We start from the raw sequence: 115,343 nt of genomic DNA, 5'->3' as shown, positions 1-115,343 counted from the left end.
AATCTCGCCTGGTATCTCGCCAACAAGGAAAGCCGCCGGGTCTGCCTGGTCGACCTCGATGTCCATTACGGCGATTGCGCGTTGACGCTCGACATCAAGCTCGACGGCAGCGCCGGCCTGCGCGAGGCGCTGGAAAGCCCGACGCGGATCGACGACCTGTTCCTCGACCGCGCCATGGTGCGCAGCGGCGACCGGCTGTTCCTGCTGAGTTCCGAGGAAAAGCTCGAATCGCCGCTTCGGCTGGATCCGGCAGCACTGGCGCCCCTGTTCGAAGTGCTGCGCAAGCAGTTCCACTATGTCGTGGTCGATATTCCGCGCGACAACGGCACGTTCCTGCATCAGATGCTGGACCTGTCGACCACGCGGGTCGTCGTGCTGGACCAGACCGCACGGGCGATCCGGGACACGCTGCGCCTACGCACCATCATCGACGCACCACACCTGGGCCAGCGCAATCTGGTCGTGCTCAATCGCCTGGGCGAGGGCGGGAAGAGCGAGATCGGTCTCGCCACCCTCGCAGACACGATCGGCATGCCGGTGGATGCGACCATCGCGTACCACCCGAAAAGCGTCATCGCCGCCGCCAATGCCGGCCGGCCCATCGCCGGCGAGAAGGGACCGATCGCCGCGTCGATCGCCAACCTCGCCAGCGAAATGAGCGGTCGCCATGTGGCGCAACGCCGTCCGTTCTGGAGTCGGTTGAAATGATCAAGAGCTCGTTCGGTCGCCGGTTCGTCGAGGCCGAGGGGCGCGCCATCGTGGCCGTCCCGCAACCGGCGCCGAAGCTCGAGGAAGATCATTTCCGTGTTCCGGCGATGGATGAAACGCGCCGGCAGATGCGGGACGTGCTGCTGACGCGCATCGAGCCGGCCGCGGCCATGCGCCTGTCACCCGATGGCCTGCGCACGGAGATCCGCCGCCTGGTCGGCGAGATCGGCAACGAACAGCGCGTTCAGCTGAATGCGCGCGAGCAGGAACGGCTGGTCCAGGAACTGTTGGACGACATGGTGGGCCTGGGTCCGCTCGAACCGTTGCTGGCGGACGATACCATCACCGACATCATGGTGAACGGACCGGACAAGGTCTGGGTCGAACGGCGCGGCAAGCTGGAACTGGTCGCCGTGCGGTTCCGCGACAACCAGCATGTCGCCAACATCGCCCAGCGTATCGCCGCCTCGGTCGGGCGCCGGGTCGACGAATCCAGCCCGATCTGCGACGCGCGCCTGGCCGACGGCAGCCGCGTCAACATCCTGCTGCCGCCGCTGGCCTTGTGCGGCCCGACCCTGTCGATCCGCAAGTTTTCCCGCCGCGCGATCACGCTCGACATGATGGTCCGGCAGGCGAACCTGTCGGAGCCGCTCGCCCGTTTCCTGGAAATCGCCGGCAAGGCGCGCCTCAACATCCTGGTGTCCGGCGGCACCGGCTCCGGTAAGACCACCTTGATGAACGCCATGTCCCAGGCGATCGACCCGGGCGAGCGCATCGTCACGATCGAGGACGCGGCGGAATTGCGGCTGCAGCAGCCCCATGTCGTCTCGGTCGAGACGCGCCCGGCCAACCTCGAGGGCAATGGCGAAATCAATCAGCGCGACCTGTTGAAGAACGCCCTGCGCATGCGACCCGACCGGATCATCGTCGGCGAGGTGCGCGGTGCCGAGGCATTCGACATGCTTCAAGCCATGAACACCGGCCATGACGGCTCGATGTCGACCGTCCATGCCAACACGCCGCGCGACGCGCTGGCGCGTGTCGAGAACATGGTGCTGATGGCGGCGATCGGGCTGCCGTCGCGTGCCATCCGCATGCAGATCGTCAGCGCGCTCGATCTGGTGGTCCAGATCGAGCGCATGCGCGACGGCATTCGCCGGGTCGTGAGCGTGATGGAGGTCGTCGGCCTCGAATCCGACGTCATCACGACCCAGGAACTGTTCGCCTATCGCTATGAAGGCGAGACGCGCGAGGGCACGCTGCGCGGCAGCTTCGTCTGCTCGCGCTTCCGGCCGCATTTCCTGGAGCGCGTTGCGGAATTCGGCCTCGAGAAGCGGTTCCAGGAAATCATGGGGCTGGAGGGCTGACGAATGCGGATCGATCCGGTGCTGCTCATCAGCCTCCTGATCTTCTGCGGGCTGCTGATCGCGTTGCTTCTGGCCTCATCGGGCAAGAACAAGAAGAGTGCGGCGGTCAAGCGTCTGCAGGCCCTGTCGCCGGTCATGAACGCGAAGCTCGAGGGCGACACCGATACACCGCAGCGCAGGGAGGCTCTGCTGGCGCTCCTGCCGGATTCGGTCCAGCAGAAGATGCGGCGTGCCCTGGTGGCGACAGGCGACAAGCTGTCCTTCGAGGGCCTGCTGCTGGTGGCCGCGGGCATTGGTGCGGCCATCGGCCTGCTGTGTTCCGTGGTCATCGGCCTGTCGATGACGATCTCGGTTGCAGCCGCCCTCGTCTCGATGGTCGTGCTGCCCTGGTTCGTGCTGCGCAGCATGAAGGCAAAGCATGTCGCGAATTTTCTGCGGCTGTTTCCGGACGCCATCGACCTCATCGTCCGCGCGGTGCGCGCGGGGCTTCCGGTGTCCATCGCGCTCGAGGCGGCAGGCCGGGAGACGCCCGATCCGGTCGGCGTGGAATTCCGGCACGTGATCGCCGACATGCGCATCGGCCTCGATCTGGACGAGGCGCTGGCCCGGGCCGCGGCGCGGATCCGGCTGGTCGATTTCGATTTTTTCGTGGCCAGCCTGGTCTTGCAGCGCAAGAGCGGCGGCAATCTTTCGGAAACCCTGGCGGTTCTCTCGTCGGTGCTGCGGCGCCGTGAGGAACTGCGCTCCAAGACCAAGGCGATGACGTCCGAGGCGCGCGCCTCCGCCGTCGTCCTCGCGGCCCTTCCGTTCTTCGCGGGCGGCGGCATCCTGTTGATCAACCCCGGATATTTCAGCATTCTCATGACCGATCCGCGCGGTGCCTACGTCCTGGGTGGTGGCTTGCTCAGCCTGCTGTTCGGCATGCTGTCGATGCGCGTCCTGATCCAGAAGGCATTGGCATGAGCCCGTTCCTGACGCTGCTCCTGTCGCCGGTGACGCTCGTCGCCATCCTGCTGGCGCTGACCGCGACGCTCGGCATCCTTCTGATCACCCGAAGCTCCAGCCGCCGTATCGCCGATCGCCTGACGGAACTCAGCCCCAACGTCGCCGGGGTGTCCGCCTTGAGCGTGGGCAGAAGGCGGTTCGGCGCGCTCGGCCAGAAACTGGCGGCGACGCCGCTGATCGGCAGCAACGAACTGGTCAAGGTCGTCGCGGCCTTGGCCGATGCCGGCATTCGCGGCCAGGACAAGCTTGGCCTGTTCATCGCGACCAAGACGACCTTGGCGCTGGGTGCCAGTGTTGGCTGCTGGCTCGCGCTGCAACAGCTGGGAATGATGCCCGACGGCTTCGGCATGCAGGCGGTGGTCGAAATCGGATCGGCCCTGCTGGGCTGGCGGTTGCCCGACGTGGTCGTCTCGCGGCTCGCGGTCCGCCGGCGCGATATGCTGCGCAGCGGCATCGCCGACGTGCTCGATCTTCTCGTCATCTGCGTCGAAACGGGGTTGGGGCTGGAGCAGGCGCTGGATCGCGTCAGCCGGGACATCGCGGTCGCCAACCCGGTCATCGCCGAAGAGTTGGCGAAGACGGTGGCCGAAATCCGCGTGCTGCCGCAGATGCGCGATGCCTTCGACAATTTCGCCAAGCGCAGCCGGTTGCCGGCGATCAAGAGCGTGATGACGACGCTGATCCAGACCATCCAGTACGGCACGCCGCTGGCGCAATCGCTGCGCGTCCTCTCGGGCGACATGCGGGCGCACCGGATGCTGGAGATCGAGGAACGGGCCGCCCGCCTGCCGGTGCTGCTGACGATCCCGCTCATCATGTTCATCCTGCCGTGCCTGTTCATCGTCCTCGGCGGCCCCGCCGTGCTCCAGGTCATGACCTCCTTCAAGGGATAATGAATTGATCGAAGCTTCACAGCGCGGCGCCTTGGGTCGTCGATTTCGGGGCGGGGCGCTGGTCGCGGTTCTCTGGTCGATGGGTGTCGCCGGCTGCGCCGTGGCACCGGCCACCGACCCGGTCGCGACTCTGGGCAACGGTGGCGTCGACAAGGCCAAGGTCTCCCAGCAGCTCGCCGAAGCGGCCCGCCAGGGCGGGGATTATGCCGGTGCCATCGAGCTCTATCGCAGAATGCTCGCCGCCGGCGGCGACCCGCTCACCGCTCATCTGGGCCTCGGCGACGTGATGCTGGCCAGCGGCGCGCTCGACGATGCCGAAAAGGAATATCAGGCTGCGGTGGTGATCGCGCCGAGCCGGCCCGAGGCGCAACTCGGCATGGGCCGCCTGCTCATGGCCAGGCATCGCCCGGCCGAAGCGCTCGCGGCTTTCGATATGGCCTTGCGGAACGGTGCCCCTCGCGCCGTCGCCCTGAACGGCAAGGGCCTGGCCCTGGACCTGCAGAACCATCATGCGGAGGCGCAGAACATCTACCGCGAGGGACTGGCCGATGCGCCGCAGGACCGGGTGCTGCGGAGCAACTATGGCCTGTCGTTGGCATTGTCCGGCGACTACAAGGGCGCGCTGGCGCTGCTGATGCCGCTTGCCCAGGATGCCGCGGCATCGGTGCGCAACCGGCAGAACCTGGCGCTGGTCCTGGGGCTGAACGGCGATACCGCCGCGGCGCGCAGCGTGGCGTTGCACGACCTCAGCCCCGAAATGGTCGATGCCAACATGCAGTTCTACGAGGCGGCCCGCATGGCCTCGGTCGCACCGGCGGCCACGCCGGCACCCTGAGGCCGGCCCCGCCCGATCACTTGGAAATGCGCAGCTTGGTCAGGCTGTTGGCGATGCTGTTGAACGCGGCGTAGAGCGCCGTCTGGTTCTGGGCATTGTAGTAGAAGGCGGGGTCGCCCTGGCCGACGGTCTGGCCGGCACAATAGGAAATGGCACCGCCCGACGAGGATCCGCTGTTCAGGAACACGGAATAGATCACGACCCCCTGGGTTTTCAGTTCGTCGCATACCAGCTCTTCCTGGGCATCGATCGTCGCGACCGACGGAGGGCTCGACGTCAGTCCCGGATAGCCGGTGTAGTCCCACTTATTGACGCCCGAGCTGTTCGCGGTCGCGTGAATCGCATTGACGCCATCCGTCATCAGCACCACGGCCTTCTGCCATGGCGCAGTGTTCCATTTACTGGTGGGTTGCCCGGCGGCGGCGAACGGTCCATAGGACGACAGCATCCGGTAGCCCCAGGCCATGCCGATCGAGCCTGCGGTGCCGCCGTGCTGCCACTGCTGCATGCCCTTGTTCGCAATTGCCGTGCCGGTAGCATCCGCACCGATCGAATCGAGCAGCGGCTGCAGGTTGTTGGTCATCGGGACGACCGGTGTCGGGCAGGATTGGTTGGGTCCACCGGTCGTGTTAGGGAACCCGCCGGTATTGCCGTTGATAAACGGGCCCATGTAGATCGAGCTCGCTGTCGTCCAGTTGAGGTCGGTCCCGAAGGTACCGTCGTTCGGCCACCAGTATTTCGTCAGATAGTTCGCCTTGGCCGCGCTGACCGGCGTATCGAGATCGGTTCCGATCGACCCGGCGCTCATCGGGGCCGCGAAGGTCGACGGGCGTTCCACCACGCAACCGGTCCAGCCGGCAGGGTTCGTGGGCTGATAGGGCGGTGGGTTGCTTAGGGGATCGAGCATGCTGGCCGCGACGCTGCCGGGATTGACCGCCGCCACATAGGGCACGATGCCGACGCGGGTCTGCGGATTGTTCGTCGTGGCCGTGCCGAACAGCGAGACCACGAAATGCCCGGCCGCCGTCTTCAGCGCCATGATGTTCGAATTGGCGCCGGTGGTGTTGTCGCCGCCCGGGTATGACAGGGAGCCGGTGTTGTCGAGCACCATCGCCACTTCGATGCTCTTGGCAAAAGCCACCGTGCTCTGGCTGGTCACGGGAATGGTGCTGAGCCCGGCCAAGCCCATGAAGGACGTCTTGATCTGGGCCGTCGCCGTGACGGTCAGGGTCGTGCTGGTCTGCGTGACGCCGGCGGTTCCGACCGTGATCGAGCCGTTGGTCGGGAAATTGGCCTGCAGATAGGCCGAAACCAGGCTGTTGGCGGCACTCGAGGTCATGCTCGGATTGGCGCCGACGGCGAGCCCTGCGGTGTCCAATGCCGCGGTCAGCTTCGCGCGCGCCATGTAGGCCCGGGTTAGGTCGACGGCGACGCCCATGGAAAGCACGAGCGGGACGATGGCAGCGGCCGTGATCACCGCGACGGTGCCGCGCTCGTTGTCCCGCAGGGACCGCAGTCGCTTGCGGAGGCTCCGTGGATTGGCCGGCGAGGACATTCTCAACTCCAGTGGCAAGGTTCGTGTCCCGTGATCGTGGGTCAGCAAGGCTTCGCAACCTGCAGGCCCAGGCGCGGCCGGTTGAACGATCGTTCGCTCAGGGTCTTGGCGCCCAGCGCCGCCAGGACCGCGGGGGTCAGGATCTGGAAGCTCACGGCGGGCTGGAACGCGTATTTGACGTTCACCATGATGATGGTCTGGCCGGAGACGCCGAGGCCGTAGGCCGTGCTGAGCGGGATCGTCGTGTCCGCCGCCGGCCCGCCGCTGCTGGTGCAGCGCCAGCCCCCGGTCATGGTCGGTTGGTTGCTGGAATCATAGGCCACGCCGACGACGTCGACGGTCAGGGCGCCGCTGGTCGGCAGCGGGGCCATGATCTGGGTCGCGGCATTGACGATGTCGTTGAACTGGCCATTCTGCCAGGCACCGACCTGCGCGACCATGTCGGACACCGACTGGGCGGCCATCAGGGTCTTGGAATCGGCCGTGGTCAATTCCGAGAACTGCTCCATGCCCAGCCACATGACCAGCAGGACCGGTACGACCAGGGCGAATTCGACGGCCGCGACGCCCGATCGGTCTCGGCACAGCTTCCGAAGCAGGTTCGTCACGGACATCAGAACGGCTCGTTCTTCACGATGACGGTATATTGGATGGGCGTCGTCGTGTTGCTGACGTGCATGAGGTTGGTCAGGCCCGGGACCATGTTCTGCCAAGCGTAGATCACCCGGACGGCGACGATCGAACCGCTGCCGCCGGTATTGAAGCAGTTGTTGGTGACCTTGCCCTGGGCATTGTAGGTCGGTGCCGGCATGTTGATCGCGCCGAAGGTCGCGAAGCTGTGCACGTCGAAATAGAGGTTTGCACAGGGCAATTGCCCGAACAGGTTCTTGCAGACGTTCGTCTGGAAAGTCGTCAGGGTCGAGTTCTGCGTCGGCGGACAATTCGTATCGATGTTCTGCATCTGCCCGGTCTCGATCTGCCGGGCGGCCTGGGCGACGGCGCCCTGCACGACCGCGTTGCAGAAGATCATCAGCGCGGAATTCAGGACGACGAACAGTACGGCGAAGAACGGAACCGCGAGCAAGGCGAATTCCATCGCCACGACGCCCTCGGTCCGCAGGGCCAACCGTCGAAGCACGCGGCCGTACGCGGCCAGTCCCCGTCTTCCTGGGGCCCGCGATCGTTCACCGTGCCCGGCAATGTTCTCCAACGGAAAGGAACTCCGAAACCGCGACGACAGGAAGCCAAGTCAATGGCATGCAAAAGACCATGAGAATCGTTTAGAATCCGTAACTTTTGCAGGTCCGGCACCCTTTCCGGTGGGTATCGGCGGGGGCGAAATATCGACAATTGTTGATATTCACATAATATAAATGGACGACACCTAAGCTCCGGTCGATTTTTAACGGCTTGAAGAGTTTCTGAATGCAAGCAGCCCCGGAGACGGAACAGCTCGAGGAGGCCGCTCCGCGAGAAAGCTTCGCGGCATTCCTGGCCGACGACGCGAGCGTTCAACAGGTTCGGCAATGTATCGCCGAGATGGGGCTCCCTCCCAGCTGCGTGCATCGCGGCGATATCAGCACGGCGATCAACTATCTGGAAAAGGTGCGTTCGCCGCGGGCGCTGATGGTCGACATCGCCGGGGCCGAGCCGGCGCTAACGAAGATTCAGCATCTGGCCGACGTGTGCGAGCCGGGCGTTTCCGTCGTGGCGGTCGGCGACCGCAACGACGTCGGCCTCTACCGCGACCTGCTGGGCGTCGGGATCAGCGACTACATCGTCAAACCCTTGCCGGCCTACCTCATCCACAAGGCGATGAACGGGCTGCTGGGCCTGGCCGAAGTCGCCAACACGCCGCTCAGCCACAAGCTGGGCAAGATCATCACCGTCGTCGGTACGCGTGGTGGCGTGGGCGCCTCGACCCTGGCCACGAACCTCGCCTGGGGGCTGGCCAACCGGAAGCATCGCCGGGTGGCGCTCGTCGATCTGGATCTGAAGTACGGAGCGTGCGGCCTGATGCTGGGCGTGAAGTCGGACAGCGGTCTGAGAGAGGCGCTGGAACGACCGGTCCGGGTCGATGAGCTGTTCGTCCGGCGGGCCATGATCCCGTGCGGCGAGCGTCTGTTCCTGTTGGCCTGCCAGGAGAAAGTCAACGATCCCATCGTGGTCGATCCCCTGGCCCTGTCCCAGCTGGTTTCGATCCTGCGCAAGGAATTCCACTTCGTCGTGCTGGACGCCGCACGGGAAAATTCCACCCTGCTGGCCCAGGCCCTGGAACTCGCGAGCACCAGGATCGTCGTCGTCGACCAGACGACCCTGTCGGTCCGGGACATGCTGGGGATGCGCGAGGCCTATCGCCTGGGGCAGGACGACAGCCGCAACATGATGGTGCTCAACCGGTTCGGCGAGTCCGGAAAAGCCGGGATCGCCGCCAAGGAAATGGAAGAGGTGGTCGGTCTCCGGTTCGATTCGATCGTTCCGTTCGATGCCAAGAGCGTCGTTTTCGCGGCGAATGCCGGTGTCCCTCTGCTGAACCGCCGCGGCCCGGCGGCCAAGGCGATCGAGCAACTGGCCGAAAAGCTCGGCGGCCATGCCCCGTTGAGCCGGAAGCGCTGGTGGCAGATTTTCCGCAAATGACCGAGGCCGTGATCTTCAGGGCTTGAGTTCGCCGAGCATGGTCGGGATCAGTTCGGCCACGGTCGGGTGGATGTGCACGGCCCGTTGCAGCACCGTATAGGGCGCCTTCGCGGCCATGGTATCGAGCATCGCATGGACCGCTTCGTCGCCGTCGACGCCCAGGATGGCACCGCCCAGGATCGCATCCGTGTCCGCATCCACGATGACTTTCATGAAGCCCTGGGTCTCGCCTTTTTCGACCGCGCGGCCGACCCGCGTCATCGGCCGCTTGCCGATGCGGATGTTGTGACCCGCGGCGCGCGCCTCGGTCTCGGTCATGCCGACCCGGCCCAGCGGCGGGTCGATGAACAGGCCGTAGGTGACGATACGGTCGCTGACCCGGCGTGACCCGCCGCCCAGCAGGTTGTCCGCGACGATCTCGAAATCATTGTAGGCGGTGTGGGTGAACGCCCCCTTGCCGTTGCAATCGCCCAGCGCCCAGATGCCCGGCACGTTGGTCCGCAGCTCGTCGTCGACCGTGACATAGCCGCGGGCATCGGTGGCGATGCCGGCCCGCTCGAGCCCCAGGTCGTCGGTGTTGGGCCGGCGCCCGACCGCCATCAGCAGGTGCGAGCCCAGGATCTCGGGCGCGCCGGCCGTGCAATCGACACCGACCGCGATGTCGTCCCCCTGGGGGGCGATGCGGATGCAGGTGGCGCCGGTGCGGATCGCGACGCCCTCGTTTTCGAGGATGCTCCGGATCCCGTCCGACACGTCCGGGTCCTCGCGCGGCAGCAGGTGCGGCCCGCGCTCGATCACCGTCACGTCGGCACCGAAGCGCCGGTACATCTGCGCGAATTCCAGGCCGATATAGCTGCCGCCGACGATTACCAGGTGGCGCGGCACCCGGTCGAGTTCGAGGATCGAGGTATTGGTCAGGTAGGACACCTGGTCGAGACCCGGAATCTCGGGCACCACGGCGCGTCCGCCGACATTGAGGAAGATGCGCTCGGCGGAAATCACCTCGTCGCCGATGCGTAGCGTGTGGGCCTGCTCGAAGCGTGCGTGGCCACGCAGCACCGTGCAGCGCGCCATGCCCCGAAGCCATTTCTCGACATTGCCGCTCGCCGTGGTCGAGACGCCGTCCTTGCGCGCCTTGACCGCCGCCATGTCGACCGACACCGCCCCCTCGATCCGGATGCCGTAATCGGCCGCGCGGCGGGCGACATGCGCGGTCCGGGCGCTGGCGACCAATGCCTTGGTCGGCATGCAGCCGGTATTGACGCAGGTGCCGCCGAACAGGTGGCGCTCGACCAGCGCGACGGTCATGCCGGCCGCGGTCAGGCGACCGGCGAGCGAGGGTCCGGCCTGACCCGCGCCGATGACGATGGCGTCGAACCGTTGCTCCGGCATGGCCGTTCTCCCCAGATTTCCGACGGGCCACGCTAGCAAGTCGCCCCGTGTGGCGAAAGCATGGAGGACGGGTAGGCAACCGTTTGCCGGTCGCGCGGCTTGTTCCTGCACAAGGAGAATTGCCATGACATCGAACGAGCACGACCTGGACACCCTCAACGGCCTGATCGAGGTCACCCTCGACAGCGCCCATGGCTATGAGGATGCGAGCAAGGATACCAAGAACCCGCATTTCAAGACACTGTTCGGCAAACGGGCGATCGAGCGCAAGCAGGTGACCGCCGAACTGCAGACCGAAGTGCGCCGCCTACTGGGCGGCAAGCCTGCCCAGGCCGGCACGACGGCCGGCAAGGCGCATCGCGTGTTCATGAATCTCAAGGCCGCCATCACCGGCAGCGACAAGGGCATCGTGAACTCGGTCGAAAGCGCCGAGGACCATATCAAGGCCGAATATGAAAAGGCCCTTGCCGACGACGACCTGTCCGCCCCGGTGCTGGATATCGTCGAGCGCGCCTATGCCTCGGTCAAGGCCGGGCACGACCAGATGCGCGACCTGAAGCATCACATGGAAGTCTAGGGTCGGCGGGGGCGCCGGTCGGCGCCCCCGGTTCCTCTGTGCGCAACTGCCCGAACGAACCAATTGGCGACTCGCCTGTTGTGTATGGACCTTCAGCAAGCGAGACAGGCAATGCACGGTTCATTCGCCGACATCAAAAGCTACACGGCGATCCAGCGCCCCGTGCGTCGGGCGACGATCGCCACCCCGCGTCCGGCCGAGTGGCCTGGCAGGGGACTGCTTCCCTTGCTTGGGCTGATCCTGGCGGCCGCGGCCATGATGCTGCTGCCGCTGATACTTCCCATCATCGGGCTGCGCCGGGTGTTCGGACGGGGCAAAGGGGCGCCTGTCCTATTCTAGGGACGGCGAGCATCGCTCGCCGCCCTCGCTTCCTTCCTACCGATTTCCGCCTGGGGTGTCCGACGTCGCGGCACCTGTTGCCGCCTTGGTGTGGCCCGTGTGCGGGTCGCCGGCGGTATTGCGCGCCGTCGGCACCGCATTCGGCGGCTGGGCGACGCCGGCGCCGGTCATCCGCGAAGTCTCGAGCGTCGGCTTGGCCCCGCTTTCCGCGGGCGAAAGCCCGGTCCGCGTGGTCGAGACCGACGGATCCGCGGACGTGCCGGCGCCGCCGGGCGTGGTCTGGGCCCAGGCGCCGCTTGCGGCGAGAAGGCCCAGGGTAACGAGGGTTGCGGCCGCCCTCTTCATGATCTTTCTCCTCGATCGGGAATGCGGTCGGTCACTGCGGCGGCAAGACCACGACCGGCGGCGCGGTGACGGTAGACGTCACGGTGCTCGACCGCTTGCTCCAGTTCGGTGGCGGGGCGGGATGGGAATCGCCGAGGATGACCGAGCGGGCCCCGGTGCCGAGGCTGAGGTCGGCCATGGCGGCCGCCGTGGCGCCGCCGCTCTGCGACGGGCGCACCTGGGCGGTCATGCCGTCCTTGCTGACACCGGTAATCTGGCCGAGTGCGTTGCCGTTGGCGTCGCTCAGGCGCTTGCCGACGACGTCGTGGGCCGTCAGGCCACCCGGTTGCTGGTCGCCGGACCCGCTGATCGGCAGGGACGCCGGCGATGATTGGGCATGGGCCGGCGGCGCGGCCGCGGATGCCGACAGCACCGCCAGGCTGGCGGCTGCGATAATCAGAAGTCTCATGGGAAATCCTCCATCCCTCTGCAGATCCGACTGAAACGTGTCGTCCATGAGAGAAAAACCCGCGACGAGCCCATAGGGTTCATCGCGGGCCGAAGACGGAGATTGCCGGCGGACGTCTAGTCGAGCGCGTCGGCCACCGCTTTGCCGCAGGCTTCGGTGCCGAGCGAGCCGCCCAGGTCGCGCGTGCGCAGATGAGGTTCCTGCAGGGTGCGTTCGACGGCGGCGACGATGGCGGCCGCCGCTTCCGGTTCGCCCAGGTGTTCCAGCATCATCGCCGCCGACCAGATCTGGCCTACCGGATTGGCGATGCCCTTGCCGGCGATGTCGGGTGCCGAGCCGTGCACCGGCTCGAACAGCGAGGGCGAGGTCCGCTCGGGATTGATGTTGCCGGAGGGCGCGATGCCGATCGTGCCGGTGCAGGCGGGGCCCAGATCCGACAGGATGTCGCCGAACAGGTTGGACCCGACGACGACGTCGAACCAGTCCGGATGCAGCACGAAATTCGCCGTCAGGATGTCGATATGGTACTTGTCCCATCGCACGTCGGGATAGTCCTTCGCCATCGCCACGACCCGCTCGTCCCAATAGGGCATGGTGATCGAGATGCCGTTCGACTTGGTCGCCGAGGTCAGGTGCTGCTTCGGGCGCGACTGGGCCAGCTCGAAAGCGAATTTCAGGATCCGGTCGACGCCGGTCCGGGTCATCACGGTTTCCTGGATCACCAGCTCGCGATCCGTGTCCGGGAACATGCGGCCGCCGACTGAGGAATATTCACCCTCGGTATTTTCTCGCACCACATAGAAATCGATGTCGCCCGGCTTGCGGCCGACCAGCGGGCAGGGCACGCCGGGCATCAGGCGGACCGGGCGCAGGTTGACGTATTGGCTGAATTCGCGGCGGAACTGGATCAGCGATCCCCACAGCGACACGTGGTCGGGCACGGTATCGGGCCAGCCGACGGCGCCGAAGAAGATGGCATCGTGCGATCCGATGCGAGCCTTCCAGTCGTCCGGCATCATCTGGCCGTGGCGCTGGTAATAGTCGCAACTCGCGAAGTCGAAGTCGTCGGTGTGCAGTTCGAAGCCGTATTTCGCCGCTGCGGCCTCGAGGACGCGCACGCCCTCCGGAACGGTTTCCTTGCCGATGCCATCGCCCGGTATCACGGCGATGCGATAGATACGGTTGGACGCCATTCCCTCACCCGATCGTCTGTTCTGCCAAGCGCACGCGTGTCGCCGGCGCGATCATCGCATCTCCGCGGCGCCTCGCCAACCGGATGCAGGCAGGACAAATCGACGTCGATCGGCTCAACCCCAACCGACCTCGTGCCGGTTGGGGCCGCGGTGGCCGCCGCCGCGCGAAGGCCCTCTCAGCGCGGCGCCGGCCCCGGTCTCAGTCGTCCGTATCTTACGAATGCGGAACGACGTGATGGTGGTGGTGCGGGTGGTGATGGACGCGATGATGGTGGTGACGCGGCGGCACCTGGGCCATCGCGACCGGGATCGAGGCGGCGAGGACGGCGAAGGTGGCGAGACCGAGAAGCAGCTTGCGCATGGGATGAGCTCGAAATAGGGGGTTCAGACCGCGGCGTCGATCGCCGCTTCACGAGCAATAACCCATCGGAGTCGCGCGAGGTAGGGTTATCGGACGGTCAGCATCGGACGCGCGCCGGTCGTTGCGTTGATGTCACTCATCGTCGATCTATTTGGAGGCGCGAAAACAGCTCTGGATGAAGCGACGTTCGCTTAATTCAATTTTTATGATTCTCCGATATCAACAAGTCATTATCGGTCGCTCTTCAGTCGAAAGCATTATCAGATCATGAACGTTCGGAATTTCCGAGCCGCCGCGACGCGCGCCCTCGTCGCCGGCACCGCCTGCGCCGTCCTGGCAATGGCCTCGGCACCGGCGCGCGCCGATGCCATCAGCGTCGGCACGCTCGACCAGCTCAACCTCATCGTGTTCGGCAGTGTTTCGTCGTCTTCGGAGATCGGCGGTCGGGCCGTCATCGGCGGCAGCCTGGCCGGCACCTCGAACGTCTTCATCAACGGGACGAACGCGACCGCCTCGTCCTATGCGGCGCTGACCGTCGGCGGCAGCCTCGCCGGCACCGTCAACGTGAACGACGGCGGCACCGTCATCGTCGGCGGCAGCGCCGGGACGATCAACCTCAATGGCGGTGGCTTGGCCCTGGTCGGCGGCGCCATCACGGGCAACAACAACGGCCACGAACTGGCGAACCAGGGCGGCCTGATCATCCCCAGCTTCAAGGCGAGCGCGCTCAGCGTGTCGAGCGGTCTCGACCAGCTGACCGCGAACTCGACCCTGGTCCAGGCCAACCAGAACAGCAACGTCTTCACCGCCCATCCCGATGCCTCGGGCGTCGCGGTGTTCGACATCACCGGCGCCCAGCTGGCGGCGGCTGATCCGACGTTCCTCCTGAACGGGGCGACCAGCGTCATCATCAACGTCGACGCCGCCAGCCTGACGCTGGCGCGCAATTTCAACGACGCGTCGCTCGGCCCGAACCTGCTGTGGAATTTCTACGACGCGACCAGCCTGACCTTCGGCACGGAGTTCGGCGGGACCATCCTGGCGCCGCTTGCCGCCGTCACCAACAACAACGCGATCGACGGCACGCTGGTCGCGAACAGCTTGACCCAGAACGGCGAGATCCATCTGGCCGCCTACAAGGGCGTTCTGCCGGGCAGCGGCACGGCCAGCCCGGCCGGCGCGCCGGTCACGGTGGCGGAGCCGTCGGTCCTCTGCCTGCTCGCCGTCGGCCTCGCAGGCTTCCTGTTCGCCCGCTCGCGCCGTCGCCGGACCTGACGCCACCCCTCAGAACATCGTCGCGAACATCACAAGCACCGCCACTGCCATGAACCCGGTGCCGATCCAGCCGTTGATCGCGAGGCCGCGCGAGATGGTGAAGTCGCCCATGATCTTGCTCTGCGTCGCCAGGCGGACCACCATCGCCATGATCGGGACCGCGGCCACCCCGTTCAGCACGGCGCTCCAGATCAGCGCCTTGATCGGATCGATTCCGATGAAATTGATGCCGGCGCCCACGATCGTCGCGATCGTGATGGCGCCGTAGAACGCCTTCGCGCGTTTGGGCCGCTGATCGAGCCCGACCGGCCAGCGGGCCGCCTCGCCGATGGCATAGGCGGCCGATCCGGCGAGCGAGGGCAGGGCCAGCAGCCCGGTGCCGATGATGCCGCCGGCGAACAGTACGAAGGCGAATTGGCCGGCGATCGGCCTCAGCGCCTCGGCCGCCTGGGTGGCGCTCTGGATGTCCTTGACGCCATGGACATGCAGCGTCGCAGCGGTCGTGATCATGATGCACAGCGCGATCAGGTTCGACAGCCCCATGCCGACGATCGTGTCCCAGCGGATGCGGCGCAGCGCGTCCGGCGCTTGCTGCGGCGCCAGGCGCAAGGGCTTCGATCCGGCGTGCTCCTGCTGTTCCTCGACCTCGAGTCCGGCCTGCCAGAAGAACAGGTAGGGGCTGATGGTCGTGCCCAGCACGGCCACCACGATGGTTGCATAGTCGGCGGTCGGCTCGATCTTGGGCCAGACGATGGCGAGGCCCACCTCGCGCCAGGGCACGCCTACGACCAGGACCGAGCCGACATAGGCCAATAGCGAAAGCGTCAGCCATTTCAAGATGTTGGCATAGCGGGCGTAGCATACGAAGACTTCCAGCAGGATCGAGATGGCGGCGAAGCCGATCACGTAGAGCCCGCTTGGCCCACCGATGAGCAGTTGCAGGCCCGCGCCCATGGCGCCGAGATCTGCACCGAGGTTGCAGACGTTCGCCAGGACCATCAGCCCGACCAGGATCTTGACGACGTATCCGGCCTGGTGGCGCACCAGGTTGCCGGCGATGCCGCGCCCGGTCACGCGGCCGATGATGCCGCTGATCTCCTGGATGCCAACCATCAGCGGATAGGTGATGACCAGTGTCCAGGCCGTGGCATAGCCGAACTGGGCGCCCGCCTGAGAATAGGTTGCGATGCCGCTCGGGTCGTCGTCGGAAGCGCCCGTGATCAGGCCGGGACCGATCACCTGGAGCAACAGGGGCGTTTTAGGCTCCTTGACGGGCTGTTCTGCCAACGCCGACATCGGTCATCCCCCCGGTCGCATTCGGTTTTTCTAATTCACCAACTGCAGGCGACACGCTTCGTTCCGTCGCGTCAGTCCGAGGGTCGGTCGAGCAGTGCGTCGAAGGCGGCGGCCGCGGCACTGGGCTGCCGCGCCGGCAGGCGCAACCGGGTCAAAGTGCGCCGAACGTCGAAGCCCGTCGCCCGCAGGACGGCGAGTTTGCCCAGCGCGATCTGGTCCGCCGCTGCGGCCGCCGACACGATCGCGACGCCATATCCGCCGGCGACGATCTGCTTGATGGCTTCGGTGCTGCCGACCTCGAGGATCCGGCGCGGAACGATGTGGTAGGTTTCGAGTGCTGCCAATGCCACGTCGCGGGTGCCGGATCCAGGCTCGCGCACGATGACGATCTCGTCGGCGACATCCTGCGTCGTGACCGGGCGGCCCGACTGCGCCAGGCGATGATCGGGGGCGGCGATCAGGATCATCCGTTCCGTGCGCCACGGCAGGACCTCGATGCCGGGTTCGTCGACCGGACCTTCGACCAGCGCGATGTCCAGATCGCGGGCACTCAGCAGCTCGGCGATCGCCCGGGTGTTGGCGCTGGTCAGGCGCAGCTCGATGTCGGGATGACGCTTGTGGAACGCTCCCAGGATCGGCGGCAGCTGATAGGTCGCGACGGTCGTACTCGCCCCGACGCTCAGCGTGCCGCGCTGCAGGCCGCGGAGCGCCGCCAGCTCTTCCTCAGCCGCGCGTTCGGCACCGAACAGGGTTGCGGCGTGCCGCATCAGCAGGCTGCCGGCCTCGGTCAAGGCCACACCACCGGGACCGCCCCGCTCCAAAAGGCGGCTGCCGACCTGCGCCTCGAAATCGCGCACGCCCTTAGAAACCGCCGGTTGGCTCAGGTGCAGTGCCTCGGCGGCGCGCGAGAAGCTTCCGTGCCGGGCAACCGTGGCGAACAGGCGGAGCAGGTGCAGGTTCAATCCCATAGATCCAGTCTATAGGAACATGAGAAATATGTATTGGAGTTATGATCGCCGCAAGCTCAGTTCAGCAGGGCCGGCGTCGCAGCCGACGGATGTTTTCCGGAGCCTGTCATGCCTGCCCTCCTTGCCAACCCGGCCCGCTTCCTGCCTGGCGTCGCGCTGTGCGCCGCCGTGACGCTGGCGGCGGTCGGACTGCAGGTCGTCGAGGAACGGCTGCTCGGTCGGCCGTATCTCGAAGCCCTGGTCCTGGCGATCCTGCTCGGCACGATTGTCCGTTCGGTCTGGACGCCCCATCGGCGCTGGCTGCCGGGCATCGGTTTCAGCGCCAAGTTCCTGCTCGAACTCGCGGTCATGCTGCTGGGTGCCTCGATCAGCGTGCAGACCATCCTCGCGGTCGGGCCGGGGCTGCTGCTCGGCATCGTCGGCATCGTCTTGGTAGCGATCCCGGCCAGCTACATGCTGGGCCGGCTGATGGGCCTGCCACAGCGGATCGCCATCCTGATCGCGTGCGGCAACTCGATCTGCGGCAATTCCGCCATCGCCGCGGTGGCACCGGTAATCCATGCCGACAGCGACGACGTCGCCTCCTCGATCGCCTTCACCGCCGTACTGGGCGTGGTCGTGGTGTTGACCCTGCCGCTGCTGATGCCGCTGTTCGGCCTGTCGGCGACACAATACGGCGTGCTGGCCGGCCTGACGGTCTATGCCGTGCCCCAGGTGCTGGCGGCGACGGTGCCGGCCGGCCTGCTCAGCACCCAGATCGGCACCTTGGTCAAGCTGGTCCGCGTGCTGATGCTGGGGCCGGTCGTGCTGTTCCTGTCCCTGGGCGCCGGCCACCTGGAAAAGGCGGCGATCCATCGTTCCGCGGTGGTGGCCGGCGAGGACCTGCCCACGACGGGCAAGCTGCCGCTGCATCGGCTGGTCCCCTGGTTCATCGTCGGCTTCCTGGTGCTGGGCGGCCTGCGCTCGGCCGACCTCGTCCCGCATCTCGTGCTGGCGCCGGCCGCAGTCATCGCCAACCTTCTGACGGTGATCGCGATGGCGGCCCTCGGCCTGGGCGTGGATGTCCGCGTCGTCGCCCGGGCCGGCGGCCGGGTGACGACGACGGTGATCGTTTCGCTTCTCGTCCTCGTCACGATCAGCCTGGCGCTGATCCGCGTCCTGGGCGTCGCCTGACCCTACAGGGACAGGCGGACCAGCCGGCCACGCTCCAGCGGCACCAGACGGTCGCCGATGCCGAGCGTGGTGAAGGCCTGCCGCAGGTCGGCGTCGGTCTCGGCGAAATGGCCCCAGCCCTCGTTATGCACCGCGACGATCTTCGCATCGGGAAAGGCGTGAGCGGTTTCGAGCGCGTCGTTCGCGTCCATGGTCAGATGGAACCGGCCGCGCGGCTCGGCCGAACCGGCGAACAGGATGACCAGCTTGGGCTTGAAGCGGCGGGCGACCTCGGCCACTCCCTCGTACCAAACCGTGTCGCCGGTGATGTAGATCGCGTCGCCCGGTTCATCGACGCCCAACAGGAAGCCAGCGACGTCGCCCGCGATCGGTTCGATGCCCGGCGGACCGTGGCGTGCCGGGGCGGCGGTCACATGCAGGCTGGCCCCCTTGGTACCGTCGAGCGTGACGGTCTGCCAGGGAGCGAGGCCGACCGCATTGCCGCCGAGCCGGCTCGCCCCGATCGGTGTGGTCAAAGTCGTCCGGACCTGGGGCAGGAAGGCCCGGCCGGCGCGGTCGAGATTGTCGGAATGCTGGTCGTGGCTCAGCAGCACTGCGTCGATCGCGCCGATCTCGGCGACTGACAGGGCCGGGGCGGTGGTCTTCTCCAGCATGATGGTGCCGGACGGATAGGTGCCGGGCGCGTCGAACGTCGGGTCGGTGACCAGGCGCAGCCCGCCCAGTTCGATGACGACGGTCGGGCCGCCGATCAAGGTGAGCGTAGTATCGAACGTAGACATTGAACGGGCTCCAGGTGGGACGCATCGATGCGGCTTCCAGGAGATAGGCGCTGGCGGCCTGAGCGGGAATTCGCTAAATTTTCGCAATGGCTGATCGTTTTCGCACAGGGCCGGATTGGGAGGACGTGCGCTTCTTCGCAGCACTCGCCCGGCACGGCAGCTTGTCTGCGGCAGCACGGGCCCTCGGCGTCAACCACGCGACGGTGGCGCGCCGCGTCGCGGGGCTGGAGGAGACGGTCGGGGCTCGGCTGTTCGAGCGGCGGCCGACCGGCTACGAACTGACCGCTGCCGGCCGCGACGCGCTGCAGGCGGCAGGCGCCATGGAGACCGCCGCTCGTTTATTGCCGCGTCGGGAAGCGTCGGCCGAGGTCGCGGGTCTCGTGCGCATCACCGCGACGCCGACCTTGGCGGAGGCGTTCCTCGTGCCGCGGTTGGGACCGCTGCAGCAGCACCATCCGGCGCTCGACCTGGAGGTGATTGCCGACCTGCGCGCGATCAGCCTGCCGCGGCACGAGGCCGACGTGGCGCTGCGGCTCGCTCGGCCCCAGGACGGGGACCTCATCGCCCGCGCCGTCGCCACACTGCGGCACGGCTTCTATGGGACGACGGGCTGGCGCGATCGGATCGCGGTCGGTGAGACACCGATCTTCGTGGGATTCGACGAGGCCGGCGCGCATCTGCCCGAGGCGGCGTGGCTGGCTCGCCAGTTCCCGACCTGTCGGCTGGCGTTCCGCACCAACAGCCAGATGACCCAGGCCGGCGCTGCCCGTGCCGGCTGCGGCATCGCCCTGCTGCCGAATTTCCTCGGGTCGACCGACCCCGGCCTGGTCCCGGTACCGATCGAGCCGCTGCCGCCGACCCGCGAGATCTGGCTGCTGACCCGGCGCGACGTGATGTCCACCCCGCCGATCCGCACCGTCACCGACTTCCTGCTCGAGTTGTTCCAGCGCGAGCGGGCGGTCTTGTAGCTACTCCGCCCGCAGCCCGCCGGCGCGTTCGATGAATTGCACGATCTCGGCCAGGCCCTTGTTTTCCTTGAGATTGGTGAAGAGGAACGGCCGCTCCCCGCGCATCTTGCGGGAATCGCGGTCCATGACCTCCAGCGAGGCGCCGACCAGCGGGGCCAGATCGATCTTGTTGATGATCAGCAGGTCGCTGCGGGTGATGCCGGGTCCGCCCTTGCGGGGGATCTTGTCGCCGGCCGACACGTCGATGACGTAGAGCGTGATGTCGGCCAACTCGGGGCTGAAGGTCGCGGCCAGATTGTCGCCGCCGCTCTCGATGAAGATCACGTCGAGGTTCGGGAACAGCCCGTTCATCTCGGCCACGGCCGCGAGGTTGATCGAAGCATCCTCGCGGATCGCCGTGTGCGGGCAGCCGCCGGTCTCGACGCCGCGGATGCGGTCGGGTGTCAGCGCGCCGGAGCGGGTCAGGAACTCCGCATCTTCCTTGGTATAGATGTCGTTGGTGATGGCCGCGATGTCGTAGGTGTCGCGCATCGCCTTGCACAGCCGGTCGGTCAGCGCCGTCTTGCCGGAGCCGACCGGGCCGCCGATGCCGACGCGCAGGGGGCCGTGGTGATGGGAAGCGCTCATGAGCGGAACAGCCTCGTATATTGCGTCTCGTGACGCATGGATGAGAGATCGATCGCCGGCGCCGCCGTGCCGATCTCGTCGAGCGATGCGGCCTCGGCCGCCGCCGCGATCCGGGCGACGATCGAGGCGAGGAGGGCGAGTGTGCGTTGCCCGTCGGTCTGGCCCAAGGGGATGAGCCGCACGCCCGCCGACACCAGATTGGCCGCAACCGCCTGGGCGAAACCCAATAGGGCAGCCGCGAGCGGGATCTGCCCGGCCGCAGCGGCGCCGAAGGCGACGGGATAGGTCAGCGGTTGGTCGCCGGCCAGCCGGTCGAGCGGCGTGCCGGGCCAGGCGGCACGGGTCGCGAGCACGAAGGATGCGCCCTGCTGGGTGGTTTCGAGCGATGTTTCGGCCGTGCCGCGCAGGGCCTGGGCCAACTCGCGGACCTCTTCGAACCCGGCGGCATCGTCGGTCGCGGCGGCGCGCCAGGATGCGGCGAGCAGCACCAGATCGGCCCAGCCGGCACCGGCCTCCAGGACCGTCGCGACATAGTCGGCGAGCCCCGTCACGTCGGTGACCTTGCCGGCTTCGACGACCCATTCCAGCCCGTGGCTATAGGAAAAAGCACCGACCGGATAGGAGGGCGACAGCCAGGTGCCGAGCGGCAGCAGCCAACCCAGGTCACTCATCCTCGAACCTGCTCGAATGGTCGTGTCCGCCGGCATAGGCCCCAGCCTCGGGCGTGAAGGGCACGGTGACCGCGCGCACTTCGCCGCCCAGCCCCCGCACCATGTCGGCGATGACGTGATCGTCGCGGATCAGCAGCGCGTCCGGCAACAGCTGGATCGGCAGATGCCGGTTGCCCAGATGATAGGCCAGACGGGCGAGGCCGGCCGTGCCGGCGCGGATCTCCAGCAGCGCTTCCTTGGCCGCCCTGACCTCGACGAAGCCGCCCTCGTCGAGTTCCAGCCCGTCGCCCTCGCCCAGCAGCACGGCCTTCGCCAGGTCGAGCAGCAGCGGCTCGCCCTGGTCGGTCACCAGGCGCAGCCGCCGGCGATGGCGTTCCAGGTAGGAGAGCGTGACGGTGCCGGCCTGTCGGGCAGCAGGCCAGGTGCCGGCCTTGCGGGCGGTGTGGGCGCGGCGCATCAGGCGAGAACGCCCCCTCTCCGCCCCATCGGGGCGGAGAGGGGGCTCAGCGTTGGGAAGGGTGAGGGCGTCAAAACAGGAAATACCGCTGCGCCATCGGCAGCACGTCGGCCGGCGCGCAGGTCAGCAACTCGCCGTCGGCGCGGACCTCGTAGGTCTCGGCATCGACCTCGATCCTGGGCGTGGCGTCGTTCAGCACCATGCTCTTCTTCGAGATGCCGCCGCGCGTGTTGCTGACGGCATGGAGCGGGCGGCTCAAACCCAGGCGTCCGGCGATGCCGCCGGCCAGCGCCGCCTGGCTGACGAAGCTGACGCTGCTCAGCGTCAGGGCACGGCCGAAATTGGCGAACATCGGCCGATAATGCACCGGCTGCGGCGTCGAGATGCTGGCGTTGGGATCGCCCATCGGTGCTGCCGCGATCGAACCGCCTTTCAGCACCATATCGGGCTTCACGCCGAAGAAGGCCGGCGACCAGAGGACCAGGTCGGCGAACTTGCCGGGCGCGATCGAACCGACCAGATCCGAGATGCCATGGGCGATCGCCGGATTGATCGTGTATTTCGCCAGATAGCGCCGGACGCGGAAATTATCGTTGTTCGGGCCGTCGCCGGGCAGCCGCCCGCGCTGGCGACGCATCTTGTCTGCGGTCTGCCAGCAGCGGATCAGCACTTCGCCGACCCGGCCCATGGCCTGGCTGTCGGACGAGATCATCGAGATGGCGCCCAGATCCTGCAGGATATCCTCGGCCGCGATCGTCTCCTTGCGGATCCGGCTTTCGGCGAAGGCGATATCCTCAGGAATACGCGGATCGAGATGATGGCAGACCATGAGCATGTCCAGATGCTCGTCGAGCGTATTCACGGTGTAGGGCCGCGTCGGGTTGGTCGAGGACGGCAGCACGTTGGGCTCGCCCACCACCTTCAGGATATCGGGCGCATGGCCGCCACCGGCGCCCTCGGTATGGAAGGCGTGGATCGTGCGGCCCTTGAAGGCGCCGATCGTGGTCTCGACGAAGCCGCTTTCGTTGAGCGTGTCGCTGTGCAGCGCCACCTGCACGTCATGATCGTCGGCGACCGACAGGCAGCAGTCGATCGCCGCCGGGGTGGTGCCCCAATCCTCATGCAGTTTCAGGCCGCAGGCGCCGGCCTCGATCATCTCGATTAAGGCATTGGGCTTGCTGGCGTTGCCCTTGCCGAAGAAGCCGATGTTCATCGGCAATCCCTCGGCCGCCTGCAGCATGCGCTCCAGGTGCCAGGGGCCGGCGGTGCAACTGGTGGCACTGGTGCCCGCCGCCGGGCCCACGCCGCCGCCCAGCATGGTGGTGACACCGCTGTAGAGCGCTTCGTCGACCTGCTGCGGGCAGATGAAATGGATATGGGTGTCGATGCCGCCGGCGGTCAGAATTTTGCCCTCGCCGGCGATAATCTCCGTACCCGGACCGATGATGATGGTGACGCCCGGCTGCACGTCCGGATTGCCGGCCTTGCCCCACCCGACGATGCGGCCGTGCTTCAGGCCGACATCGGCCTTGAAGATGCCGGCTGGGTCGAGCACGACCACGTTGGTGATGACCGTGTCTACCGCGCCCTCGGCACTCGATAATTGGCTCTGGCCCATGCCGTCGCGGATGACCTTGCCGCCGCCGAACTTGACCTCCTCGCCATAGATCGTGTGGTCGGCCTCGACCTCGATGAACAGCTCGGTATCGGCCAGGCGGATGCGGTCGCCCACGGTCGGTCCGAACATGCCGGCATAGGCGCGGCGGTCCATTCTGGTTGCCATCAGGGCCTCTCCAGCTTGCCCATGACCGCGCCGGCGAAGCCGTAGACTTCGCGGTTGCCGGCAAAGGCGACGAGGGTTACTTCGCGGGTCTGGCCGGGTTCGAAGCGAACCGCGGTGCCGGCGGCGATGTCGAGCCGCATGCCACGGGCGGCGGTGCGGTCGAACGTCAGCGCATTGTTGGTCTCGGCGAAATGGAAATGGCTGCCGACCTGGATCGGCCGATCGCCGGTATTGGCGATGGTGAGGGTGATCGTGGGACGACCGGCGTTCAGCTCGATCTCACCGGCGGCGGGAATGATCTCGCCGGGAATCATCGGATCGGCTCGTGCACGGTGACGAGCTTGGTGCCGTCGGGAAAGGTCGCCTCGACCTGGATGTCGTGGATCATCTCGGCCACGCCGTCCATCACCTGGTCGCGCGTCAGGATCTCGCCGCCCGCCGCCATCAGGTCGGCGACCCGTCGGCCGTCGCGGGCGCCCTCCACCACGAAATCGGTGATGAGCGCGATAGCCTCGGGATAGTTGAGCTTGACGCCCCGTTCCAGGCGCCGTCGCGCCACGATCGCCGCCATGGCGACCAGCAGCTTGTCCTTTTCCCGTGGACTGAGATTCATCGTTCGGCCACTCCTTCTAGCTGCGCCAGACGCGCGGGGGCGTCGGCGACAGGCCGGCAATCTCGTGACGCAGCATCATGGCGGCCGATGCCGCCGATTCCCGCAGCCGCGCGCCGTCGCGATCCAGGAAGCGGATCAGCAGGATACCATTGACGAGCGTTGCCGCCCCCTCGGCCGATTGGGCAGCTGCGATCTCCCTCGCCCGTGGCAAGAACGATGCCGCGGCCGGGCCGGCATGGAGCAGCGTGGTCATGCCGACAGCACCGGCAAAGCCGAACGGTCGATCGAGCATCGTCCTGATGTCGCCGGTCAGCCGCAGGCGATCGGCCCAGACGAGGCGCCCGTGCCTGCGGAGTGCCCAAGAATCGTGCAATTGCCCGCAGCGCATCTGCTCGCCCCGGGCGGCGCGGCCGAACAGCACCGTCTCCGCCGCCAACAGGCGCGCGTCGGGCGCCAGATCGAACGCGAGCCGCCGGTCCAGCCGGGCATTGTCGAACAGGATGGTTTCCTGCGGCAGCCACTCGAACCAGGCGCCGTCCGCGATCGCGATCTTCGTGTCGAGTCGGGCCGGCGCATCGAGCGCCCGATAGATCTTCTCGGCCGCCTGGGTCGTCACCGTCGCGATGGTCCCGGCGCCGGCCCGGATCTCGGTCTGGATCCGGTCGCCGCCGGCGATGCCGCCAGCCGTATTGAGCAGCACCGCCTGGGCCGGGTGATCCTCCGGCACGGCCGGAAACAGCATGCGCGCCGGTGCCCGCTGATACAGCGTTTCGATCCGCGTCCGTCCGTCGCGCAACGTCAGCGCCAGACGCACGGCGCCGTCGGCGCGTTCGAGCGCCACGGGGGAAGGAACGGAGGGGGAGGCATCGGGCATGGGGAACGGGCACTCTGCGCAACCGGATGGAAGGCCGGTGCCGGCAAGCACCCTGCCAGCGGCGTGCCACGCCGGATGATGGGGCGTCCGGGGCAGGCCGTCCATGGGCAGCCTCAGTCGAGCATGGGCAGCCAGAGCTGCCGCTCGCGGGCGCAATCCTTCGCGATCTGATAGCCGGCGTCGGCATGGCGCATGACGCCGGTCGCCGGATCGTTGGTCAGCACACGGCTCAGGCGCTCAGCCGCTTCGGGCGTGCCGTCGGCCAGGATGACCATGCCGGAATGCTGGGAATAGCCGATGCCGACGCCGCCGCCATGATGGATCGAGACCCAGGTCGCTCCGGACGCGACGTTCAGCATGGCGTTCAGCAGCGGCCAGTCGGCGACCGCGTCCGACCCGTCCATCATCGCCTCGGTCTCCCGGTTCGGCGAGGCGACCGAGCCTGAATCCAGATGGTCGCGGCCGATCACGATCGGCGCTTCAAGCTCGCCGTCGGCGACCATCTGGTTGAAGGCGAGCCCCAGCTTGGCGCGATCGCCGAGCCCGACCCAACAGATGCGCGCCGGCAGACCCTGGAACTGGATCCGCTCGCGTGCCATGTCCAGCCAACGGTGCAGGTGCGGATTGTCAGGGATCAGTTCCTTGACCCGCTGGTCGGTCTTGTAGATGTCCTCGGGATTGCCCGACAGGGCGGCCCAGCGGAACGGGCCGATGCCGCGACAGAACAGCGGGCGGATATAGGCCGGCACGAAGCCCGGGAAGTCGAACGCGTCGCTGACCCCCACTTCCTCGGCCATGGCGCGGATGTTGTTGCCATAGTCGAGCGTCGGCACCCCCGCGCGGTGGAAGGCCAGCATCGCCTTGACCTGCTCGGCCATCGACGCCTTGGCGGCGGCCTCGACCCGGGCCGGATCGGATTGTTTCAGCGCCTCGTGCTGCTCCAGGCTCCAGCGGGCCGGCAGGTAGCCGTTCAGCGGATCATGGGCGCTGGTCTGGTCGGTCACCATGTCCGGCCGCACGCCGCGCCGGACCAGTTCCGGAAATACCTCGGCAGCGTTGCCGAGCAAACCGACGGAGACCGGCTGTTTCTTGCGCTTCGATTCGTCGATGATCGCCAGCGCCTCGTCGAGCGATGCGGTCCAGCGGTCGAGATAGCGCGTTTCGATGCGCCGCTCGATCCGGCTCGGCTGGCATTCGACCGCGAGCATCGAGGCGCCGGCCATGGTTGCCGCGAGCGGCTGGGCGCCGCCCATGCCGCCCAGGCCGCCGGTCAGGATCCAGCGGCCGGCCAGATCGCCATCGTAATGCTGACGCCCGGCCTCGACGAAGGTCTCGAACGTGCCCTGCACGATGCCCTGGCTGCCGATATAGATCCAGGAGCCAGCCGTCATCTGGCCGTACATCATCAGGCCCTTGCGGTCGAGTTCGTGGAAATGCTCCCAAGTCGCCCATTTGCCGACCAGGTTGGAATTCGCGATCAGCACGCGCGGCGCGCCGGGGTGGGTGCGGAACACGCCGACCGGCTTGCCCGACTGGATCAGCAGGGTGTGGTTCTCGTCGAGCGTCTTCAGCACGTCCACGATCCGGTCGAAACAGTCCCAGTCGCGCGCGGCGCGGCCGATGCCGCCATAGACGACGAGTTCCTGCGGATTTTCTGCGACCTCGGCATCGAGGTTGTTCATCAGCATCCGGAGCGGCGCTTCGGTCGCCCAGGATTTGCAGGTCAATTGGGCGCCGCGCGGGGCCCGGATGACACGATGGTTTCCATCGATGGCTCGAGATCTCTGCACGGCGGCACTCCTGCGTACTATACAAGTATAGACATGTTGATAACACGCCACCGCGCGCTCCGCCAAGCCGGCGGATTATTTCCGGCGCAGGATCCAGATGACCTCGCTGCCGTTGAGCGCAGACATTTCGATCCCGAATTCCGACGTTTCGGCTCTCGTGACGTAGGAAAACAACTCCATCATCGCGGGATAATCCCAGACGTGGAAATGGATGTTGTCCCGCTGGCTCAGCATAAGGCCCATCTTTTGGGCATGCTCGGACCCGCTCAGGCCGTCCACGCAGCGGCACCATTCCTCGTAGTGGCCCGCAAGCGACCAGTCGGGTCCTTCACGATGGTCCCTGAGCAAATGGTCGAGCGGCGTCAGCACTCTATCCTTGTCGAAGGTGAACCGCTTGTCCGGCAGCGCGATGTAGGCGATCCCCTTGGATCGGAGGACCCGCGCCATCGACCCGAGCGCCTTCAACGGATCTTCGACATGCTCCAGAACGTGATTGGCGATCACGAAATCCTGGCTGGCATCACCGATGGCGGACATGCTCTCGAGGTCCGTGACGTAGTCGGGAGATCTAATCGAAGGCAGGTCGGGGAACGAGAGTTTCAGCTGATCGATGGTTTGGAAGTCCGCATATTTGACGGTGACTCCGGCGGGTACGGAAAGTGGAGAATGCAACGCACCGAATTCGACGCCACTGCCTTTCAAAAAGTCTGCCGCGATGCGTGTCCGCATGTCCACCTGCACCGGTCCGCCACCGGGGCCGAGAAGCTCGAGGAATTTTTCCAAGCCGTTTCGCAAAGCGTTGATCAGAATCACTAGAGTCAGCTCCTTGTCCCAGCCGGCCTGATGTCTGCTGTCTACACCGAATTGCGAATGGGTAGAATGATCGCGGACCGGGAGGCCCGAATTGATGGAGATGCGGCACAACAGATGAGTACATTGGAAATCGACGATGGCCCGCTGCCGCTGTACCAGCGGATCAAGCGGGGTATCGTTCGCAAGATCGACAGCGGGGCCTGGGGCCGGGATCAGCGCATTCCGTCCGAGAACGAACTGGTGCGCGTGCTGGGCGTCAGCCGGATGACGGTGAACCGCGCCTTCAGCGAATTGGCCGACGAGGGCGTGCTGATCCGCATTCATGGCGTCGGCACCTTCGTCGGCGGCGGGGCGCCGCTGGCGCCGCTCATGGAGATCCGCAACATCGCCGACGAGATCGCCCAGCGCGATCACCGGCATGGCATGCGCCTGCTCTGCCGGGAGGTGGCGCTGGCGCCGACCGAGATCGCGGGGCTGTTCGACGTGGCGCCGGGGCGTCGCCTGTTCCACACCATCATCGTGCATACCGAGGACGACCTGCCGGTCCAGCTCGAAGACCGCTACGTGAACCCGGCGCTGGCGCCGGCCTATCTGGACCAGGATTTCGCTACGATCACGCCCCATCAGTATCTGATGGCCGTGGCGCCGCTGTCCGAGGGGGAGCATCTGGTCGAAGCCGTCCTGACCGAAGCTTGGGAGGCGGGGCATCTGCGCATCGAGCTGACCGAGCCCTGCCTGCTGGTGCGCCGCCGCACCTGGTCGGACGGGGGGCTGGTCAGTTCGGCCCGGCTGCTCTATCCGGGCTCGCGCTACCGGCTGGGCGGCCGGTTCGAGAAGACGTCGGGCGGATAATTCCCGACCGTCATCGCGGCCGGCTGCGCACCACGCTGCGGATCGCGAAGCTCGACCGGATGCGATGGACACCAGGCAGGCGGGACAATTGTTCGTTGTGGATGCGTTCGTAATCGCCGGCATTCCGCGCATCGACGCGCAGGATATAATCTTCGAGCCCGGTCATCAGATAGCATTCCCGGATGTCAGGGCATTTGCGGACCGCCGTCTCGAAGCGCTGCAGGAATTCCTCGGTCTGGCGTTCGAGCGTCACCTGCACGATTGCCACCATCGCCTCGGCGGCATCCGGATCCTCGACGAGCGCGGTATAACCGCGGATCACGCCGCTGCGCTCGAGCAGCCGCAGGCGCCGCAGGCAGGCGGAGGCCGAGAGCCCGACGGCGGCCGCGAGGTTGGCGTTGCTCATGCGGCCGTCGGCCCGCAACAGCTGCACGATCTTCGCGTCGGTCGCATCGATCTGAGGCATTGAACTTCTCTGCGAGACAAGCGGCATATTCTGCCGGATTGGTCCGTTAATTGCAGCTTCCTGCGAGGGAAAGCCAGGAAAATAGGGCAATCTGCGACTATCCTCGAATGATCTCAGCCGCCTGCCAGATCGAGTGCGCCATGGTCCGGACCATCGTTCAGTCTTCGTGCGAAGCCGCCGTGCCCGAGGCCGCGGGCGCGGTGCTGACGATCGATCTGGCGGCACTTTGCGACAATTATCGCCTGTTGAGCAGCCGGCTTGCCGGTGCCGCCTGCGCCGCCGTGGTCAAGGCCGACGCCTATGGGCTGGGGGCGGCACGGGTTGCCACGGCCCTGTCGCGCATCGGCTGCCGGCATTTCTTCGTGGCCCATCTGCAGGAAGGCCTGGCCCTGCGCGACGTGCTGCCGGACGCGGCGGAGATCTTCGTGCTCAACGGGCTGATGCCGGGTGCCGAAGGCGCCTGCCTCGAGGCGAGATTGACACCGGTGCTGAACAGCCTGGTCCAGGTCGATGCCTGGACCAGGCTCAGCCGGCGGCTGGGCCGGTCTTTGCCGGCGGTCGTGCAGATCGACAGCGGCATGGCGCGCCTCGGCCTGGCGCCTGCCGAGGTCGACCAGCTGGCACGCGATCCGGCCCGTCTCGACGGTGTGGCGCTTCGGGCCGTCATGAGCCACCTTGCCTGTGCCGACGAGCCCGATCATCCGGCCAACCGGGCGCAGCTGGCCGCGTTCGAGACCCAGCGCCGCCGCCTGCCGCCGGCGCCGGCGTCCTTCGCGAATTCGTCGGGCATCTTCCTCGGCCCGGACTATCATTTCGACCTGGCCCGCCCCGGCGCCGCGCTCTATGGCGTGGCGCCGGTGCCGGGCACGATCAATCCGATGAGGGACGTCGTCCGGCTCGACGTCCGGGTGATCCAGACACGCGAGATCGCGGCGGGCGATGCGGTCGGCTACGGCCATGCTTTCCGCGCGACGGCGCCGACACGCATCGCGACCCTGGCCGTGGGCTATGCCGACGGCTGGCTACGCTGCATCGGCCCGGCCGGTCGGGCCTATGTCGGCGATCGCGCCCTGCCGATCGCGGGGCGGGTGTCGATGGATTCGCTGACGCTCGACATCTCGGCCCTGCCCCCGGACGCGCTGAAGCCGGGCGATTTCGTCGAGCTGCTCGGCCCCCACCAGCCGGTCGACCAGGCGGCGGCGGCGGCCGGCACGATTGGCTACGAAATCCTGACCAGCCTCGGCGGGCGCTATGCCCGGCACTACATCGGCGACTGATCCCCTTTCGGAGAGTTTCATGAAGATCATTCTCGGCGGCGGCGTCATCGGCGTGACGACGGCCTATTACCTCGCCAAGGCCGGCCATGCCGTCACCGTCGTCGATCGCCAGCCCGGTGTGGCACTGGAAACCAGTTTCGGCAACGCCGGCGAGGTCTCGCCCGGCTATGCGGCGCCCTGGGCCGGACCGGGCATTCCGAAGAAGGCGATCAAGTGGCTGCTGATGAAGCACGGGCCGCTCAAGCTGCGCCCGACACTGGATCCCTATATGTGGCTGTGGCTCGTCAAGATGCTGCGCAACTGCACGTCCGCGCGCTATGCCGTCAACAAGGGCCGCATGGTGGGCATCGCCGAATACAGCCGGGACTGCCTGAAGGCGCTGCGCGCCGATACCGGCATCCAGTACGACGACCGGGCCCAGGGTACCCTGCAACTGTTCCGCACCCAGTCCCAGGTCGATCACGCCGTCGACGACATCGCCGTGCTCAAGGATTATGGCGTACCATTCGAAGTGCTGGATCCGGCCGGCTGCATCGCGGCGGAGCCGGGTCTGGCAGCCGTGCCGGAAAAGATCGCGGGCGGCCTGCGCCTGCCGGGCGACGAGACCGGCGATTGCCATATCTTCACCCAGAACCTGGCGAAACTGGCAGCCGACCTGGGCGTCAAATTCCTGTTCGACACGCGGATCGACGGCTTCGTGACCGAGGGCGACCGGATCAGCGGCGTCGCCACCAGCGCCGGCGTGCTGACGGGCGACGACTATATCCTGGCGCTCGGCAGCTACTCGCCGTTCCTGGCCCGGCCGCTCGGCATCCAGATCCCGGTCTATCCGATCAAGGGCTATTCGATCACCGTGCCGATCGTCGACGAGGCACGGGCACCGGTCTCGACCGTGATGGACGAGAGCTACAAGGTCGCCATCACCCGGCTCGGCAACCGGATCCGGGTCGGCGGGACGGCCGAGGTTTCGGGCTTCGACCGGACGTTGCGGATCGCGCGTAAGGCAACGCTCGACCAGTCGGTCGGCGACCTGTTCCCCGGTGCGGGCGATCTCGCCCGGTCGAGTTTCTGGTGCGGGCTGCGGCCCATGACGCCGGACGGCCCGCCGGTCATCGGCGGCACGAAGTTCCGCAACCTCTACCTCAACACCGGCCACGGCACGCTGGGCTGGACCATGGCGTGCGGTTCCGGCCGGGTGCTGGCGGATCTTCTGTCGGGCCGCAATCCCGAGACGGACTTGAGCGAACTCGGCCTCGCGCGCTACCGCTGAGTGCGCTAATTCCAGATCAATTCTAATATAAGTTATCGCCTATCATTGGCGGTGGTTTTGCCGTGAGCTATGTCACAGGCAATTGCTTATCATTTGATAGTAATTTACTCTTTATCGAATGCGCGGGAACGGGCGGTGTGGGGGGCTAGGGCCGTCACTGTCGCATCCCGGCGCATCACTGCACCTTTCGGGGTTGGACCCATATGACGCGCAGCATGTTTGGTCTGTTTGCTCGCCGCCGCTTCTTCACACGCTCATTCATCGGTGGCGTGGGGGCGTTGACTCTGGTGATCCCAGCGGTCGTTTGGGCGCAGGCGGTTCCGGTCATTCCACCCTCGATCGATCCCAACCGCCTGTCGGACCAGCTCAAGGGGCCGGCGGTGCGGCCGCCGACGACCGAACTCGACGTGCCGGCACCGGCACCCGAGGCGGTGCCGCCGGCGAATGCCGAGAAGGTGCAATTCGTCCTCAGCCGCGTGACGATCGAGGGCGCCGTGGCGCTGCCCGCCGACAGTTTCGCGCCGGTCTACGGCGCGCGGGTCGGGCAGACCGTGACGCTGGCCGAGGTCTATCAATGGGCTGATGCGATCACCCGGGCCTATCGCGACGCCGGCTACATCCTGTCGCGCGCCGTGGTGCCGGCCCAGAAGATCAGCGGCGGTGCGGTGCGCATTTCGGTCATCGAAGGCTACATCAACCAGGTGACCGTGCAGGGCGACAGCAGCCCGAAGCTGGTCGCCTATGGCGAGCAGCTGAAGGCCTCCCGGCCGCTCAAGTCCGAGGATCTGGAACGCTACCTGCTGCTGGCGAACGAATTGCCCGGCCTCACCGTGCGCAGCGTGCTCAACCCATCGGCGACGGTGCCGGGTGCATCCGACCTGACCCTGGTCGCGACGGAAAAGACGCTCGATTTCAATTTCGAGCTGGATAATCGCGGCACCCGCTACATCGGACCGTGGCAGGGCTACGCGTCGGTCGGCATCAACGACGTGTTGGGCCTGAACGAGCGCACGTCGTTCCGTTATGCGACGACGCCCAGCATCCGCGAGCTGTCCTACATGGAACTCGACGAGAGCGTGCCGATCGACGACGACGGCACCAGCCTGCTGTTCACCGCCAGCCGGACCCGTGCCGCACCGGGCTTCACGCTCGCCGATCTCGGCACCCACACAACGGCGGAAACCCTGCTGTTCGGCGTGAAGCACGAGTTCATCCGCCAGCGCAGCGAAGACCTGACGGTCGGCCTGAATTTCGATTATCGCGACGGGACGACGCGGCTCAAGCTGGTTCCGGGCGATTTGACGCCCACTTCCGACGACAAGGTCCGCGCGCTTCGGCTCAACGGCACCTACGATGTCGCCGATGCCCTCGATGGCCAGGACCAGGTCAATTTCGAGCTGAGCCATGGCCTGCCGATCCTCAACGCTTCGCGCTTCGCCAGTCCGATCGCCTCGCGCCTCTATGGCGATCCCGAATTCAGCAAGCTCGTCGTCGGCGTCGCGCGGACGACCGGCCTCGGCGGCGATTTCGCGGTGCTGACGGCGCTGCAAGGGCAGACCGCTTTCGGCGGGGCATTGCTGCAGGGCGAACAGTTCGGCCTGGGCGGAGCTGCTTTTGGCCGCGGTTACGATCCTTCCGAAATCACCGGCGACGACGGGATTGCCGGCAAGATCGAGCTGCAATGGACGCCCAACCTGAACCTGGGCGAGCTGCGCTATACCCAGTTCTATACGTTTTACGACCTGGGTGAGGTGGTTACCCGGCACACGAACCTGCCGTTCAACGGTCTCCGCGACGTTGGCGGCGGCACCGTCAACGCCTCGTTGGCGTCCGCCGGTGTCGGTACGCGGTTGGCGTTGTTCGACAATTACACCAGCAATATCGAGTTGGCGAAACCGCTGACCCGGGAACTGGCTGCCGATCGCGGGCATGGCGATGCGAAGTCCTGGCATCTTTTCTTCTCGTTGAACGCCAGCTTCTAAAAATGAACGAACCGGCTCGCCGGCGCGTCCGGCGGGTATTCGCGTAAAGAATATTTCTTCGGGCTCGAAATCGGGCTCGAAGTTCGGGAGCACGGGCATGCGTATCACTTCCATCCCATTGCATCTGCGTCGCCTGTTGCTAGGCACCACCGCGCTGACTGGTCTCGCCGTCGTCGCGTCGTCCCCGGCGGGCGCGCAGGGGCTTCCGACCGGCGGCACCGTCGTCGCCGGCACCGCGACCATCGCGCAGCCCGCGGCAAACCGGCTGGCCGTCACGACCGGGACCAACCGCACGGTGATCGATTGGCAAAGCTTCTCGATCGGCAGCGGCAACAAGGTCACGATCCAGCAGCCCGGCTCCAGCTCGATCACGGTCAACGAAGTCACCGGCGCCACGCCCTCGCAGATCTTCGGCGACCTGTCGTCGAACGGCCGCGTCGTGCTCGCCAATCCCAACGGCATCTGGTTCAGCAAGGATTCCCATGTCGACGTGGCGGGCCTGGTCGCCAGCACGGCGACCATGACCGGGGCCGCGGTGAAGAGCTTCGCCGCCGGCGGGCGCCTCGCACTCGACAAGGCCGGCAGCGCCACTGCCTCCATCGTCAACGACGGCCATATCACCATCGCCAACCAGGGCCTGGCAGCGCTGGTCGCCCCGGGCGTGCGCAACGACGGCGTCATCCAGGCGACGTTGGGTCAGGTGACGTTGGCTGCCGGCACGACATCGACCCTGGATTTCTATGGGGACGGGCTGGTCAGCCTCGCCGTCACCAGCCCGGTCACGGCGCTGGCGATCGGACCGGACGGCAAGCCGTTCAAGGCGGCGATCGAGAATAACGGCACCCTGTCTGCGAACGGCGGCCACGTGCTGGTGACCGCCGACGTGGTCAAGGGCGTGGTCGACAACGTCATCAACATGAACGGCGTGGTCGAGGCCAAGGGCGTCACCGTCGCCGGCGGCGACATCATCCTGGACGGCGGCGACGGTGGTGTGACCGTCGCGGCGACGCTGGATGCGAGCGCCACGAAGGCGGGCCAGACCGGCGGCTCCGTCGTGGTGACCGGCGGTGCGGTCACGCTGGCTGCGACGGCGAAGGTCGACGTCTCCGGCGGTGCGGGCGGCGGCAAGGTCCAGATCGGCGGCGGTCCCCACGGCGGGGGCGGCGTACACCACGCGCAAACCACCCTGGTCATGGGCGGTGCTGCGATCAATGCCAATGCGATCCACAGCGGCAACGGCGGGACCGTCTCGATCTGGTCGGACGCGACGACGCGCTTCGACGGCACGATCTCGGCCCGTGGCGCCGGGACCGGCAATGGCGGATGGGTCGAGACGTCGAGCAAGGGCTCGCTCCAGGTCGATGGCGCGGCGCGGGTCGATACCTCCGCGCCCGGCGGCAGGCTCGGCAGCTGGCTGCTCGATCCGACCAACCTCTTCATCGTCACCGGCGGCTCCGATGCCCAGCACGTCGATCCGACCAGCTTCGAATTTTCGTCGACGAACGTGACGCTCACCGCGACCAGCAACCTCACGGTCTCCTCCGAGATCGACATGTCGCAGGCGGGGCTGACCCTGACGGCTGGGCATGCGCTGACCATCAACGCGCCCATCCATCTGAACGGATCGGGGGCGCTGGCCCTGACCGGCGAGACCTCGGTCAACATCGGTGCGGACATTTCCACCGCCGCGGGCTTCATTTCCATCCAGACCGGCCTCGGCGGCGTCATCGACGTCGGCCAGGGCAGTCACGTGACGGCCGCGGGGCCGCTGTCGATCTTCGTCGACAACACGACGCTGCTGTCCGCGACCGACGGCGCGCAGATCACCATCGGCGGTTCGATCACGGCGGACGGTATCTACATCAAGGCGGCCGATCAGCAGTTCAACCAGCCGAACGGCTTCATCGAGATCCAGGGCACTGCGACGCTGACCAATACCGGTGTCAGCGGCAATGCGATCGACGCGTCCCATGCCGACCTGCTGCTGTTCGCGGGATATGGCGGCCATCTCCAGCTCGACAGCGGCGCCACGCTCGTGGCCGCGGCCGGCAACATCGCGCTCCTCGCCGATACGCTGACCATCGCCGATTCGCCCGCGAACATCTCGACGCCGGGCTTGTTGATCATTTCGCCGTCGTCGACGCTGGGCCTCATCTCCGCCAGCAACCCCGGCTACAACGATTTCACCGGCGGCGCCTACAGCGGGTCGCAAGCGATCCTGGGCGGAACGCTGCCCGGCGGCGTCACGGCCATCACCATCGGCGTCGGGACCGATACCGAAGCCTTCTCCGTTCCGCAATCGATGCTCGACGCGCTGAACGGCACCGGCACCGCCGGGACGATCAACCAGGTGCAGATCGGTCTGACGAACGGCAACCCGACCAACGTCAGCGGAACGCTTTCGCTGCTCAACGGCCTGAGCATCCAGGGGCCGGTGACCCTGACCGGCGACACGTCCATCACCTCGACCGGCGCCATCCAGTTCGGCAGCACGGTCGACGCCGCCAGCGCGGGCGGGCAATCCCTGACGCTTTCCGCACCGACCGGGGTCATCACCTTCGCGGGTGCCATCGGCGGCGGCACGGCTCTGAACCAGATCGACTTCAGCGCGGTCAGCATCGCGCTGCCGGACACGGTCCACACCGCATCCGACCAGAACTACCGCAGTCCGACGACCGTCAGCGCGGCGACGACGATCACGTCGGACAATGGCGGCATAACGTTCTTCGACACGCTGCAGGGCAACTCCCCGGTGACGGTCTCCGCGGTCAATGGCGTCGCGACGTTCGAGAATGTCGTGGGCGGGCTGACGGCGACCACGAAGGTGGACACCTTCACCGTGACGGCGAGCAGCATCGTGCTGACCTCGGTCAACTCGACCGGCTCCCAGGCCTATATCGGGCCGGTGACCCTGAGCGGCAACGTGACGTTCGACGCCGGCACCACCCAAAGCGTCGACTTCGGCAGCACCGTCAACGGCGCTGGCTCATTGAGCGTCTTGAGCCCGGTCTTTTTCGGCGGGTCGGTGACGACCGGCGGGTCGCAGAGCTATTCCAACGTCGCCGTCCTGGTCAATGATGCGACGCTGACCGCCACCGGGGGTATCACCCTCGGCGCCATCGACTCGACCGCCAGCACGAATCATGCGCTGACCCTAAGCGACGCCGGCGATGCGATCGTGCTGAACGGTCCGATCGGCGCCAACACGGCCTTGTCCACCCTGACCGTGACCGGCGGCAGCATCACCCTGCCGACCCAGGTGACGACGGTGGGCAACCAGATTTACACCGGCCCGGCGACCTTGGTCGCCGACTCGGTCTTCAATGCCGGCACCGCCGGCATCAGCTTCGGCGGCACGCTCGACGGCAATTTCGAGGCGCAGGTATCGGGCGTCGCCGGCGTGACGTTCGGTGGCGCCGTCGGCGGCTTGGCACCTCTCACTAACCTCACCGTCACCAGCAACAGCATCGTGCTGCCGTCGGCGGTGACGGCGGACGCGCAGAACTATACCGGCAATATGAGGCTCGCCGGCGATACCACGCTCACCGGTACGTCGATCCTGCTGGCAGGCTTCGTCGACGGCGACAGTTCGGGTCGCCAGTCGCTGACCATCGCCGCGACCGGGGCCGTCGAATTCACCGCGTTCGTCGGCTCCAACATCGCCCTCAACGATTTCTCGCTGACCGCCGCCAGCGTCACCGGCGGCGGCATCCCGACGGTCTCGGCCGACGGCACCCAGACCTACAACGTCACCGCCGCCCTCAATGTCAGCGGCAACATCAACTCCAACGGCTTTTCCGATACCGGGCCGCTCACGCTGACCGGCACCACCCAGATCACCGGCGGCACGGGCGGCATCACCATCAGCGGGACGATCGACGGCGCGCAGGCGCTGACGCTGCTCGATACCAGCGGGCCGGTCGCCCTCAGCGGGGCCATCGGCTCGACCACCGCCCTGACCAGCCTCGCCGTGACCAGCGGCAGCATCGCCCTGCCGTCGTCCGTGCACACTACAGGCGCCCAGGACTATGCCGGGCCGGTCTCGCTGAGCACGGACGGCAACTTCACCGCCGACAGCGGCATCATCACGTTCGAGAGCACGGTCGACGGGGCCGGCGCCTTCAGCGTGACGGCACCCGGCGGCATCTCGCTGGTCAGCACGATCACGACCACGGGCGCACAGACCTATGCGGGTCCGGTCACGCTCGCCGGCGACACCACGATCAACGGCAGCGCCGTCCAATTCACCGGCACGATCGACGGCACCACGGCCAGCGCCCAGTCTCTGACCATCTCGGTCACCGGCGTCGCCGAATTCGACGGGTCGATCGGCGGTACCACGGCGCTCAACAATTTCTCGCTGACCGCCGGCAGCATCGTCGGCACCGGCTCTTCGCTGATCAACGCGACCGGCACGCAGACCTTCGACGTCGGTGCCGGCCTGACGCTTACCGGCATCATCAACGTGAATGGTTTCGTCGACCTGGGTCCGCTGCTGCTGACCGGCGACACGACCATCACGGCCGTGTCGGGCAACATCAGCATCTTCGGCGCGGTCAACGGCGCCCATGCCCTGACCTTGGTCGATTCGACCGGCACGATCGGGCTGACGGGAAGCGTCGGCGCCACGACCGCGCTGACCAACCTCAACGTCACGGCCGCACACGGCATCACGCTCAGTGCGGCGCTGATCACGACCGGCACGCAGAGCTACGGCGGACCGATCACCGACGGCACCGGCGGTGCCGGCTTCAGCCTCAGCGCCGCGGGCGGCACCACGCTCAACGGTCCGGTCACGACGGCGGGCACGCAGAGCTATTCCGGCCCCGTGACGCTCGCCAGCAATGGCAGCTTCACCGCTACGGCCGGGGCGATCAATTTGGGCGGCACGGTCGACGGCACCAGCGCCGGCGGCCAGTCGCTCGCCCTTTCGGCCGTCGGCGGTGTCCAATTGTCCGGCTCGATCGGCGGTACCACCGCGGTCAGCAGCTTCTCGGCCACCGGTCCCGTCACGCTGCAGAATTCCCTGGGGATCACCACGACCGGCGGTGGCATCAGCTTCAACGGTACGCTCGACAACGCGGTTTCGCGGTCCGGGGCCTTCACGCTCAATGCCGGCGGCGGCGACGTCAGCTTCGCCGGCCTGGTCGGTACGACCGCGGCCCTGGGCAACGTCACGATCAGCAATGCGCGGAACGTGACCGGCCCTGCGGTGGTCAATGCATCGCTCCAGAGCGGCACCAACGAATTCCGGGCACGCTCGCTCACGGTCGGCAGCGTCGGTAGCCCGATCACCGGCACCTTCACCATGCCGGGCGGCATCGCGGTCAACCCCGGGAACAATCAGACCGGCACGACGACGACCGGTGCGATCTTCATCAATGCGGCGGGCGCCGTTTCGATCGGCACCCTGAACAGCGCCAATCCCGCGGACGACCTCGGCGTCTACGCCCGCGGCGCGGACGTCACGACCGGTGGCGTCTCCGGCAATGGCGGTACCATCACCATCACCGGATCCAGCCTCAGCCTCACGAACGTCTCCGCGCGTGGCGGCGAGACGGAGACGGGCAGTTCCGTGACCGCGAGCGGCGGCAACGGCGGCACCATCATCCTGACCGCGACGAATGGTGCCGTGGCGATCCTGGGCGGGGTCAACGATGATGGCATTTCGGCAGTCGGCGGCTGGTCGACCCTCGCATCCGGCGGCGCCGGCGGCAATGGCGGCACCATCACCGTGAATGCGACCGGTGCCTTCACCACGAACTACGTGTCGGTCGACGGGGGCGCCGCGATCGGCGGCACCGGCGGCAATGGCGGCGCGATCACGATCGACGCCAATACGATCGCCCTGGCGCGCGCCCGGGCTCGCGGCGGCGATACCGAGACCGGACCGGGCGGTGCGGCGGGCGGCTCCGTCACCCTGATCGCGACCGGCAACGCGACCAACGAGGTCATCCTCACCGGCAATTCCAGCGATTTCAGCGGCTCGTCCACGGCCTTCTCCTATGGAACACTGACGGCCCGTGGCGGCAATACGGGGGTGGCCGATGCGATCGGCACAGACGTCGCCGTCGGTACGATCGGTGGCGCCGGCGGAACGGTGACCATCGAGGGCAGCGCGGCCGGGGCGGCACTGCGCGGCGCGATCGAACTGGTGAACGGCGCCGGCGGCACGGTTCCGACGCCCGGCTCGACCTATCAGGCCGGTCCCGACGTTCTGATCACGGCGAGCGGGACGGCCGGCCATGGCGGCACGATCACCATCCTGGGCTCGATCGTCGCGGCGGACCCCGGGGTGGAAAGCCTGGAAATCGGCGCCACGAACGGCACGACGACGGTGACGGGCAACATCGGCAGCTCGACCGGCAATGCGTTGAACTCGCTGGTGCTCAGCGGCAACAACGGCGCGGTTTCCGTCAGCGGCGCCGTCGCGACGACCGCCGTCGTCGATCTGCGGGCAACGGGAAGCCTGAGCGTCAGCGGCTCCATTTCGACGACCAGCTACACGACGCCGATCACCAACAGCGTGCTGCTCGACCTGGGCAGCCTGTTCTCGTCGTCGTCGGGCCAGGTCTCGCTGTCGGGGGCCTATCGGCTGACCAGCGGCGGCAACTTCAGCTCGGATTCTCTGACCCTGACCGGCACGACGGTGATCGATACCTCGACCAACAACAGCGCGTTGTCGATCGGGACGATCGATGGCGCATTCGGCCTGACCCTGAACGCGGGCACCGGCAGCGTCGCCTTCACGACGATCGGCTCCAGGACAGCACTGTCCAATCTCGCGATCAATGCCGGCTCGATCAGCCTCGGCTCGGTCACGACCACGGGTTCGCAGGCCTATACCGGCGGTATGACGCTGGGCGGCACCTACACGGCCAACGGGTTCAGCAGCAGCGGACCGATCGTGATGGCCGGCAACACGACGATCAATGGCGGCACCGGCGACATAACGCTGGGCGGCACGGTCAATGGCGCGTTCGGATTGGCGCTGGTCTCGTCCAACGCGAACATCTTCTTCAACGGCTCGGTCGGCACGACGGGCGCGCGCGTGCCGTCGCTGTCGATCACCGGAGCCAACAACGCAACGGTGCAGAACAACAGTTCGCTGCTGGTCAGCCGGTTCACCGCGACCAACATCGGCGGCACGATCAATTTCGGCGACCATTCGCTCGAGTCCGACGATATCGTGGCGATCCAGGCAACCTCGGTCGAAGGCCGCATCATCACCACGTCGAGCGCCACGATCAACGCCGGCACGGTCAGCGGCACGATCCAGGGCAGTTCGGTCAGCGTGACGGCGACCGGTGCGGTGAACGCCACGGTCACGGCCGACACGGCCAACATCTCCGGTGACAGCTTCTCCGGCTCGGTCCAGGCGACGCGTTCGGCCAATATCGCCGCCAACGACATCTCGGCCGCGGTCAACGTCAGCGCCGGTGGCGCCAGCCTCAGCGGCGCGAACGTCAGCGGCACCGTGACGTCCGCCGGCCTGGCTCAGATCGCCGCGACCCAGACGGTGGCCGAGAACGTGACCGCGGGCGGCATCACCATCTCGGGCACCGCGGCGGTGACCGGCAACTACACCTCGACCGGCGCGCCGATCGCCATCGTCGCCCGCAGCGTCGACGGCAACGTCACGGCCTTGCAGAACGGTTCCGTCGACATCACCGCGTCCCAATTCATCATCGGCAACGTCGTGGGCGGCGACGTCGCACTGACGGCTCCGTTCATTGACGTGAACGTGACGGCGATCGAGGTCACTTACGGCTCGCCATTCCGCAGTTTCCCGGCGGACATCACCCAGGTCGTGAATGGTTCGACCAGCCAGCTCGCCAGCAACGACCAGAATGTCGACATCGGAAATCTGACCGGCCCGTCCGACGACGACAAGGACAAGAAGAAGAAAAAGAGCAACGACCCGGTCTATGATTTCGCCAACCAGTACATCGACAACCTGATTTCCGGGAAGACGGTGCATTGATCCTGGCGGACCCGCAGGTCCGCATTGTTTTCTGGAGCTTGCTGGCGGCGCTCCGGCTCGGCCTGACCGGGCCGGCCGGTGCCGCCGAACCCTGGCAGGATGCGATGGCGCCGGTCTGCGCCAGACCCGCCGACGACGACGGGCCGCTCTGCGCTGCGGCGACCAGGGGTGATGGTTCCGGTCTCGAACGGGTTGCCAGCCGCCTGGAACGGCTCGGCCGGTTCGCCGATGCCACGACGGTCGAGACCCAGGTCGTCGTCGTGACGCGGGTCGGACCGCCGGCGGTCCGGGTTCGAAGCCTCGCGCGCCAAGCCTTGTTGCTGCGCCGGGCCGGTCGGTATGGCGAGGCCCGTACTGCGGCCAAGGCGGCCCTGGCGGAAGATCTGCCGGCCGGGGCCGCTACCGATGACGCCCGCGCCCTGGCGCTCGAAGCCGATGGCATGATGGGGCTGGCGCTGGGCAGCTATGGCCCGGCGGAAACGCAACTGCGCGCGGCCCTGGCCTTGCGCCAGGCGGAAAACCCGGTCGACCCCATCGCGCTCGCCGCCTTGACGAACGCTCTTGCCGATGCGGTCGGCAATGGCGGCAAACTCACAGACGCCCTGCAACTTGCCCAGAATGCTGCCGATCTCGCCGAAAGGGTCGATGGCAAGGCGGGGCCGATCCATGCCCACACCGTCATCACCCTGGCCCTGATCGACCGGGCGCTCGGCCGGTTCGCCGAGGCGGAGCGATTGCTGACGGCATCCGTCGGAACGATCGAGTCCGCGCGAGGACCCCTGCACCCGGACCTCGCCGATGCGCTCAATGCCGCCGGCATCCTCTATCGCGCCATGGGGCGACCGAGGGATGCCGAGGCCGCGACCGCGCGAGCGCTCGAAATTCGCGTGGCCGCGCTCGGTCCCGGCCATCCGGACGTGGCGACGTCGGCCAATAATCTGGCGGTACTCTACCAGCGCTCGAACCGCCTCGCGCCCGCCGAGAAGCTGTTCCGCCAGGTGATCGCGATCCGCGAGAGCGCGCTCGGCCCCGACAGCCCGGAAGTCGGCAGCGCCTGCAACAACCTCGCCGACCTGTTACGCACGGAGAACCGTCTGACCGAGGCGGAAGCCTACTACGTCCGGTCCGTGCAGATCCGGGCGAGGGCGCTCGGCCCCGATCATCCGGAGGTCGCGACCAGTCTCGCCAACCTGGCCCTGCTGCATCGCCAGCAGGACCGCCTGTCGCTGGCTGAGAACGAGTTGCGGCGCGCGCTCGCGATCCGCGAGAAGGCGCTGCCGTCGGATCATCCCGACATCGCGGCCACCTTGACCAACCTCGGCGACGTCCTGGTCGCCGAGGACCGGTCCGACGATGGTATCGGGGTCTATGCCCGGGCGCTGACCATCCAGGAAAAGGCGCTGGGACCGGCGCATCCGGACCTTGCGGCGACGCTCAACAATCTGGCCAAGCTCTATCGCGACAACCGGCAACCCAAGCAGGCGGAAAGCTTCTATCTGCGCGCGCTCGGCATTCTGCAGCAGGCCTATCCGGCCGGGCATCCGGAGATCGCCAATACGCTCGGCAACCTCGCGGAGCTCTATCGCGAGCAGGGCCGCATCGACGAGGCGGCGGCCGATCAGGAAGCGGCGCTGAAGATCCGGGAGGTCGCCTTCGGACCGACCCATCCGGCCGTCGCCACCAGCCTGCTCAATCTGGCGCTGGTGCGGCGCGATCAGAAGCGGCTGGCCGATGCCGAGCCGTTGCTGCGCCGGGCGATCGAGATCCGCACCGCCGCGTTCGGCGACCTGCATCCGGACGTCGCCAACGCCTACAACACGCTGGCCGACCTGCAGACGCTGGAGGACAGGCCGGCCGACGGGCTCGAGTCCATGCGGCGTGCGACTGCGATCTTCCGGGGACGGGCCTCGCGGGGCGAGGAGGCCGATACGCGCGCGGCCGACGGCGAACGGCGCGACGCCCGCTATGCCTTCGTCCACCATGTCGAATTGCTGGCCGCGACCGGCGACGGCCCCAGCCAGACCGCCGAAGCATTCGAGGTGGCGCAGCTGGCCCAGGGCGTCTCGGTCGGGTCGGTCGTGGCCAAGATGGCTGCTCGTTTCGCAGCCGGAACGGGGGCGCTGAGCGATATCGTGCGCCAGCAGCAGGATGCCCAGGAGCAATGGCGCCGGGTCGACGCGACTTTGATCAAGGCTGCCGCCACCCCGGCGGCCGGCCGGGACTTGGCGGCGGAGGACCAGTTGCAGGCAGAGCGCACGGCGCTGTCGGGCCAGGTCCGCAATCTCGACGTGCTGCTGCACGAGCGGTTTCCGGCCTATGCCGAGGCAACCAGCCAGGAGCCCGAGGGCTTGGCCGCGCTGCAGAAACTGTTGAAGCGCGACGAAGTGATGGTCTCCTACCTGGTGGCACCGCTCGCGACCTACGCTTGGGTCATCCGACAGGATGGTGCCGAGATGATCCGCCTGCCGGTCGGCTGGGGGCAACTCGACCAGGTCGTCCGCCTGCTGCGCCGCGGGCTGGATCCGTCCTCGATCGCGGCGGATGCGCGCGACCGCCTGCCGGTCTACGACGCGAAGCTGGCATTCGAGCTGCAAAAGAAGATCTTCGCGCCGCTCGTGCCAGCACTCCATGGGGCCACGCACCTGCTGGTCGTGGTCGATGGACCGTTGCAGGCCCTGCCGCTGAACGTGCTGGTCGGGACGAAGCCGCCGGCGGATCTGGAGCAGCCGATCGACTATCGCCGGGTCGACTGGCTGGCCCGACACTATGCCTTCGCGGTGCTGCCCTCGGTCAATTCGCTGCGCGCCCTCAGGGCCTTCGCGAAACCGACCGCGGCGAAGGAACCGTTTCTGGGCTTCGGCGCGCCGCGACTGGGTGGTCCGCGCCTGCGCAACCGCACACCCGTCGCGATGCAGGGCGAGAGCATTGACGTCAACCTGGTCAATCAGTTGAACCCGTTGCCCGAGACGGCGGATGAACTGCGGGAAATCGCCCGGACCCTGAAGGCGCCGGTCGGCGACGTGATCCTGTCCGACCAGGCGACCCGGCCACACCTGCATGATCTCGACCTCGCCGATTTTCGCGTCGTCGCCTTCGCGACGCACGGCCTGATGGCCGGCGAGTTGAAGGGCCTGACCGAGCCCGCCCTGGTGCTGACTCCAAACCAGGGGGCCAATCCGGACGACGGCCTGCTGCGGGCATCGGAGATCGCGCAACTGCATTTCGATGCGGATTGGGTCGTGCTGTCGGCCTGCAACACGGCAGCGGCCGGGGGCGAGACGACGACCGAGAGCCTCTCCGGCCTCGCCCGCGCCTTCTTCTATGCCGGATCGCGCTCGATCCTGGTGTCGCACTGGCCGGTGAATTCCGGCGCCTCGGTGTTCCTGACGACGGCTGCCGTCCAGTCGGTCGTCGACGATCCGACCCTCGGCAAGGCCGAGGCGGTCGAACGCTCCATGGTCAAGCTGATGGAGACGGGCGATCCGCTTTATGCCCATCCGATGATGTGGGCACCCTTCGTGGTCGTGGGCGAGGGTGGCGCCGGTTCCTAGAAGCTCTTGAGCAGCGCCCGGGCCTGGGACTCGCAATTGTCGGTCATGAACCAGGCGGCGGCAGTCCGGTCCTGCGGTACGGTTTCCGGCACGACATGGGCCGTGATCTCGGTCGTCCTGCCGGCGCCGCTCAGCTTGTATTTCTCGCCGTCCGCGAAGCTCAGGGAGTCGGGCAGGGCGGCGCGCGACTTATGGGCATCGAACTGGATCAGGACGGGCGTGGCCGGATGATCCAGCGACTGGATCGTCACCGTCTCGGCCGCGCCATTGTCCGCGCGCCACAGATCGTAGCCGATCGTCTGATAGACGCAGAAATCGCCGCCCTTGCTCACGTCCAGCACCCAGGGGGTGCTGTCGGGTCCGGCCTCTGTCGCGGTGCGGATGACCCCGGGCATGGCGGTCTCGACCTTGGCCTTGCTGAACAGGGGCTGCAGCATGTCAGTGACGCTGGCGGTCTTCACCTCGGCGACCCTGGCGGCGGGACCATCATAGGGGCCTTTGAGCAGGATCATCTTGCCGTCGGAGCCGATCAGGCTGACGCTTTGGCCGTCGGTCAGCTTCAGGATCTGGGTACCCGGGACCTTGTCGCCGGGCTTCAGCGCGACGCCGGCGACCTTCAGCACTACCAGCGACGGTTCGTCGGCCCGGGCCGGCGCGCCGAGCGCCACGAGCGAAACCGCCAACGCGCAAAACGCGAGGGCGGCAGGACCAGCAATAATGTTCATCTGAGACCTCTTCAAAGTCCACGCCCCATTGCACCGATACCGTCGCGCTGCATGATGAGCGCGCCGCTCGATCGGCTCGGCGCCACGGCCGAAACTAACGGGCAAAAGATACATGGCATTTTACCCGTGCCGCAGGGTGCGTCAATCGTCACACCCAAAACGATTGGTCGAAATATAGTTGATCCGCGACGCCGCTACTTCTCGAGCAGCACCACTTCCTGTTCGATGACGCCCCGGCGCAGCCGTTCCAGATGGAAAGAAACCACGCCGTCATCCGGGTTCTCGACGGCCAGCGCCTCGAACAGGGCCGGCGTATCGGGCGATCCGGCCTCGAGCGCCGCGTAGGCCACGGCATAGCGCGCCGCGTAGCCGCTTTCGATGACCTGGGATTTCAACGGTTCGTAAATCTTCATCGGCAGGCTCTTGCCCTTGACGATGACGTTGGCGACCAGGCGCATCGGCACATCCGGCGCCTGCAGCGCCGTGGCCTCGCTGATCGCGATGCGGGTCCCGAAGAACTTGTTCAGGCTTTCGAGCCGGGACGAGGCATTCACATTGTCGCCCAGCGCCGTATATTCCATCCGGTCGTTCGCCCCGAAGAAGCCGACCATGGCGTCGCCGCTGTGGACGCCGATGCGGGTCTTGCCGAACGACAATCCTTTTTCCTTTTGCGCGTGGCGGAACGCCTGGGTGTGGGCATCGATCGCGAGCGCGCAGGCGACGGCGCGGGCGGCATGATCGGGCTGTTCGATCGGCGCGCTCCACAGCGCGAACACCGCGTCGCCGATGAACCGGCAGACCGTGCCCTCGGCACGCAGGATTTCGTCGCACAGGCCTTGGAGATAGTGGTTCAACAGGTCCGACAGCTGATCCGACGTGATCGATTCGGCGAGCGTGGTGAAGCCCGCGACGTCGGTGAACAGGTAGGTCATCTCGCGCCGGGTTGCGGCCACCGACAGCTTCGAGGGGTCGCGCAGCAACTCGTCGACCACCTTGTGCGACACGATGCGCGACAGGGCATTGGTCACGAAGTTGCGTTGCTGCCGCATCTCGCGGCCGATGACCAGATCGGTCAGCCAACTGGCGGCGGCGAAGACCACGGTCGGGTCGACCAGGGGAATGAACAGCTCCGTCTCGCCATAGATGACGAAGCCGCCGGCCCAGAACAGCGCGATCAGGCCCAGCCCGATGCCGGCCTGGCCCCAGGTCGGCAGGGCGAGGCGGCCGAGCGTCGTGCCGATCACCGCCATGAAGGCCAGCAGCAGGATCGCCGCGGCCTGGGGCAGCATCTTGACGCCCTTGCCGTCGAGCAACTGGGCGAGGCCGTGGGCATGGATGATGACGCCGGCCATTTCGCCGTCCAGGCCACCCTGGTTGCGGGAAAAGGGCGTCAGGTGCCGGTCGGTGATCGAGAGGTCGGCGCCGACCAGCACGATCTTGCCGGCCAGCAATGCCTCCGGCACGAATTCCACCGTGTCGGCCTCGATCTCGGTGAAGGGCGGCGACCCGTCGGCGAGCGGCTGCAGATAGCGTAGCCGCGGCTCCTCGTCCGGTGTCTGGATGCCGATCCGCCCCAGGATGGCGCGGGCGAGGCCGGGGATGTAGTGCCCGTCATGATCGAACTCGCCCGGGTAGATCGAGCGTACGACATTGTCCTTGCCGAACGGGATGTTCGCCATGCCGCGCTCTTCCGGCGGAACGAACTCCTTCAGGAATTTGAGCGGTTCCGGCTCCAGCAGGCGAGGGTCTTCGACGAAGCTCATGACGACCGGCACCGGCAAGGTGCGGAGCGTATGGCGCAGGGCCGCATCCTTGTCCGGCTCGGTCGGGCGATCGAGCAGTACGTCGACGCCGATCGCCTGGACATGTTTTGCCGCGAGCTTGTCCAGGAGGTCCGACAGGAACTGCCGGTCGACCGGCGATCGGTATTTGAAGGCGTCGAGCACGCTCTCGGTGATGGTGACCACGACGATCTCGGGATGGGGCGTGGTCGACCGCTTGAAGATGTTGCCGATGGTCAGGCGCAGGTCGCGCGACCATTCCTCGGCGGAATCGAGGCCGCGGCCGACGAATCCCACCTGGGTCGCCCCTTCGATGCCGATGACGGCGACGAGCACGATCACGCTGGCCTGCAACGGCAGCGATGTCCGGAGACCGGCGAAGAGGCGGGAAAACAAGGTGCGAAACGCGCTCATCGGGCCAACCGGTCTGGCGTGCATCTAGATCCGCAGCCTAGAGCGCTTTCCGTTCAGATGAAATCATCTGCACGGAGAGCGCTCCAGATTCATGACGTCTGAGCGATTGCGCGGTGCATCAGGTGATTGAGCACAGCGGCCCATAGGCTCAGCCGCCGGTGAGCGCCATCGCCTTGTTATAGTCGCCCCGGATGTCGTTCAGCGCCTTGGCGGCCGCCAGCCGGACGGCGCCGAGGCAGATCGGCTGCGCCACCTTGCTGGTGAATTCCCGGTGGACCGTGACGGTATGGCCGGCCAGCGACCAATGGGAGCTGTAGGTCATGAAATCGGTCTTGATGTCGGCCGGTTTCGGCAATTCGCGGGGGTGCTTGCCCGGCGGCAGTTCGAGCGAAACGTCCGATACTTCCCGGCCGCTGAAGCAGGCCGTCGGCTCGATGCCCCGCGCATCGCGGAAATTATAAAGCGGCCCCAGCAGTTCGGCGCCCGGCTGCGCGCCCAGCCCCAAGCCGAGCGGCAGCTTGAAGCTGTTGCCCGACACCAGCTCCATATGCGGCTCGGTTTCGAAATGCCCGGCAATCCGGAAGGTGTCGGCCATCGCGAAGGGCGAGGCGAAATCGAACCGGCCCTTGCCGTCGAAACCTTGGCCGCGCAGCTGGTATTTTGCCGCCTGCTCGGCGCCGATCGACTGGATGTTGACGGCCAGCTGGCGCAGCTGGATCGCGAAGGGGCCGGTGCCGGTGGTCTCGCTCTCGCCGCTCAGCTTGCCGTCCGGACCCAGCTTCGCCATCGTCCGGGTCGTGACCGTGGCGAGCCCGTCCGAGAGTGCCGGCGTGTGATGGATGGCCGGCGCGGTCGCCGTCGCGAACACGACCGGCTTGCCATATTCAGGAAAGGGCAGCACCCCGAACGGTGCCACGCCGGCCGTGGTGTCGGCATAGAGGTCGAATTCGGGCAGGTAGGTGATGGCGTGGTTGAGCGCGCCGAAGGTCGGCGGCGTCGCCAGGGTGTAGCTAGCCCCCAGATTGATCATGACGATCTGGCTGGGAATGCCCTTCGCCTTCAACAGGGTCGAGAACAGCGTGCTGTGATCCTTGCAGTCGCCATAGCCGTTGCTGAGGATCGTCTCGACATCGTGCGGCACGATCGCGCCCATGCCGAGTTCCACGCCGACGTAGCGGATGTGGCGGCTGACCCAATCATAGAGCAGTTCGGCCTGCTTGCGTCGGTCCTGCGCGCCGGCGGTGACGCTGTCGGCCAATTGCTGCACCCGGGGCGTGACCGTCACTTTCGGTTCGGCGAGCGCATCGTAGGCGCTCGCCATCTGGTCGTAGGTCTTGAAGCTTGAGGCGAAGAGCCGGGGTGCCCGATCGATCGGATCGAGCGCCAGGATGTTCTCTGACAAGGGGCTGGGGTTGGCGTAGCGCCATTCGTAGACCGTCTTGTCGCCCTCGCTGCGTTGGGCGAACTTTACGTCGTGCGTCTCGGTGACGAGCGGCATGGATTGCGGCGCCCGGATCGTCACCCGCGCATCGTTCTCGGCATAGGTCTGGTCGAACATCCAATGGAAGCTGAACAGGCCGGGCAGCAGCGAGGTCATGGTATACTTGACGCTCAGGACCAGGACGTCTCCGGCCTCGACGTCCGGAAAGACGACGATCTTCTGCTTCTGATCGTCGAACATCGGCGCGGTCGGGCTGCCGGGTACGAGCTGGCTGTAGATCGCGGCACTGTCGACGGGCAGCTTCCGGCCGTCGCTTTTCAAGGTATAGGCTTCGATGACATCGACCGTGTCGAGCGCGCTGTTGAAATAGAGCGGCACCTGGCTGGCACCCTTGACCGCCGCCTCGTTTCTGACCATCACCTCGCGCCGCATCGTCGCCGTCCAATTGCCGCTGGGCTGGACGTCGATGTCGTAGTTCATCAGGCGCTCGACCACCGGCGGATCGACCCGCGGGCCGGCGGCGGCCTGTAGCGTCCCGGTCGTCGGTGAGTTGAATTGCCTGGGTGGGGCCGTCGTCGGCCCGGCGGCGATGGCCACGGCATCGAGATCGACGCCAGGCTTCCAGGATGCCGCGATCTGCGTGCCTTGCTGGACTTCCGCGGGCAACAGCAGCAAGGCCAGATCGTCCCGCGCGCGGGACGCGAGCGCGCTGTCGGCCGGCGTGAAGGCCATCGCGTTCGTCGCCGCCACGCTGAACCACGCGAAAGCCAAGATCCGATTCACCGCAACCCCCTTGCCGTCGAGATACGCCTGGCCGATCGCCTGCTGCGCCCGGGTATGATGGTGATCCGCCGCCTTGCGGTACCAACGAAGTGCCGCCTGATCATCCTTGGCGGTGCCCCAGCCTTCCGCAAAGGCGGTACCGAGCGCGATTTCACCCTCGGCGTTGCCTTGGGTCGCCGCTTTCTGGGCCAGTGCGAAGGCGCGTGCGGGATCCGCCGGCACCAGCGAGCCGCGGCCATAGGCGAAGGCGAGATTGGCCTCGGCCTCGGCATAATTCTGCGCCGCCGCCTTCTCGTACCATTCGATGGCGGTCGTCGGGCTCTTCTCGACACCGTTTCCGGAAAGATAGAGCGCCGCGAGCGTCGTCTCCGCACCGGCATCGCCGGTGTCCGCCAATTGGCGGATCAGCGCCGCGCCGGTCGCCGGCGAGCGCGCCACCCCTTTGCCCGACATCAACCGGAAGGCCAACTCCGCTTCGGCACGGTGCGGCCCATAGGTGGCGAGAGTCGTGAGATCGGATGGCGAGACCGGCGCCTGACCATTGGGCGTCCCTGGGGCGCATCCGGCCGCCGTCAGCAGCACGGCCGTGGAGCAAGCCAGGGCGGGACGAAGGCGGCTGTGGCCCACCATCGATGTCTCCGTATGAAAAGAGCGTGGGATGCGCAAGACGGCCATCAGCGCGTCAGGCGCGCGAGTTCGGCCTCGGCGGCGGGATATTCGACATATTCCAGGACGTGGGTCGCGAGTGCCGCCCGGAATGCCGCAATCGCCTGATCTTTCCGACCCTGCAGTCGGTGCAACTCGCCCGTGAAGAAGGCCAGTTCGCAGGCGGCGCCGGCCTGCCGGTCGGCCGCGGACCACCCGGCAGGCTCCGGGGGAGCTGGCTGAACCTGCTCGGGCTTGATGTCGCCCAGCAGGACACGAACCAGCGGACCAGGCCATCTGGTCATCGGCAGCTGAGGCATCCTGCCACGCAGGTTGCCGGCGCCGTCCTGTCCCGACTCGGTTTCCGCCAGATACAGCCACAACGCGTCATAGAGATCGTCGGGCGCCAGCTCGCTGGCCTTGCGAAAATCGCTCACCGCCCCGATCGCATCGCCCTTCAGGAACAGGGATCGTCCGCGGCCGGCATAGGCCGTGGCGGCGCGCTCGTTGCGAGCGATCGCCTGGTCGAAGTCCTGGATCGCCAGGTCCGGACGATGCGCTGCGGCTTGGGCCGTCCCGCGTTCCTCATAGAACTCGTCGACCGCATCGTTGGGCGACGCGATGGTGATCGCCTTGGTATAATCCGCGATGGCGGCGTCCTGGCGCCCGAGGTTGCTGGCGGCGTTGCCGCGCCACAGATAGGCCTGGGCCAGGGCGGGCCGTTGGGCCACCACCTGGTTCCAGTCCTGGAGGGCCGAGCCATATTCCCGGCGCGCCTGCAGCAGCTCCGCCCGCGCCCAGGACGCCGGCCATAGCGTCGGGTCCCGCTGCAGCGCGTCGGTGAAGCTCAGCAGTGCCGCGTCGGGGTCATGCAGATCCTCCCGGGAAAATCCGATGGAATACAGCACGACCGCCGCCAATTGGGGGCGCGACCCCAAACTCCGCAGCAGGACCTCGCAGGCGGCGATCCTGGCCTGGGGCTGCACGCTGCTTTGGCAGACGTTGGCCACGGAGATCGCCGGGCCGGCGACGGGACCATCGGCCGCCCTGGCGGTGGAAACCAGCAAGCTGGTCGTCATAGCGACCGCTGCAAACAATGTCAGGCGCATCATTCCCCGCGAAAACCTCGCCTCGACCATATACGGAATTCCCGTCAAACGGGAAGCAGAGACCGGTGGTGATCGAGCGGTTCCGGCACCAGTCCGAGCGGCGTGAGGGATCTGGGCGCGCATGGTATGATCGGCGCGGTCAGGCGGGGAGGGCCTTCGTGAAACTGTCGTTCATGGCCATGATCTATGGCGCGGTCGGTGTCGCGGCCGTCTGCCTTACCGGTCGTTCGCCGGGCGGCGGCCCGGTACCGGTTGCCGCACCCGCGAAGCCGCCGGTTGCCGCCCCGCCGGGAGTGCCCGCCGTCCCACCTGTTCTGGCGAGGAGCGACCCTGCGAAGCCCGCACATCCCAGCGCCCCGCCGGCCTGGACGGTGCCAGACATCGACAAGTTGCCGAACGATGCCTGGGGCAAGCTGGTGCGGCTCGGCCGTGAGCTGACCATCGCGACCTATGCCCATATCGGGCCGGAGGTCGCCGACCCTGCCATGCGTTATGCCGGCAACAACCTGTCCTGCCAGAATTGCCATCTCGAAGGCGGCGCCAAGCAGTTCGGCCTGCCGTTCGTCGGCGTGTTCGCCGATTTCCCGCAATATCGCGGACGCGAAGGCAAGGTCGGCTCGCTGGAAGACCGGATCAACGGCTGCATGGAGCGCAGCATGAACGGCCGCGCGCTGCCGCTCGATTCGACCGAGATGGCGGCTTTCGTCGCCTATATCAAATTCCTGTCGACCGGCGTCGCGATCGGCGCGCAAACCGCCGGACGCGGATCGGGCGACATGCCGAAGCTGGTGCGCGCCGCCGATCCGGACCATGGCAAGGCGCTGTTCGGCCAGAATTGCGCCAGCTGCCACGGGCTGGACGGCCAGGGCAAGCGCCACGGCCCCCCGGGGGATGCGGGCGGGTACGAGTTTCCGCCGGTGTGGGGGCGGGACAGCTTCAACGACGGCGCCGGCATGAACCGGCTGGTCAGTGCCGCCAACTTCGTCCGCAGCAACATGCCGAACGGCTCGACCTGGCTGGCGCCGGCGCTGAGTGCGGAGGACGCCTGGGATGTCGTCGCCTATTTCCAAAGTCAGCCGCGCCCGGCGCGCGCCCATCTCGACCAGGATTTCCCGGTGCGACTGCAGAAACCCGTCGATGCGGGCTACGGTCCCTATGTCGACGGGTTCGACCGCACGCAGCATCAACTGGGGCCGTTCGGGCCGATCGAGCAGCGGATCAAGGAGTTGAAGAGCGAGAAATCCGCCGCAGCCGGTTCGACCCCCGTCGCTCGCTAGACCGGCGCGATGGTGAACAGCACCTGGAGCGCGAACAGGATCAGGAAGATCACGATCAGCATCTGCAGCGCGCCGCCGAACAGGCGGAGCGCACCGACGAAGAAGGCGATGGCGGCCAGGATCAGGATGGCGGTCGCGACCTGGCCGCCGATGCCCAGGCTGACCAGCAGGTGGCGCAGCCACAGTTCGATCGCGGCGAACACGGCGAAGACGAAATGGATGATCACCAGGATCAGGTGCAGGACGCTATTGGCCGCGTGATTGAGGTTCATCGTCCGTCCGTCTCGTTGATATCGGCGAGAGGCTAACGCCCGTGCCGCCGCTTCGTCGCAGCCGTCGGCGGAAAAAGCGCGCTGCCACTCGCCTTTTCGTCTCTATCATAAGGCGGACGACGGCGCATGGCTGGTCCGATCTGCGCGCTTGACAGCATCGCGCGCTCACGTGCAACATCATTTGTATACCAATGAATGATCCGGATGTTGGATCGCGGGCTTCGGCGGGTTTCGAGGCGGTTTCATCGGAGGCATGCGGGTGTACATCCGACCGACGAGCATCGATGAGGCAATCGGCGTCCTGGCCGGTCAGGGCGGCCGCATCCTCGCGGGTGGCACCGACTTCTTTCCGAGCCAGGGCGACCGGGCGGTGGTCGGGACGGTGCTCGATATCTCGGCGATCGACGGGCTGAAGGGCATCCGGATCGAGCCGGACTGGATCCAGATCGGTGCCCGGACGACCTGGAGCGAGTTGATCGCGGCACCGCTCCCGTCCGCGTTCGATGCGCTGAAGGCTGCCGCGCGCGAGGTCGGCGGGTGGCAGATCCAGAATCTGGGCACGATCGCCGGCAATCTTTGCAATGCCTCGCCCGCTGCGGACGGCGTGCCGCCGCTCCTGGCACTCGACGCGTCGGTCGAGCTGGCCGGGCCGAACGGTCGGCGCATCCTGCCGCTCGACCAATTCATCCTGGGTCCGCGTCGGACTGCGCTCGCCGCCGACGAGATGGTGGTGTCGATCCTGGTGCCGCATCCGGCCCCGACGGCCCGGTCCCATTTCGTGAAGCTGGGTGCGCGACGCTATCTGGTCATCTCGATCGTCATGGTCGCGGCCGAACTGACGCTCGACGATCGGGGGCGTGTCGATCGGGCACGTATCGCGGTCGGGTCCTGCTCCGCCGTCGCCTGCCGCCTGCCGGCGCTGGAGCGCGCATTGGTCGGCGTTGCTGCCGACTTGGGCCTCGCCGACTTGGTGCAGGCCGACCATCTCGCCCCCCTGCGGCCGATCGACGATGTCCGCGCGACCGCCCTTTATCGTCGCGATGCGGCGCTGACCCTGGTCGGCCGCGCGCTCGACGCCTGCCGGACGGAGACTGCCCGTGCCTGATTCAGCGACCCGGCTCTCGTTCAAGCTCAACGGCCAATCCGTAGAGGTCGGCTCCGCGCCGATCACGCGCCTGTCCAACGTGCTGCGCGACGAATTGGGGCTGACCGGCACCAAGATCGGCTGCGATGCCGGCGACTGCGGTGCCTGCACGGTGCTGGTCGACGGCGCGCCGGCCTGTGCCTGCCTGATCGCGGTCGGCCAGGTGCGTGGCCGGGTCGTGACCAGCATCGAAGGGTTGCCGGATGCGAGCCCGTCGGCGGCTGCGCTGCAGCGGGCTTTCCTGAAGCATGGCGCCGCCCAGTGCGGGATCTGCACGCCCGGCATGCTGGGTACGGCTGCGGCCCTGCTCGATCGCACGCCCGCGCCGAGCGAGACCCAGGTGATGGATGCGCTTGGCGGTGTGCTGTGCCGATGCACCGGCTATCGCAAGATCGTCGATGCGATCCTCGAGGTCGGCGGCGGTCCGGGCTGCGACGTGGCCGCATCGCCGGCGGCGGGCCAGGCCGTCGGCGCGCGCATCGAGCGGCTCGATGGCCAGCGCAAGGTCGACGGCAGCGAGATCTTCGGCGCCGACGAGGTGCCGGCCGATACGGTCGCTGTCCGGGCGATCCGTTCGCCGCACCATCGTGCGCGCTTCCGCTTCGGTGACCTCGAGGAATTCGTCCGCCGCCATCCAGGCGTGCTGCGCGTCTTTACGGCCGCCGACATCCCGGGCGCCAATTGCTTCGGCGTCATCGGCCCGTTCGCCGACCAGCCGGTGTTCGCGGTCGGCGAGACGCGGTTCCGCGGCGAGGCGGTCGCTCTGGTCGCCGGCGAGCCGTCGGTGCTGACCGCACTCGACCTCGCGGATTTTCCGGTGCTGTGGGACGAGCTCTCGCCGCTGGTGACCATGGACGAGGCGCTGGCCGAGGCCGCACCGCGGCTGCATGACGGCAGGCCCGGCAACATCCTGACGCGCGGCCGGGTCGCGCGCGGCGATATCGATGCCGGCTTCGTCCAGGCGGCGGTCGTGGTCGAGGGCGAATTCGAAACCGGTTTCGTCGAACACGCCTATATCGAGCCCGAGGCCGGCTTCGCCCGCCGGGTCGGCGACCGCCTTGAGATCCAGGCCTGCACCCAGGCGCCCTATATGGACCGGGACGACATCGCGCGCATCATGGGCCTGGCCGTCGAGGCAGTGCGCATCATCCCTACCGCCGTAGGCGGCGGCTTCGGTTCCAAGCTCGATCTGTCGATCCAGCCGTTCGTGGCGATCGCGGCCTGGCACCTGGGCCGGCCGGCCCGCATGGTCTATTCGCGCAGCGAATCGATCATGACCACGACCAAGCGCCATCCGGCCCAGATGAAGGTGCGGATCGGTGCCGGGCGCGACGGTCGCCTGACCGCCATGGAGTTCGCCGGCGATTTCAACACCGGCGCCTATGCCTCCTGGGGGCCGACCGTGGCGAACCGGGTGCCGGTCCATGCGTCCGGCCCGTATTATTTCCCAAGCTATCGGGCGGAGACCCGGGCGGTGCATACCCATCTGGTGCCGGCTGGGGCCTTCCGTGGTTTCGGCGTGCCCCAGGCAGCCATCGCGCAGGAGCAATTGTTCGACGAGTTGGCCGATCGGCTCGGCATCGATCGGCTGGACTTCCGGGTGCAGAATGCGCTCAAGGTCGGCGTGCCGACGGTGACCGGTCAGGTGTTCGATGCCGGCGTCGGCATCCGTGCCTGTTTCGAGGCGCTGCGGCCGCGACGGGACGATGCCCGCGCCGAGGTCCAGGCGTTCAATGCGCGCCAGACCGGGTCGCTTCGGCGCGGCATCGGTTTCGCCGGCATGTGGTACGGCTGCGGCAATACCTCGTTGCCGAACCCGTCGACCATCCGCGTGGGCCTGCGCGCCGACGGACGGATCACGCTGCATCAGGGGGCGGTCGACATCGGCCAGGGGTCCAATACGGTCATCACCCAGATCTGCGCCGACGCGCTGGGCGCGCCGCTCGCCTTGTTCGATCTCGTGTCGGGCGACACCGACCTCTCGCCCGACTGCGGCAAGACCTCGGCTTCGCGCCAGACCTTCGTCAGCGGCAAGGCGGCGTTCCTGGCCGGTCAGGCGCTGCGGCGTGCCATCCTGCGCGAGGCCAACGCCGGCGAAGATGCGACGCTGACCTTTGCCGACGGCGGCGTCCTGGTCTCCGAGCAGGGCCATCGCCGTGCGCTGCCGCTGCACGATCTCATCCCGGACGACCGCGGCTATGTGCTGGCCGCCGAGGAAACCTTCGATCCGCCGACCAGCCCGCTCGACGCCGATGGCCAGGGCGAGCCTTACGCCGTCTTCGGCTATGGCGCCCATCTGGCCGAGATCGAGGTCGATACGGCGCTGGGCACGGTCAAGGTGTTGCGCCTGACCGCCGCCCACGACGTCGGCCGCGCCATCAACCCGACCCTGCTGGAGGGTCAGATCGAGGGCGGTGCCGCCCAGGGGCTGGGCTTGGCGCTGATGGAGGAATTCTTCCCCGGGCGGGGCGAAAATTTGCACGATTACCTGATCCCGACGGTCGGCGACATGCCGCCGGTCACCTCAATTTTGATCGAGGATGCGGCGCCGATCGGTCCTTTCGGCGCCAAGGGCATCGGCGAACAGGCGCTGATCCCGACCGCACCGGCCATCCTCAACGCCATCTATGACGCGACCGGCGCCCGCATCCGCCGCGCGCCTGCGACTCCGGACCGGGTGCGGGCGGCGATCCGCGCGCTCGAGACCGCCGCGCCTGAGACCGAGGACACGACAAATGCCTGATACCGCGCCGATCCGCGACGGCGACAAGATCCGCTGCGACGCTTGCCCGGTCATGTGCTTCATCAAACCGGGGGCCACCGGCGCCTGCGACCGCTACATGAACGACGGCGGCGATCTGGTGCGCATCGATCCGCACGTGATCCTCGATCGCGCGGTCGATCGTGGCGAGCCGGTCGTGCAGTTCCTGGAGCGGGCCGAGGATTGGGACGGCGACCTGGTCAAGCCCGGCGGCCGCTTCGTGACCGCGATCGGCGCCGGCACGACCTATCCGGACTATAAGCCGGCGCCGTTCATCGTCTCGTCCCAGATCGACGGGGTCGACATGGTCACGGTCGTGACCGAGGGCATCTTCAGCTATTGCGGCGTCAAGGTGAAGATCGACACCGACCGGCACCTGGGGCCGGAGCGTTCGCCGGTCCGCGCCAAGGGCGAGATGATCGGCCATGTCACGACCGGCGAGTACGGCTCGCAGATGCTGTCGCTGGGCGGCGTCAACCATCTGACCGGCGGCGGCAAGAAGCAGGGGCGAATGACCTGCGACGCGATCCTGGACCTGTGCAACGGCAAGGCGGTCGAGCTGACCGTCGACGACGGGGCCACGGTGCTGGTCCAGGCCGGCAAGCCGCCCGTGGTCAACGGCGTCCTGGAAGAGCGCATGCGCGTCGGCTGCGGTTCGGCCACCATCGGCATGTTCGCCCAACAATGGTTCGGCAAGGTCGACGAGGTCGTGGTCATTGACGACCACATCACCGGCGTGCTGTCGGAGCACCAGGCCGGCAAGGTGCTGGGCGTCAAGGAGACCGGCCTCAAGATGACTGGGCGGCGTTCGACCCCCGGCCGCTATTTCGAGGTGGCCCATCCCGGTACCGGCTGGGGCGGCACGGCGATCGTCGATCCGCTGTCGATCCTCGGACCGTTCGATCCGAAGGTCGCGTGGCCCGGCCTCAGCATGCTGATGATCAGCACGACCGGCGAGCAGCATGCCTATTACGAGCTGGATGCCGAGTTGAAGCCGGTCGCCCGCGACCTGCCGGCGGCGCTGGCGGAATCGGTCGAGCGGGTGAAGGAGAATTGCGAGCCCGCCTTGTCGACCGTGCTGTTCATGGGCGGGGCCGGCGGCTCGCTCCGGGCCGGGGTCACGGAGAACCCGGTGCGGCTCACCCGGTCGGTCAAGGACGCGCTGACCTATGTCACCTGCGGCGGCGCGCCGGTCTATGTCTGGCCGGGCGGCGGCATCACCTTCATGGTCGACGTGACGCGCGTGCCCAGCAATGCCTTCGGCTATGTGCCGACCCCGGCCCTGGTAGCGCCGATCGAATTCACCATGCGGCTGGAGGATTACGCGGCGCTGGGCGGCCATCTCAGCCACCTGCGTCCGCTTGCCCAGGTGCTGGCCGGCGAGGGCGGCCGCAAGCTGCCGCAACTTCAGGGCAATCCCTGGCCGCTGGCGCCGTCCGACAGCAAGCGGTCGCACGGATGAGGGAACCGCCGCTCATCCGCCTGCTGCCCGACGGGCGGCGCGTCCATCTCCATGACGGGCCGATCGACCTGATCCTGGAGGCTTGGGGGCAGCCGGCCGCCGTGCGCGCGGCCCATCGGGCGGCGGCGGCGCGGATGAATGGCCTGCTCGACGAATTGTGCGAAGAGCTGGCGATCCTGCGCGCGCCGGTCGGGCCGCTGTCGCCCGTTCCCATCGGGCTGGTGGCGACCCGGATGCGGGCGGCCGTGCTGCCTTACGCCGCCGACGGCTTCATCACGCCGATGGCCGCCGTGGCCGGCGCTGTGGCCGAGGCGGTGCTGGCGGCGATGGTCGCGGCGGCGCCGCTCGACCGGGCCTATGTCAACAACGGCGGGGACATCGCCCTGCATTTGGCCGCCGGCGAAAGCTTCACGACCGGCCTGATCGATCGGCCCGACCGACCGTCGCTGATCGGCCAGGCGCTGATCCGGGCCGAGGATGGGGTGCGCGGCATCGCGACCAGCGGGTGGCATGGCCGGTCCTTCTCGCTCGGCATCGCCGATGCGGTCACGATCCTGGCACGGGAGGCGGCCGATGCCGATGCGGCGGCGACCATCGTCGCGAATGCGGTCGACCTGGATCATCCGGGCATCGTCCGCGTGCCGGCCGACAGCCTCGATCCGAACAGCGATCTGGGCGCGCGCCTCGTCACGCGCGATGTCCCCGCGCTAACAGCCGCGGAACAAGACCGGGCGCTCGAAAGCGGCCTCCTGCGCGCCGCCGGCCTGATTGCCGCAGGCCGCATCGTCGCGGCATCCTTGCATCTGCAGGGCGTCACGCGGACGATCGGTGCGTTTGCTGCATCGCCCTTGGCGATGATTCGTCAAGAAACGGAACCGGTTCGGAGGATGTCCCATGCCTGAAGTCGTGCTGCGCAAGCGGGCGCTGATCATCGAAGAGATCTTCCACGAAGGCGGCCCGCCGGCGGCCGTGCCGCTGCGCCGTGGCGCCGCGATGGCGGTGATCAAGAATCCCTTCGCCGGCCGCTACGTCGAAGAGATCGCCCATTTCATGAAGGATCTGGAGCCGCTGGGGCTCGAGATGGCGCGGCATCTGCTGGCGGCGCTCGGTGGCGACGCCAAGGCGATCCAGGGCTATGGCAAGGGCGCCATCGTCGGGTCCGCCGGCGAGATCGAGCATGGCGCGCTGTGGCATGCCCCCGGCGGCTACGCCATGCGCGAGGTGCTGGGTGGCGCCAAGGCGATCGTGCCTTCGACCAAGAAGGTCGGTGCCCCGGGCACCCGGCTCGACGTGCCGGTGACCCATATCGACGCGTCCTATGTGCGCAGCCATTTCGACGCCATGGAAGTCGGCATCACCGACGCGCCCCGGGCCGACGAGTTGCTGTTCGTGCTGGTCATGACGACGGGTGCGCGCGTCCATAATCGCGCCGGCGGCCTGGCCGCGGCCGACATCAAGGCAGGGGACGGCCTGCGATGAAGGCGAAGATCCGCAAGCTCGTCACCTTTGTCGAAGAGACCCGGCTGGAAATGGGCCGGCCGGTCGAGCCGGCGACCCGCCGTGCCGCCGCGGTCGCGGTGATCGAGAACCCGTTCGCCGGCCAATATGTCGAGGACCTGACCCTGCTGATCGAGATCGGCGAGGAACTGGGCCGGCTGCTGACCGAGCGCGCGGTCACGGCTCTCGGGATTCCCGGCGACCGGGCCGAAAGCTACGGCAAGGCCGCGGCGGTGGGCGAGGATGGCGAGCTGGAACATGCCGCCGCCATTCTGCATCCGAAGCTCGGCGGCCCGGTCCGCCAGGTGCTGGGCAAGGGAGCGGCCCTCATCCCGTCGTCCAAGAAGCGCGGCGGGCCGGGCGTGGTGCTCGACATCCCCTTGGGCCACAAGGATGCGGCGTTCGTGCGCAGCCATTTCGACGGCATGGAAGTGCGCATCGCCGATGCGCCGCGCGCCCGCGAGATCGTCGTCGCGGTCGCCGTCACCGACAGCGGCCGCCCCTTGCCGCGCGTCGGGGGCCTGACCAAGGACCAGATCAAGGGTGAGGACGGGTTGCGGTAAATCGACCATCATCCCCGCGCAGGCGGGATTGACGATATAATAATGATCGACGGCAGGGACTTGAGGCGAGAGGGGATCGGGGCACATGGTCAACAAGCAGGTTTGGGCCGGGGCGTTCGCGCTCGCGGCCGTCGGCGCATCCTTCACGGCGCGGGCCCAGGACATCACGGTCGGCGAGATCAATTCCTATTCGGCGCTGCCATCCTTCACCGAACCCTATCGCAAGGGCTGGCAGCTGGCGCTCGACGAGGTCAATGCGTCCGGCGGCGTCTTGGGCAAGAAGCTCGCGATCGTGTCGCGCGACGACGGCGGCAAGCCGGGCGACGCGGTGACGGCGGCGAACGAGCTGATATCGAACGACCATGCGGTGCTGCTGTTCGGCACCTTCTTCTCGAACATCGGCCTCGCCGTCTCCGACTTTGCCAAGCAGAAGAAGGTGTTCTTCCTGGGCGCCGAGCCGCTGACCGATGCCTTCACCGGGAGCCAAGGCAACCACTACACGTTCCGCCTGCGTCCCTCGAACTACATGCAGGCGGCGATGCTGGCGGAAGAGGCGGCGAAGCTGCCGGCCAAGCGCTGGGCGACCGTGGCGCCCAACTATGAATATGGCCAGTCGGCCGTGACCGTGTTCAAGCAGCTGCTGTCGGCCAAGCGCCCGGACATCCAGTGGGTCGGCGAGCAATGGCCGACCCAGGGCAAGATCGACGCCGGTGCCGTGACCCAGGCGCTCGCCGCCGACAATGCCGAGGCGATCCTGAACGTCGAGTTCGGCCCCGACCTGGTCAAGTTTGTGCGCGAGGGCAATACGCGTGGCCTGTTCAAGGGCAAGTCGGTCGTCAGCTTCCTGACCGGCGAGCCGGAATACCTCGACCCGCTCAAGGACGAGGCGCCGGAAGGCTGGATCGTCACCGGCTATCCCTGGTATGGCATCCATACGCCGGAGCACGATGCATTCCTGAAGGCCTACCAGGCGAAATACAACGAGTCGCCGCGCCTGGGCTCGGTCGTGGGCTATAGCTCGGTGAAGTCGATCGCGGCATTCCTCGCCAAGGCCGGCTCGACCGACACGGAAAAGCTGGTGAGCGCCGCCGAAGGCCTGGGCGTCACCACGCCGCTGGGGCCGATCACCTTCCGCAAGATCGACCATCAATCGACGCTCGGCGCCTTCGTCGGCAAGACCGCGGTCGTCGACGGCAAGCCGGTCATGGTCGATTTCGTCTATCGCGACGGCGCCAAGTACCTGCCGAGCGACGCGGAAGTCGAGAGGCTGCGTCCGAAGGATTAAGCAACCGCCGTCATTCCCGCGTGGGCGAGAATCCAGCAAGAACCCCGTTTGCGGCGACGAGACTCTTTTCCGCGCTGCCGCGCGTAAGGGCTGGATTCCCGCCTCTCGCGGGACTGACGAATTGCACCTCACACCAACAAGCAGGGCTCGATGGGTTTTCTGGTCGCACAGTTTCTGACGGGCCTCGCTAACGCCGCGTCGCTGTTCCTGGTGGCGGCCGGCCTGTCGATCATCTTCGGCGTCACGCGCATCGTGAATTTCGCCCATGGCGCCTTCTACATGATCGGCGCCTATGTCGCCTATACGCTGACCGAGCGGCTGTCGGGCGGGCTCGGGTTCTGGGGCGGGCTGATCCTGGCGTCGTTCACGGTCGCTGCCCTGGGGGCGCTGGTCGAGATGCTGCTGCTGCGCCGGCTTTACCAGGCGCCAGAGCTGTTCCAACTGCTCGCCACCTTCGGCCTGACCCTGATGGTCGAGGATCTGATGGTGCTGATCTGGGGGCCGGACGACCTGATGGGCCGCCGCGCGCCGGGCCTGCGCGGCGCGGTCGAGATCCTGGGTCAGCAGGTGCCGTCCTATGATCTGTTGCTGATCGTGCTGGGCCCCCTGGTGCTGGGCGTGCTGTGGCTGCTGTTCCACCGCACCCGCTTCGGCGTGCTGGTGCGCGCGGCGACCCAGGATCGCGAGATGGTCGCATCCCTGGGCATCAATCAGAAATGGCTGTTTACCGGCGTGTTTGCCCTGGGCGTCGGCTTGGCCGCGTTCGGCGGCGCCCTGCAACTGCCGCGCGACGCGGTCAACCATGGCATGGACCTGTCGATCATCGTCGAGGCCTTCGTCATCGTCGTGATCGGCGGGCTCGGCAGCCTGCCCGGCGCCTTCGTGGCGGCGGTGCTGGTGTCCGAGCTGAACGCGTTCGGCATCCTGATCCTGCCGCGCATCTCGCTGGTCCTGGTCTTCCTGGTCATGGCCGTGGTGCTGGTCGTCCGGCCCTGGGGCCTGTTCGGCAAGCCCGACGCCGTGCTGCGCGCGCCGGCGGCGACGGCGATCCGCCCGTGGCGGCCGCTCGGCCCGCGCGAGCGGGGGCTGCTGGGCCTCGCCGTCGGGCTGGCGGCGCTGCTGCCGCTCGTCGCCGGGCCCTATGTCATGACCATCGGCGCCGAGATCCTGATCTTCGCGATCTTCGCCATGAGCCTGCAGTTCCTGATGAGCGGCGGCGGGCTCGCCTCGTTCGGCCATGCCGCCTATTTCGGCCTCGGCGCCTATGCGGCGGCATTCCTGGTCAAGCATGCCGGGTTTTCGACCCTGCCGGCCCTGACGCTGGCGCCGCTTGCCGGTCTCGCCGGCGCGGCCCTGTTCGGCTGGTTCTCGGTCCGGCTCGCCGGCGTCTATCTGGCGATGCTGACCCTGGCCTTCGCCCAGATCGTCTGGTCGCTCGCCTTCCAATGGGTCAGCGTCACCGGCGGCGACAATGGCATCCTGGGCATCTGGCCCGACGCCTGGCTCGCCACACCGGCCCGCTTCTATGAATTGAGCCTGCTGTTCGCGGTGCTGCTGGTGGCGGCGCTGCGCCGGGTGCTGCTGTCGCCGTTCGGCTACGCTCTGCGTGCGCTGCGGGATTCGCCGCTGCGGTCGGAATCGCTCGGCCTCGATCGGGTGCGCATCCAATGGGCCGCCTTCATGCTGTCCGGTGCCGCAGCCGCGCTTGCCGGAGGTCTCTATGCCTTCCTCAAGGGCGGCGTGTTTCCCGACGCGCTCGGCATCCCGCAATCGATCGACGGGCTGGTCATGGTGCTGCTGGGCGGCGTCGGCACGCTGACCGGCGGAGTGGTGGGCGCACTCGTCTACAAGACCTTGTCGATCTGGCTGATGAGCCAGACCGACTGGTCGAAGCTCATCCTCGGTGCCGTGATCGTGCTGCTCGTCGTCGCCTGCCCCAAGGGGTTGCTCGGGTTCGCCGGCGACCTGTTGCATCGGCGGCGCAAGGCGCCGGATCCGGCGCCGGTCGAGCAGGAGGCGCGCGATGCTGCTTGAGGTCGCGGGCCTGCGCAAATCCTTCGGCGGGATCGATGCGGTGCGCGGCGTCGAATTCACGCTCGCCGCCGGCGAGATCCTGGCGTTGATCGGGCCGAACGGCGCCGGCAAGAGCACCTGCTTCAACATGCTGAACGGGCAGATCAAGCCCGACCAGGGCAGCGTGCGGCTGGATGGGCGCGAGTTGGTCGGCCTGGCACCGCGCGCGATCTGGCGGCTGGGCGTCGGCCGGACGTTCCAGATCACCCAGACCTTCGGCTCGATGACCGTGCGCGAGAACGTGCAGATGGCGCTCTTGTCCCACGGCCGGGCGATCGGCGATCTCTGGCGCTTCGCCGGCCGGCTCGACGTGGCCGAGGCGGATCGGCTGCTCGCCCTGGTCGGCATGGCGGACGCGGCGGAGCGGCCGTGCGGCGAGCTTGCCTATGGCGACCTGAAGCGCGTCGAGCTGGCGGTTGCCTTGGCGAACGACCCGAAGCTGCTGCTGATGGACGAACCGACCGCCGGCATGGCGCCGCGCGAGCGCATCGCGCTGATGCGGCTGACCGCCGACATCGCCCAGGCAAAGCGCATGGGCGTGCTGTTCACCGAGCACGACATGGACGTGGTGTTCGAACATGCCGACCGGATCATGGTGCTGAACCGCGGCACGCTGATCGCCGAAGGCACGCCGGCCGAGGTGCGCGCCAACGAGCAGGTGCGCGCGATCTATCTGGGCGAAGGCCGGCTCTACCATGCGGAGGCGGCGTCGTGATGCTGACGGTCGAGGGCCTCAACAGCTTCTACGGGCCGGCGCATATCCTGTTCGACGTGGCCCTCGACGTGGCGCCAGGCGAGGTCGTGGCCCTGCTCGGCCGCAACGGTGCAGGCAAATCGACGACCTTCCGCTCGATCGCCGGCCTGGTGCCGGCCCGGCGCGGCCGGGTCCGGTTCGGCGAAGCCGACATCTCGACGGCCGCCTCCTACGAAATCGCCCGGCTGGGCCTGGGCTACGTGCCGGAGGACCGGCGCATCTTCACCGAGCTGACGGTCGAGGAAAACCTGTCGGTCGGTCGGCAGAAGCCCCGGTTGGGCGCGCCGACCTGGGACCCGGACAAGCTCTACACGTTGTTTCCCAACCTCGGCGAGATGCGCCGCCGCCTGGGCGGGCGGATGAGCGGCGGCGAGCAGCAGATGCTGACCATCGCCCGCACGCTCATGGGCAATCCGTCGCTGGTCCTGCTCGACGAACCGTCCGAGGGGCTGGCGCCGAAGATCGTCGAGCAGATGGCCGAGGCGATCATCGCCATGAAGCGCGAGGGCCTGAGCATGGTGATCTCGGAGCAGAACCTGCATTTCGCCCGGCTGATCTCGGATCGGGCCTATATCATCGAGAAGGGGCGGGTGCGGTTCTCCGGCACCATCGCCGAGATCGACGCGAACGAAGCGATCCGCGACGCCTACCTCGCCGTGTGATAGGGAAGAACCAGAAAAGACCGGCCGCAGGCCCCGGAGGAACCATGTCCGTCGACCCGACCGAGACGCCGCGCCGTCGTCGCGCGAGCGCGCCTTACCAGCTCGATCGGCAGGTGGGCTTCATCCTGCGCCAGGCGATGCAGCGCCATACGACGATCTTCGCGTCGCACATGGTCGAGGAACTGACGCCGACCCAGTTCGCTGCCCTCGCCAAGCTGACCGAACTCGGCCCCTGTTCTCAGAACAAGCTGGGTCGCCTGACCGCGATGGATGGCGCCACGATCAAGGGCGTGATCGATCGCCTGACCAAACGCGGATTGACCGAGACCAGCCCCGATCCCGACGACGGCCGCCTGCTGATGGTGGCCCTCACAGAACTCGGGCGCGCCGCCGCGTCGCGCGCGATCCCGGCCGCCGGCCGCATTACCGACGAGACCCTGGCGCCGCTGGACCCTGCCGAGCAGGCGCAGTTGCTGGCGCTGTTGGAGAAGCTGCGGTAGGAAGTGACTGCGACACGTCTCGAAGGCCGGCTTGGCCTTCAGTCTTTGAAAAGATAACTGCTACAGGAAACGGTTCATGCGCCTCGACGCCATTCCCATCGGCGACAATCCCCCGGAAGATGTCAACGTCATCGTTGAGGTCGCGATCGGCGGGGAGCCGATCAAGTACGAGATGAACAAGGCCGCGGGCACGCTGTTCGTCGATCGGTTCCTGCATACGCCGATGCGCTATCCTGGGAATTACGGTTTCGTGCCGCATACGCTGTCGCTGGACGGCGACCCGATCGACGTACTGGTCGCGAATACACGGCCGATCGTACCCGGTGCCGTCATCAATGTGAGGCCCGTGGGCGTATTGAGGATGGAAGACGACGGCGGCGGCGACGAGAAGATCATCGCGGTGCCATCTCCTACGCTCACCAAGCGCTACCTCAAGATCACGAACTACACGGATCTGCCGGAGATCACGCTCGAGCAGATCTGGCACTTCTTCGAGCACTATAAGGATCTGGAAGAAGGTAAATGGGTCAAGGTCGCCGGCTGGGGCGATGCGGCGGAGGCTCGGCAGTTGATCACCGAGGCGATCGAACGGGGAAAGAGCGCCTAAGTCCTGCGCAGTCTCGGCCCGGTGCAGCCGTCGGAGAAGCGCCGTCAAGGCGCCATGCGGCCCGCCGGGCACGTGCAGGGTCGCCACTGGTCACTCCGGCCAGAGTGATCGGAGCCGCGTCGCTCGGTAAATTCCGGCGGGTGCCTATCCCTTGACCATGATCGGCACTCTCGTCGCCGGCGGCGTGTTGCGGCTGCGCAGGCTGCGCACGACGCCGTCGATGATGGTCATGCCGACGCCCGGCAGGTCGCCCAGTTGCACGCTGTCGAGCAGATGCTTGCCGGGCGAATGCTGCGCCTTGTCCATCAGCACGAAATCGGCGGACCGGCCTACCTCGATCAACCCGCTGTCGAGCTCGCGCATCCGCGCCGTATTGCCGGTGGCGAAGCAGAAGGCGATTTCGGCCGGAACGTCGCCCAGCGATGACAGCATCGCGATCATTCGCAGGATGCCCAGCGGCTGCACGCCGGATCCCGCGGGGCCGTCGGTGCCCAGGATGACGCGTTCGAGCTGGCCCAGTCCTTTGGCGACGCGCAGCGTATGCAGCGCGGACCGTTCGTTGCCGTTATGGACCAGTTCCAGGCCGCGATGGCAGCTCTCGCACAGGCAGGTGATCTGATCGTCGGGCAGTGCCGTGTGGCCGCCGTTGATATGGCCGATGATGTCCGCGTCGGCCTCCAGCACCACGTCCTTGTCGATCAGGCCGGAGCCGGGGATCGACGGGCCGCCGGTATGGATGGTCGACTGGATGCCGTATTTGCGCGCCCAGGCGACCATCTGCTTCGCTTCGTAGCCAGCCTTGACGCTGCCGAGGCCGACCTCGCCCAGCAGCTTGACGCCGGCCTCGGCCAGTTCCTTGAAATCGGACTCGACCATGCCCTGTTCGATCACAGGCGCCCCGGCCAGCAGCTTCACGCCGGACGGGCGGGCATTGGCGAAGGCGCGTTGGTGGAAGATCGCCATGGCCTTGAGGCCGACGATATCCTTGGGCCGGCCGGGCGTATGCACCTCGCCGGCCGAGATCATGGTGGTGACGCCGCCGTGCAGGCTGCTGTCGATCCAGCCGATCTGGTTCTGGCGCGGGGTCCAATCGCCGACGACCGGGTGGACATGGCTGTCGATCAGGCCCGGGGCGACCGCGGCGCCGTTCGCGTCGATCAGGGTATGGGCGCCCTCGGTGTCGACGTCCTTCTCGCGGCCGATCGCCGTGATCCGTCCACCGACCGAGACGATGGTGTCCGCATCGAGAATCGGCCGGGCCAGATCGCCGCTCAGCAGCAGGCCGATGTTGCGGATGACCAGCTTGGCCGTGCCATCCTGTTTCGCCGGTTCGTCATGCGCCATCATCGCCTCCCGGGTCAATCGCTCGTCGTTAGTATACGAACGATTCTCGATCGAACAAGAGCAAGCGCATTGCCAATACCCTCAATGCGTGTTGCCGGCAGGAACAAATCCACAAAAAATCCGGAGTAAATTCCGAGGAATTCGGCCTACTGGTTGGCAAAAAACAAGGTTAACGAATAATTACTCATACATATTGACAGTGATTCGCTCTGTCTTCACTCTGCGATCGACGGTGCCACCAGAGCATCGATCAAGTAGGCAAATAGGGAGGACCCAAGGCATGGACGGCAAACGTTCGGGGTTGTTCATTGCGGCCGCCTGTCTCGCCGCCCTCGTGGCGGCACCCATGGCCAGGGCGGATGACCTGCCCAAGCTCAAGGAAAAGCCCACCTACAAGGTTGGATTTGCCCAGACCGAGAGCAACAATCCGTGGCGTCTTGCCCAGACGCAGAGCATGAAGGATGAGGCGGCGAAGCGCGGCTGGCAGCTCGTCTACACGGATGCGAACAGCTCCGCGGCGAAACAGGTCGCCGACGTGGATTCCATGATCGCCCAACATGTCGACGTGATCTTCCTCAGTCCGCGCGAGGAAAAACCGCTGATTCCCGCGGTCATGAAGGCCAAGAAGGCCGGAATTCCGTTGTTCCTGATCGACCGTGGCGTCGACCCGACCCTGGCCAAGGCCGGACGGGACTATGTCTCGTTCATCGGCTCGGACTTCGTGGAAGAGGGCCGGCGCGCCGCCGACTGGTTGGTCAAGAAGACCGGGGGCACTGCCAAGATCATCGAACTGCAGGGTACCAGCGGTTCCTCGCCCGCGAACGACCGCAAGAAAGGCTTCATGGAGGTGATCGCCAAATCACCCGGCATGCAGATCGTGGCATCCCAGGACGGCGACTTCACCCGCGACAAGGGGCGGCAGGTGATGGAGACCCTGCTGCAGGCCCATCCCGAAGCGACTGCCGTCTTTGCGCATAATGACGAGATGGCGCTGGGCGCCATCACCGCGCTCGAGGCGGCGGGACGGCATCCGGGCAAGGATATCACGCTCGTCTCGATCGACGGCGAGAAGGACGGCCTGCAGGCGATCATCGACGGCAAGCTGGGCGCGACGGTCGAGTGCAATCCACGCTTCGGTCCGGGCGCGTTCGAAGCCGCGGCCGATTACGCCGCCGGCAAGAAGATCGAGCCGATCGTGGTGAACAAGGATCACTTCTACGATTCTTCCAACGCGGCCCAGAGCCTCGCAGGCTCCTACTGACACGCGCCTTCGCGGGGGTGGCCAGGACTGCCCCCGCGAGCCGATGATGGAGGTGCCATGACCGACGATATCCTGCTTTCGATGTCCGGCATCGCCAAGAGCTTCTCGGGCGTGGCGGCGCTCAAGGAGGCGAGCCTGACCGTCGCGCGCGGCGAGGTGCTGGCCCTGATCGGCCAGAACGGCGCCGGCAAGTCGACGCTGATCAAAGTGCTGACCGGCGCGGTTGCCCTCGACCGCGGCTCGATACGGTTCGACGGCCGGCCGGTCGCGTTCCGCACGCCCCAGGAAGCCCAGGCCGGCGGCATCGCGACGATCTATCAGGAAATCAACCTGGTGCCGTTGCGATCGGTTGCCGAGAACATCTTTCTCGGCCGGGAGCCGCGGCGCTGGGGCCTGATCGACTGGCGCCGCATGCACGCCCAGGCCGCGGCGCTCTTGGCCCAGTTCGACGTTTCCATCGATGTCCGCCAGCCGTTGCACCGCTTCAATACAGCGACCCAGCAGATGGTCGCGATCGCCCGGGCCCTCGACCAGCAGGCCCGGCTCGTGGTCATGGATGAACCGACCTCGTCGCTTGACGATCGCGAGGTGGCGGTGCTGTTCGGTGTGATCCGGCAATTGAAGGCGCGCGGCATCGGCGTGATCTTCGTCAGCCATCGGCTGGACGAGCTTTACGCGGTGTGCGACCGGGTCACGATCATGCGGGACGGCATGACGGTCGCGGATCAGCCGATGGCGAGCATCGGCAAGCTCGAACTGGTCGCGGCCATGCTCGGGCGTAGTCTGGAAGAGGTGAAGCGGTTCGGCGCCACTGCCTTCGACGAGGATTTCGCCCCACGCCCCCACAAGGTGCTGGAGGTGGCCGGGCTGAAATCGGCGCCGCGCGTCGCCGGCGTCGATCTCGACGTTCGCGCGGGCGAGATCGTGGGCCTGGCCGGCCTGCTGGGATCGGGCCGGACCGAAACCGCCCGCGCGATCTTCGGCGCCGACCGGCCGCAAGGCGGGACGATCCGCGTCGACGGTGCGGCGGCCGGTTTCCGCAGCAGCCGCGACGCGATCCGCGCCGGCATCGGTTTCTGCTCGGAGGATCGCAAGACCGAAGGCATCGTGCCCGACATGTCGGTCAGGGACAACCTGACCCTGGCGCTGCTGCCGCAACTGACGCGTCGCGGCGTGATCGACCAGGCACGCCAGCGCGAGATCGTCGATCGGCTGATCAAGCGCCTGGGCATCAGGCTCGCCAGTTCCGAACAGAAGATCCGCGAGCTGTCGGGCGGCAATCAGCAGAAAGTGCTGCTGGCGCGCTGGCTGTGCCTGCAGCCCAAGCTGCTGATCCTGGACGAACCGACCCGGGGGATCGACGTCGCCGCCAAGGCCGAGATCCAGGCCTTGATCCGCGAGCTCGCCCGGGACGGGCTCGGCGTCCTGATGATCTCGTCGGAGCTCGAGGAATTGACCGAGGGCTGCCATCGGGTGAGCGTCTTGCGGGACGGCCGCTCGGTCGCCGCCTTCGACCATGATGCGGCGAGCGAGCATGCCATCATGAACGCCATGGCCCATGGGCTCGCCCCGACGGGGGAGGAGAGCCGTGCAGGAGCTTGAGATCGTGGCGTCCCGCCGTCGCCTGCGTCTGGCCATGCCGCGCGGCGGTCCCCTGGGCGGTGTCGTTCTGGCGCTTGCCATCCTTCTTCTATTCAACCTGGTCGCGACGCCGCATTTCATCAGCCTGCAGACGCTCTACGTCAACCTGACGCAAGTGACGACCATCGTCATCGTCGCGGTCGGCATGACCATGGTCATCGCCACGGGCGGCATCGATCTGTCGGTCGGTTCGCTGATGGCGATTGCCGGCGCGCTGGCGCCGCTCATTTTTGCCGGGCGGCTGCTGGGGATCGGGCCGGGCCCGTTCGCGGATGTGCTCGCCTTCTTCGTGCCGGTCCTGGTCGCGATGGCGTTCGGCAGCTTCAACGGCTGGCTCGTCGCCCGCTTCCGCATTCAGCCGATCGTGGCCACCCTCGTGCTGTTCATCGCCGGGCGCGGCATCGCGCAGGTCATGACCAACGGCAATCTGCAGGCCTTCCACAACGCCAGTTTCCACGCGCTGGGGCTGGGTCGCGTGCTGGGCGTGCCGATCCAGGTCTGGCTGATGGCGGTGGTGGTGGGGCTGGCGGCATGGGCCATCCGCCGCACGCTCTATGGCCGGCAATTGCTCGCAATCGGCGGAAACGAGGCTGCGGCGCGGCTCGCCGGTCTGCCCGTCGCGCGCATCACGATCCTGGTCTACGCCGTGTCCGGCCTGCTGTCGGGCATCGCCGGGCTGATCGTGATCGCGATCAATTCCTCGTCCGACGCCAATCTCGTCGGCCTCGGCATGGAACTCGACGCAATCGCGGCGGTCGCGGTCGGCGGCACGGCATTGACCGGCGGACGCGCCTCGATCATCGGCACGCTGCTGGGCGCGCTCATCATCCAGCTGCTGCGCTATACGCTGCTGTCCCACGGCGTGCCCGACGCAGCGGCACTGGTGGTCAAAGCCGCGGTCATCCTGGCGGCGGTCTATCTCCAACAAGTCGGGCGGGCGCCATGACCAGTGCGATCGATACGATCTCCTCCGGCCCCAGGCCCCGGGGCAATCGCCACGCTGCCCTGCTGCAGCGCCAGGGCGTCGTCTTGGCGCTGGTCCTGCTGATCGTCTTCGGGGCCGTGCGCTATGATGATTTCCTCGGCCTCTACAACGTCATGAGCGTACTGCGCTACAATGCCATGTTCGCACTGGTGGCGCTGGGCATGGGCTTCGTCATCATGACCGGCGGCATCGATCTCTCGGTGGGTGCCACGGCGGCGCTCGCCAGCGTGGTGTCGGCCGGCCTGAGCGACGTCGGCCTCGGCGCGGGCCTGGCCGCGGGCATCGCCGCCGGTCTTGGGGTCGGGCTGGTCAACGGCCTGGCGATTTCGCGGGCGCGGCTGCCGGCCTTCGTCACCACGCTCGCGACCATGCTGGGCGCGCGCGGCCTGGCGCTGCTGATTTCGGGGAACCAGTCGGTTTCGGTCTCATGGGACACGTCCTTCACCGATCTCGGCGGCGGCGATTTCCTGGGGTTTCCCATTCCGGCCTGGATTGCCGGGGTTGCCTTCGTCCTGGGGTCGGTGCTGCTCAATCTGACCGGCTTCGGCCGGGCCGTGCTGGCGATCGGCGGCAATGAGGAGGCGGCGCGGCTCATGGGGCTGCCGGTCGCGCGGGTCAAACTGCTGGTCTATGTCCTGACCGGCGGCCTGGCCGGCCTCGCCGGCGTCATCCTGGCCGCGCAATTCGGTGCCGGCCAACCGACCGAGGGTCAGGGCTGGGAATTGTTCGCGATCGCGGCCGTCGTCGTGGGCGGGACGCTCCTGACCGGCGGCATGGGATCGGTCGGCTTCACGCTCGCCGGGACCCTGCTACTCGGCCTCATCTTCAACATCCTCAATTTCGAGAACGGCAAGGGCGATTTCACGCTAAGCGCATATTGGCAATCCGTCATCCGCGGCGCCTTCCTGCTCCTCGTCGTGCTGTTGCAGAACCGGCTCGCCCGGCGTCCGTCATGATGGAGATCTGGCAAGATCGGGGGGAAGATCATGGCCGGCCTGGACTGTGAGCGAAACTATGGAATCCTGGACGCCGAACGGGAATTGATCGCGGCGATCCTGACGGACAACCGGATCTACCGGGCGGTATGTCATCTGTTGCTGCCGGCGTATTTCCTATCGCCGGCGCACCAGCGCCAGTTCGCGGCGATCGCCACTGCGATCGAGCGGGGACGGCCGGTCGATCTGCGGATGCTGGAGACCGGAGGGCGGCCTCTGACCGGGATGCCCGCCATTGATCCGCTGGATCACGCGCTGATGATCTACGGCAGCTTCCTCGGACGGGAGGCGATCGGCGTCCCGCTCGAAGCCGAGGCATCGGCGCGCGCGGCTTCCTGAAAACGCGTTGCCGGCCGCCCCTGGACGGGCGCGGCCGGCATCGGTTTCAATGGACCAGCGGGCAGCCCCCGTCGGCCAGCGGGCGGAAGGCTTCCGCGGCCGGGATGGTCGCGAGCAGCTCGTAATCGTCCCAGCGGCCCTTGGACTGTTCCGGCTTCTTCACGCGGAACACGTACATGGCATGGGTGGCACGACCGTCGATGCGGACGTTGACCGGACCGATCAGCGGATCCTCGATCGGCTTCGACCGCATCTGGGCCACGACCTTGTCGCCGTCGATCGTGTCCGCCGCCTTGACCGCGCGCAGGTAGGCCAGGACCGAGGAATAGACGCCGGCCTGGTTCGCCGTCGGCATGCGGCCGCCCATCTTGTCGGCGAACCGCTTGGAAAAGGCGCGGGTCGCGTCGTTCAGATCCCAATAGAAGGATTCAGTCACGATCAGTCCCTGGGCCGCCTTGAGGCCGAGCGCGTCGACGTCGGTGATCTGGGTGAACAGGCCGGCCAGCGTCTGCTTCGGCGTGATGCCGAATTCGGCCGCCTGCTTGACACCGGTAATGAGGTCGCCGCCGGTGTCGGCAAACGCGATGACCTTGGCGCCCGACCCCTGGGCCTGGAGCAGGTACGAGCCGAAATCGGTCGTGCCGAGCGGATGCTTGATCGAGCCCACGACCTTGCCGCCGAGCTTGCCCAGCGCCTCGGTCGCGTCGCGCTGCAGTGCCTGGCCCAGCGCATAGTCGAACGAGATGAAGTACCAGCTGTCGCCGCCTTGCTTCACCAGGGCCTTGGCCGTGGCATTGCCCATGGCCCAGGTGTCCATGTTCCATTGCACGGTCGTCGGCTGGCAGAACTTGCCCGTGAGATCCGAGGTGCCGACGTTGGTCGCGACGAAGGTCCGGTTCTTGTCCTTCATGATCTGGTTGACCGCGAGGCCGACACCCGAATTGACCGCGTCGGCCACGGCGGCGACGCCGTCCTGGTCGACCCATTGGCGCACGATGTTCGAGCCGATGTCCGGCTTGTTCTGATGGTCGCCATAGAGGATCTCGACCTTGAGCGGGCCGGCCTCCTTCTTGAAATCATCGACCGCCAGCTCCGCCGCCGCGACCGAGCCCTTGCCGGACTGGTCGGCGAACGGGCCGGACTGATCGTTCAGGATGCCGACCTTGACCGTATTGTTCGGGATCGCCGCCTGGGCCGCGAAGGGACTGGCCAGCAGGACAGCCGCGAGACCGGCTTGCCGGAATGGAACGCGCGTCATGTACTTCTCCCCCGTGAAGGCCGGGCTCTTGCCGTCCCGGCTCGTCTCATTTCAGCCTACCCGAGTCAGTGCCGGGCGATAGCCGGTATCGATGGTGATCTTGCCGTCCGCCCGCGAAACGCAGGCGCAGAGCCTGGCGCCGGCCTGCTTCTGGTGCGCGCTCAGGAACACGTCGCGGTGGTCGATCGCGCTGGCCGGTGCCGCCACCTCGACCACGCACAACCCGCATTCGCCGCGCAGGCAATCATAGGCAAGCTCGATACCTTCGTCGGCCAGGGCATCCAGCAGGCTGCGATCCGCCGGCACCAGGACGTCGCGCCCATGGTCGCGGACATGGACCGTGAACGGCACCGCCGGGCGGTTGCCGCTCGATCCGAACGTCTCGAACCTGAGGCGGGTGGGTAGGCGTCCCGCCTGTTGCCAGGCGGCCTGCGCCGCGGCCATCATCCCGGCCGGGCCGCACATGTAGATCTCGCCGTCGGCATGCAGCCGGGTGATTTCTCCGGCGAGATCGAGGCTGCCGCCTTCGTCGTCGACGATCAGGGTCAGTCCGTCGCCCAGCAGCGGCTGCAGCCGATCGATGAATGCCATCTGGTCTCGACTGCGGGCGGCATAGATCAGGCGGGGCCTGTGGCCGAGACGGACCAGCCGCTCTGCCATGCCGACGAGCGGCGTGATGCCGATGCCGCCGGCGATCAACAGATAGTCCGGCCGCCCGAGCGCCAGGTCGAAATGACTCCGCGGCTCGGTCACGGTCAGGATGGCGCCGGCCTCCAGCGCCCACATCGCGGCTGATCCACCGCGGCTGGGAACGACGCGCTTGACCGCGATCCACCAAGCGCCGTCCGTGGGCTCCTCGCCGATCAGCGAATAGCTGCGTGCGAGGCCGTCGGACAGCATGACCGTCAGATGGCTGCCGGCCGGATAGGGCGTAGCCGCACCGGTCTCGGGCACCAGTTCGAACAGCCGGACGTCCCGGGCCGGCTCGTGGATGGCGCGAACCCGGACGCGGACCTGTCTGCCGTCAGCTTGCAATCTTGCGCCCTCCGTCGACTGGATCGCGCCGGATCAGCGCCGCACCGGGCACGCTCGCCAACAGGGCCGCGTCGCCCAGTGCCAGTTTCAGGTTCTGCTTGGCGAGCCGCGCGTGTTCGCGGGCCAGTGCCTCCGCCCGGGTGCCCTCGCGCGCCTCGATCGCCTCCAGGATCGCGCGGTGCTGCGCCTGGGCCAGCAACAGGATCTCGCGGCTCTCGGGCAGGTCGGCCTGGGTCAGCACGAAGGAATTGGGCGAAGCGAAGGGCAGCACCATCGCCTGGGCCATCGCCCGGCGCAGCATCGGGCTGCCGGCCAGATCGAGCAGCCGCGCATGGAAGATCTCGTTGGCCGCGACATAGCGCTCGAAATCGGCGAGGCCGGGCTCGGGCGTTCGGACCAGCGGCTCCATCGCCTCGACCGCGGCCCGAAGCGGCGCCAGATCGGCCGGATCGGTTAGGCGCTCCGCCGCCATGCGCGCCGCGGTGCCTTCCAGCACACCACGCAGCTCGATCGCGTCGGCAATGTCGGCAGGGTCGAAATCCCGCACGACGAAGCCGCCGCCCGGCAGCATTTCTAGCAGGCCTTCATGGGCCAGGGTGAGCAGCGCCAGGCGCAACGGCGTGCGCGATACGCTGAGCCGGGCTGCGAGCGGGATTTCGGCGACCCGTTCGCCCGGGCCGAATTCGCCGGACAGCAACAGCTCGCGCAGGCGCAGCACCGCCTTCAGCTGCTGGCCGGGCCGGGCCATCGCCTCGCCGCTCATTCCGCGGCAGCCTGATGCCGGGGCGCCCGCTCGGCCTGGATCCTGCGATCGATCAGGCGCCGGGCCCAGACCGCACCGGCATCGATGTTGAGATTGTAGAAGGTCCGGTCCGGATTCTCGTCGATCGCGCGCTGCTGCGCTTCCAGAATGATCTCGTCCTCGTGGAAGATGCCGGTGACGCCGTCCCGCAACTCGGTCGTGATGCGTTGCTCATGGATCCGGTAATTGCGCACGAAGGCCCAGAAATAATGGCAGGTGCCGTCGGTCTCGGGCGTCATGGTGTTCAGCACGTAGCCGTTGACGCCCTGGCTGCGGTCGCCCTCTGGCGCGCCCGTACCCGTGGGCGCCACGCCGACGTCGATCACGACGGTGCCGGGCGCCTCGAACCGGATGATCTGCCACCGATCGACCCGGCCGGGCTTGCCCAACTGCTTGGCCCAGAACGGCGGCGGCTCGATGTCGATCATCCAGCGCGAGATCTCGGCGAAATTCGGTCCGTGATGGGCCTCGAACGGTGCCTCGGCTACGGCGTCCTGGCCGATGCTGCCGCCATGCACGAAGGTCTCGTGGGTCAAGTCCATCAGGTTGTCGACGACCAGTTTGTAGTTGCACCTGGCATGGATGGTCTTGCCGTCGCCGGCCCAGTCAGGGTCGTGATTCCAATGCATGTCCGGCACCAGCGCCGGATCGGCCAGCGCCGGGTCGCCCATCCAGACCCACAGGTAACGGTGCTTTTCCACGATCGGGAAGCTGCGCACGCAAGCCGCGGGGTTGATCGTCTCCTGGGACGGCATGTGCACGCAGCGGCCGCCAGCCTCGTAGCGCAGGCCATGGTATCCGCAGACGAGCGTGTCGCCGTCGAGCCGGCCTTTGCTCAGCGGCAGCATGCGATGCCAGCAGGCATCTTCGAGGGCGACCGGCGTGCCGTCCGTCGTGCGATAGAACACCAGGCGCTTGTTGCAGATCATGCGCGGCAGCAGCGCATGCTTCAACTCGACGTCCCAGGCCGCCGCGTACCAGGCGTTCAAGGGGAAATCGGGCTTGGCGAACCCTTCGGCGATCGGCGGCACCGCAGTAGGCTGCATGACAGCATCCTCCCTCTAGATCTTTCGATCGAAGATGCCGGATTTCGTTATTGCATGCAATAGACGTCAAAAATATCCTTAAACTGGTCGATAGGCAGGAATTTCGACTACAATTGCATGCAGTAGCTAGCCGCCGAAGCGATCGGACCATTCGCGGGCGATGGTCACCATCGCATCGGTCAGGATTTGCAGATCGTCGGGCGTGATCACGAACGGCGGCGCCAGATACAGGATGTCGCCGAACGGGCGCGACCAGACGCCCAGCTCGATGAAGCGGCGGCGCAGCCAGCCGGCGTCCTTGAGCTGGGTCAGTTGGATTACGCCGATCGCGCCCTGGACGCGGACATCGACCACGCCGGGCAGGGCACGGGCCGGTTCCAGGCTTTGGGCGAGCGCCGCCTCGATCGTGCGGACCTGGGCCAGGCGCGGCTCGCGCTCGAACAGGTCGATCGAGGCGTTGGCCGCGGCGCAGGCGAGCGGGTTGGCCATGAAGGTCGGCCCGTGCATCAGGGCAGCACCCGGATCGTCGGACCAGAAGGCGTCGAACACGTGAGTGCGCGCGACGGTGGCGGCGAGCGCGATGGTGCCGCCGGTCAGCGCCTTCGACAGGCAGATGATGTCAGGCACGATGTCGGCCTCTTCGCAGGCGAACATCCGGCCGGTCCGGCCGAAGCCGGTCATGATCTCGTCGGCGATCAGCAGATGGCCGTGCCGGGCGGCGGCGTTGGCGATGCGCCTGAGCGTGTCGCCATCATGGAACTTCATGCCGCCGGCGCCTTGGACCAGCGGCTCGACGATGACGCCGGCGATCTCGTCGCGGTGGCGCGCCAGCAGCGATTCCAGGCTGGCGATCCGGTCGAGGTCGGTCGGCAGGTCGGCGACGAACTGGGCCGGCAGATAGCCCGAGAAACGAGCATGCATGCCGCCGTCCGGGTCGGTCACCGACATGGCGCCCATCGTGTCGCCGTGATAGCCGTCGCGGAAGGCCACGAAACGGTGCCGGCCCTTGGTGCCGCGGTTCAGCCAATATTGCATGGCCATCTTCATGGCGACTTCGACCGCGACCGAGCCGGAATCGGTAAAGAATACATGGTCGAGATCGCCCGGCAGCAGCTTGGCCAGGCGGCGTGCCAACCGCTCGGCCGGTTCGTGGCTGAGGCCGCCGAACATGACGTGCGGCATGCGGCCCAGCTGGTCGGCGACCGCCTCCCGGATATGCAGGTGGTTATAGCCGTGGCACGCGGTCCACCAGGACGAGATGCCATCGATCAGGCGGGTCCCGTCTTCCAGCTCCAGCCGCACGCCGTCGGTCGCGCGCACCTGGGGCGGCGGCGCCGCCAGCTTCATCTGCGTGTAGGGCCGCCACAGCGCGCTGCGCGGCTCCATCATCAGCCGAAGCTGGCGGTCGCTCATTCCGCGGCGGCGCCGACTTCCATCGGCTTGATGCCGAGACGATCGAACAGCACCACGTCGCGCTCGTTGGCCGGATTGTTCGTGGTCAGGAGGCGCGGGCCGAAGAAGATCGAGTTGGCGCCGGCGAGATAGCACAGCGCCTGGGCCTCGTCGCTCAAACCCTCGCGGCCGGCCGACAGGCGAACCATGGAGCGTGGCATCAGGATGCGGGCGACCGCGACGGTGCGGACCAGCTCCAGCGGTTCGAGCGGCGCCGAATGGCCGAGCGGCGTGCCCTCGGTCTCGGCCAGCATGTTGACCGGCACGCTGTCGGGATGATCCTCGAGCGTGGCCAGGGTCCACAGCATGCCGACCCGGTCGCTGCGCTGCTCGCCCATGCCGATGATGCCGCCGGAGCAGACATGGATGCCGGCGTCGCGCACGTGGGAAAGCGTGCCCAGCCGGTCGTCGAGCGAGCGGGTCGAGACGATTTTCTCGTAATATTCCGGCGAGGTGTCGATGTTGTGGTTGTAATAGTCGAGGCCAGCGGTCTTGAGCCGGGCCGCCTGGACCGCATTCAGCATGCCCAGCGTGACGCAGGTCTCCATGCCCATGGCGCGGACGCCCTCGATCATGTCGCAGACCGCTTCCAGGTCCTTGTCCTTGGGGCTGCGCCAGGCGGCGCCCATGCAATAGCGCGTGGCACCGGCGTCGCGCGCCCGGCGGGCGTCGGCCAGCACGGTCTCGACCGCCATCAGCTTCTCGGCCTTCACGCCCGTCTCGAAATGGGCGCTTTGCGAGCAATAGCCGCAATCCTCGGGACAGCCGCCGGTCTTGATCGACAGCAGCGTGGAGAGCTGAACCCGGTTCGGATCGAAATTCTGCCGATGGACGCTCTGGGCGCGATGGATCAGATCGGAAAAGGGCAGGTCGAACAGGGCGGCGATCTCGGCCCGGGTCCAATCATGGCGAACGCCTGAGGCGACGGATGTATCGGGCAATTGGCCCTCTCTCATGTGACGAGACGATGAAAAACGGCCGGAGCATAGGCAGAGGGCGGGACGGATGCAACGTGGGTCTCGTTCCGGCCGGCCCAGCGTCGGCGGATGGACACTTGGCTCAGCTGGTCCTGGCGATGATCCGATGGAACGGCTTGATGGCGGCGGGGTAGGTCCGACCCAACAGATTGCGAGTTTTCACGGTCGTCGCGCGTCGGCGAACCGGGCGGCGGGCAACAGGGTGTCGATCCGGGATATCGGGCGGCATGTCGGCGCGTCGATGATCGCATCTCCTCTCACTTCCATATCAGTTCGCGCCGAAAAGAGAAAATATCGGAGCGAAGTCTGGTAACCGAATTGTTTGATGTCATTCCTTGCGTTCTCAAATGAACGACCGATCGTGCGTTAAATTTGCAAATCTCTGGCGCCCGGCGGTGAGGATTTGGTAATAAACCGCGGGCGCATCCGGCGTCGCGCCTTCTTCCTCCGGTCGTGCCGGTCGGGGTTTCGAGCGCCTGTTCCGATACCCGTCTTCCGAAAGTCGAGCCCTGCCCTTGGACGACAAGTCTTCGCAACTACGCCGCCTGCGCATCGACCGCACGGAAACGCCGGTGCGCGGGTCGGGACGGGCATGGTGGATTCTGGTGGCGATCCTGGTCCTGGCAGCGGGCGGCGGCGGTGCGTGGCTGATGCTGTCCCAATCCGGCACCGTGCCGATCCGCGTGGCGGTCGCGCGTCCGGCGGTCGGCGACGGCCAGCCGACCGCCGGTGCCTCGCTGCTCGACGCATCCGGTTATGTCGTGGCGCGCCGGCAGGCGACGGTTTCGGCAAAGATCACCGGCAAGGTCACCGAGGTGTTGATCGAGGAAGGCCAGCATGTCGACAAGGGCCAGGTCGTGGGCCGGCTCGACGATTCGAACGCCCGGGCGGCGCTCGACCAGGCCCAGGCGCAGGTGAACCAGGCGCAGGCACAACTGAAGTCGGCGCGCGTCGCCTATGCCGACGCTCAGCCGATCTACGAGCGCAGCCGGAAGCAATCGGCAAGCGACATGATCAGCCGTGACAGCTTCGACAATACCAAGGCGTCCTACGACGGTCTGCAGACGGCGGTCGACGTCGCCGAACGGACGGTTGCCGTCGCCCAGAGCAACCTGGCAGTTGCCGAACGCAATGAGGACGACACGGTGGTCAAGGCGCCGTTCGCCGGCGTGATCACGGTCAAGGCGGCTCAGCCCGGCGAAATCGTCTCGCCGATCTCGGCCGGCGGCGGCTTCACCCGTACCGGCATCGGCACGATCGTCGATATGGATTCGCTGGAAGGCGAGATCGACGTGAACGAGAATTTCATCAACCGCGTCCATGCCGGGCAACCGGCGATGCTGAAGCTGAATGCCTATCCCGACTGGCAGATCCCGGCCGCGGTCATCGCCGTGATCCCGACCGCCGACCGGTCTAAGGCGACGCTCAAGGTCCGGGTCGGCATCAAGCAGAAGGATCCGCGCATCCTGCCGGAAATGGGCCTGCGCGTGGCGTTCCTGGCAGAGGCGCCTGCGGCGCCGGTGCCGGGCGCGCCCGTCGCCGCAGGTGTCGTCGTGCCGGCGGCGGGCGTGGCCGCGGGTTCGGGCGAGACCGGGACGGTGTTCGTGCTGCACGACGACCGGCTGGAACGGCGCTCGGTCCGCCTGGGCGCCCGTACGGGCGACAGCCAGACGATCCTCGCGGGCCTGGCGGCCGGCGACCGGATCGCGCTGGGCGATCTGTCCAAGCTCGCCGAGGACACCCGCATCAAGATCGAAGATTAGGCCGCGACAGCCACCAGCATAGGAGTGTCTCCCAGATGAGTGCGATCGTCACGCTCAAGAACGTCCTGAAGCGGTATCGTCGCGGCAAGGAACAGGTCGAGGTGCTGCATTCCCTAGACCTCACTATCGAGGCCGGCGATTTCGTCGCGATCATGGGGCCGTCGGGTTCGGGCAAGACCACCCTGCTCAACCTGATCGGCGGGCTCGACCAACCGACCGAGGGCGAGGTTTCGGTTGCCGGCGAGCGGATCGACCGGCTGTCCGGAGGCCAGCTCGCCAAGTGGCGGGCCCGCCACGTGGGCTTCATCTTCCAGTTCTACAACCTGATGCCGATGATGACGGCGGAGCGGAACGTCGAGCTGCCCCTGCTGCTGACCTCCTTGAGCCGGGCCGAGCGCAAGCGCAACGTGGCGACCGCGCTCGACATCGTGGGCCTGGGCGACCGCGCCAAGCACAAGCCCAGCGAATTGTCGGGCGGCCAGCAGCAGCGCGTCGCCATCGCCCGGGCGCTCGTCGCCGACCCGACGCTCCTGGTCTGCGACGAGCCGACCGGCGATCTCGACCGCCAGACCGCCGACGAGATCCTGCATCTGCTGCAGCTGCTGAACCGCGAGCAGGGCAAGACCATCATCATGGTCACCCACGATCCGAAGGCCGCCGAGTTCGCCTCGCGCCACCTGCATGTCGACAAGGGCCAGCTGGCCGATGCGGCGAGGGCGGCGGCATGAAATTCCTGCCCCTCGTCTGGGCCGGGCTGTGGCGCAAGCGCACCCGGACCTTCTTTACCCTGCTGTCGATCCTGATCGCGTTCCTGCTGTTCGGTATGCTGCAGGGGACCAATGCCGCGTTCAGCCGGGGCGTCGACGCGGCGAACGTCAACCGCCTGGTGACGGTCAGCCGCATCAGCTTCACCGAACCGCTGCCCTATGCCGACTTGGCGCAGATCGAGGCGCTGCCCGGCGTCGACCACGTGGCCTTCGCCAGCTGGTTCGGCGCCTATTACCAGGACCCGAAGCAATTCATCTTTTCGTTCCCGGTCGATCCGGAGCGTTATTTCAACCTGTATCCGGAATTCAAGCTGCCCAAGGAACAACTGGACACCTGGAAGCGGACGCGGACCGGCGTGGTGATCGGAATCGGGCTTGCCCACAAATACGGCTGGAAGATCGGCGACCGGGTGCCGCTGCATTCGACGATCTGGACCAAGCCGGACGGCACGTCCGACTGGGATTTCGATGTCGTCGGCATCTATGAGGATCCGCAGGACGCAGGGCAGGAGAACGCCTTCTTCATCAACCATGCCTATTTCGACGAGGCGCGCGCGTTTGGCAAAGGCACGATCGGCTGGTACATCGTCCGGATCAAGGATCCGACGACGGCAGTCGCGACCGGCGAGGCGATCGACAAGCTGTTCCTGAATTCCCAGGACGAGACCAAGACCCAGACCGAGAAGGAATTTCAGCAGTCGTTCATCAAGCAGATGGGCGACATCAATTTCATCGTTACCGCGATCCTGGGCGCCGTGTTCTTCACCCTCTTGTTCCTGACCGGCAACACCATGATGCAGTCGCTGCGCGAGCGGGTGCCGGAACTGGCGGTGCTGAAGACGCTGGGCTTCACCGACGGCGGTGTGCTGATGCTGGTGTTGGCGGAATGCCTGGTGCTGTGCGTGATCGCCGCTGCCCTGGGCCTTGCCGCCGCCGCCGCCCTGTTCCCGATGCTGAAGGACGTGGTCGGCATCGTGAACCTGCCGCTGGAAGTCGTCGGCCTTGGCATCGGCGTTGCGGTGCTGCTGGCGCTGGTGACCGGCCTGCCGCCGGCCTGGCGCGCCATGCGCCTCAACATCGTCGACGCCCTGGCGGGCCGGTGAGGAAAATGCCATGAGCCTGTTCAAGCAGATCGGGGCCGTCACGGCCATGAACCTTCAGAACGTCCCGTCGCGCCTCGGCACGTCGCTCGTGATCGTCGTCGGCATCGCCGGCGTCGTGGGCGTACTGATCTCCGTCCTGGCGATGGCACTCGGCTTTTCGGCGGCGCTCGACCATACTGGCCGGGCGGACCGGGCGATCGTCATGCGCGGCGGCTCGACGTCCGAGCTGGGCAGCACGATCTCGCGCGAGAACGCGCTGACCATCCTCGACGCGCCCGGCGTGCGCAAGACCGCGGACGGCAAGCCGGTCGGCTCTGCCGACGAGCTCGTCATCGTCGGCCTGCCGCAGAAGGGCTCCGCCACCGGCGTCAACGTCACCTTGCGCGGGATCGGGCCCGAAGGGTTGGCGACCCATCCGGAAATCAGGCTGATCGCCGGCCGGATGTTTCAGCCCGCGGTACGCGAGGTCGTCGTCGGCAAATCGGCTGCGGCGCAGTTCCAGGGGCTGGAGGTCGGCAGCCACATCGCCTTCCGCGACAGCGACTGGACGGTGGTCGGCATGTTCGAGAGCGGCGGCGACGCCCATGAGTCGGAGATGCTGGCCGATGCGGAAACGGTCATGTCGGCCTATCGGCGCAACTTGTTCGAGAGCGTCACCGTCTTGCTCGACGATGCGGCCGCGTTCGATGGCTTCAAGGCGGCCCTGACCACCAACCCGACCCTGTCGGTCGATGTCGAGCGCGAGCCGGCCTACTACGCCGCCATGTCGGCGACCCTGCAGAAGATGCTGTTCTTCATCGCTTATGTCGTCGGCGGTATCATGGCGGTGGGCGCGCTGTTCGGTGCGCTCAACACCATGTATTCGGCGGTCAGCACCCGGGCGGTCGAAATCGCGACCCTGCGCGCGCTGGGCTTCGGCGCGGCGCCGGTGGTGATCTCGGTGTTCGTCGAGGCATTGCTGCTGTCGTTCGTCGGCGGTGCCATCGGGGCGGCGCTCGCCTGGTTCTTCTTCAACGGCAATGCGGCCAATACTTTGAGCGGCAATTTCACCCAGCTCGTGTTCCACCTGACGATCGGACCCGGCATCATCCTGCTCGGCATCGCCTGGGCCTGCGCCATCGGCATGGTCGGCAGCCTGTTCCCGGCCATCCGCGCGGCCCGCCTGCCGATCGCGGTCGTGCTGCGGGCGGGGTGAGGCCGGAATAAAAGCCGTTCCGGGGAGTCCTTCAGAGGCGAGCGGGCAACGACCGATCACCTCTGGGGGACGAACCATGAAGACGTCTATTTTGGCGGCGATGCTGCTATCGCTGTCTCTCGGCATCGCTGCATGCACCAGCATGCAGATCCAACCCGCCAAGCCCTCCGACACGGACCAGCATGCCGGCGGCGGCTATTGAGGTGCGCGCTGGCCCGACCATGCGGGCATTGACAGCGTCGCCCGCGGGCGCTCTTTTCGGCCCATCATGTCCTCTCTCGATCAATTCGCCCACGCGAAGCTCGCCGACCTCGACGCCAAGTCGCTGCGCCGGACCCTGAAGGAAACACGCCGCGACGGGGCGGTGCATGCCTGGCGCGACGGGCGGCGGCTGCTGTCGTTCTGCGATAACGACTACCTGAACCTCAGCCAGGACGCGCGCGTGAAGCAGGCGGCGATCGCGGCGATCGAGAGCCACGGCACCGGCTCCGGCGCCTCGCGCCTGGTGACCGGCAACCACCCGCTCTATGCCACGCTCGAAGCCCGGCTCGCGGCCCTCAAAGGCACCGAGGACGCGATCGTGTTCGGCAGCGGCTATCTCGCCAACATCGGCATCGTGCCGGCGCTTGCGGGCAAGGGTGACCTGATCCTCGTCGACGAACTGGCCCATGCCTGCCTCAACGCCGGTGCGCGCCTGTCGGGCGCCCGGGTCGTCCCGTTCCGGCATAATGATCTCGGCCACCTGACCGACCTGCTGGCGACCGAGCGCACCCAGTTCCGCCATTGCATGATCCTGATCGACCGGGTCTACAGCATGGACGGCGACCTGGCGCCGGTCGCGGCGATCTCGGCGCTGGCAACCGCCCACGATGCCTGGCTGATGAGCGACGATGCCCACGGCATCGGCGTGATGCCGAAGGAGGATCCGTCGCTGGTGCCGTTGCAGATGGGCACCTTGTCGAAGGCGCTCGGATCCTATGGCGGCTATCTGTGCGCCTCGGCGCCGATCGTGGCGCTGCTGCGCAGCCGCGCGCGCTCCTTCGTCTATACCACCGGCCTGCCGCCTGCTTCGGTCGCCGCGGCCATCGCGGCGCTCGACGTCATCGAGGGCGATCCCGAATGGGCCACGACCCCCGTCGTGCGTGCGCGCCAATTTACGCGGCTGCTCAATCTGCCCCATGCCGAAAGCCCGATCGTGCCGGTCGTGATCGGCGAGGCGGATGCGGCGATGGCGGCCTCGGAACGGCTGCTGGCGCAGGGCTTCCTGGTGACCGCGATCCGGCCGCCGACCGTGCCGGCCGGCACCGCGCGCCTGCGCATCACCTTTTCCGCCGGCCACAGCGAGGCCGACGTGCTGGCCCTGGCAGACGCCGTGCGCGCGGCGCTGCCGTGAGCCGCTTCTTCGTCACGGCGACCGGCACCGAACTCGGCAAGACCTTCGTAAGTGCCGCCCTGCTGCAGGGCGCCCAGGCGGCCGGCCTGACGGTCGCCGGGCTGAAGCCGGTCGCGAGCGGCGTCGACGATGGTAATCTCGCCAACAGCGACCCGGCCGTGCTGCTGGCGGCGCAGGGCCTGGAGCAGGATTGGCCCGCGGTCAAGCGCATCTGCCCCTGGCATTTCACGGCGGCACTGTCGCCCGACATGGCGGCCGCCCGTGAGGGACGCCGCGTGCCGTTCGACGATCTCGTCCGCTTCTGCCGCGGGACGCTCGACGGTCCGGATGAGTTCGTTCTGGTCGAGGGGGTCGGCGGGGTGATGGCGCCGCTCGACGAGCGCCATACCGTGCTCGACTGGATGGCGGCGCTCGATCTCCCCGCACTGTTGGTCGCCGGTACCTACCTGGGCACGATCAGCCACACGCTGACGGCGCTGGCGACACTCGCCGGCCGGGGCGTGCCGGTCGCGGCCCTGATCCTCAGCGAATCGATCGACTCGCCGGTCCCGCCTGTCGAGACGGCGGCCGCCATCCGCCGGTTTGCTCCGGACTTGCCGATCCTGCACCTGCCGCGCCTGGCTGGTCCCGAGGGCTGGCGCCGTTCGGCTCTCTACGCCGACCTCACGCGATCCGGTCGAACCGCAGCCGCTTCGACCGGCCGCCACTGACCTCCAGCCCGGCGATCGTGCCGTTGCCGCGCAGGACCTGGACGTCGAGCCAGGCCTTGAACAGCACGCTCGGCATCTCGACCCGCAACTGATCGCCCTCGATCGCCACGGCATTCCACGGGCCGGTGTGATGCAGCGGCCCGATCACGGCGATCTTCGCCAGGTTGTCGCTCTCTGTCGTCACGGTCCAGATCGCGCCCAGTTCGGGGCAGGCATAGCGGGCGGCAAGGCCGTTCGGCAGGGGGATCGGCTCTGGCGGCATCCGTTCGAACACGGCATGGGCGCCGGCATCGAAGGTGACATGCACGCTGTCGTGCTCGTCGACCAGCGTCGTGACGAAGTCGAACGCGCCGCGCGCCGCGGACAGCCGGCCGTCTTCGGTCGCCTCCAGCACGAAGGGCACACCGTTCATCGCGGCCATCGGTGTGCCGTCGGCGGCAACCGAGAATTCCACGGTGGCCGCACTCTCCCGATCGAGATAGCGGCCGGCCAGCCGGTCGAGAGCCGGGCGCGACGGCAGGGCGGGAGTCTGTTCCACGCCGGGGCGGCCCTCGATCGCACCGTCCAGCACGCGATGCGCCAGGCGATAGCAATCGACCGCCGCATTGTTGGCGATGGCGATGATCGTCAGGTTCAGCGCCGGCACGCGCAGGAACTCGGTCTTGAAGCCGGGCCACAGGCCGCCGTGATCCACCGTATTCAGCCCGCGATAGGATTTCACCTGCAGACCGCGCGCATAGGAATTGGCGAGCCCGTTCAGGAACGGCGCCTGCTGCGCCAGCGCCTCGACCAGCGCCATGCCGCCGACCTGGCCCGTCGTGAAATTATGGTCCCAGCGCGCCAGATCGGCGACCGAGGACACGAGGCCACCCTCGCCGCCCTGCGGGAAGGCGTGGCCGGCCCGGACATAGGTCTCCCCTTGCGGGAAATAGCCGGTCGCCAGGCCGGGCACCAGCTCGGCCGTGGTCTCGACCAGCCGCGAGCAGCCCATGCCGAGCGGCGCCAGAATGTGGCTGCCGACGAAATCGCCCAACGACCGGCCGCTCAGCGTTTCGACGATGCGGCCCAATAGCAGGAAATTCGTGTTGCTATAGGAGAACCGGCTGCCTGGTGTGAAATTCAGGCTGCGCTGCAGCCGGATTGCGCCCATCAGGTCGTCGGGGCTGCACGGGATCTGCAGGTCCATGCCGCTCATGCGCATCAGTTCGAGGAAGTCGCGCAGCCCGCTCGTGTTGTGCATCAGGTGGTCGAGCGTGATCTTCTCGCCGAAATCCGGCAGGTCCGGCAGATGCTCGTGTATCTCCTGGTCCCGCGACAGCTTGCCTTCGGCTTCCAGCAGCAGGATCGCGGCGCAAGTGAATTGCTTGGTGACCGACGCGACGCGAAAGCAGGTCCCGGGCCCGATCGGCACGTCCAGCTCGATGTTGGCAAGCCCGGCCGAGCGCTGCAGCAGCACCTCGCCGTCGCGCAGGATGCCGACCGTGCAGCCGGGCGTCGCGGGCTTCGCCCAGGGTTGGATCAGCCGGTCGATATGGCCGGTGAGCGTCTCCAGATCGAGATCGGTCATAATGCCCTCTTGGTACGGTCGTTCATGAGCATGACGGGATGTAGGTCCCGTCGATAGTAGCGAGATGGCCGCCCTCGTCGGTCGTCCAGGTCACGGTCCAGGCGCGCGTGCAGGCCAGGCTTCGCCGCTCCAGCGAGGCCCAATGCCGGCGACCGTCGCCTTCCCCCGGATGCTCGAACCCTTCTTTCCACAGTTCCAGCATCAGGACCCGCTCGTCCGAGCCGGCGGCAAATCGCTCGCGGACCCGATCGGCGAATTGCTGACGGGCCGTTGCCGCGACTGTCGACAGGCCGTCGGCCAGCGGCGGTAGCGGCTGGGCATCGTCCGGCAGCCGGTCGTAGACCCGGGTCAGCGCGCTCGAAACCGTCCCGACCAGGATCAGTGCCACAACCAGCAGCAATGTCCTGGCCTGCCGGGTCACGCGAGGATCGCCTCGATCAATTCCTGGACCCGCAACGCCGCGCGGAAGTCGGGCAGGCTGTGCGGCTTGCCCTCGAGCATGGCGATGATCTGGTTCAGTTGCCGGAAGGCGCCGTCGCGCCGGAAATCCTCGACGACCGGCGTGGTCTCGACCCAGGGGCCGCCCTCGGTCTCCTCGGTCCGGTACCAGTCGGTGATGCGGTGGGATTTTTTCGTGCCCCAGAACGTGATCTCGACCAGGTCAGGACCGACGCCGCCGGCCGAGCTGGCGACGGAGATCGGCACGCCCGCGGCGGTCAGCCGGGCGCTGGCGTGGGTCTCGCACAGGGTCGGATCGGCCGGATGGCGCACGTCGAAGGTGTCGAGCGTCGCCGGTCCCAGCACGCGGTCGCACAGATAGAGGAAATGCGACAGCACCTCGCGTACGAAGCCGCCTTCCTCCCTGAGCGCCAGCCACCTCGCGTTCGCCTGCCAGGGACGCGGCCAGACCGCGAAATGCTGGCGAATGTCGACGCCCAGCAAGGTGCCGAACGCGCCGGCCGCATAGGCGTTCTGGATCGCTTCGCCGGCGCGCGACGAGCCATAGGCGAAATTGACCGCCTGGGGCAGGCCGGAGGCTTCCATGCGCCGGGTCAGCGCGCGGCTGTCGGCGACGTCGACGCCGAGCGGCTTCTCGCACAGCACGGCTTTCTTAGCCTCGATCGCCGCCAGGGCGTAGCCGGCATGGGCCATGGGCGGCACGCCGATATAGACGAGGTCGGTGTCGCCCGATCGGATCAGCGCCTCGGCCGGCGTGTCGAAATCGATGGTCGGATGCAGGGTCTTGGCATGGGCGCGCGCTTCGGGCGAGGCGTCCCAGCCGCCGAGGACGGCGAATTTCTCGTGCAGCGTCAGGTGGCTCAGCATGCGCTGGCCCATGATGCCCAGGCCCAGGACGGCGACGCGATAGGTCATTGTTCTTCCTTTTCAGACGGCCTGGCCGGCGCACCAGCCGCTCGACCAGGCCCATTGGAAATTATAGCCGCCCAGCCAGCCGGTCACGTCGACCGCCTCGCCGATGGCATGGAGACCCGGCACCGCCTTGGCGCCCAGGGTCTGCGACGATAGCCCGTCGGTGTCGATGCCGCCCGATGTCACCTCGGCCTTGGCATAGCCTTCGGTGCCGGCCGGCTTCAGCGGCCAGCGTTTCAACTGCTCGGCCACGCGCAGCAGCGCCTTGTCCGGATATGTGGCCATCGACTGGTTCGGCATCCGGTCCTCGACCAGCTTCAGCGCGAGGCGGCCGGGCAGGATCTCGGTCAGGACGGTCTTCAATTCGGCCTTGGGCCGGGTTTTCTTGCGCTCGATCAGGTAGGGTGCCAGGTCGAGGTCGGGCAGCAGGTCGAGCAGGATCGTCTCGCCCGGTTGCCAATAGGACGAGATCTGCAGGATCACCGGGCCGGACAGGCCGCGGTGGGTGAACAGCATCGCCTCGCGGAACCGGCGCTTTTCGCGGGATGCCATGGTATCGAGCGAGACGCCGGCCAGCGGCTGCATCAGTGCCAGATCCTCCGGTCCGACGGTCAGGGGCACCAGGGCCGGTCGGGTTTGGGTCATCTTCAGGCCGAATTTCCGGGCGACGTCGTGGGCGAAGCCGGTCGCCCCCATCTTGGGGATCGACAGGCCGCCGGTCGCCAGCACCAGCGCCTCAGCCTCGACCGGCCGGCGATCGGTCTCGATCCGGAACCGCTCGGGCTTGTCGATCGCCGTCACCTTGGTGTCGAGCCAGATCTGGACGCCGGCCGCGGCGCATTCGGCCAGCAGCATGGCCAGGATCTCGCGCGCCGAGCCGTCGCAAAACAGCTGGCCCAGATTGCGCTCGTGATAGGGGATGCGGTGCTTCTCGACCAGCGCGATGAAGTCGTGTTGGCTGTATCGCTTCAGCGCCGATTTCACGAAATGCGGGTTGGCCGACAGGAAGCAGTCGGGCACCACGTCCCGGTTGGTGAAATTGCAACGGCCGCCGCCCGAGATCAGGATCTTCTTGCCGGCCTCGTCGGCATGGTCGATCAGCAGCACGCGCCGCCCGCGGCCGCCGGCGCTGAGCGCGCACATGAGGCCGGCCGCCCCGGCACCGATGATGACGACGTCGTAGTTGGTCATGAGAGGGGATCAGTAGACGGTCCGGGCGCGTCGGGGCAAGTGCCCGCTCATGGGACGCGATGAAGCAGGGCAGCGAGCCGGCCGGTCCCGTCGGCCGAGGTCCACAGCAGCGTCGCGGTGCCATCCGGCGCCGGTGTCAGGGCGACCCGGGTCTTGCCAGGCTCGGCGAAGGCCAGGCCGCCGTCTGCCACCTGGCCGGTCAGCGGTGTCGATCCCGCCGCCAGGGCATTGGTCGGTCCCGTCAAGAGCAATGCGGCCGCCTTATCGCCCTCGATGCGGGACACGGCCAGCATCACCTCACGCCCGCTTGTGTAGTTGCCGTACCATTTGCCGGCCAGCCCGCCCGGTGTCATGGCGAACCCGGCCGGCAGCGCCAGATCGGCGCTCGGTGTCTCGCCCCAATGGGTCTCGCAGCTTGCGAGCGCAGGCATCTGGCCCGTTTCGGCGGCGGTGAGCCAGCACGGGCCGAAACGCCTGGCGAAATAGACCGAGCTGCCGGCGCCATGACCTTCGAGCACGGCCGGCCGGTCGATGATCAGGTGCGGCACGCCGCGTTCGCCCAGGATCCGGTCGGCTTTCGGTCCGCGACCGCCGGGATCGAACAGGTCGCGGTTGAAGAAGCTGATGATGACCGGGATATGCGGAAGGGCCTCCAGCTTGGGATAGAGCAGGGTCGCGTTCTGCTCGAAGCCGCGCTTGCTTGCGTCGCCGTAAGCCGCCGGGGCGTTCACCAGCACCGCGGTCAGCTTGTCGGTACGCGCGGCGGCGGCGAGCGAGATCCACGAGCCGAACGACTGGCCGGCCGTCACCAGTTTGCCGTAGCCCTTGGCCTTCAACCCGTCGATCGCAGCCAGCAACGCCACGACACTGTCCTCTTCGCGATCCGCGGCGATGCCCCGGGTCAGGCGATAGACATCCCAGCCGGCGTCCCGGAACATCGTCATCACGGCCGCGATCGGTGCTTTGGCGTTAGCCTCCTGCTGCGACAGACCGTGGTTCCAGATGATCGCGCCATGGGCGGCCGTCGGTCCCTTGATCGCGTCGGGATAGGCGGCGATCAACTCGGTTTCGGCCCAGGCAGGGTTCCAGGCGAGGGCGAGCAGCAGCAGGATCAGCCGGCGCATCTTTCAGAATCTCCCCGGCGAGAAGGGGGCGAGGTCGATCGGCGGCGTCCGGCCGGCGATCAGGTCGGCGACCAGGGTCCCGGTGAACGGACCGCCGGCCAGCCCGACATGGCCATGGCCGAAGGCATGGATGGCATTGGCGGCGGCACGCGACCGGCCGATCACCGGCAGGCTGTCCGGCGTGCTGGGGCGATGACCGAGCCACCGCGACAGGCGCGCTTCGGGCATCGTTTCCGGCAGGGCTGGGAACAGGGCCCGTGCCTGGCGCAGCAGCAGGTCGGCGCGGCGCCAGTCGGGCGGGGCATCAAGGCCGGCGAATTCGACGGTGCCCGCAAGCCGCAGCCGGCCCGCCATCGGCGTCACCGCGAACTTGCCTTCGCCGGACATGATCGGCAGCCGCGGCATCGCCTCGGATGCCGTGATTTCCAGGTGATAGCCCCGCTCGCTCTCGAGCGGCACCCGGTCGCCCAACTGGGCCGCCAACGGCGCCGACCAGGCGCCGGCGGCGAGGACGAGCCAGTCGAGGGCATGGTTGGCCTGGTCGGTCCGCACCGCCACGACCCGGCCGTCGCGCTGTTCGATCGCGACGGCGCGCTCACGCAGCACCTGCCCGCCGTCTCGCACCAGCGTCTCGGCGCCGAGGCGGCACAGCTCGCCAGGATCGGCACAATGGCCATTCTCCGAAATGAAGCGGGCGAAGCGGATGTCGCGGCTGAGGCTCGGTTCCAGCTGGCGCAGGGCGTCGGCGTCGAGGTCGTCGACCTCAATGCCATTGGCCCTACGCAACGCCGCGCCTGCCGCGTCGGCGCGGAATGCCGTCTCCGTCCGGTAGACCCACAACGCGCCGTGCCGATGCATGAGATGGGTGGCGCCGACCGCCTCGGCCAAGGCCCGATGGGCGGCGACCGACGGCGCCAGCAATTCGCGCAACGCCCTGGCCTGCGCCCGGATCTGCGGCGTCGTGCCGGCGCGCAGGAAGCGCCACAGCCAGGGCGCGGCCTTGGGCAGGTAGCGCCAGCGCAGCGACAGGGGCCCCAACGGATCCAGCAGCCAGCCGGGCACGGATTTCAGCATGCCCGGATAGGCGCTCGGCACGACCGAGGCGCCACTCAGCCAGCCGGCATTGCCGAAGGAAGCACCGCCGGCCGGCCCCGCCGGATCGAGCACGGTCACCCGATGGCCATCGCGCTGCAGGGCGAGTGCTACACTCAGCCCGACGATGCCGGCACCGATGATCAGGGCCTCAGGCATGAACGGCGAGCCGCCGTTCCAGCCCCTGGACCGCCAGGGTCAGCGGGAACAGCACGGCGAAATAGACCAGCGCCACCAGGGTATAGACCTCGAGCGGCCGGTAGGTCGCCGCGGTGACGACCTGGCCCTGGTACAGCAGGTCCGGCACCGCCAGTACCGAGACGAGCGAGGTGTTCTTCAATTGGATGATCGACTGGTTCATCAGCGGCGGCAGCATGCGCTTCAAGGCCTGGGGCAGGATGATCTTGCGCATCAGCGATAGCCGGCCGAGGCCGAGCGCCCTTCCGGCGTCCCATTGGCCGGCATCGATCGAGGTGATGCCGGCGCGGATGATCTCGGCATAGAAGGCGCCGCCATAGAGGCTCAAGGTCAGGGTCGCGGCGAGCGCCGGCGACATGGAGATGCCCAGCAGCACCGGCAGCGCGTAGTAGAACCAGACCAGTTGCACCAGAAGCGGGGTGCAGCGGAACACTTCGATGTAGAAAATCAGCGGCCAGGTCGTGAACCGGGACTGGGCGAGCCGGCCGAGGCCCGCGGCGGTGCCGACGATGAGGCCCAGCACCACGCACAGGATGGTGTATCCGACCGTGTAGCCGAGCCCGACCCAGACCAGGCTCCGGTAGCTCCACAATGCGCCGAAGTCCCATTGGTACATGGGAGAAGCCCTAGAAATTCACCGCCGGCGGAATGTCGCCCGTCTGCACGCCGACCAGTTCCAGGTTCTTCGACACCCACTCGCGCACCTGGCCGATGCTACGGTTGTAATCGACCCAGACGTCGACGAAGTCGCGGAAGGATTTGTCCGCCTCCTTGCGCACGCCGGGATTGGTCGTGGTGCCCATCAGCGGCTGCGGCACGATCAGCTGGCCGACGTTCGGGTTCTTCTTGAGCATGGTCAGCGACAGGATGACCACCAGCACCTGGGCATCGACCCGGCCGGTCTGCAGCGCCAGGGTCGCCTCGTCGGCGGTCTTGAAACCGACGATCTCGGCCTTGGGACACAGGCGGCGCGCGATCGCGTCGTGGGACGAGCCGATGTCGACGGCGATCTTGACCTTCGGGTCGTTGAGGTCGGCCCAGGTCTTCGGCTCGAAGCCCTTCTTGGCCAGGATGGTGAAGGCGTTGGTGAACAGCGGCTTGCAGAAATCGATGGCGAAGGCGCGCTTGGGCGTCGGGTTGACGCCGAACATGATGTCGATCTTGTCGGCCTGGAGGTCCAGCACCGCATTGCCCCAGGTGCTCTCGACGATGTCCAGCTCGGCCTCGAACTGTGCGGCGAGATCGGTCGCCATGTCGACGCAGAAGCCCGACCATTTTCCCGCGACCAGATCCTTGTGGTAATAGGGCTCGCCGCCCGCGATCGCGCCGATCCGCAGCTTCTTCGTGCGCTTGATCCGGTCGAAGGTCGACTCCGGCGCGTCGGCCGCGCGCGCGACGCCCAGGCTGGAGACGAGGGCGGCGCTGCCGGCGAGCAGGGCCAGGGATCGGCGTGAAATCATCCGCGGTCTCTCCGGAGGTCTCGAGGCGCCCCGTGCCTTTGGAAATCAAGGTCCTGGACCGATCCTAGCCCGCAGGCCGAACCGCGTGGAAGGGGGAATGCGGGGATATTCGCGATTGATCGAACGTGATTACGACTGCCGCCAGGACACCGGCCACCCGGCGAAGTTGCGGTGGCGGCGGCGGAGATGCCAGACCGGGAAACAGCCGTCTGGCACAGGACATCGGCGAGCCGTCCTGACGAGCTTTGCGGTAGCAGAGGGCTTTCCTCTGTAGCCGGACTGAGGGCATTATACCGCCCGTCCACGACCCGCGGATGTGTCCGATCCGTCCGACGATGCCCGTCCGCTTCCATTCCTGCCCGCGCGCCCCCGAGAGGTATCCATTCCGTGTCGACGCAACCGCCGCCCCCGACCCAGAAGAATCCCCCCGTCCGCGCCCGCCGTTGGACACATTACCTGCTCGTGGGCGCCGGTCTCGCGGCGGCGAGCGGCTTGTCGGCCGTGCTGCTGGGCCACCCGACGCGGCCGGCCGTCGCCCAGGCCGCCCCGGCAGCGCCCCCGCCGGTCACGGTCAGTCAGCCGCTGCAGAAGGAAGTGACCGAGTGGGATGAATATACCGGGCAGTTCGCGGCGGTCGACTATGTCGAGATCCGCGCCCGCGTGCCGGGCTACCTGACCGAGATCCATTTCACCGACGGCCAGATCGTGAACAAGGGCGACCTGCTGTTCGTCATCGATCCGCGGCCCTACGAGATCGAGCAGCAGCAGGCCCAGGCCCAGTTGGCGACGGCGGAATCGACTCTCGATCTGGCCAATCGGCAGCTGGCGCGGGCTGCTTCGCTGCGTGAAAAGGATTTCGTCGCCCAGTCGACCTATGACGAGCGGCTGCAGACCATGAAATCGGCGGCGGCCTCGGTCGAGACCGGCAAGGCGGCGGTCCGGCAGGCACAACTCGACCTGGAATTCAGCCATGTGACGGCACCGCTCACCGGGCGCATCAGCCAGCATCTGGTGTCGATCGGCAACCTGGTCAGCGGCGGCGCCACCGGCACGCCGACCCTGCTGACGACGATCGTCTCGCTCGATCCGATCTATCTGAACTTCGACATGAGCGAGGCGCAGTTCCTCGCCTACGAACGCGCCTCGGCCAGCGGAAAGCTCAAATCCAACCGCGACAAGGGCGTGCCCGTGTTCGCGCGACTGACCGACGAGGCCCAGTGGACGCGCGAGGGCATCATGAATTTCGTCGATAATCAGGTCGATCGCAGTGCCGGCACGATCCGCGCGCGGGGCGTATTCCCGAACCCGAACTTCTTCCTGACCTCCGGCCAGTTCGGCCGCCTGCGCATTCCGGGATCGGAGCCCTATCAGGCGATCCTGGTGCCTGATGCCGCCGTCGTCACCGACCAATCCTCCAAGCTGCTGTTGACCGTCGCCGAGGATGGCACGGTGGTGCCGAAGCTGGTCCGGCTGGGACCGACCATCGACGGGCTGCGGGTCATCCGCTCCGGCATCGATCCCAAGGACCGGGTGATCATCGACGGGCTGGTGCGGGCGCGCCCCGGGGCAAAGGTCACGCCGCAGCCCGGCGAGATCAAGTCCTCCGCGACGGCCGGCTGAGGCAGGGCCCCATGAACATCTCGCATTTCTTCATCGATCGCCCGATCTTCGCGGCGGTCGTGTCGATCTTCGTCACGATCATCGGCGGCTTTGCCTATTTCGCATTGCCGGTCGCGCAATATCCCGAGATCGCGCCGCCGACCATCGTCGTTACCGCCTCCTACCCGGGGGCCTCGGCCGACGTGGTCGCCGATACCGTCGCCACGCCGATCGAGCAGCAGGTCAACGGCGTCGAGAACATGCTGTATATGGTCAGCCAGGCGACCGGCGACGGCAACGTGTCGATCACCGTCACCTTCAGCCTGGGCACCAATCTCGATACCGCCCAGGTTCTGGTGCAGAACCGCGTCGCGATCGCCCAGCCGCGCCTGCCCGAAACCGTGCAGCGCCTGGGCGTGACGGTGAAGAAGAACTCGCCCGACCTGATGATGGTCGTGCATCTATCCTCGCCCGACAAATCGCGCGACCAGCTCTATATCTCGAACTACGCCACCCTGCAGGTAAAGGACGTGCTGGCGCGCATCACCGGGGTCGGCGACGTCCGCATCTTCGGCGCACGCGACTATTCCATGCGCATCTGGCTGGACCCGGACAAGATCCAGTCGCGCAACCTGACGGCCGGCGAGGTGGTGGCCGCACTGCAGGCGCAGAACGTCCAGGTCTCGGCCGGCGTGCTGAACGCGCCGCCGACGCCCAATCCCGGCGCCTTCCAGCTCAACGTCCAGACGCTGGGGCGCCTGACCGATCCGCGCCAGTTCGACGACGTCATCGTCAAGACCGATGCGGCCGGCCGCGTCACCCGGATCCGGGACATCGCCCGGGTCGAGCTTGGCGCCCAGGATTATGGCGCCAACGGCTATCTCGACGATCGCCAGGCCGTGCCGCTGCTGATCTTCCAGCAGCCGGGCACCAACGCGCTCGAAACCGCCGACCATGTCATCGCGACCATGGAGCAATTGTCCAAGGCGTTCCCGATCGGCGTCAAATACGACATCGTCTACAACCCGACCCAATTCATCGCCCAGTCGGTCGACGAGGTGCAGAAGACGATCTACGAGGCGGTGGTGCTGGTCGTCATCGTCGTGATCCTGTTCCTGCAGACCTGGCGCGCCTCGGTCATCCCGATCGTCGCCATCCCGGTCTCGCTGATCGGGACCTTCGCGGTGCTCGCGGCTTTCGGCTATTCGCTGAACAACCTGTCGCTGTTCGGCCTGGTGCTGGCGGTTGGCATCGTGGTCGACGACGCGATCGTCGTGGTCGAGAACGTCGAGCGCAACATGCGGCTGGGCATGAATCCGCGCGAGGCGGCGCACAAGTCGATGGACGAGGTCGGCGGCGCGCTCATCGCCATCGCGCTCGTGCTGTGCGCGGTCTTCATCCCCGCCGCCTTCATCCCCGGCATTTCGGGGCAGTTCTTCCGGCAATTCGCCGTCACGATCGCGGCCTCGACCGCGATTTCGCTGCTGGTCTCCCTGACCTTGAGCCCGGCGCTGTGCGCGATCCTGTTCAAGCCTCATGTCGAGCATCATGAACAGAAGCACTCGCTGCTCGCGCGGCCTTTCGTGGCCTTCTTCGCGGGGTTCAACCGGGGCTTCGAATGGCTGGCCGACCGCTATGGCCGCCTGACCGGACGGCTGACGCGAATGGCCGTGCTGATGCTGCTCGTCTATGCGGGTCTGATCGGCCTGACCGGTTTCCAGTTCAGCCGCGCGCCGACCGGCTTCATTCCCGACCAGGACCAGGGCTACCTGATCTGCGTCTTTCAGCTGCCGCCGGGTTCGTCGCTGGCGCGCACCGATGCGGTGGTGCGCAAGGCGACGGGCATCATCCTCGACACGCCCGGCATCGCGCATGCGGTCGTGCTGGCCGGGTTCGACGGCGCGACCTTCACCAACGCGCCCAATGCCGGCGCGATCTTTACGCCCTTCAAACCGTTCCCCGAACGGGTCGCGGCCGGCCAGACCTCCGCCTCAATCCAGGCGGACCTGCGCCGGCGCCTGGGCGCGCTGCAGGAAGCATTCACTCTGGTCATCCAGCCGCCGCCAGTGCGCGGCATCGGCAATGCCGGCGGCTTCAAGATGATGGTCCAGGACAAGCGGGGCCGCGGATTGCAGGCGCTCGAAGCGGCGACCGGCGAGATCCTGGCGGCGGCCAACAAGACGCCCGGCCTGGTCGGCGTGTTCTCCCTGTTCAACAACCGCACGCCCAAGGTCTATGCCGACATCGACCGGGTGAAGGCGGAGATGCTCAACGTCTCGGCCGACAAGGTGTTCGAGGCGCTGCAGGTCTATCTGGGCTCGGCCTACGTCAACGACTTCAACTATCTGGGCCGGACCTATCAGGTGACGGCTCAGGCCGACGCCCAGTTCCGCGAGAATGTCAGCGACATCGCGAACCTGAAGACCCGCAACGGCGCCGGACAAATGGTGCCGATCGGCTCGGTCACCAGCTTCCGCGACATCACCGGCCCCTATCGCGTGCCACGCTACAATCTCTATCCGGCAGCGGAGGTCCAGGGCTCGCTGTTGCCGGGCTATTCGACCGGCTATGCACTGGCACAGCTGGAAAAGATCGCGGCTGAACGGCTCTCAGACGGCTTCGGCTATGAATGGACCGAGCTCAGCTACCAGGAAAAGCTCGCCGGCAATTCCGGCATCCTGGTGTTCGCGGCCTCGGTGCTGTTCGTGTTCCTGGTGCTGGCGGCGCAGTACGAAAGCTGGGCGCTGCCGCTGTCGGTCGTCCTGATCGTGCCCATGTGCCTGCTGGCGGCAGTCTCGGGATTGCTGCTGCGCGGCATCGCGGTCAACATCCTGGCCCAGGTCGGCTTCGTCGTGCTGGTGGGCCTCGCCGCCAAGAACGCGATCCTGATCGTGGAATTCGCAAGGCAGGCGGAGGACGAAGGGCAGGACCGGTTCCAGGCGGCGATCACGGCCGCGCGCACGCGGCTGCGACCGATTCTCATGACCTCGTTCGCCTTCATCCTGGGCGTCGTGCCGCTGGCGATCGCGACCGGCGCCGGTGCCGAAATGCGCCAATCGCTCGGCACGGCCGTGTTCTTCGGCATGCTGGGCGTGACCTGCTTCGGCCTGATCTTCACGCCGATCTTCTACGTGGTGATCCGTGGCCTGGTCGGCCGCCGCGCGGGCAAAGCCGTGCCGGCGACACCCGCGCCGTGACGGTCAGGGTGGGGGCGGCCTCGAGAATGTCGGCTTGGTGAAGGCGAGCCGGAAGCCGGCCCGCTCCGCATTGCGCGCGCTGGTGTTGGTGGGGCGGACCGAAATGCTGGCGAGGTCCAGGCCGGCGCGGCGGGCGTCGGCGAGGCGCGCCTGAAGCAGGGCGGCCTGGACGCCCCGGCCGCGATGATCCGGGCGGGTGCTGGCGATATGCAGGTGGGCGACCGGCCCGTCGGCGGTCTCCAGCAGGGCTGTGCCGGCCGACCCCGCGACGGTGCCGCCGATCAGCGCCAGGAACAGGGTCGTGTCGGCCCGTTCCAGCGCGATGCGCGCCAGGATCTCGAGCAGGGCGGCCGGACGGCGCTGGGCTTGGACCGAAAAGCCGGCGACGCACTCGGCGATGAAAAGTTCGGCCAGGGCGGCATCGACGCGGCGGATCTCGATGCCGGGCGAGGCCGGCGGCGCCAGGTCGGCATCGCTCAGGACGCGGCCGAAGCTGTTCGAGAAGGCATTGACCCGGTAGCCCCGCTCAACCAGCACGTCCAGCGCGCCGGAGTCAGCATGGGGGCAGAGGTCGATCTCCGCCGGCAGGCCCCTGGGATGATAGAGCCGTTCGATGGCGACGAGGTCGTCCGGCGTGATCGGCGACCCCATGCCGAGACCGACGACGTGGTTGAGTTTCCGGCCGAAAGCGGCGTCGGTCACGATCGCGACGCCGCTGCCGATGGCTACCGTCCGGGCGTTGCTGTCGGGATGGAGGCGCGCGTACGTCCCGGCCTGCCGGGTGACGTGGAGGGCTTCCGCGGCTTCGAGCCGGCGGGCGATGTCAGGCGCCGTGAACAGCATGGCGGTCGTCGCGAAATCTTTGCAGGGTTCAGCTGGCGGCGGCGAGACGTCCGCCCGATCCATCCTGATTGGCGGGCAGGCGCACGACGGCGGTGGTACCATGGCCGACCCTGCTTTCCAGCTCCAGCACGCCCTGGTGCAGCTCGACCAGGCGCTTGGTCAGCGGCAGGCCCAGGCCGGTGCCGGGGTTGCGGCGATTGAGGTCGTTATCGATCTGACGGAACGGCTCGAGCACCGTCGACATGTCCTCGGGCGCGATGCCGATACCGGTATCGGCCACCTTGATCAGCACCCCGCCCTCCGTCGACTCCACCGACACGGAGACGTGGCCGGCCTCGGGCGTGTACTTGATCGCGTTCGACATCAGGTTCAGCAGGATCTGGCGCAGGCGCATGCCGTCGCCCAGCACGGGGGGCAGGTTGGACGGTATCCGGGTGTTGAGCAGGATACCCGCACGCTCGGCGCGCGGCTTCAGCATGCGCACGGCGCTGTCGATCAGCTCGTTCAGGTCGACCGGATCCTGGATCAGCTGCAACTCGCCGGCTTCGGTCTTCGAGAAATCAAGGATGTCGTTGATCAGGCCCAGCAGGTGGCTGCCGCTGTCCCGGATGTCGCCGGCGTATTCGCGATAGCGCGCATAGGCGGCGGCGTCGTTTCCCAGCATCTCGCCGTGGATCAGTTCGGCGAAGCCGATCACGGCGTTCAAGGGCGTCCGCAACTCGTGGCTCATGCTCGCCAGGAATTCGGATTTGGCGCGGCTGCCGGCTTCGGCCTCCTGGCGCGCCTCGATCAGCGCGCGCTCCAGCTGGCGCTGTGCCGTCACGTCGCTGCGCAGGGTGACGATGCCGCCCTCGGTCGTGCGCCGTTCGACCACGCGCAGGATCTGGCCTTCCGCCGTCTCGAATTCGATCGGCATGCCGGGATTGAGATGGCTGATCAGCCGCGCGTTGCGATATTCCGGTTCGCGCCCGATCGCGGTTGGGATCAGGCCGCGCTCCAGCCGGTCGTCCAGCAATTCGCCGAAGGATTGGCCGAACTCGACCTTGCTGCCCGGGTCCGGATCGAGCACGTGGGCGGCATCGTTGCACAACACCAGCCGATCCTCGGAATCCCATAGCAGGAAGCCCTCGCTCAGCGCATCGAGCGCATTGCGCAGCCGCTCCTCCGCCTCCTCGGCCAGGTGGCGGGCCATGTCGAGCTGCATGGTATTGACGGCGAGTGCGGAGGCCTGGCGCTCCAGATCGGCAAAGCCCCTGGTGCGCTCGATCATTTCGCCCTGAAGGCGCCACCCCAGCATTACGAGGCAGACCACCAGCAACGTCGCCACCAGCCCGGTGACGACCGTCTCGTCCTGCCAATCGGCGAGCGCCGCCTTGCGATTGACGGCGACGAACACGGTGAACGGATTGTCGTGGTCGACGACATAGCCGATGATCCGGCTCTGCCCGTCGACCGGGGAGACGCCCTGGTAGTTGCCGCTGCGTCCCGCTTCGAACGCGTCCGGCTGCACGACGGGATGCTTGAATGCGGGCGGATCGGTCAGATCGATCATCGGATGACGCCAGAGCAGCCGGCCATCGGCGCGGGCGACCGCCACTGCGCCGTTCTCGCCCAGGTCGAGCGTCGCGTAGAAGCGGTCGAACGCCGCCAGGTCGAGGTAGGCGATGGCGACGCCGAGGAACTGCCCGTCGGAACCGCGGAAGCCGCGACTGACCGGCAATTGCCACGAGCCGTCCGCGACGCGGCTGGGCGTCCCGATGAACAGGCTTTGCGCCGGATTGTCCCGCTGTCGGGCGAACGCGTCGAGCGACGCGACCGGTTGGCCGCCCATCTGGTCGAACAGCAGACGGCCCTGATCGTCGGCCACGGTGAAGCCGCGCACCAGCCCCGAGCGATCGTTGGTCCGGGCGACGAGCCGTCCGATTTCGTCATTGGTCCGGCGCTGGCCATCGATCGACAGATCGAACAGCATCCGCAGCCGCTGATCGACGGTGTCGAGACTATGGGCGGCATGCTCGTCGAGCACGGTCGCGAGATTTCTGGAGGTGCCTTCGGCCTTGCCGATCGCCGTTCGGTAGGAGTTCCACACCACGATGCCGCCGAGCAGCACGAGGGCTGCGGCGAGCGCCAGCACGGTGGAGAACAAGCTCCGCGGTGTCAATGAAGGCATAAATATCCTCGGCGGCCCTCCGAAAAATCCGGCGGGCGCAGCAGATTTTACGAAAACGTTACCTAACGCAAGGGGCAGTTGAATCCCGCGCTACGGAATGGCTCTTTCGCAAAGCTTATGCTGCTGTGACGTTCGTTTAGTTGCGCGGGATTCGGCGCGGTTCGCGAATTCGAGGGGCGGCGGGGTATGCCGGGCGTGGCCTTAAGAAAAGGCCGCGCCGGTTGCCCGGCGCAGCCCTTTCGAAGGCCGCCTAATAGTGGCGGTAGTACGGATGGTAGTGGTGATAGTGAGGATGGTAGTAGCCCGGCCCGTAATAGACGGGGGCCGGCGCATAATAGACCGGCGGAGGCGGGGGCGGGGCGTAGTAGACCGGCGGGGGCGGGGCATAGTAGCCCGGCAGGCCGACGCCGACGGAAACGAAGGTCCGAGCCTCGGCCGGCGCGGCCGCGCCCAAGGTCGCGGCGAGGCCGATACCGGCAGCGGCAAGAGCCAGCTTATAACGAAGCATTTTTAAAACTCCTTATTCGAACAAAGCCGTTCGTACCTATGAAATACGTTCGGCGCGCCCGTTCCATTCCGTCGACATGGAGGAATAGTCCGTGGCATTTTTCGGCCGACCCAAATGCGAGCACTCCGATGACGATCACGATCTTCCACAATCCCCGCTGCACCACGTCCCGCACCGTCCTGGCGGCGCTCCAGGACAAAGGTCTCGCCGTCACCATCGTCGAGTATCTGAAGCAGCCGCTCGACCGTGTGGCGCTGCGGGGTCTGCTGGGCCATCTCGGCGTCGGTCCGCGCGCTGTGCTCCGGCGAAAAGAGGCAGTCTACGAAGAACTCGGCCTCGATGATCCCGCCCTGACGGAGGATCGCCTGATCGACGCCATGGTGGCCCATCCGATCCTGATCGAGCGGCCGATCGTGGTGACCGACAAGGGCGCGCGGATCTGCCGCCCGGCGACCCGGCTGGCCGAGATTCTTTGAACCGACTGGCCCGGCGGCCTAGGATTCCCGGCGGCGATTGACGAGGGAGGATTCGGGGATGCGGATTGGTGTGATCGGGCTCGGTTCGATGGGCATGGGCGTGGCGCTGAGCCTGGTGAAGGCGGGCCACGAGGTCGCCGGCAGCGACGTCAGGGCTGCAGCGGTCGAGAGCCTCGTCGCTGCCGGTGGGCATGCCGCCGCCGATCCGGCCGCGGCGGCAGAGGGCGCCCGTCTCGTCATTCTGATGGTCGTGAACCAGGCCCAGGTCGAAGCCGTGCTGTATGGCCCGAAGGGCGCCATCGGCGCGCTCGTGGCCGGCGCCGTCGTGATGCTGTCCTCGACAGTGCCGGCGCAATTCACCGAGGCGCTGGCCGCCCGTCTGGCGGAGACCGGGCACCTGCTGCTCGATGCGCCGGTTTCGGGCGGTGCCGCCAAGGCGCGGGACGGACAATTGACCATCATGTCCTCGGGATCGGCCGAGGCCTATGCCATCGCCGACCCGGTCCTGACGGCCGTCGCCGCGACCGTCTATCGGCTGGGCGACCGGCCCGGCATCGGCTCGACGGTCAAGACGGTGAACCAGTTGCTGGCCGGCGTGCATATCGCGGCGGCGGCCGAGGCGATGGCGCTCGGCACCCGCGCCGGCGCCGATCCGCGCCAACTGTACGAGGTGATCTCCAACAGCGCGGGCGGTTCCTGGATGTTCCAGAACCGGGTGCCGCACATGCTCGACGGCGATTTCACGCCGCTATCCTCGGTCGAAATCTTCGTCAAGGACCTGGGTCTGGTGCTCGACACCGGAAGATCGCTGCGTTTCCCATTGCCGATCGCTGCGGCGGCGCACCAGCAATTCCTCGCGGCCGCGGCGTCCGGCCATGGCGGCGAGGACGATGCCGCCGTGGTCAAGGTCTATGAGGGATTGGCCGGCATCACGGTCGCCCGGCCCAAGGAATGAGCGTGCAAGGCAGTCGCCATCGAACGACACGGCTGCTCCTCCGGATCGTGCGCTAGACTGACCGCTCCTTCGCCAGAGAAGCCGGATGGTTGCCGATGTCGCTCACGCCTTTCGAAATTTCCATCTGCGGCATCGAGGAACTGGCGCCGTTCCAGACCCGCGGCGTCACCCATCTGCTGTCGGTGCTCGATCCGGAATATCCGGAGCCGGCAAGCCTGGGGCTGCTGAACCCGACCCACCGGCTGCAACTGCGCTTCCATGACGCGATCGACGTCAAGCCGGGCGAGATCCTGGTCGAGATCGACCATGTCCGTCAGGTGCTGGAATTCGGCCGCGACCTGCCGGGGCCGCAAGGCCATCTGCTGGTGCATTGCCATGCCGGGATTTCGCGATCGAGCGCCTTCACCATCCTGCTGCTGGCCCAGGCGCTGCCCGACGTGTCGTCGGCCGACATCGTGGCCGAGATCGTGCGTGTCCGCGATCGCGCCTGGCCGAACCTGCGGATCATCGAACTGGGTGACGAGCTGCTGGGCCGCAAGGGCACCCTGGTCGCGGCCGTGCGGGCGCGTCACGCCGAATATGCCAAGCGCGTGCCGCGCTTCGTCCAGCTGATGAAGGAACTGGGCCGGGACCGCGAGGTCGAAGGCCTGATCGGCTGACCGCGCGGTCCCGTCCGGCTATTTGCCGGGCTTCAGGTAGTCGTACAGCACCTCGCCATAGGGCAGGGTCAGGTCGGCGATGAAATGCAGCCCGCCGATGACCTTGCGCACCGGCAGGTCGGCGACCGGCGCATTCACATGCGGGATCAGATGCAGGCGCGCCGGGCCGGTCCAGGAGCCTTTCACCGTCACGTCGGTCAGGTGGAAATGCACCAGCTGGGCGATCGCCGGCGTGCCGTCGACGTCGGGGATCAGTTTCAGGCAGACCTGCTTCTTGGTCAGCGACTCATAGGTCTTGTTGACGTCGCGGACGTGCGGTTCCCATTTATAGACCATCGAGCCCAGTGCCACGCGCTCGCCGGCATAGTGCAGGGTGCCGGTCAGCGTGTCGTGCACGACCTCCAGCTTCGGCTCGGCATGCTTCTTCGGAAATCCCCAGATCTCGCGCCCGGCCGCGATCGGCGGTTCGTCATCCAGATACATCTGGGCGGTGAAATTGCAGGCCACGCCTTCATAGTGGCACGGGATGACGACGCCCGACTCGGTGTAATCGCCGAAGCCCGAGCTGTCGGGCATGCGGATCCATTCGTAATAGACGATGCCGTCCGGATCGGGCACGAGCGGTTCCGGCACGGCGGCGCGGATTGCGTCCCGGTCGCTCTCGTAGGCGACGGTGAAATACTGGCGATCGATGAAGCGGAAGGGACCGTGCGGATAGGATGGGGCCGCGAGCGGCATGGACGGCGTGCCTAGGATCTCGTCGCGAGTCATCGTGGGGTGTCTCCGGTGGTCAGCAGAGCGCCAACCCTATCGCGAATATGTTGCACTGCGAAGGGCGTCGCGGGATCAGGGTTTGGCGGCGCGTTCCAGCTCCTGCTGGCGCAGGCGATAACGCTGCAGCTTGCCGGTCTCGGTTCGCGGCAGCGAGGCCGCGAATTCGATGGCGCGCGGGTATTTGTAAGGCGCGATCTCGGCCTTCACATGGTCCTGGATCGATTTGGCGAGCGCGTCGCTGCCGGTCTCGCCGGGCTTCAGCACGATGAACGCCTTGACGACGAACGTCCGTTCCTCGTCGGGGGTCGCGACCACGGCGCATTCGGCGACGGCCGGATGGGACAGCACCGCCTGCTCGACCTCCGGGCCGGAAATATTGTAGCCGGCGGAAATGATCATGTCGTCGCTGCGTGCCTGGAACCAGAAATAGCCGTCCGCGTCCTGCAGATAGGTGTCGCCCGTCACGTTCCAGCCGTGCTGGACATAGATCGACTGGCGGCGATCGTCGAGATAGCGGCAGCCGACCGGCCCCTTGACCGCGAGCCGCCCGACCTGACCGGGCGGCAGCTCGGCGCCGTCGTCGTCGAGAATCGTCGCCCGGAAACCCGGCACCGGCTTGCCCGTGGCGCCCGGCCGGATGTCGGCACCGGCCGCCGAAATGAAGATATGAAGCAGCTCGGTCGCGCCGATGCCGTCGATCAGATCGATACCGAAACAATCCTTGACCAGGGAACGGGTTGCGAGCGGGAGCGCTTCGCCGGCCGAGACGCCCTTGCGCAGGCTGCCGATATCGTAGCGCCCCTTCATCGCGGCCATCGCCCGGTAGGCGGTCGGCGCTGTGAAGCAGACCGTGGCGCGATGGCGCTCGATCGCCTGCATCAGCGCTTCCGGACCGGCGCTTTCCAGCAGCAGGGTCGCGGCGCCGACGCGCAGCGGGAAGATGACGAGGCCGCCCAGGCCGAAGGTGAAGGCGATCGGCGGGCTGCCGCAGAACAGGTCGTCCGGCGAGGGCTGCAGCACATGGCGCCCGAACGTGTCGGTGATCGCCAGGATGTCGCGGTGGAAATGCATGCAGCCCTTGGGTTCGCCCGTGGTGCCCGAAGTAAAGGCGATCAGCGCCAGGTCGTCGGCCGCGGTCTCGACCGTCTCGAACGAGCCTGATGCCGTGGCCATGCGGGCTTCGAGCCCATCCTGGCCGGTGCCGTTCGCGATCAGGATGTGATGGAGCATCGGCGCCTGGGCCTGGGCCGTGCGGAGGTCGGCCTCGAGCCGTGCGTCGCAGATGGCGTGGCTGATCCGGGCCTTGACGATGACCTGGACCAGCTCGCGCGTCCGCAGCAGCGGCATGGTCGTGACCGCGATGGCGCCCAGCTTCAGCACGGCGAACCATTGGGCGACCAGCATCGGATTGTTGGGCGCGCGCAGCAGCACCCGATTGCCGGCGACGACACCCTCGGACCGCAGCACCAGGGCGATCCGGTCGGCGCGGTCTTTCAGCTCGGCGTAGGACCAGCTCGTCCGATCGTCGAGCAGGCAGCGGCGCGCGCCATCGCCGGCCGCGACCCGGTCGTCGAGCAGGACCCGGGCGACGTTGAGCCGGGCCGGATAAGCCAGCTCCGGCAGCTCGGCAATCAGCTCCGGCCAGACCTCGCGCGGCGGCAGCCGGTCGAGCGCGAAGCGATCGACGAAGGCGCTCGCGGTGGAAGACGGGTCCGGCGTGCCGCTTGTCTGCATGCTGTTCATCCGGCGATCGTTCGAACGATACGGGAAAGCCTAGTCGCATCCGTCCGGCGGGAGCAATCGCCGCATCACGACGCGCCGAGCGCTGTGGCCGAACGCGCGGCCTCGGCGGTCAAGCGGCTGTCGAGGATCTGCTGGATGGTCGCCTGGATGTCCGGATTGGCGCCCAGGAAACGGCGGAAATCTGCGGCATGCAGCACCAGCAGCTGGCTGTAGGTGACCGCCGTCACGTCGGCCCGTCGCGGTTCGCCGGTCAGGAGCGCCATTTCGCCGAAGATGTCGCCGCGGCCGAGCGTGACCGGCTCGCCGGGCAGGATCACCTCGACGGCACCCGACGAGATGAAGAAGACCGAATCGCCGCGCTCGCCCTTGCGCACAAGCTGGTCGCCGGGGACCGCGATCAGCGGCCGCGCCAGCCTGCCCAGCCGTTCGGCCTGGCCGGGGGCCAGATCGCGGAACAGGTCGATCCGCCGCATCAGCTCGCCGGGCCTCAGGCTGAGGTCGAGATGCGGCCGCGCCCCGGTCGACGACTGCCGCTTGCGCAGGCGCCGACTCAGGTCCTCGTATAATTCCTGGCCGATCAGGCCTTCGTCATAGAGGCCGCGATAGGCCTGCTGTTCCTGGCGCAGCGCCGCCTGTTCCAGGATGCGGCGCTCGAGTGCCGCAGAATATTCCGGGTATTGCGCCTGCAGCGCATCCAGCATGCGGCGCGTCCGGTCGCGCCGGATATCGACGATGTCGCGGATGATCTGGACCAGGCGATCGTCGAGGAAGCGCGCCAGCTTGTGGGTGATGAACCGGCCCAACTCGTCGAGCAGCATGCGCATGACCAGCAGCTGTTCCAGCCGTTCGGCCAGGCGCCGGGCGAGCGGCGTCTCGATCCGCAGGCGTCGGTGCAGCAGATGCGCGGTGCGAAAGCCGATGGTGTAGCGGCCGACCTGCTTCACGGCCTTGATATAGCCGCTGCGGCCGTCGGTCCGCGCCGCATCGACCATGGCGTCGCTGCCACGCAGCAGCGATTCGACCACACGCCGCGAGGCGGTGCCCTGGGCATGATGGTCGAGCACCAGCCGGCGCTCGTGGCTGGCCAGTGCCACCAGGGCGATCGCCAGCCGGTCGCGCTCCAGCACTTCGGCGCGTTCGTCGCCGAGCGCGGCCACGCGGGTTTCGCGTCGCTGGGTCGCGGTCTCGATGCGCTGGGTATAGCGGGCCAACGTTTCGGCGGCGACGGCGTCGCTCATCCGATAGTCGGTCGCGGTCGCCGCCAGGGAATCGCGCAGGTCGGCCAGCGACAAGGCCACCACATTGTCGCGCAGCGCCTCGTCGCGCGGGCTCAGCCGATCGAGCTTCAGCAGGCGGATGACCGTGCGCAGGGTCGTGCCGTTGACGAACAGGGTGAACAGCACGAACCCGGTCGCGAGTACGGCGACGAAGCGTTTCACCGCCGGATCGAGCCCGGTATCCTCGGTCACCGCCAGCGCCAGGGCCACGGTCACGGCCCCACGCAGGCCGCCCCAGGTGATGACCAGCTTGTAGGCGGTCGAGACCGGTGCGCTCCATTTCAGCCAGGTCAGCGGCGGCAGCACGCCGAACAGCACGAGGATGCGGGCGACCAGCGCCGCGCCCAGGGCGGCGCCCATCAGCACCAGATCGTGCGGACCGACGTCGATCAGCAGGGTCGGCACCAGGATCGCCGCCAGGATGAAAATGAACGAGCCGGCCCAGAACGCGAGCTGTTCCCACAGCTCGTTCAGGAAGGCCCAATTGAGCGGCGTGATGCGCGACAGGCCGGTCGATCCGAACGTGACACCGGCGGCGACCACGGCCACCACGCCCGACACCTGCAGATGCTCCTCGCCCAGGATAAACACCAGGTAGGGCAGCGCCAGGGTCAAGGTCATCTCGGCCGCCCGTTCGCCATGCAGCAGCGGCAGGCTGGCCGTGGCGAGCCGGCCCGCAACGATGCCCAGCAGGATGCCGCCGCCGAAACTGAGCGCGAAATGGGCGACGGCGGTGCCGAGCTCGACGTGGCCGCCGGATTTCAGCAGGCCGATCAGGATGGTGAAGATCGAGATCGCAGCGGCATCGTTCAGCAGGCTCTCGCCCTCGACCAGGCGGGTCAACCGGGCCGGGGCACCCAGGTCGCGGAAGATCGCCACGACCGCGGCCGGGTCGGTCGTGGCCACGATCGAGCCCAGCAGCAGGGCCGGGATCAGCGGCTCGCCCGACAGGGTCGACACGGTCCAGCCGATCAGGCCGGTCGTCACCAGCACGGCCAGCACCGCCAATACCAGGATCGGCACCGCGTCCTCGATCAGGCGCCTGATGTCGATAGTGATCGACGCCTGGAACAGCAGGATCGGCAGGAAGCAATCGAGGAACACCGCGGCGGTCACCGGCGGGGCCGCGAAGGGCCGGGCCACGGCGTCGAACAGGGTGATGTCGGGTGAATTCAGCACGAAGGCGGCGGTGGCGCCGATCGCGGCGCCGACCACGGCCAACAGGACGGTCGTAGGCAGGCCGAAGCGCCCGGCCATCGGTTGCACGATACTGACGACCAGGAGCAGGCTGGCAACGGCGAGGACGATGGTGGCGACGTCGGTCAGGTACAGGACGGGTCTCCGGCACGGCGGGTGATCGGCGGAAAGACGAGCCGGCGGGCCCCCTCCCGCCCGGCATCCTCAGGTATGATGATGGCAAACCCGCGGCCGAGAAGGGAAATACCATCGCGACCCGGTGCGATTTCTCCATGTCCGCAGCGTGGTCGATGGCAACCAGGCATGTGGGCGGGGATGTCGCAATCGCCGGCGGGCCGCTGCAATGTACTGTTACAGAATGCCGGCAGATAGTCATCGCCCTGCCGGAATCGGATGCTATAGGAGCGTTTGGCGAAGGCCGTCCGCGAGGGCCTTTCGTTCGGCAGCCCCCGAGGCGGCACCCGGGCCGCGCGCTACCGCCGTATTGGGAGGCATCCGGCACCTTGGATCGGACGTATAAGGGACATCATGCGCTTCAAGTGGATCCTGTTCGCCGTCGTCGTTGCCGCTGTCGGGGGCGGGTATTACTACACCCATAGCGGATCCGAGAAGCATGCGCAGGCGGGCGGGCGGGAGTCGCGCCGCGCCATGAGCGGCGTCAGCGACGAGCCGGTTCCCGTGGTGGTCGGTACCGTGGCCCAGGGCGACGTGCCGATCTACCTGTCGGGGCTGGGTACGGTGCAGGCCTTCAATACGGTCGCGATCAAGAGCCGGGTCGACGGGCAGTTGATCAAGCTTCTGTTCAAGGAAGGCCAGGATGTGAGGGCCGGCGACAGCCTGGCGATCATCGATCCGCGCCCCTATGAGGCCCAGTACAAGCAGGCGCTCGCCGCCAAGGCCAAGGACGAGGCGCTGCTCGCGAATGCCCGCAAGGACCTGGTGCGCGACCAGGGCCTGGTCGGCAAGCAGTTCGTCAGCACCCAGACATTGGATACCCAGCAGGCGCTGGTCGACCAATATACCGCCCAGATCGCGTCCGACCAGGCGACGATCGACTACAACAAGACCCAAGTCGACTATACCAACATCACCTCGCCGATCGATGGCCGGACCGGCATCCGCAACGTCGATGCCGGCAACATCGTCCACGCCGGCGACACGGTCTCGCTGGTCACCATCACCCAGATCCATCCGATCACGGTGATCTTCACCCTGCCGGCCGACAATCTGCCGTCGGTCACCAAGGGCCTGGGCGCCGGCGGCCTGCCCGTCATCGCCTATGGCCGCGACAATACCAGCGCCCTGGCCAAGGGCATGCTCGACCTGGTCGACAACCAGATCGACCAGACGACCGGCATGGTGAAATTGAAGGCGACCTTCCCGAACGAGGATGGCGCGCTCTGGCCCGGCCAGTTCGTCAATACCAGCGTGCTCGTCTCGACCCGCAAGGCCGGCCTGACGGTCGCCGCGACCGTGGTCCAGCATGGTCCCAAGGGCGATTACGTCTGGGTGGTCAAGCCCGACAAGACGGTCGAGATGCGCGACGTGACCGTGGCGCAGACCCAGGGCAACCAGGCGCTGATCGACAAGGGGCTCACCGTCGGCGAACAGGTCGTGGTCGACGGTCAGTACCGGCTGCAGACCGGCAGCAAGATCGAGGTGGCCACACCAGACGCGCCGGCACCGGCCACCGCCGACGAGGAGAAGGCGCCGCATCGCGGCCACCGGGGCGAAAAGGGCGCGCGCGGCGAAAAGGGGGAGAAGGCCGACAAGAGCGGGGCTGATCCGGCGTGAACGTCTCCCATCCGTTCATCCTCCGGCCGATCGCCACCACGCTCCTGATCATCGGCGTGGTGCTGCTGGGCGGGCTGGGCTATCGGCTGCTGCCGGTAGCGGCCCTGCCGTCGGTCGATTTCCCGACGATCCAGGTGGTCACGGCCTATCCGGGTGCGGCGCCCGAAATCATGGCGTCCTCGATCACCACGCCGCTCGAGCATCAGCTGGGCACGATCTCGGGCCTGACCTCGATGAGCTCGACCAGTTCGTTCGGCAACAGCCAGATCACCCTGCAGTTCGACCTGAGCCGGGACATCGATGCAGCCGCCCAGGACGTGCAGTCGCAGATCAATGCGGCCCAGGGCATCATCCCGTCTACCAAGCTGCCGAACCCGCCGACCTACAGCAAGGTCAACCCGGCCGACACGCCCATCCTGATCCTGGCGCTGACCTCGGACACGCTGCCGCTCAGGACCGTCAACGACTATACCGACACGGTCGTGGCCCAGAAGCTGAGCCAGGTCGAGGGCGTCGGCGTGGTGACGATCGAGGGCGGCCAGAAAGAGGCGGTGCGCATCCAGTTGAACCCGACCCAGATCGCGAACCTGGGCCTGGCGCTGGACGACGTGCGCACGGCGATCTCGTCCTCGACGGTCGACCTGGCCAAGGGCTCGATCGACGGGGCGCGGCAGTCGTTCCAGATCGGTGCCGACGATCAGCTGTTCGACGCCAACGGCTATCGCAACCAGATCCTGGCCTATCGCAACGGCGCGCCGATCCGCCTCAAGGACGTGGCCACGGTGGTCGACGGGGTCGAGAACGACAAGCTGGCCGGCTGGTACGACGGCCGGCCCGCCGTCATCCTCGACATCCAGCGCCAGCCGGGTGCCAACATCATCGAGACGGTCGCGTCGATCCGCAAGCTGATGCCCAAGCTGCAGGCGGCGCTGCCGCCCTCGATCAAGATCGACGTGCTGACCGATCGGACCGAGACGATCCGCGCCTCCATCGCCGACGTGCAGTTCACGCTGGTGCTGACCATCGGTCTGGTCGTGCTGGTGATCTTCCTGTTCCTGCGCAAGTTCTGGGCGACGGTCATCCCGAGCGTGACCCTGCCGGTGTCGCTGATCGCCACCTTCGGCATCATGTCGCTGTGCGGCTTCAGCCTCGACAACCTGTCGCTGATGGCGCTGACCATTGCGTCGGGCTTCGTGGTCGACGATGCCATCGTCATGATCGAGAACATCGTCCGCTTCATCGAAGCCGGCGAGACGCCGCTGCAGGCCGCCCTCAAAGGGGCGAAGCAGATCGGTTTCACGATCATCTCGCTCACCGTGTCGCTCATCGCCGTGTTCATCCCGCTGCTGCTGATGGGCGGTGTGATCGGCCGGCTGTTCCGCGAGTTCGCCATCACCCTGAGCGCCGCCGTCGTCATCTCGGCCATCGTGTCGCTGACCTTGACGCCGATGATGTGCGCGAAGCTGTTGAAGCCCGAGGATCCGGACCACCGGCCGGGCGCGCTGTTCCGCTGGAGCGAGGGCTTCTTCGACTGGATGCGCGACGGCTACGATGCAGGCTTGCGCTGGGTGCTGCGCCACCAGACCGTGACGCTCATTTTCACCGTGCTCACGATCGGGCTCACCGCCCTGCTCTATGTCGAGGTGCCCAAGGGTTTCCTGCCCCAGCAGGATACCGGCCTGATCGTCGGCGTGACCGATGCCGCCCAGGACATTTCCTTTACCGGCATGGCCCAGCGCCAGCAGGCGATCGCGGCCGAGGTCATGAAGGATCCGGATGTGACCGCGGTCGACAGCTTCGTCGGCACCGGCACGGTCAACACCACGCCGAACAGCGGCCGGCTTTATATCAACCTGAAGCCGCGCGACCAGCGCACGGCCACGTCGGATGAGATCATCGAGCGGTTGAAGGACCGGGTCGGCGGGGTCCACGGCATCACGCTCTACATGCAATCGGTTCAGGACATCCAGATCGACAACCGCCTGTCGCGCACCCAGTACCAGTACACGTTGCAGGACGCGAACGTGGCCGAGCTCGGCCAATGGGTCCCGAAACTGATCGCCGAGCTGAAGAAACAGCCGGAACTGACCGATGTGGCGACCGACCAGCAAAACGCCGGCCTGCAGGCGCTGGTCAAGATCGATCGCGATGCGGCGGCCCGCCTGGGCGTCAGCATGCAATCGATCGACGACACGCTGTATGACGCGTTCGGCCAGCGCCAGATCGCGACGATCTATACTCAGCTGAACCAGTACCACGTCATCCTGAGCATCGATCCGGCGTTCCAGAAGGACAGGAACGGCCTCGACAAGATCTATGTCCAGGCGACCAACGGCTCGGTCTCGAACGGCACGCAGCTGTCGAACGGCGTGGTCGCCAGCACGACGCCGACCTCGAACGGCAGCCAGACCACCAGCAACACCGCAACCACGACCTCGCTCAACAGCGGCAAGGGCACCGAGGTGCCGCTGAGCGCGGTCGCGACCATCGTGACGCAGCTGGCGCCGCTGGTGGTGACCCACCAGGGCCTGTTTCCGGCCACGACCCTGTCGTTCAATGTCCCGGAAGGCACCTCGCTCGGTGCCGCGCTCAGCGCGATCCAGCGATCGGAACAGGCGATCGGCCTGCCGGAGACGATCGCGACCGGTTTCTCGGGCAGTGCGGCCGAATTCCGCAGCTCGCTCGACAGCGAGCTGGGGCTGATCCTGGCGGCCATCGTCACGGTCTATATCGTGCTGGGCGTGCTCTACGAGAGCTACATCCATCCGATCACCATCCTGTCGACCCTGCCGTCGGCCGGCATCGGCGCGCTCTTGTCGCTGATGCTGTTCCATCAGGACCTGAGCGTGATTTCGCTGATCGGCATCATCCTGCTGATCGGCATCGTCAAGAAGAACGCGATCATGATGATCGACTTCGCACTGGAGGCCGAGCGCAACCAGGGCAAGTCGCCGCGCGAGGCGATCCACCAGGCGGCGCTGCTGCGTTTCCGGCCGATCCTGATGACGACGGTGGCCGCGCTGTTCAGCGCGCTGCCGCTGATGATCGGTACCGGCACGGGCTCTGAACTGCGCCACCCGCTGGGCATCTCGATCGTCGGCGGCCTGCTGGTCAGCCAGCTTCTGACGCTGTTCACGACGCCGGTGATCTACATCTACTTCGATCGCCTTGGCGCGCGGTACCGCAGCTGGCGCGGTCGCGAG

Annotated in this window: 98 protein-coding genes (1 of these 98 running past the window's edge); 50 read left to right on the top strand and 48 right to left on the bottom strand. The window is 67.2% G+C overall.

All coding sequences use genetic code 11. From position 1 onward, the window contains the following. The 5 genes in view from VGV37_RS17715 to VGV37_RS17695 are tightly spaced (at most 4 nt apart) and all read left to right on the top strand, a layout consistent with a single transcriptional unit that may run on beyond the window. Window positions 1–708: the 3' portion of an AAA family ATPase gene (locus VGV37_RS17715; RefSeq protein ID WP_326881041.1), read on the top strand. Its footprint begins 522 nt before the window's first position; 708 of the gene's 1,230 nt are visible here — the last part of the coding sequence; its start codon lies off the left edge, out of view; it ends in the stop codon at window positions 706–708. Then, complete coding sequence (locus tag VGV37_RS17710; protein ID WP_326881040.1) at window positions 705–2,075, top strand: CpaF family protein; 1,371 nt, start codon at window positions 705–707, stop codon at window positions 2,073–2,075. The genes VGV37_RS17715 and VGV37_RS17710 overlap by 4 nt, the downstream gene beginning before the upstream one ends. Window positions 2,076–2,078: 3 nt before the next feature. Then, complete coding sequence (locus VGV37_RS17705) at window positions 2,079–3,038, top strand: type II secretion system F family protein (protein ID WP_326881039.1); 960 nt, start codon at window positions 2,079–2,081, stop codon at window positions 3,036–3,038. Then, on the top strand, window positions 3,035–3,973 hold the full coding sequence (locus VGV37_RS17700; protein ID WP_326881038.1) for a type II secretion system F family protein: 939 nt from the start codon (window positions 3,035–3,037) through the stop codon (window positions 3,971–3,973). The genes VGV37_RS17705 and VGV37_RS17700 overlap by 4 nt, the downstream gene beginning before the upstream one ends. Before the next feature lie 4 nt (window positions 3,974–3,977). Further along, window positions 3,978–4,808 (top strand): tetratricopeptide repeat protein, encoded by an 831-nt coding sequence (locus tag VGV37_RS17695; RefSeq protein WP_326881036.1) that lies wholly within the window; start codon window positions 3,978–3,980, stop codon window positions 4,806–4,808. Window positions 4,809–4,824: 16 nt separating this feature from the next. On the opposite strand, the gene VGV37_RS17690 is transcribed toward VGV37_RS17695, so the two are convergent. The 3 genes from VGV37_RS17690 to VGV37_RS17680 are packed head-to-tail and all read right to left on the bottom strand — an operon-like array spanning window position 4,825 to window position 7,501. Beyond that, window positions 4,825–6,363, bottom strand: coding sequence for a TadE/TadG family type IV pilus assembly protein (locus VGV37_RS17690; protein WP_326881035.1), 1,539 nt, complete (start codon window positions 6,361–6,363; stop codon window positions 4,825–4,827). A gap of 41 nt (window positions 6,364–6,404) precedes the next feature. Next, window positions 6,405–6,977 carry a TadE/TadG family type IV pilus assembly protein gene (locus VGV37_RS17685; RefSeq protein WP_326881034.1) on the bottom strand — a complete coding sequence of 191 codons (573 nt, stop codon included), beginning with the start codon at window positions 6,975–6,977 and terminating at the stop codon, window positions 6,405–6,407. Then, window positions 6,977–7,501 (bottom strand): TadE/TadG family type IV pilus assembly protein, encoded by a 525-nt coding sequence (locus tag VGV37_RS17680; protein WP_326881033.1) that lies wholly within the window; start codon window positions 7,499–7,501, stop codon window positions 6,977–6,979. The genes VGV37_RS17685 and VGV37_RS17680 overlap by 1 nt, the downstream gene beginning before the upstream one ends. Window positions 7,502–7,788: 287 nt before the next feature. Here VGV37_RS17680 and VGV37_RS17675 point away from each other — a divergent pair, with 287 nt between their 5' ends. Then, the gene (locus VGV37_RS17675) at window positions 7,789–9,000 is read left to right on the top strand and encodes an AAA family ATPase (RefSeq protein WP_326881032.1); all 1,212 of its coding nucleotides are present in this window, start codon (window positions 7,789–7,791) and stop codon (window positions 8,998–9,000) included. Between the two features lie 15 nt (window positions 9,001–9,015). Here VGV37_RS17675 and VGV37_RS17670 read toward each other — a convergent pair whose 3' ends face one another. Then, entirely contained in the window at window positions 9,016–10,392 is a 1,377-nt protein-coding gene (locus VGV37_RS17670; RefSeq protein ID WP_326881031.1) for an FAD-containing oxidoreductase, read from the bottom strand. Window positions 10,393–10,516: 124 nt separating this feature from the next. Between VGV37_RS17670 and VGV37_RS17665 the strand changes: the two genes are divergently transcribed. Continuing rightward, complete coding sequence (locus tag VGV37_RS17665) at window positions 10,517–10,969, top strand: PA2169 family four-helix-bundle protein (RefSeq protein WP_326881030.1); 453 nt, start codon at window positions 10,517–10,519, stop codon at window positions 10,967–10,969. A 111-nt stretch (window positions 10,970–11,080) separates the two neighbouring features. After that, window positions 11,081–11,308, top strand: coding sequence for a hypothetical protein (locus tag VGV37_RS17660; protein WP_326881029.1), 228 nt, complete (start codon window positions 11,081–11,083; stop codon window positions 11,306–11,308). Window positions 11,309–11,344: 36 nt separating this feature from the next. Here the strand turns inward: VGV37_RS17660 and VGV37_RS17655 are convergent, their stop codons facing one another. The 4 genes from VGV37_RS17655 to VGV37_RS17640 form a co-directional block, all read right to left on the bottom strand. Next, a complete protein-coding gene (locus tag VGV37_RS17655) occupies window positions 11,345–11,653 on the bottom strand; it encodes a hypothetical protein (RefSeq protein WP_326881028.1) in 309 nt (102 codons plus the stop codon). Window positions 11,654–11,684: 31 nt separating this feature from the next. Beyond that, window positions 11,685–12,101 (bottom strand): hypothetical protein, encoded by a 417-nt coding sequence (locus VGV37_RS17650; protein ID WP_326881027.1) that lies wholly within the window; start codon window positions 12,099–12,101, stop codon window positions 11,685–11,687. A gap of 116 nt (window positions 12,102–12,217) precedes the next feature. After that, window positions 12,218–13,294: a tartrate dehydrogenase gene (locus VGV37_RS17645; RefSeq protein ID WP_326881026.1), complete on the bottom strand. Its 1,077-nt coding sequence runs from the start codon at window positions 13,292–13,294 to the stop codon at window positions 12,218–12,220. A 214-nt stretch (window positions 13,295–13,508) separates the two neighbouring features. Then, window positions 13,509–13,655 carry a hypothetical protein gene (locus tag VGV37_RS17640; RefSeq protein WP_326881025.1) on the bottom strand — a complete coding sequence of 49 codons (147 nt, stop codon included), beginning with the start codon at window positions 13,653–13,655 and terminating at the stop codon, window positions 13,509–13,511. Window positions 13,656–13,922: 267 nt separating this feature from the next. On the opposite strand from VGV37_RS17640, the gene VGV37_RS17635 reads away from it, so the two are divergent. Beyond that, window positions 13,923–14,930: a choice-of-anchor A family protein gene (locus tag VGV37_RS17635; RefSeq protein ID WP_326881024.1), complete on the top strand. Its 1,008-nt coding sequence runs from the start codon at window positions 13,923–13,925 to the stop codon at window positions 14,928–14,930. A 9-nt stretch (window positions 14,931–14,939) separates the two neighbouring features. Here the strand turns inward: VGV37_RS17635 and VGV37_RS17630 are convergent, their stop codons facing one another. Both VGV37_RS17630 and VGV37_RS17625 read right to left on the bottom strand, forming a co-directional pair. After that, window positions 14,940–16,226, bottom strand: a complete 1,287-nt coding sequence (locus VGV37_RS17630) for a divalent metal cation transporter (protein WP_326881023.1) — start codon at window positions 16,224–16,226, stop codon at window positions 14,940–14,942. 71 nt (window positions 16,227–16,297) lie between these two features. Continuing rightward, window positions 16,298–17,188, bottom strand: a complete 891-nt coding sequence (locus tag VGV37_RS17625; protein WP_326881021.1) for a LysR family transcriptional regulator — start codon at window positions 17,186–17,188, stop codon at window positions 16,298–16,300. A 114-nt stretch (window positions 17,189–17,302) separates the two neighbouring features. Between VGV37_RS17625 and VGV37_RS17620 the strand changes: the two genes are divergently transcribed. Further along, a complete protein-coding gene (locus VGV37_RS17620; protein WP_326881020.1) occupies window positions 17,303–18,367 on the top strand; it encodes a YeiH family protein in 1,065 nt (354 codons plus the stop codon). A 2-nt stretch (window positions 18,368–18,369) separates the two neighbouring features. On the opposite strand, the gene VGV37_RS17615 is transcribed toward VGV37_RS17620, so the two are convergent. Further along, on the bottom strand, window positions 18,370–19,146 hold the full coding sequence (locus VGV37_RS17615; RefSeq protein WP_326881019.1) for an MBL fold metallo-hydrolase: 777 nt from the start codon (window positions 19,144–19,146) through the stop codon (window positions 18,370–18,372). 86 nt (window positions 19,147–19,232) lie between these two features. Between VGV37_RS17615 and VGV37_RS17610 the strand changes: the two genes are divergently transcribed. Next, complete coding sequence (locus VGV37_RS17610) at window positions 19,233–20,114, top strand: LysR family transcriptional regulator (protein WP_326881018.1); 882 nt, start codon at window positions 19,233–19,235, stop codon at window positions 20,112–20,114. On the opposite strand, the gene ureG is transcribed toward VGV37_RS17610, so the two are convergent. The 9 genes from ureG to VGV37_RS17565 form a co-directional block, all read right to left on the bottom strand. Beyond that, window positions 20,115–20,741, bottom strand: a complete 627-nt coding sequence (gene ureG / locus VGV37_RS17605) for an urease accessory protein UreG (RefSeq protein WP_326881017.1) — start codon at window positions 20,739–20,741, stop codon at window positions 20,115–20,117. Then, a complete protein-coding gene (locus VGV37_RS17600; protein WP_326881016.1) occupies window positions 20,738–21,412 on the bottom strand; it encodes an urease accessory protein UreF in 675 nt (224 codons plus the stop codon). The genes ureG and VGV37_RS17600 overlap by 4 nt, the downstream gene beginning before the upstream one ends. After that, a complete protein-coding gene (locus VGV37_RS17595; protein ID WP_326881014.1) occupies window positions 21,405–21,869 on the bottom strand; it encodes an urease accessory protein UreE in 465 nt (154 codons plus the stop codon). The genes VGV37_RS17600 and VGV37_RS17595 overlap by 8 nt, the downstream gene beginning before the upstream one ends. A gap of 70 nt (window positions 21,870–21,939) precedes the next feature. Next, the gene (gene ureC, locus VGV37_RS17590) at window positions 21,940–23,652 is read right to left on the bottom strand and encodes an urease subunit alpha (protein ID WP_326881013.1); all 1,713 of its coding nucleotides are present in this window, start codon (window positions 23,650–23,652) and stop codon (window positions 21,940–21,942) included. After that, the gene (locus VGV37_RS17585; protein WP_326881012.1) at window positions 23,652–23,966 is read right to left on the bottom strand and encodes an urease subunit beta; all 315 of its coding nucleotides are present in this window, start codon (window positions 23,964–23,966) and stop codon (window positions 23,652–23,654) included. Before VGV37_RS17585 ends, ureC begins: the two co-directional genes overlap by 1 nt. Continuing rightward, window positions 23,963–24,265 (bottom strand): urease subunit gamma, encoded by a 303-nt coding sequence (locus VGV37_RS17580; protein ID WP_326881011.1) that lies wholly within the window; start codon window positions 24,263–24,265, stop codon window positions 23,963–23,965. Before VGV37_RS17580 ends, VGV37_RS17585 begins: the two co-directional genes overlap by 4 nt. Before the next feature lie 16 nt (window positions 24,266–24,281). After that, complete coding sequence (locus tag VGV37_RS17575; RefSeq protein ID WP_326881010.1) at window positions 24,282–25,139, bottom strand: urease accessory protein UreD; 858 nt, start codon at window positions 25,137–25,139, stop codon at window positions 24,282–24,284. Window positions 25,140–25,252: 113 nt separating this feature from the next. Then, entirely contained in the window at window positions 25,253–26,911 is a 1,659-nt protein-coding gene (gene hutU, locus VGV37_RS17570) for a urocanate hydratase (RefSeq protein ID WP_414638027.1), read from the bottom strand. A gap of 93 nt (window positions 26,912–27,004) precedes the next feature. Continuing rightward, window positions 27,005–27,742, bottom strand: coding sequence for a methyltransferase domain-containing protein (locus VGV37_RS17565; protein WP_326881007.1), 738 nt, complete (start codon window positions 27,740–27,742; stop codon window positions 27,005–27,007). A 114-nt stretch (window positions 27,743–27,856) separates the two neighbouring features. Here VGV37_RS17565 and hutC point away from each other — a divergent pair, with 114 nt between their 5' ends. After that, window positions 27,857–28,594 (top strand): histidine utilization repressor, encoded by a 738-nt coding sequence (hutC, locus tag VGV37_RS17560; protein WP_326881006.1) that lies wholly within the window; start codon window positions 27,857–27,859, stop codon window positions 28,592–28,594. Between the two features lie 10 nt (window positions 28,595–28,604). Here hutC and VGV37_RS17555 read toward each other — a convergent pair whose 3' ends face one another. Next, window positions 28,605–29,060 (bottom strand): Lrp/AsnC family transcriptional regulator, encoded by a 456-nt coding sequence (locus VGV37_RS17555; protein WP_326881005.1) that lies wholly within the window; start codon window positions 29,058–29,060, stop codon window positions 28,605–28,607. Window positions 29,061–29,200: 140 nt separating this feature from the next. Between VGV37_RS17555 and alr the strand changes: the two genes are divergently transcribed. The 5 genes from alr to VGV37_RS17530 all read left to right on the top strand — a co-directional run bounded on the left by alr (window position 29,201) and on the right by VGV37_RS17530 (window position 45,124). Further along, a complete protein-coding gene (gene alr / locus VGV37_RS17550) occupies window positions 29,201–30,337 on the top strand; it encodes an alanine racemase (protein WP_326881004.1) in 1,137 nt (378 codons plus the stop codon). A 19-nt stretch (window positions 30,338–30,356) separates the two neighbouring features. Further along, window positions 30,357–31,607, top strand: a complete 1,251-nt coding sequence (locus VGV37_RS17545; protein ID WP_326881003.1) for a D-amino acid dehydrogenase — start codon at window positions 30,357–30,359, stop codon at window positions 31,605–31,607. A gap of 287 nt (window positions 31,608–31,894) precedes the next feature. Then, window positions 31,895–33,589, top strand: coding sequence for a ShlB/FhaC/HecB family hemolysin secretion/activation protein (locus VGV37_RS17540; RefSeq protein ID WP_326881067.1), 1,695 nt, complete (start codon window positions 31,895–31,897; stop codon window positions 33,587–33,589). 97 nt (window positions 33,590–33,686) lie between these two features. After that, window positions 33,687–41,573 (top strand): filamentous hemagglutinin N-terminal domain-containing protein, encoded by a 7,887-nt coding sequence (locus VGV37_RS17535; RefSeq protein WP_326881002.1) that lies wholly within the window; start codon window positions 33,687–33,689, stop codon window positions 41,571–41,573. Then, window positions 41,570–45,124 (top strand): CHAT domain-containing tetratricopeptide repeat protein, encoded by a 3,555-nt coding sequence (locus VGV37_RS17530; RefSeq protein ID WP_326881001.1) that lies wholly within the window; start codon window positions 41,570–41,572, stop codon window positions 45,122–45,124. The genes VGV37_RS17535 and VGV37_RS17530 overlap by 4 nt, the downstream gene beginning before the upstream one ends. On the opposite strand, the gene VGV37_RS17525 is transcribed toward VGV37_RS17530, so the two are convergent. The 4 genes from VGV37_RS17525 to VGV37_RS17510 all read right to left on the bottom strand — a co-directional run bounded on the left by VGV37_RS17525 (window position 45,121) and on the right by VGV37_RS17510 (window position 51,821). Next, the gene (locus tag VGV37_RS17525; RefSeq protein ID WP_326881000.1) at window positions 45,121–45,849 is read right to left on the bottom strand and encodes a hypothetical protein; all 729 of its coding nucleotides are present in this window, start codon (window positions 45,847–45,849) and stop codon (window positions 45,121–45,123) included. The genes VGV37_RS17530 and VGV37_RS17525 overlap by 4 nt on opposite strands. A 194-nt stretch (window positions 45,850–46,043) precedes the next feature. Next, window positions 46,044–48,044, bottom strand: coding sequence for an adenylate/guanylate cyclase domain-containing protein (locus tag VGV37_RS17520; protein ID WP_326880999.1), 2,001 nt, complete (start codon window positions 48,042–48,044; stop codon window positions 46,044–46,046). A 148-nt stretch (window positions 48,045–48,192) separates the two neighbouring features. Then, window positions 48,193–50,898, bottom strand: a complete 2,706-nt coding sequence (locus tag VGV37_RS17515; protein WP_326880998.1) for a DUF3857 domain-containing protein — start codon at window positions 50,896–50,898, stop codon at window positions 48,193–48,195. A gap of 44 nt (window positions 50,899–50,942) precedes the next feature. Continuing rightward, window positions 50,943–51,821, bottom strand: coding sequence for a tetratricopeptide repeat protein (locus VGV37_RS17510; protein WP_326880997.1), 879 nt, complete (start codon window positions 51,819–51,821; stop codon window positions 50,943–50,945). On the opposite strand from VGV37_RS17510, the gene VGV37_RS17505 reads away from it, so the two are divergent. Beyond that, window positions 51,808–52,128 carry a hypothetical protein gene (locus tag VGV37_RS17505; RefSeq protein ID WP_326880996.1) on the top strand — a complete coding sequence of 107 codons (321 nt, stop codon included), beginning with the start codon at window positions 51,808–51,810 and terminating at the stop codon, window positions 52,126–52,128. The two genes, VGV37_RS17510 and VGV37_RS17505, sit on opposite strands and share 14 nt — an antisense overlap. Before the next feature lie 52 nt (window positions 52,129–52,180). Next, a complete protein-coding gene (locus VGV37_RS17500) occupies window positions 52,181–53,299 on the top strand; it encodes a c-type cytochrome (protein ID WP_326880995.1) in 1,119 nt (372 codons plus the stop codon). Here the strand turns inward: VGV37_RS17500 and VGV37_RS17495 are convergent. Continuing rightward, entirely contained in the window at window positions 53,296–53,571 is a 276-nt protein-coding gene (locus tag VGV37_RS17495) for a hypothetical protein (RefSeq protein ID WP_326880994.1), read from the bottom strand. The genes VGV37_RS17500 and VGV37_RS17495 overlap by 4 nt on opposite strands. A gap of 253 nt (window positions 53,572–53,824) precedes the next feature. Here VGV37_RS17495 and VGV37_RS17490 point away from each other — a divergent pair, with 253 nt between their 5' ends. The 12 genes from VGV37_RS17490 (at window position 53,825) to ppa (ending at window position 66,879) form a co-directional block, all read left to right on the top strand. Next, the gene (locus tag VGV37_RS17490) at window positions 53,825–54,676 is read left to right on the top strand and encodes a xanthine dehydrogenase family protein subunit M (protein WP_326880993.1); all 852 of its coding nucleotides are present in this window, start codon (window positions 53,825–53,827) and stop codon (window positions 54,674–54,676) included. Beyond that, window positions 54,669–57,458, top strand: a complete 2,790-nt coding sequence (locus VGV37_RS17485) for a molybdopterin-dependent oxidoreductase (protein WP_326880992.1) — start codon at window positions 54,669–54,671, stop codon at window positions 57,456–57,458. The genes VGV37_RS17490 and VGV37_RS17485 overlap by 8 nt, the downstream gene beginning before the upstream one ends. Next, window positions 57,451–58,938 (top strand): 6-hydroxynicotinate reductase, encoded by a 1,488-nt coding sequence (locus VGV37_RS17480; RefSeq protein WP_326880991.1) that lies wholly within the window; start codon window positions 57,451–57,453, stop codon window positions 58,936–58,938. The genes VGV37_RS17485 and VGV37_RS17480 overlap by 8 nt, the downstream gene beginning before the upstream one ends. Continuing rightward, complete coding sequence (locus VGV37_RS17475) at window positions 58,935–59,840, top strand: UPF0280 family protein (protein ID WP_326880990.1); 906 nt, start codon at window positions 58,935–58,937, stop codon at window positions 59,838–59,840. The genes VGV37_RS17480 and VGV37_RS17475 overlap by 4 nt, the downstream gene beginning before the upstream one ends. After that, entirely contained in the window at window positions 59,833–60,417 is a 585-nt protein-coding gene (locus VGV37_RS17470; RefSeq protein ID WP_326880989.1) for an amino acid synthesis family protein, read from the top strand. Before VGV37_RS17475 ends, VGV37_RS17470 begins: the two co-directional genes overlap by 8 nt. Then, window positions 60,414–60,998 (top strand): amino acid synthesis family protein, encoded by a 585-nt coding sequence (locus VGV37_RS17465; RefSeq protein WP_326880988.1) that lies wholly within the window; start codon window positions 60,414–60,416, stop codon window positions 60,996–60,998. The genes VGV37_RS17470 and VGV37_RS17465 overlap by 4 nt, the downstream gene beginning before the upstream one ends. Before the next feature lie 85 nt (window positions 60,999–61,083). After that, a complete protein-coding gene (locus VGV37_RS17460) occupies window positions 61,084–62,283 on the top strand; it encodes an ABC transporter substrate-binding protein (RefSeq protein ID WP_326880987.1) in 1,200 nt (399 codons plus the stop codon). 150 nt (window positions 62,284–62,433) lie between these two features. Next, window positions 62,434–64,317, top strand: coding sequence for an ABC transporter permease (locus VGV37_RS17455; RefSeq protein ID WP_326880986.1), 1,884 nt, complete (start codon window positions 62,434–62,436; stop codon window positions 64,315–64,317). After that, window positions 64,307–65,071: an ABC transporter ATP-binding protein gene (locus tag VGV37_RS17450; protein WP_326880985.1), complete on the top strand. Its 765-nt coding sequence runs from the start codon at window positions 64,307–64,309 to the stop codon at window positions 65,069–65,071. Before VGV37_RS17455 ends, VGV37_RS17450 begins: the two co-directional genes overlap by 11 nt. Next, the gene (locus VGV37_RS17445; RefSeq protein ID WP_326881066.1) at window positions 65,071–65,772 is read left to right on the top strand and encodes an ABC transporter ATP-binding protein; all 702 of its coding nucleotides are present in this window, start codon (window positions 65,071–65,073) and stop codon (window positions 65,770–65,772) included. Before VGV37_RS17450 ends, VGV37_RS17445 begins: the two co-directional genes overlap by 1 nt. Before the next feature lie 44 nt (window positions 65,773–65,816). Next, window positions 65,817–66,272, top strand: coding sequence for a MarR family winged helix-turn-helix transcriptional regulator (locus VGV37_RS17440; RefSeq protein WP_326880984.1), 456 nt, complete (start codon window positions 65,817–65,819; stop codon window positions 66,270–66,272). Window positions 66,273–66,348: 76 nt separating this feature from the next. Further along, window positions 66,349–66,879: an inorganic diphosphatase gene (ppa, locus tag VGV37_RS17435; RefSeq protein ID WP_326880983.1), complete on the top strand. Its 531-nt coding sequence runs from the start codon at window positions 66,349–66,351 to the stop codon at window positions 66,877–66,879. A 144-nt stretch (window positions 66,880–67,023) separates the two neighbouring features. Here the strand turns inward: ppa and VGV37_RS17430 are convergent, their stop codons facing one another. Then, window positions 67,024–68,223 (bottom strand): amidohydrolase family protein, encoded by a 1,200-nt coding sequence (locus VGV37_RS17430; RefSeq protein WP_326880982.1) that lies wholly within the window; start codon window positions 68,221–68,223, stop codon window positions 67,024–67,026. A gap of 280 nt (window positions 68,224–68,503) precedes the next feature. Here VGV37_RS17430 and VGV37_RS17425 point away from each other — a divergent pair, with 280 nt between their 5' ends. From VGV37_RS17425 to VGV37_RS17405, 5 genes are read left to right on the top strand one after another with little or no spacing between them, the layout of a single operon-like run. Continuing rightward, window positions 68,504–69,484, top strand: coding sequence for an ABC transporter substrate-binding protein (locus tag VGV37_RS17425; protein WP_326880981.1), 981 nt, complete (start codon window positions 68,504–68,506; stop codon window positions 69,482–69,484). 57 nt (window positions 69,485–69,541) lie between these two features. Beyond that, on the top strand, window positions 69,542–71,086 hold the full coding sequence (locus VGV37_RS17420; protein WP_326880980.1) for a sugar ABC transporter ATP-binding protein: 1,545 nt from the start codon (window positions 69,542–69,544) through the stop codon (window positions 71,084–71,086). Next, the gene (locus VGV37_RS17415) at window positions 71,073–72,071 is read left to right on the top strand and encodes an ABC transporter permease (protein WP_326880979.1); all 999 of its coding nucleotides are present in this window, start codon (window positions 71,073–71,075) and stop codon (window positions 72,069–72,071) included. The genes VGV37_RS17420 and VGV37_RS17415 overlap by 14 nt, the downstream gene beginning before the upstream one ends. Next, on the top strand, window positions 72,068–73,066 hold the full coding sequence (locus VGV37_RS17410) for an ABC transporter permease (RefSeq protein WP_326880978.1): 999 nt from the start codon (window positions 72,068–72,070) through the stop codon (window positions 73,064–73,066). Before VGV37_RS17415 ends, VGV37_RS17410 begins: the two co-directional genes overlap by 4 nt. Window positions 73,067–73,096: 30 nt before the next feature. Next, complete coding sequence (locus tag VGV37_RS17405; protein ID WP_326880977.1) at window positions 73,097–73,444, top strand: DnaB-like helicase N-terminal domain-containing protein; 348 nt, start codon at window positions 73,097–73,099, stop codon at window positions 73,442–73,444. Window positions 73,445–73,490: 46 nt separating this feature from the next. Here the strand turns inward: VGV37_RS17405 and VGV37_RS17400 are convergent, their stop codons facing one another. From VGV37_RS17400 to VGV37_RS30345, 7 genes are all read right to left on the bottom strand, one after another. Beyond that, window positions 73,491–74,702, bottom strand: a complete 1,212-nt coding sequence (locus tag VGV37_RS17400; protein WP_326880976.1) for an ABC transporter substrate-binding protein — start codon at window positions 74,700–74,702, stop codon at window positions 73,491–73,493. Between the two features lie 51 nt (window positions 74,703–74,753). Then, the gene (locus tag VGV37_RS17395) at window positions 74,754–75,737 is read right to left on the bottom strand and encodes a PDR/VanB family oxidoreductase (protein WP_326880975.1); all 984 of its coding nucleotides are present in this window, start codon (window positions 75,735–75,737) and stop codon (window positions 74,754–74,756) included. Beyond that, window positions 75,727–76,500 (bottom strand): GntR family transcriptional regulator, encoded by a 774-nt coding sequence (locus tag VGV37_RS17390; protein WP_326880974.1) that lies wholly within the window; start codon window positions 76,498–76,500, stop codon window positions 75,727–75,729. Before VGV37_RS17390 ends, VGV37_RS17395 begins: the two co-directional genes overlap by 11 nt. Next, window positions 76,497–77,585 carry an aromatic ring-hydroxylating dioxygenase subunit alpha gene (locus VGV37_RS17385; protein ID WP_326880973.1) on the bottom strand — a complete coding sequence of 363 codons (1,089 nt, stop codon included), beginning with the start codon at window positions 77,583–77,585 and terminating at the stop codon, window positions 76,497–76,499. Before VGV37_RS17385 ends, VGV37_RS17390 begins: the two co-directional genes overlap by 4 nt. Window positions 77,586–77,711: 126 nt before the next feature. Next, window positions 77,712–78,998, bottom strand: coding sequence for an adenosylmethionine--8-amino-7-oxononanoate transaminase (locus VGV37_RS17380; protein WP_326880972.1), 1,287 nt, complete (start codon window positions 78,996–78,998; stop codon window positions 77,712–77,714). After that, complete coding sequence (gene bioB / locus VGV37_RS17375; RefSeq protein ID WP_414638023.1) at window positions 78,995–79,978, bottom strand: biotin synthase BioB; 984 nt, start codon at window positions 79,976–79,978, stop codon at window positions 78,995–78,997. Before bioB ends, VGV37_RS17380 begins: the two co-directional genes overlap by 4 nt. 118 nt (window positions 79,979–80,096) lie before the next feature. Next, window positions 80,097–80,243 (bottom strand): DUF2867 domain-containing protein, encoded by a 147-nt coding sequence (locus VGV37_RS30345; protein WP_414638021.1) that lies wholly within the window; start codon window positions 80,241–80,243, stop codon window positions 80,097–80,099. Between the two features lie 286 nt (window positions 80,244–80,529). On the opposite strand from VGV37_RS30345, the gene VGV37_RS17370 reads away from it, so the two are divergent. From VGV37_RS17370 to bioD, 7 genes are all read left to right on the top strand, one after another. Continuing rightward, window positions 80,530–81,777 carry an efflux RND transporter periplasmic adaptor subunit gene (locus VGV37_RS17370; protein ID WP_326880970.1) on the top strand — a complete coding sequence of 416 codons (1,248 nt, stop codon included), beginning with the start codon at window positions 80,530–80,532 and terminating at the stop codon, window positions 81,775–81,777. A 35-nt stretch (window positions 81,778–81,812) separates the two neighbouring features. Beyond that, window positions 81,813–82,505 carry an ABC transporter ATP-binding protein gene (locus VGV37_RS17365; protein ID WP_326880969.1) on the top strand — a complete coding sequence of 231 codons (693 nt, stop codon included), beginning with the start codon at window positions 81,813–81,815 and terminating at the stop codon, window positions 82,503–82,505. Next, window positions 82,502–83,647 (top strand): ABC transporter permease, encoded by a 1,146-nt coding sequence (locus tag VGV37_RS17360; RefSeq protein ID WP_326880968.1) that lies wholly within the window; start codon window positions 82,502–82,504, stop codon window positions 83,645–83,647. The genes VGV37_RS17365 and VGV37_RS17360 overlap by 4 nt, the downstream gene beginning before the upstream one ends. Before the next feature lie 10 nt (window positions 83,648–83,657). Beyond that, on the top strand, window positions 83,658–84,842 hold the full coding sequence (locus VGV37_RS17355; protein WP_326880967.1) for an ABC transporter permease: 1,185 nt from the start codon (window positions 83,658–83,660) through the stop codon (window positions 84,840–84,842). 76 nt (window positions 84,843–84,918) lie between these two features. Then, on the top strand, window positions 84,919–85,044 hold the full coding sequence (locus tag VGV37_RS17350) for a hypothetical protein (RefSeq protein ID WP_326880966.1): 126 nt from the start codon (window positions 84,919–84,921) through the stop codon (window positions 85,042–85,044). A gap of 66 nt (window positions 85,045–85,110) precedes the next feature. Then, on the top strand, window positions 85,111–86,235 hold the full coding sequence (locus VGV37_RS17345) for an aminotransferase class I/II-fold pyridoxal phosphate-dependent enzyme (protein ID WP_326880965.1): 1,125 nt from the start codon (window positions 85,111–85,113) through the stop codon (window positions 86,233–86,235). Further along, on the top strand, window positions 86,232–86,945 hold the full coding sequence (bioD, locus tag VGV37_RS17340; protein WP_326880964.1) for a dethiobiotin synthase: 714 nt from the start codon (window positions 86,232–86,234) through the stop codon (window positions 86,943–86,945). Before VGV37_RS17345 ends, bioD begins: the two co-directional genes overlap by 4 nt. Here the strand turns inward: bioD and VGV37_RS17335 are convergent. The 8 genes from VGV37_RS17335 to VGV37_RS17300 are packed head-to-tail and all read right to left on the bottom strand — an operon-like array spanning window position 86,899 to window position 94,948. After that, window positions 86,899–88,512 (bottom strand): serine hydrolase domain-containing protein, encoded by a 1,614-nt coding sequence (locus tag VGV37_RS17335; RefSeq protein ID WP_326880963.1) that lies wholly within the window; start codon window positions 88,510–88,512, stop codon window positions 86,899–86,901. The genes bioD and VGV37_RS17335 overlap by 47 nt on opposite strands. Before the next feature lie 22 nt (window positions 88,513–88,534). Continuing rightward, the gene (locus VGV37_RS17330; protein ID WP_326880962.1) at window positions 88,535–88,933 is read right to left on the bottom strand and encodes a hypothetical protein; all 399 of its coding nucleotides are present in this window, start codon (window positions 88,931–88,933) and stop codon (window positions 88,535–88,537) included. Then, a complete protein-coding gene (locus tag VGV37_RS17325; RefSeq protein WP_326880961.1) occupies window positions 88,930–89,886 on the bottom strand; it encodes a Gfo/Idh/MocA family oxidoreductase in 957 nt (318 codons plus the stop codon). The genes VGV37_RS17330 and VGV37_RS17325 overlap by 4 nt, the downstream gene beginning before the upstream one ends. A gap of 12 nt (window positions 89,887–89,898) precedes the next feature. After that, window positions 89,899–91,074: an NAD(P)/FAD-dependent oxidoreductase gene (locus VGV37_RS17320; RefSeq protein ID WP_326880960.1), complete on the bottom strand. Its 1,176-nt coding sequence runs from the start codon at window positions 91,072–91,074 to the stop codon at window positions 89,899–89,901. Between the two features lie 47 nt (window positions 91,075–91,121). Beyond that, entirely contained in the window at window positions 91,122–92,198 is a 1,077-nt protein-coding gene (locus VGV37_RS17315) for an alpha/beta hydrolase (protein WP_326880959.1), read from the bottom strand. Between the two features lie 3 nt (window positions 92,199–92,201). Further along, window positions 92,202–93,449, bottom strand: coding sequence for an NAD(P)/FAD-dependent oxidoreductase (locus VGV37_RS17310; RefSeq protein WP_326880958.1), 1,248 nt, complete (start codon window positions 93,447–93,449; stop codon window positions 92,202–92,204). Further along, complete coding sequence (locus tag VGV37_RS17305) at window positions 93,442–94,104, bottom strand: amino acid ABC transporter permease (protein ID WP_326880957.1); 663 nt, start codon at window positions 94,102–94,104, stop codon at window positions 93,442–93,444. The genes VGV37_RS17310 and VGV37_RS17305 overlap by 8 nt, the downstream gene beginning before the upstream one ends. A 10-nt stretch (window positions 94,105–94,114) precedes the next feature. Then, window positions 94,115–94,948, bottom strand: a complete 834-nt coding sequence (locus VGV37_RS17300; RefSeq protein ID WP_326880956.1) for a transporter substrate-binding domain-containing protein — start codon at window positions 94,946–94,948, stop codon at window positions 94,115–94,117. Window positions 94,949–95,335: 387 nt separating this feature from the next. Here VGV37_RS17300 and VGV37_RS17295 point away from each other — a divergent pair, with 387 nt between their 5' ends. Together VGV37_RS17295 and VGV37_RS17290 are read left to right on the top strand one after the other, a co-directional pair. Continuing rightward, window positions 95,336–96,568 carry an efflux RND transporter periplasmic adaptor subunit gene (locus tag VGV37_RS17295; protein WP_326880955.1) on the top strand — a complete coding sequence of 411 codons (1,233 nt, stop codon included), beginning with the start codon at window positions 95,336–95,338 and terminating at the stop codon, window positions 96,566–96,568. An 11-nt stretch (window positions 96,569–96,579) separates the two neighbouring features. After that, the gene (locus VGV37_RS17290; RefSeq protein WP_326880954.1) at window positions 96,580–99,744 is read left to right on the top strand and encodes a multidrug efflux RND transporter permease subunit; all 3,165 of its coding nucleotides are present in this window, start codon (window positions 96,580–96,582) and stop codon (window positions 99,742–99,744) included. Between the two features lie 3 nt (window positions 99,745–99,747). Here the strand turns inward: VGV37_RS17290 and VGV37_RS17285 are convergent, their stop codons facing one another. The 3 genes from VGV37_RS17285 to VGV37_RS17275 all read right to left on the bottom strand — a co-directional run bounded on the left by VGV37_RS17285 (window position 99,748) and on the right by VGV37_RS17275 (window position 103,265). Next, the gene (locus tag VGV37_RS17285; RefSeq protein WP_326880953.1) at window positions 99,748–100,587 is read right to left on the bottom strand and encodes a GNAT family N-acetyltransferase; all 840 of its coding nucleotides are present in this window, start codon (window positions 100,585–100,587) and stop codon (window positions 99,748–99,750) included. 28 nt (window positions 100,588–100,615) lie between these two features. Further along, a complete protein-coding gene (locus VGV37_RS17280; RefSeq protein ID WP_326880952.1) occupies window positions 100,616–102,757 on the bottom strand; it encodes an ATP-binding protein in 2,142 nt (713 codons plus the stop codon). A 250-nt stretch (window positions 102,758–103,007) separates the two neighbouring features. Continuing rightward, window positions 103,008–103,265 (bottom strand): hypothetical protein, encoded by a 258-nt coding sequence (locus VGV37_RS17275; protein ID WP_326880951.1) that lies wholly within the window; start codon window positions 103,263–103,265, stop codon window positions 103,008–103,010. 128 nt (window positions 103,266–103,393) lie between these two features. Here VGV37_RS17275 and arsC point away from each other — a divergent pair, with 128 nt between their 5' ends. The 3 genes from arsC to VGV37_RS17260 all read left to right on the top strand — a co-directional run bounded on the left by arsC (window position 103,394) and on the right by VGV37_RS17260 (window position 105,355). After that, window positions 103,394–103,741, top strand: coding sequence for an arsenate reductase (glutaredoxin) (gene arsC / locus VGV37_RS17270; RefSeq protein ID WP_326880950.1), 348 nt, complete (start codon window positions 103,394–103,396; stop codon window positions 103,739–103,741). Window positions 103,742–103,799: 58 nt separating this feature from the next. Continuing rightward, window positions 103,800–104,696, top strand: coding sequence for an L-threonate dehydrogenase (ltnD, locus tag VGV37_RS17265; RefSeq protein WP_326880949.1), 897 nt, complete (start codon window positions 103,800–103,802; stop codon window positions 104,694–104,696). 95 nt (window positions 104,697–104,791) lie between these two features. After that, complete coding sequence (locus VGV37_RS17260) at window positions 104,792–105,355, top strand: protein-tyrosine-phosphatase (RefSeq protein ID WP_326880948.1); 564 nt, start codon at window positions 104,792–104,794, stop codon at window positions 105,353–105,355. 18 nt (window positions 105,356–105,373) lie between these two features. On the opposite strand, the gene VGV37_RS17255 is transcribed toward VGV37_RS17260, so the two are convergent. The 3 genes from VGV37_RS17255 to VGV37_RS17245 all read right to left on the bottom strand — a co-directional run bounded on the left by VGV37_RS17255 (window position 105,374) and on the right by VGV37_RS17245 (window position 110,415). Next, complete coding sequence (locus tag VGV37_RS17255) at window positions 105,374–106,126, bottom strand: acetoacetate decarboxylase (protein WP_326880947.1); 753 nt, start codon at window positions 106,124–106,126, stop codon at window positions 105,374–105,376. 75 nt (window positions 106,127–106,201) lie between these two features. Further along, the gene (locus tag VGV37_RS17250) at window positions 106,202–107,863 is read right to left on the bottom strand and encodes an AMP-binding protein (RefSeq protein ID WP_326880946.1); all 1,662 of its coding nucleotides are present in this window, start codon (window positions 107,861–107,863) and stop codon (window positions 106,202–106,204) included. Window positions 107,864–107,937: 74 nt separating this feature from the next. After that, entirely contained in the window at window positions 107,938–110,415 is a 2,478-nt protein-coding gene (locus VGV37_RS17245) for a cation:proton antiporter (RefSeq protein WP_414638019.1), read from the bottom strand. Between the two features lie 459 nt (window positions 110,416–110,874). Between VGV37_RS17245 and VGV37_RS17240 the strand changes: the two genes are divergently transcribed. Together VGV37_RS17240 and VGV37_RS17235 are read left to right on the top strand one after the other, a co-directional pair. Continuing rightward, window positions 110,875–112,140: an efflux RND transporter periplasmic adaptor subunit gene (locus VGV37_RS17240; RefSeq protein ID WP_326880945.1), complete on the top strand. Its 1,266-nt coding sequence runs from the start codon at window positions 110,875–110,877 to the stop codon at window positions 112,138–112,140. Further along, window positions 112,137–115,343: efflux RND transporter permease subunit (locus VGV37_RS17235; protein WP_326880944.1), on the top strand; the 3,207-nt coding region annotated here is incomplete at its 3' end. The genes VGV37_RS17240 and VGV37_RS17235, both read left to right, overlap by 4 nt.

The sequence above is a fragment of the Aliidongia sp. genome (assembly GCF_035943795.1).
Lineage (GTDB): Bacteria > Pseudomonadota > Alphaproteobacteria > ATCC43930 > CGMCC-115725 > Aliidongia.
The sequence above is the reverse complement of the archived record's forward strand: the minus strand, read 5'-3'. Positions and strand labels throughout refer to the sequence as shown.

What these genes read in the sequence shown, in the direction of transcription:
- VGV37_RS17520 (WP_326880999.1), bottom strand. Translation starts at nt 48,044, where the DNA reads ATGAGCGCGTTTCGCACCTTGTTTTCCCGCCTCTTCGCCGGTCTCCGG.
- VGV37_RS17475 (WP_326880990.1), top strand. Translation starts at nt 58,935, where the DNA reads ATGAGGGAACCGCCGCTCATCCGCCTGCTGCCCGACGGGCGGCGCGTC.
- VGV37_RS17675 (WP_326881032.1), top strand. Translation starts at nt 7,789, where the DNA reads ATGCAAGCAGCCCCGGAGACGGAACAGCTCGAGGAGGCCGCTCCGCGA.
- VGV37_RS17260 (WP_326880948.1), top strand. Translation starts at nt 104,792, where the DNA reads ATGTCGCTCACGCCTTTCGAAATTTCCATCTGCGGCATCGAGGAACTG.
- VGV37_RS17515 (WP_326880998.1), bottom strand. Translation starts at nt 50,898, where the DNA reads ATGGTGGGCCACAGCCGCCTTCGTCCCGCCCTGGCTTGCTCCACGGCC.
- VGV37_RS17385 (WP_326880973.1), bottom strand. Translation starts at nt 77,585, where the DNA reads ATGCAGCCTACTGCGGTGCCGCCGATCGCCGAAGGGTTCGCCAAGCCC.
- VGV37_RS17535 (WP_326881002.1), top strand. Translation starts at nt 33,687, where the DNA reads ATGCGTATCACTTCCATCCCATTGCATCTGCGTCGCCTGTTGCTAGGC.
- VGV37_RS17555 (WP_326881005.1), bottom strand. Translation starts at nt 29,060, where the DNA reads ATGCCTCAGATCGATGCGACCGACGCGAAGATCGTGCAGCTGTTGCGG.
- VGV37_RS17690 (WP_326881035.1), bottom strand. Translation starts at nt 6,363, where the DNA reads ATGTCCTCGCCGGCCAATCCACGGAGCCTCCGCAAGCGACTGCGGTCC.
- VGV37_RS17480 (WP_326880991.1), top strand. Translation starts at nt 57,451, where the DNA reads ATGCCTGATACCGCGCCGATCCGCGACGGCGACAAGATCCGCTGCGAC.
- alr (WP_326881004.1), top strand. Translation starts at nt 29,201, where the DNA reads ATGGTCCGGACCATCGTTCAGTCTTCGTGCGAAGCCGCCGTGCCCGAG.
- VGV37_RS17505 (WP_326880996.1), top strand. Translation starts at nt 51,808, where the DNA reads ATGGAATACAGCACGACCGCCGCCAATTGGGGGCGCGACCCCAAACTC.
- VGV37_RS17310 (WP_326880958.1), bottom strand. Translation starts at nt 93,449, where the DNA reads ATGCCTGAGGCCCTGATCATCGGTGCCGGCATCGTCGGGCTGAGTGTA.
- VGV37_RS17320 (WP_326880960.1), bottom strand. Translation starts at nt 91,074, where the DNA reads ATGACCAACTACGACGTCGTCATCATCGGTGCCGGGGCGGCCGGCCTC.
- VGV37_RS17255 (WP_326880947.1), bottom strand. Translation starts at nt 106,126, where the DNA reads ATGACTCGCGACGAGATCCTAGGCACGCCGTCCATGCCGCTCGCGGCC.
- VGV37_RS17405 (WP_326880977.1), top strand. Translation starts at nt 73,097, where the DNA reads ATGGCCGGCCTGGACTGTGAGCGAAACTATGGAATCCTGGACGCCGAA.
- VGV37_RS17420 (WP_326880980.1), top strand. Translation starts at nt 69,542, where the DNA reads ATGACCGACGATATCCTGCTTTCGATGTCCGGCATCGCCAAGAGCTTC.
- VGV37_RS17345 (WP_326880965.1), top strand. Translation starts at nt 85,111, where the DNA reads ATGTCCTCTCTCGATCAATTCGCCCACGCGAAGCTCGCCGACCTCGAC.
- VGV37_RS17545 (WP_326881003.1), top strand. Translation starts at nt 30,357, where the DNA reads ATGAAGATCATTCTCGGCGGCGGCGTCATCGGCGTGACGACGGCCTAT.
- VGV37_RS17390 (WP_326880974.1), bottom strand. Translation starts at nt 76,500, where the DNA reads ATGAGCGGCGAGGCGATGGCCCGGCCCGGCCAGCAGCTGAAGGCGGTG.
- VGV37_RS17285 (WP_326880953.1), bottom strand. Translation starts at nt 100,587, where the DNA reads ATGCTGTTCACGGCGCCTGACATCGCCCGCCGGCTCGAAGCCGCGGAA.
- VGV37_RS17580 (WP_326881011.1), bottom strand. Translation starts at nt 24,265, where the DNA reads ATGAATCTCAGTCCACGGGAAAAGGACAAGCTGCTGGTCGCCATGGCG.
- VGV37_RS17400 (WP_326880976.1), bottom strand. Translation starts at nt 74,702, where the DNA reads ATGACGCGCGTTCCATTCCGGCAAGCCGGTCTCGCGGCTGTCCTGCTG.
- VGV37_RS17665 (WP_326881030.1), top strand. Translation starts at nt 10,517, where the DNA reads ATGACATCGAACGAGCACGACCTGGACACCCTCAACGGCCTGATCGAG.
- VGV37_RS17640 (WP_326881025.1), bottom strand. Translation starts at nt 13,655, where the DNA reads ATGCGCAAGCTGCTTCTCGGTCTCGCCACCTTCGCCGTCCTCGCCGCC.
- VGV37_RS17595 (WP_326881014.1), bottom strand. Translation starts at nt 21,869, where the DNA reads ATGCGCCGCGCCCACACCGCCCGCAAGGCCGGCACCTGGCCTGCTGCC.
- VGV37_RS17685 (WP_326881034.1), bottom strand. Translation starts at nt 6,977, where the DNA reads ATGTCCGTGACGAACCTGCTTCGGAAGCTGTGCCGAGACCGATCGGGC.
- VGV37_RS17620 (WP_326881020.1), top strand. Translation starts at nt 17,303, where the DNA reads ATGCCTGCCCTCCTTGCCAACCCGGCCCGCTTCCTGCCTGGCGTCGCG.
- VGV37_RS17655 (WP_326881028.1), bottom strand. Translation starts at nt 11,653, where the DNA reads ATGAAGAGGGCGGCCGCAACCCTCGTTACCCTGGGCCTTCTCGCCGCA.
- VGV37_RS17585 (WP_326881012.1), bottom strand. Translation starts at nt 23,966, where the DNA reads ATGATTCCCGGCGAGATCATTCCCGCCGCCGGTGAGATCGAGCTGAAC.
- VGV37_RS30345 (WP_414638021.1), bottom strand. Translation starts at nt 80,243, where the DNA reads ATGCCGCCCGATATCCCGGATCGACACCCTGTTGCCCGCCGCCCGGTT.
- VGV37_RS17290 (WP_326880954.1), top strand. Translation starts at nt 96,580, where the DNA reads ATGAACATCTCGCATTTCTTCATCGATCGCCCGATCTTCGCGGCGGTC.
- VGV37_RS17525 (WP_326881000.1), bottom strand. Translation starts at nt 45,849, where the DNA reads ATGAACATTATTGCTGGTCCTGCCGCCCTCGCGTTTTGCGCGTTGGCG.
- VGV37_RS17380 (WP_326880972.1), bottom strand. Translation starts at nt 78,998, where the DNA reads ATGAGCGACCGCCAGCTTCGGCTGATGATGGAGCCGCGCAGCGCGCTG.
- VGV37_RS17305 (WP_326880957.1), bottom strand. Translation starts at nt 94,104, where the DNA reads ATGTACCAATGGGACTTCGGCGCATTGTGGAGCTACCGGAGCCTGGTC.
- ureG (WP_326881017.1), bottom strand. Translation starts at nt 20,741, where the DNA reads ATGAGCGCTTCCCATCACCACGGCCCCCTGCGCGTCGGCATCGGCGGC.
- VGV37_RS17430 (WP_326880982.1), bottom strand. Translation starts at nt 68,223, where the DNA reads ATGGCGCATGACGAACCGGCGAAACAGGATGGCACGGCCAAGCTGGTC.
- VGV37_RS17615 (WP_326881019.1), bottom strand. Translation starts at nt 19,146, where the DNA reads ATGTCTACGTTCGATACTACGCTCACCTTGATCGGCGGCCCGACCGTC.
- arsC (WP_326880950.1), top strand. Translation starts at nt 103,394, where the DNA reads ATGACGATCACGATCTTCCACAATCCCCGCTGCACCACGTCCCGCACC.
- VGV37_RS17710 (WP_326881040.1), top strand. Translation starts at nt 705, where the DNA reads ATGATCAAGAGCTCGTTCGGTCGCCGGTTCGTCGAGGCCGAGGGGCGC.
- VGV37_RS17325 (WP_326880961.1), bottom strand. Translation starts at nt 89,886, where the DNA reads ATGACCTATCGCGTCGCCGTCCTGGGCCTGGGCATCATGGGCCAGCGC.
- VGV37_RS17410 (WP_326880978.1), top strand. Translation starts at nt 72,068, where the DNA reads ATGACCAGTGCGATCGATACGATCTCCTCCGGCCCCAGGCCCCGGGGC.
- VGV37_RS17470 (WP_326880989.1), top strand. Translation starts at nt 59,833, where the DNA reads ATGCCTGAAGTCGTGCTGCGCAAGCGGGCGCTGATCATCGAAGAGATC.
- VGV37_RS17280 (WP_326880952.1), bottom strand. Translation starts at nt 102,757, where the DNA reads ATGCCTTCATTGACACCGCGGAGCTTGTTCTCCACCGTGCTGGCGCTC.
- VGV37_RS17460 (WP_326880987.1), top strand. Translation starts at nt 61,084, where the DNA reads ATGGTCAACAAGCAGGTTTGGGCCGGGGCGTTCGCGCTCGCGGCCGTC.
- VGV37_RS17360 (WP_326880968.1), top strand. Translation starts at nt 82,502, where the DNA reads ATGAAATTCCTGCCCCTCGTCTGGGCCGGGCTGTGGCGCAAGCGCACC.
- VGV37_RS17465 (WP_326880988.1), top strand. Translation starts at nt 60,414, where the DNA reads ATGAAGGCGAAGATCCGCAAGCTCGTCACCTTTGTCGAAGAGACCCGG.
- VGV37_RS17600 (WP_326881016.1), bottom strand. Translation starts at nt 21,412, where the DNA reads ATGAGTGACCTGGGTTGGCTGCTGCCGCTCGGCACCTGGCTGTCGCCC.
- ureC (WP_326881013.1), bottom strand. Translation starts at nt 23,652, where the DNA reads ATGGCAACCAGAATGGACCGCCGCGCCTATGCCGGCATGTTCGGACCG.
- VGV37_RS17670 (WP_326881031.1), bottom strand. Translation starts at nt 10,392, where the DNA reads ATGCCGGAGCAACGGTTCGACGCCATCGTCATCGGCGCGGGTCAGGCC.
- hutC (WP_326881006.1), top strand. Translation starts at nt 27,857, where the DNA reads ATGAGTACATTGGAAATCGACGATGGCCCGCTGCCGCTGTACCAGCGG.
- VGV37_RS17275 (WP_326880951.1), bottom strand. Translation starts at nt 103,265, where the DNA reads ATGCTTCGTTATAAGCTGGCTCTTGCCGCTGCCGGTATCGGCCTCGCC.
- VGV37_RS17240 (WP_326880945.1), top strand. Translation starts at nt 110,875, where the DNA reads ATGCGCTTCAAGTGGATCCTGTTCGCCGTCGTCGTTGCCGCTGTCGGG.
- VGV37_RS17705 (WP_326881039.1), top strand. Translation starts at nt 2,079, where the DNA reads ATGCGGATCGATCCGGTGCTGCTCATCAGCCTCCTGATCTTCTGCGGG.
- VGV37_RS17645 (WP_326881026.1), bottom strand. Translation starts at nt 13,294, where the DNA reads ATGGCGTCCAACCGTATCTATCGCATCGCCGTGATACCGGGCGATGGC.
- VGV37_RS17250 (WP_326880946.1), bottom strand. Translation starts at nt 107,863, where the DNA reads ATGCAGACAAGCGGCACGCCGGACCCGTCTTCCACCGCGAGCGCCTTC.
- ppa (WP_326880983.1), top strand. Translation starts at nt 66,349, where the DNA reads ATGCGCCTCGACGCCATTCCCATCGGCGACAATCCCCCGGAAGATGTC.
- VGV37_RS17610 (WP_326881018.1), top strand. Translation starts at nt 19,233, where the DNA reads ATGGCTGATCGTTTTCGCACAGGGCCGGATTGGGAGGACGTGCGCTTC.
- ltnD (WP_326880949.1), top strand. Translation starts at nt 103,800, where the DNA reads ATGCGGATTGGTGTGATCGGGCTCGGTTCGATGGGCATGGGCGTGGCG.
- VGV37_RS17660 (WP_326881029.1), top strand. Translation starts at nt 11,081, where the DNA reads ATGCACGGTTCATTCGCCGACATCAAAAGCTACACGGCGATCCAGCGC.
- VGV37_RS17355 (WP_326880967.1), top strand. Translation starts at nt 83,658, where the DNA reads ATGAGCCTGTTCAAGCAGATCGGGGCCGTCACGGCCATGAACCTTCAG.
- VGV37_RS17365 (WP_326880969.1), top strand. Translation starts at nt 81,813, where the DNA reads ATGAGTGCGATCGTCACGCTCAAGAACGTCCTGAAGCGGTATCGTCGC.
- VGV37_RS17650 (WP_326881027.1), bottom strand. Translation starts at nt 12,101, where the DNA reads ATGAGACTTCTGATTATCGCAGCCGCCAGCCTGGCGGTGCTGTCGGCA.
- VGV37_RS17445 (WP_326881066.1), top strand. Translation starts at nt 65,071, where the DNA reads ATGCTGACGGTCGAGGGCCTCAACAGCTTCTACGGGCCGGCGCATATC.
- VGV37_RS17575 (WP_326881010.1), bottom strand. Translation starts at nt 25,139, where the DNA reads ATGCCCGATGCCTCCCCCTCCGTTCCTTCCCCCGTGGCGCTCGAACGC.
- VGV37_RS17490 (WP_326880993.1), top strand. Translation starts at nt 53,825, where the DNA reads ATGCGGGTGTACATCCGACCGACGAGCATCGATGAGGCAATCGGCGTC.
- VGV37_RS17635 (WP_326881024.1), top strand. Translation starts at nt 13,923, where the DNA reads ATGAACGTTCGGAATTTCCGAGCCGCCGCGACGCGCGCCCTCGTCGCC.
- VGV37_RS17300 (WP_326880956.1), bottom strand. Translation starts at nt 94,948, where the DNA reads ATGATTTCACGCCGATCCCTGGCCCTGCTCGCCGGCAGCGCCGCCCTC.
- VGV37_RS17630 (WP_326881023.1), bottom strand. Translation starts at nt 16,226, where the DNA reads ATGTCGGCGTTGGCAGAACAGCCCGTCAAGGAGCCTAAAACGCCCCTG.
- VGV37_RS17315 (WP_326880959.1), bottom strand. Translation starts at nt 92,198, where the DNA reads ATGCGCCGGCTGATCCTGCTGCTGCTCGCCCTCGCCTGGAACCCTGCC.
- VGV37_RS17700 (WP_326881038.1), top strand. Translation starts at nt 3,035, where the DNA reads ATGAGCCCGTTCCTGACGCTGCTCCTGTCGCCGGTGACGCTCGTCGCC.
- VGV37_RS17335 (WP_326880963.1), bottom strand. Translation starts at nt 88,512, where the DNA reads ATGACCGATCTCGATCTGGAGACGCTCACCGGCCATATCGACCGGCTG.
- VGV37_RS17495 (WP_326880994.1), bottom strand. Translation starts at nt 53,571, where the DNA reads ATGAACCTCAATCACGCGGCCAATAGCGTCCTGCACCTGATCCTGGTG.
- VGV37_RS17350 (WP_326880966.1), top strand. Translation starts at nt 84,919, where the DNA reads ATGAAGACGTCTATTTTGGCGGCGATGCTGCTATCGCTGTCTCTCGGC.
- VGV37_RS17440 (WP_326880984.1), top strand. Translation starts at nt 65,817, where the DNA reads ATGTCCGTCGACCCGACCGAGACGCCGCGCCGTCGTCGCGCGAGCGCG.
- VGV37_RS17425 (WP_326880981.1), top strand. Translation starts at nt 68,504, where the DNA reads ATGGACGGCAAACGTTCGGGGTTGTTCATTGCGGCCGCCTGTCTCGCC.
- VGV37_RS17455 (WP_326880986.1), top strand. Translation starts at nt 62,434, where the DNA reads ATGGGTTTTCTGGTCGCACAGTTTCTGACGGGCCTCGCTAACGCCGCG.
- VGV37_RS17450 (WP_326880985.1), top strand. Translation starts at nt 64,307, where the DNA reads ATGCTGCTTGAGGTCGCGGGCCTGCGCAAATCCTTCGGCGGGATCGAT.